At 39.1% G+C, this 115343-nt stretch carries 107 protein-coding genes, 2 pseudogenes and 1 riboswitch (2 of these 110 cut by a window edge); of the genes and pseudogenes, 14 read left to right on the top strand and 95 right to left on the bottom strand.

Annotation, left to right across the window (positions count from 1 at the left end):
- The 28 genes and pseudogenes from WAA20_RS09330 to WAA20_RS09200 all read right to left on the bottom strand — a co-directional run.
- On the bottom strand, positions 1 to 693 hold the beginning of the coding sequence (locus WAA20_RS09330; protein ID WP_330393634.1) for a sirohydrochlorin cobaltochelatase. Its footprint begins 963 nt before the window's first position; 693 of the gene's 1656 nt are visible here — the first part of the coding sequence; its start codon is at positions 691 to 693; its stop codon lies off the left edge, out of view.
- 183 nt (positions 694 to 876) lie between these two features.
- Positions 877 to 1070, bottom strand: a riboswitch (cobalamin riboswitch).
- A gap of 385 nt (positions 1071 to 1455) precedes the next feature.
- The gene (locus tag WAA20_RS09325) at positions 1456 to 2004 is read right to left on the bottom strand and encodes a hypothetical protein (protein ID WP_073387651.1); all 549 of its coding nucleotides are present in this window, start codon (positions 2002 to 2004) and stop codon (positions 1456 to 1458) included.
- A 160-nt stretch (positions 2005 to 2164) separates the two neighbouring features.
- Positions 2165 to 2908 (bottom strand): DUF3307 domain-containing protein, encoded by a 744-nt coding sequence (locus WAA20_RS09320; RefSeq protein ID WP_073387652.1) that lies wholly within the window; start codon positions 2906 to 2908, stop codon positions 2165 to 2167.
- Positions 2905 to 3564, bottom strand: a complete 660-nt coding sequence (locus WAA20_RS09315; RefSeq protein ID WP_073387654.1) for a SatD family protein — start codon at positions 3562 to 3564, stop codon at positions 2905 to 2907. The genes WAA20_RS09320 and WAA20_RS09315 overlap by 4 nt, the downstream gene beginning before the upstream one ends.
- A 207-nt stretch (positions 3565 to 3771) precedes the next feature.
- Positions 3772 to 4416: an MBL fold metallo-hydrolase gene (locus WAA20_RS09310; protein WP_073387656.1), complete on the bottom strand. Its 645-nt coding sequence runs from the start codon at positions 4414 to 4416 to the stop codon at positions 3772 to 3774.
- Positions 4417 to 4651: 235 nt separating this feature from the next.
- Positions 4652 to 6652 carry a hypothetical protein gene (locus tag WAA20_RS09305; protein WP_073387659.1) on the bottom strand — a complete coding sequence of 667 codons (2001 nt, stop codon included), beginning with the start codon at positions 6650 to 6652 and terminating at the stop codon, positions 4652 to 4654.
- Positions 6653 to 6670: 18 nt separating this feature from the next.
- Entirely contained in the window at positions 6671 to 8311 is a 1641-nt protein-coding gene (locus WAA20_RS09300; RefSeq protein ID WP_073387661.1) for a hypothetical protein, read from the bottom strand.
- Between the two features lie 300 nt (positions 8312 to 8611).
- Entirely contained in the window at positions 8612 to 10339 is a 1728-nt protein-coding gene (locus tag WAA20_RS09295; protein WP_073387663.1) for a methyl-accepting chemotaxis protein, read from the bottom strand.
- An 18-nt stretch (positions 10340 to 10357) separates the two neighbouring features.
- Positions 10358 to 11863, bottom strand: coding sequence for an extracellular solute-binding protein (locus tag WAA20_RS09290; protein WP_073387666.1), 1506 nt, complete (start codon positions 11861 to 11863; stop codon positions 10358 to 10360).
- A 128-nt stretch (positions 11864 to 11991) separates the two neighbouring features.
- The gene (locus WAA20_RS09285) at positions 11992 to 13590 is read right to left on the bottom strand and encodes an alpha/beta hydrolase (protein ID WP_073387668.1); all 1599 of its coding nucleotides are present in this window, start codon (positions 13588 to 13590) and stop codon (positions 11992 to 11994) included.
- Between the two features lie 99 nt (positions 13591 to 13689).
- Positions 13690 to 13917, bottom strand: a complete 228-nt coding sequence (locus tag WAA20_RS09280; RefSeq protein WP_073387670.1) for a hypothetical protein — start codon at positions 13915 to 13917, stop codon at positions 13690 to 13692.
- Positions 13918 to 14105: 188 nt separating this feature from the next.
- The gene (locus tag WAA20_RS09275) at positions 14106 to 15029 is read right to left on the bottom strand and encodes a M14 family metallopeptidase (RefSeq protein ID WP_073387673.1); all 924 of its coding nucleotides are present in this window, start codon (positions 15027 to 15029) and stop codon (positions 14106 to 14108) included.
- 51 nt (positions 15030 to 15080) lie between these two features.
- The gene (locus tag WAA20_RS09270; protein ID WP_073387675.1) at positions 15081 to 16046 is read right to left on the bottom strand and encodes a M14 family metallopeptidase; all 966 of its coding nucleotides are present in this window, start codon (positions 16044 to 16046) and stop codon (positions 15081 to 15083) included.
- A gap of 72 nt (positions 16047 to 16118) precedes the next feature.
- Positions 16119 to 16877: a transglutaminase family protein gene (locus WAA20_RS09265; protein ID WP_081373821.1), complete on the bottom strand. Its 759-nt coding sequence runs from the start codon at positions 16875 to 16877 to the stop codon at positions 16119 to 16121.
- Positions 16878 to 16900: 23 nt separating this feature from the next.
- Positions 16901 to 17575, bottom strand: coding sequence for an alpha-E domain-containing protein (locus WAA20_RS09260; RefSeq protein WP_073387681.1), 675 nt, complete (start codon positions 17573 to 17575; stop codon positions 16901 to 16903).
- The gene (locus WAA20_RS09255; RefSeq protein ID WP_330393635.1) at positions 17557 to 18915 is read right to left on the bottom strand and encodes a circularly permuted type 2 ATP-grasp protein; all 1359 of its coding nucleotides are present in this window, start codon (positions 18913 to 18915) and stop codon (positions 17557 to 17559) included. Before WAA20_RS09255 ends, WAA20_RS09260 begins: the two co-directional genes overlap by 19 nt.
- Before the next feature lie 651 nt (positions 18916 to 19566).
- On the bottom strand, positions 19567 to 20556 hold the full coding sequence (locus tag WAA20_RS09250; RefSeq protein ID WP_073387686.1) for a guanosine polyphosphate pyrophosphohydrolase: 990 nt from the start codon (positions 20554 to 20556) through the stop codon (positions 19567 to 19569).
- Positions 20557 to 20773: 217 nt separating this feature from the next.
- On the bottom strand, positions 20774 to 22831 hold the full coding sequence (locus tag WAA20_RS09245; RefSeq protein WP_073387689.1) for a beta-galactosidase: 2058 nt from the start codon (positions 22829 to 22831) through the stop codon (positions 20774 to 20776).
- Between the two features lie 133 nt (positions 22832 to 22964).
- Positions 22965 to 23732, bottom strand: coding sequence for a PrsW family glutamic-type intramembrane protease (locus WAA20_RS09240; protein ID WP_073387691.1), 768 nt, complete (start codon positions 23730 to 23732; stop codon positions 22965 to 22967).
- 133 nt (positions 23733 to 23865) lie between these two features.
- Positions 23866 to 24009: a hypothetical protein gene (locus WAA20_RS09235; RefSeq protein WP_167562713.1), complete on the bottom strand. Its 144-nt coding sequence runs from the start codon at positions 24007 to 24009 to the stop codon at positions 23866 to 23868.
- On the bottom strand, positions 24006 to 24263 hold the full coding sequence (locus tag WAA20_RS09230; protein ID WP_073387693.1) for a hypothetical protein: 258 nt from the start codon (positions 24261 to 24263) through the stop codon (positions 24006 to 24008). Before WAA20_RS09230 ends, WAA20_RS09235 begins: the two co-directional genes overlap by 4 nt.
- A complete protein-coding gene (locus tag WAA20_RS09225) occupies positions 24260 to 25135 on the bottom strand; it encodes a CPBP family intramembrane glutamic endopeptidase (RefSeq protein ID WP_073387696.1) in 876 nt (291 codons plus the stop codon). The genes WAA20_RS09230 and WAA20_RS09225 overlap by 4 nt, the downstream gene beginning before the upstream one ends.
- 51 nt (positions 25136 to 25186) lie before the next feature.
- On the bottom strand, positions 25187 to 26026 hold the full coding sequence (locus WAA20_RS09220) for a CPBP family intramembrane glutamic endopeptidase (RefSeq protein WP_073387698.1): 840 nt from the start codon (positions 26024 to 26026) through the stop codon (positions 25187 to 25189).
- 30 nt (positions 26027 to 26056) lie between these two features.
- A complete protein-coding gene (locus WAA20_RS09215) occupies positions 26057 to 27139 on the bottom strand; it encodes a DUF6765 family protein (protein ID WP_073387701.1) in 1083 nt (360 codons plus the stop codon).
- Between the two features lie 17 nt (positions 27140 to 27156).
- Positions 27157 to 27687 (bottom strand): DUF308 domain-containing protein, encoded by a 531-nt coding sequence (locus WAA20_RS09210; RefSeq protein ID WP_073387702.1) that lies wholly within the window; start codon positions 27685 to 27687, stop codon positions 27157 to 27159.
- Positions 27684 to 28256 carry a hypothetical protein gene (locus WAA20_RS09205; protein ID WP_139263744.1) on the bottom strand — a complete coding sequence of 191 codons (573 nt, stop codon included), beginning with the start codon at positions 28254 to 28256 and terminating at the stop codon, positions 27684 to 27686. Before WAA20_RS09205 ends, WAA20_RS09210 begins: the two co-directional genes overlap by 4 nt.
- Before the next feature lie 46 nt (positions 28257 to 28302).
- Positions 28303 to 28677: pseudogene (locus WAA20_RS21060) on the bottom strand (hypothetical protein); the annotation flags it as partial.
- Positions 28678 to 28880: 203 nt separating this feature from the next.
- The gene (locus WAA20_RS09200; protein WP_073387707.1) at positions 28881 to 30050 is read right to left on the bottom strand and encodes a sugar MFS transporter; all 1170 of its coding nucleotides are present in this window, start codon (positions 30048 to 30050) and stop codon (positions 28881 to 28883) included.
- 241 nt (positions 30051 to 30291) lie between these two features.
- Between WAA20_RS09200 and WAA20_RS09195 the strand changes: the two genes are divergently transcribed.
- The 4 genes from WAA20_RS09195 (at position 30292) to WAA20_RS09180 (ending at position 36692) form a co-directional block, all read left to right on the top strand.
- Positions 30292 to 32790 (top strand): EAL domain-containing protein, encoded by a 2499-nt coding sequence (locus WAA20_RS09195; protein ID WP_073387708.1) that lies wholly within the window; start codon positions 30292 to 30294, stop codon positions 32788 to 32790.
- Between the two features lie 411 nt (positions 32791 to 33201).
- Entirely contained in the window at positions 33202 to 34587 is a 1386-nt protein-coding gene (locus tag WAA20_RS09190) for a condensation domain-containing protein (protein WP_073387710.1), read from the top strand.
- Positions 34588 to 34734: 147 nt separating this feature from the next.
- Positions 34735 to 34974: an acyl carrier protein gene (locus WAA20_RS09185; protein WP_073387711.1), complete on the top strand. Its 240-nt coding sequence runs from the start codon at positions 34735 to 34737 to the stop codon at positions 34972 to 34974.
- 5 nt (positions 34975 to 34979) lie between these two features.
- Positions 34980 to 36692: an AMP-binding protein gene (locus tag WAA20_RS09180; RefSeq protein WP_073387712.1), complete on the top strand. Its 1713-nt coding sequence runs from the start codon at positions 34980 to 34982 to the stop codon at positions 36690 to 36692.
- Positions 36693 to 36742: 50 nt separating this feature from the next.
- Here the strand turns inward: WAA20_RS09180 and WAA20_RS09175 are convergent, their stop codons facing one another.
- From WAA20_RS09175 to WAA20_RS08925, 52 genes and pseudogenes are all read right to left on the bottom strand, one after another.
- A complete protein-coding gene (locus WAA20_RS09175) occupies positions 36743 to 37210 on the bottom strand; it encodes a TetR/AcrR family transcriptional regulator (RefSeq protein ID WP_242951172.1) in 468 nt (155 codons plus the stop codon).
- A gap of 195 nt (positions 37211 to 37405) precedes the next feature.
- Positions 37406 to 38773, bottom strand: coding sequence for an NAD(P)H-dependent oxidoreductase (locus tag WAA20_RS09170; RefSeq protein ID WP_073387715.1), 1368 nt, complete (start codon positions 38771 to 38773; stop codon positions 37406 to 37408).
- Between the two features lie 85 nt (positions 38774 to 38858).
- A complete protein-coding gene (locus WAA20_RS09165; protein WP_073387717.1) occupies positions 38859 to 39470 on the bottom strand; it encodes a hypothetical protein in 612 nt (203 codons plus the stop codon).
- Between the two features lie 94 nt (positions 39471 to 39564).
- Positions 39565 to 41535, bottom strand: a complete 1971-nt coding sequence (locus WAA20_RS09160; RefSeq protein ID WP_073387718.1) for a WG repeat-containing protein — start codon at positions 41533 to 41535, stop codon at positions 39565 to 39567.
- 181 nt (positions 41536 to 41716) lie between these two features.
- A pseudogene (locus WAA20_RS09155) lies at positions 41717 to 41941 on the bottom strand (glyoxalase); the annotation flags it as partial.
- A 7-nt stretch (positions 41942 to 41948) separates the two neighbouring features.
- Positions 41949 to 42500, bottom strand: a complete 552-nt coding sequence (locus WAA20_RS09150) for a hypothetical protein (protein ID WP_073387720.1) — start codon at positions 42498 to 42500, stop codon at positions 41949 to 41951.
- 294 nt (positions 42501 to 42794) lie between these two features.
- Complete coding sequence (locus WAA20_RS09145) at positions 42795 to 43136, bottom strand: arsenate reductase family protein (protein ID WP_073387721.1); 342 nt, start codon at positions 43134 to 43136, stop codon at positions 42795 to 42797.
- A 48-nt stretch (positions 43137 to 43184) separates the two neighbouring features.
- Positions 43185 to 44174: an aldo/keto reductase gene (locus tag WAA20_RS09140; protein WP_073387723.1), complete on the bottom strand. Its 990-nt coding sequence runs from the start codon at positions 44172 to 44174 to the stop codon at positions 43185 to 43187.
- Between the two features lie 55 nt (positions 44175 to 44229).
- The gene (locus tag WAA20_RS09135) at positions 44230 to 44856 is read right to left on the bottom strand and encodes a methylated-DNA--[protein]-cysteine S-methyltransferase (protein WP_073387725.1); all 627 of its coding nucleotides are present in this window, start codon (positions 44854 to 44856) and stop codon (positions 44230 to 44232) included.
- A gap of 39 nt (positions 44857 to 44895) precedes the next feature.
- Positions 44896 to 45876 carry a hypothetical protein gene (locus WAA20_RS09130; protein WP_073387726.1) on the bottom strand — a complete coding sequence of 327 codons (981 nt, stop codon included), beginning with the start codon at positions 45874 to 45876 and terminating at the stop codon, positions 44896 to 44898.
- 47 nt (positions 45877 to 45923) lie between these two features.
- Positions 45924 to 46316, bottom strand: a complete 393-nt coding sequence (locus tag WAA20_RS09125) for a hypothetical protein (protein ID WP_073387728.1) — start codon at positions 46314 to 46316, stop codon at positions 45924 to 45926.
- A 45-nt stretch (positions 46317 to 46361) separates the two neighbouring features.
- Positions 46362 to 47108, bottom strand: coding sequence for a hypothetical protein (locus WAA20_RS09120; protein WP_073387729.1), 747 nt, complete (start codon positions 47106 to 47108; stop codon positions 46362 to 46364).
- Positions 47109 to 47237: 129 nt separating this feature from the next.
- Complete coding sequence (locus tag WAA20_RS09115; RefSeq protein WP_027217744.1) at positions 47238 to 48902, bottom strand: ATP-binding protein; 1665 nt, start codon at positions 48900 to 48902, stop codon at positions 47238 to 47240.
- Between the two features lie 90 nt (positions 48903 to 48992).
- On the bottom strand, positions 48993 to 49478 hold the full coding sequence (locus tag WAA20_RS09110) for a cupin domain-containing protein (RefSeq protein ID WP_073387751.1): 486 nt from the start codon (positions 49476 to 49478) through the stop codon (positions 48993 to 48995).
- Positions 49479 to 49838: 360 nt separating this feature from the next.
- A complete protein-coding gene (locus WAA20_RS09105) occupies positions 49839 to 50375 on the bottom strand; it encodes a hypothetical protein (RefSeq protein ID WP_081373826.1) in 537 nt (178 codons plus the stop codon).
- A gap of 256 nt (positions 50376 to 50631) precedes the next feature.
- Positions 50632 to 50808, bottom strand: coding sequence for a GNAT family N-acetyltransferase (locus tag WAA20_RS21055; RefSeq protein WP_081373827.1), 177 nt, complete (start codon positions 50806 to 50808; stop codon positions 50632 to 50634).
- On the bottom strand, positions 50801 to 51079 hold the full coding sequence (locus WAA20_RS09100) for a hypothetical protein (RefSeq protein ID WP_073387731.1): 279 nt from the start codon (positions 51077 to 51079) through the stop codon (positions 50801 to 50803). Before WAA20_RS09100 ends, WAA20_RS21055 begins: the two co-directional genes overlap by 8 nt.
- A 41-nt stretch (positions 51080 to 51120) precedes the next feature.
- On the bottom strand, positions 51121 to 51936 hold the full coding sequence (locus WAA20_RS09095; RefSeq protein ID WP_073387732.1) for an alpha/beta hydrolase: 816 nt from the start codon (positions 51934 to 51936) through the stop codon (positions 51121 to 51123).
- 133 nt (positions 51937 to 52069) lie between these two features.
- A complete protein-coding gene (locus tag WAA20_RS09090; protein ID WP_073387733.1) occupies positions 52070 to 52936 on the bottom strand; it encodes an NAD-dependent epimerase/dehydratase family protein in 867 nt (288 codons plus the stop codon).
- 118 nt (positions 52937 to 53054) lie between these two features.
- Positions 53055 to 53867: a hypothetical protein gene (locus WAA20_RS09085; protein ID WP_073387735.1), complete on the bottom strand. Its 813-nt coding sequence runs from the start codon at positions 53865 to 53867 to the stop codon at positions 53055 to 53057.
- Between the two features lie 322 nt (positions 53868 to 54189).
- Entirely contained in the window at positions 54190 to 55530 is a 1341-nt protein-coding gene (locus WAA20_RS09080; protein WP_338802697.1) for a transposase, read from the bottom strand.
- Positions 55531 to 55550: 20 nt separating this feature from the next.
- Positions 55551 to 55979: an IS200/IS605 family transposase gene (tnpA, locus tag WAA20_RS09075; protein ID WP_034490426.1), complete on the bottom strand. Its 429-nt coding sequence runs from the start codon at positions 55977 to 55979 to the stop codon at positions 55551 to 55553.
- Positions 55980 to 56070: 91 nt separating this feature from the next.
- A complete protein-coding gene (locus WAA20_RS09070; protein WP_073386220.1) occupies positions 56071 to 56478 on the bottom strand; it encodes a hypothetical protein in 408 nt (135 codons plus the stop codon).
- An 85-nt stretch (positions 56479 to 56563) separates the two neighbouring features.
- Positions 56564 to 57004 (bottom strand): GNAT family N-acetyltransferase, encoded by a 441-nt coding sequence (locus WAA20_RS09065; RefSeq protein ID WP_073386218.1) that lies wholly within the window; start codon positions 57002 to 57004, stop codon positions 56564 to 56566.
- 71 nt (positions 57005 to 57075) lie between these two features.
- On the bottom strand, positions 57076 to 57417 hold the full coding sequence (locus WAA20_RS09060) for a DUF6572 domain-containing protein (protein WP_022759460.1): 342 nt from the start codon (positions 57415 to 57417) through the stop codon (positions 57076 to 57078).
- A gap of 145 nt (positions 57418 to 57562) precedes the next feature.
- Positions 57563 to 58534 (bottom strand): phosphotransferase, encoded by a 972-nt coding sequence (locus tag WAA20_RS09055; RefSeq protein ID WP_073386216.1) that lies wholly within the window; start codon positions 58532 to 58534, stop codon positions 57563 to 57565.
- 10 nt (positions 58535 to 58544) lie between these two features.
- Positions 58545 to 58889 (bottom strand): hypothetical protein, encoded by a 345-nt coding sequence (locus WAA20_RS09050; RefSeq protein ID WP_073386215.1) that lies wholly within the window; start codon positions 58887 to 58889, stop codon positions 58545 to 58547.
- A gap of 29 nt (positions 58890 to 58918) precedes the next feature.
- The gene (locus WAA20_RS09045; RefSeq protein WP_139263652.1) at positions 58919 to 59455 is read right to left on the bottom strand and encodes a nucleoside deaminase; all 537 of its coding nucleotides are present in this window, start codon (positions 59453 to 59455) and stop codon (positions 58919 to 58921) included.
- Positions 59434 to 60387 carry a phosphotransferase gene (locus WAA20_RS09040; RefSeq protein WP_081373709.1) on the bottom strand — a complete coding sequence of 318 codons (954 nt, stop codon included), beginning with the start codon at positions 60385 to 60387 and terminating at the stop codon, positions 59434 to 59436. Before WAA20_RS09040 ends, WAA20_RS09045 begins: the two co-directional genes overlap by 22 nt.
- A gap of 234 nt (positions 60388 to 60621) precedes the next feature.
- The gene (locus WAA20_RS09035) at positions 60622 to 61425 is read right to left on the bottom strand and encodes an APH(3') family aminoglycoside O-phosphotransferase (RefSeq protein ID WP_081373708.1); all 804 of its coding nucleotides are present in this window, start codon (positions 61423 to 61425) and stop codon (positions 60622 to 60624) included.
- Positions 61426 to 61464: 39 nt separating this feature from the next.
- Positions 61465 to 62061 carry a hypothetical protein gene (locus tag WAA20_RS09030; RefSeq protein ID WP_022759463.1) on the bottom strand — a complete coding sequence of 199 codons (597 nt, stop codon included), beginning with the start codon at positions 62059 to 62061 and terminating at the stop codon, positions 61465 to 61467.
- Positions 62058 to 62642, bottom strand: coding sequence for an HD domain-containing protein (locus tag WAA20_RS09025; protein WP_073386237.1), 585 nt, complete (start codon positions 62640 to 62642; stop codon positions 62058 to 62060). The genes WAA20_RS09030 and WAA20_RS09025 overlap by 4 nt, the downstream gene beginning before the upstream one ends.
- An 87-nt stretch (positions 62643 to 62729) precedes the next feature.
- Positions 62730 to 63449 (bottom strand): cyclopropane-fatty-acyl-phospholipid synthase family protein, encoded by a 720-nt coding sequence (locus WAA20_RS09020; protein ID WP_073386212.1) that lies wholly within the window; start codon positions 63447 to 63449, stop codon positions 62730 to 62732.
- A gap of 18 nt (positions 63450 to 63467) precedes the next feature.
- A complete protein-coding gene (locus tag WAA20_RS09015; protein ID WP_073386236.1) occupies positions 63468 to 63959 on the bottom strand; it encodes an ATP-binding protein in 492 nt (163 codons plus the stop codon).
- A 42-nt stretch (positions 63960 to 64001) separates the two neighbouring features.
- Positions 64002 to 64163: a hypothetical protein gene (locus tag WAA20_RS09010; protein WP_167562676.1), complete on the bottom strand. Its 162-nt coding sequence runs from the start codon at positions 64161 to 64163 to the stop codon at positions 64002 to 64004.
- Positions 64164 to 64217: 54 nt separating this feature from the next.
- Positions 64218 to 64484, bottom strand: coding sequence for a hypothetical protein (locus WAA20_RS09005; protein WP_073386211.1), 267 nt, complete (start codon positions 64482 to 64484; stop codon positions 64218 to 64220).
- 33 nt (positions 64485 to 64517) lie between these two features.
- Complete coding sequence (locus WAA20_RS09000) at positions 64518 to 64751, bottom strand: hypothetical protein (protein WP_073386209.1); 234 nt, start codon at positions 64749 to 64751, stop codon at positions 64518 to 64520.
- Positions 64752 to 64779: 28 nt separating this feature from the next.
- On the bottom strand, positions 64780 to 65010 hold the full coding sequence (gene pptA, locus WAA20_RS08995) for a tautomerase PptA (protein ID WP_026504209.1): 231 nt from the start codon (positions 65008 to 65010) through the stop codon (positions 64780 to 64782).
- A gap of 28 nt (positions 65011 to 65038) precedes the next feature.
- Positions 65039 to 66241, bottom strand: a complete 1203-nt coding sequence (locus tag WAA20_RS08990) for an MFS transporter (protein ID WP_035768617.1) — start codon at positions 66239 to 66241, stop codon at positions 65039 to 65041.
- Positions 66242 to 66315: 74 nt separating this feature from the next.
- Positions 66316 to 67317: a GNAT family N-acetyltransferase gene (locus WAA20_RS08985; protein ID WP_073386208.1), complete on the bottom strand. Its 1002-nt coding sequence runs from the start codon at positions 67315 to 67317 to the stop codon at positions 66316 to 66318.
- A 55-nt stretch (positions 67318 to 67372) separates the two neighbouring features.
- Entirely contained in the window at positions 67373 to 67789 is a 417-nt protein-coding gene (locus WAA20_RS08980) for a DUF523 domain-containing protein (RefSeq protein WP_073386206.1), read from the bottom strand.
- Positions 67790 to 68448: 659 nt separating this feature from the next.
- The gene (locus tag WAA20_RS08975) at positions 68449 to 69030 is read right to left on the bottom strand and encodes a DJ-1/PfpI family protein (RefSeq protein WP_073386205.1); all 582 of its coding nucleotides are present in this window, start codon (positions 69028 to 69030) and stop codon (positions 68449 to 68451) included.
- A gap of 76 nt (positions 69031 to 69106) precedes the next feature.
- Entirely contained in the window at positions 69107 to 69568 is a 462-nt protein-coding gene (locus tag WAA20_RS08970) for a GNAT family N-acetyltransferase (RefSeq protein ID WP_051164172.1), read from the bottom strand.
- Between the two features lie 26 nt (positions 69569 to 69594).
- Entirely contained in the window at positions 69595 to 70197 is a 603-nt protein-coding gene (locus WAA20_RS08965) for a hypothetical protein (RefSeq protein ID WP_073386204.1), read from the bottom strand.
- Positions 70198 to 70226: 29 nt separating this feature from the next.
- Positions 70227 to 71063, bottom strand: a complete 837-nt coding sequence (locus tag WAA20_RS08960; RefSeq protein WP_073386202.1) for a polysaccharide deacetylase family protein — start codon at positions 71061 to 71063, stop codon at positions 70227 to 70229.
- 44 nt (positions 71064 to 71107) lie between these two features.
- Positions 71108 to 71896 (bottom strand): MBL fold metallo-hydrolase, encoded by a 789-nt coding sequence (locus tag WAA20_RS08955; RefSeq protein WP_073386201.1) that lies wholly within the window; start codon positions 71894 to 71896, stop codon positions 71108 to 71110.
- A gap of 70 nt (positions 71897 to 71966) precedes the next feature.
- Positions 71967 to 72950: a hypothetical protein gene (locus WAA20_RS08950; protein ID WP_073386199.1), complete on the bottom strand. Its 984-nt coding sequence runs from the start codon at positions 72948 to 72950 to the stop codon at positions 71967 to 71969.
- A 210-nt stretch (positions 72951 to 73160) separates the two neighbouring features.
- Entirely contained in the window at positions 73161 to 74534 is a 1374-nt protein-coding gene (locus WAA20_RS08945) for a HAMP domain-containing sensor histidine kinase (RefSeq protein WP_073386197.1), read from the bottom strand.
- A complete protein-coding gene (locus WAA20_RS08940) occupies positions 74522 to 75184 on the bottom strand; it encodes a response regulator transcription factor (protein WP_073386195.1) in 663 nt (220 codons plus the stop codon). Before WAA20_RS08940 ends, WAA20_RS08945 begins: the two co-directional genes overlap by 13 nt.
- Before the next feature lie 20 nt (positions 75185 to 75204).
- On the bottom strand, positions 75205 to 75945 hold the full coding sequence (locus WAA20_RS08935) for a lantibiotic immunity ABC transporter MutG family permease subunit (protein WP_073386193.1): 741 nt from the start codon (positions 75943 to 75945) through the stop codon (positions 75205 to 75207).
- 417 nt (positions 75946 to 76362) lie between these two features.
- Positions 76363 to 77091, bottom strand: coding sequence for a lantibiotic immunity ABC transporter MutE/EpiE family permease subunit (locus WAA20_RS08930; RefSeq protein ID WP_073386191.1), 729 nt, complete (start codon positions 77089 to 77091; stop codon positions 76363 to 76365).
- A gap of 28 nt (positions 77092 to 77119) precedes the next feature.
- The gene (locus WAA20_RS08925) at positions 77120 to 77827 is read right to left on the bottom strand and encodes a lantibiotic protection ABC transporter ATP-binding protein (RefSeq protein WP_073386189.1); all 708 of its coding nucleotides are present in this window, start codon (positions 77825 to 77827) and stop codon (positions 77120 to 77122) included.
- Between the two features lie 236 nt (positions 77828 to 78063).
- Here WAA20_RS08925 and WAA20_RS08920 point away from each other — a divergent pair, with 236 nt between their 5' ends.
- The gene (locus tag WAA20_RS08920) at positions 78064 to 79734 is read left to right on the top strand and encodes a hypothetical protein (protein ID WP_073386187.1); all 1671 of its coding nucleotides are present in this window, start codon (positions 78064 to 78066) and stop codon (positions 79732 to 79734) included.
- A gap of 250 nt (positions 79735 to 79984) precedes the next feature.
- Here WAA20_RS08920 and WAA20_RS08915 read toward each other — a convergent pair whose 3' ends face one another.
- Together WAA20_RS08915 and WAA20_RS08910 are read right to left on the bottom strand one after the other, a co-directional pair.
- Complete coding sequence (locus WAA20_RS08915) at positions 79985 to 80413, bottom strand: hypothetical protein (protein WP_073386185.1); 429 nt, start codon at positions 80411 to 80413, stop codon at positions 79985 to 79987.
- Positions 80414 to 80557: 144 nt separating this feature from the next.
- A complete protein-coding gene (locus WAA20_RS08910) occupies positions 80558 to 80707 on the bottom strand; it encodes a hypothetical protein (protein ID WP_167562675.1) in 150 nt (49 codons plus the stop codon).
- A gap of 154 nt (positions 80708 to 80861) precedes the next feature.
- On the opposite strand from WAA20_RS08910, the gene WAA20_RS08905 reads away from it, so the two are divergent.
- Positions 80862 to 84239 (top strand): DUF5107 domain-containing protein, encoded by a 3378-nt coding sequence (locus WAA20_RS08905; protein ID WP_073386183.1) that lies wholly within the window; start codon positions 80862 to 80864, stop codon positions 84237 to 84239.
- Positions 84240 to 84281: 42 nt separating this feature from the next.
- Here WAA20_RS08905 and WAA20_RS08900 read toward each other — a convergent pair whose 3' ends face one another.
- The 3 genes from WAA20_RS08900 to WAA20_RS08890 form a co-directional block, all read right to left on the bottom strand.
- Positions 84282 to 86648, bottom strand: a complete 2367-nt coding sequence (locus WAA20_RS08900) for an EAL domain-containing protein (RefSeq protein ID WP_073386181.1) — start codon at positions 86646 to 86648, stop codon at positions 84282 to 84284.
- Positions 86649 to 86734: 86 nt separating this feature from the next.
- Complete coding sequence (locus WAA20_RS08895) at positions 86735 to 87463, bottom strand: ion transporter (protein ID WP_073386179.1); 729 nt, start codon at positions 87461 to 87463, stop codon at positions 86735 to 86737.
- Positions 87464 to 87474: 11 nt separating this feature from the next.
- Positions 87475 to 87633, bottom strand: coding sequence for a hypothetical protein (locus WAA20_RS08890; protein ID WP_167562674.1), 159 nt, complete (start codon positions 87631 to 87633; stop codon positions 87475 to 87477).
- A gap of 329 nt (positions 87634 to 87962) precedes the next feature.
- On the opposite strand from WAA20_RS08890, the gene WAA20_RS08885 reads away from it, so the two are divergent.
- Both WAA20_RS08885 and WAA20_RS08880 read left to right on the top strand, forming a co-directional pair.
- Complete coding sequence (locus WAA20_RS08885; RefSeq protein ID WP_073386178.1) at positions 87963 to 88826, top strand: PrsW family intramembrane metalloprotease; 864 nt, start codon at positions 87963 to 87965, stop codon at positions 88824 to 88826.
- A gap of 354 nt (positions 88827 to 89180) precedes the next feature.
- On the top strand, positions 89181 to 90311 hold the full coding sequence (locus tag WAA20_RS08880) for an AraC family transcriptional regulator (protein WP_073386176.1): 1131 nt from the start codon (positions 89181 to 89183) through the stop codon (positions 90309 to 90311).
- A gap of 51 nt (positions 90312 to 90362) precedes the next feature.
- Here the strand turns inward: WAA20_RS08880 and WAA20_RS08875 are convergent, their stop codons facing one another.
- From WAA20_RS08875 to WAA20_RS08865, 3 genes are all read right to left on the bottom strand, one after another.
- The gene (locus WAA20_RS08875) at positions 90363 to 91652 is read right to left on the bottom strand and encodes a family 1 glycosylhydrolase (protein ID WP_073386175.1); all 1290 of its coding nucleotides are present in this window, start codon (positions 91650 to 91652) and stop codon (positions 90363 to 90365) included.
- A 91-nt stretch (positions 91653 to 91743) separates the two neighbouring features.
- Entirely contained in the window at positions 91744 to 93153 is a 1410-nt protein-coding gene (locus WAA20_RS08870) for an MFS transporter (protein WP_073386173.1), read from the bottom strand.
- A gap of 266 nt (positions 93154 to 93419) precedes the next feature.
- A complete protein-coding gene (locus tag WAA20_RS08865) occupies positions 93420 to 96218 on the bottom strand; it encodes an alpha-L-rhamnosidase (protein WP_073386172.1) in 2799 nt (932 codons plus the stop codon).
- Positions 96219 to 96685: 467 nt separating this feature from the next.
- Between WAA20_RS08865 and WAA20_RS08860 the strand changes: the two genes are divergently transcribed.
- A complete protein-coding gene (locus WAA20_RS08860) occupies positions 96686 to 98026 on the top strand; it encodes a GGDEF domain-containing protein (protein WP_073386170.1) in 1341 nt (446 codons plus the stop codon).
- A gap of 129 nt (positions 98027 to 98155) precedes the next feature.
- On the opposite strand, the gene WAA20_RS08855 is transcribed toward WAA20_RS08860, so the two are convergent.
- From WAA20_RS08855 to WAA20_RS08825, 7 genes are all read right to left on the bottom strand, one after another.
- Positions 98156 to 100576 (bottom strand): glycoside hydrolase family 9 protein, encoded by a 2421-nt coding sequence (locus WAA20_RS08855; RefSeq protein ID WP_073386169.1) that lies wholly within the window; start codon positions 100574 to 100576, stop codon positions 98156 to 98158.
- 546 nt (positions 100577 to 101122) lie between these two features.
- Positions 101123 to 102940 carry a dynamin family protein gene (locus WAA20_RS08850; protein ID WP_073386167.1) on the bottom strand — a complete coding sequence of 606 codons (1818 nt, stop codon included), beginning with the start codon at positions 102938 to 102940 and terminating at the stop codon, positions 101123 to 101125.
- Entirely contained in the window at positions 102927 to 103916 is a 990-nt protein-coding gene (locus WAA20_RS08845) for a M48 family metallopeptidase (protein ID WP_073386166.1), read from the bottom strand. The genes WAA20_RS08850 and WAA20_RS08845 overlap by 14 nt, the downstream gene beginning before the upstream one ends.
- 1 nt (position 103917) lies before the next feature.
- Positions 103918 to 106038, bottom strand: coding sequence for a dynamin family protein (locus WAA20_RS08840; RefSeq protein WP_073386164.1), 2121 nt, complete (start codon positions 106036 to 106038; stop codon positions 103918 to 103920).
- A gap of 53 nt (positions 106039 to 106091) precedes the next feature.
- Entirely contained in the window at positions 106092 to 106307 is a 216-nt protein-coding gene (locus WAA20_RS08835; RefSeq protein WP_073386163.1) for a zinc ribbon domain-containing protein, read from the bottom strand.
- Complete coding sequence (locus WAA20_RS08830; protein WP_073386161.1) at positions 106304 to 108064, bottom strand: GTPase; 1761 nt, start codon at positions 108062 to 108064, stop codon at positions 106304 to 106306. The genes WAA20_RS08835 and WAA20_RS08830 overlap by 4 nt, the downstream gene beginning before the upstream one ends.
- Positions 108065 to 108683: 619 nt before the next feature.
- Positions 108684 to 110288 (bottom strand): cellulase family glycosylhydrolase, encoded by a 1605-nt coding sequence (locus tag WAA20_RS08825; RefSeq protein ID WP_073386159.1) that lies wholly within the window; start codon positions 110286 to 110288, stop codon positions 108684 to 108686.
- A 466-nt stretch (positions 110289 to 110754) separates the two neighbouring features.
- On the opposite strand from WAA20_RS08825, the gene WAA20_RS08820 reads away from it, so the two are divergent.
- The 5 genes from WAA20_RS08820 to WAA20_RS08800 form a co-directional block, all read left to right on the top strand.
- Positions 110755 to 110985, top strand: coding sequence for a hypothetical protein (locus WAA20_RS08820; protein ID WP_073386158.1), 231 nt, complete (start codon positions 110755 to 110757; stop codon positions 110983 to 110985).
- A gap of 10 nt (positions 110986 to 110995) precedes the next feature.
- Positions 110996 to 111133 carry a hypothetical protein gene (locus WAA20_RS08815; RefSeq protein WP_167562673.1) on the top strand — a complete coding sequence of 46 codons (138 nt, stop codon included), beginning with the start codon at positions 110996 to 110998 and terminating at the stop codon, positions 111131 to 111133.
- Positions 111134 to 111317: 184 nt separating this feature from the next.
- On the top strand, positions 111318 to 112280 hold the full coding sequence (locus WAA20_RS08810; RefSeq protein WP_073386156.1) for a substrate-binding domain-containing protein: 963 nt from the start codon (positions 111318 to 111320) through the stop codon (positions 112278 to 112280).
- A 395-nt stretch (positions 112281 to 112675) separates the two neighbouring features.
- Positions 112676 to 114373 carry a GGDEF domain-containing protein gene (locus WAA20_RS08805; RefSeq protein ID WP_073386155.1) on the top strand — a complete coding sequence of 566 codons (1698 nt, stop codon included), beginning with the start codon at positions 112676 to 112678 and terminating at the stop codon, positions 114371 to 114373.
- Positions 114366 to 115343, top strand: the 5' portion of a protein-coding gene (locus WAA20_RS08800) for a GGDEF domain-containing protein (RefSeq protein ID WP_073386153.1). It continues 693 nt past the right edge of the window; the window shows 978 of its 1671 coding nt (coding positions 1-978); its start codon is at positions 114366 to 114368; the stop codon falls past the right edge of the window. Before WAA20_RS08805 ends, WAA20_RS08800 begins: the two co-directional genes overlap by 8 nt.

Below are 115343 nucleotides of genomic sequence, written 5' to 3'. Positions count from 1 at the left end.
CCAGGCCTCTTTAGCCTTCTCACAGTTTTCATAAGTGTCTTCTGTATAAGTCTGAACATAGATATCATCTATGAGACCTGCAACATTATCAGCAGCCATCTGGTCTTCATCCTCTCCCTGAGCTGTAACATCAGAAACAACTACCATGTGGTCGTACCATACGCCCTTTGTTCCGATAAGAGCAAGAGGGAATTCCTCATCTATAACCGGCACCGGAACATCGAAGCCGTAAACTTCTTCTGTAGTACCGTCTTCATATGTAACTTCATCAATTGTGGGCTCTAAGAGGACAGCACCGTCCTTCTGAGCATCTTCAGCTGTTCCTGGGAAAAGATTTACTATGTTCTGTGAAGGAAGTGTGATATGGATAGTCATCTCTCCGCCTTCTACAGTAAGTGTTCCCTTATCGCCGTAAGCTTCGTTGATGTGGAACATGCTTGAATCTGTAGTGAATGTGGCTGTGTAAACGCCATCTTCAAGTCCAAATTCATTAACAGAAGGGACTTCAGTCACTTCTTCAGATACTTCTTCAGTAGCGCTATCGCTTTCTTTTGTTGTGTCTTCTACTGTCGCATCATTTGAAGCACTTTCGTTTGCAGCTGTGGAAGCTGTGTCTGCGTTCTTGTCGCCGCAGCCTACTGCTGATACAACGAGCATTGATGTCATAAGCAGCGTCAATAGTTTCTTTTTCATAATACTTTTCTCCTTCTTTGAATCTACTTACATGCGTCGCCAATCACATTAGGAAAAAGATTTTTCCACAGAATAAAAAAAGCCTTCGCAAGGATCGCGAAGACATTTTTGCACAGCTTAAAAAGTAAATGCGAAATAGCATTTACTTATATGCTTCGTACAGTCAATTCCTCGTGACTTGGTTACCCATGTACGACGACAGGCAGGTCTCCCGGCTTATCAATTCTTTAGCGCTTCCTTCGCCTTCCCGGATCATCCAGTGGCATATGAAGGAAACTCTTGAAATACGGTGACGAGATCGTGCAGGATTCACACCTGCTTCCCTTTTCACTTGTGCAGCATCGAGGCCCACAAGCACCTTCCGTCTTATTCAATTTACGCATATATAATATCATAAAAAATGGTATTGGTATACAAAATTCCGGAGGGTGGGCAGTTAATAAAGGATTTGGGGACCATGAAAGTTTTTTACATTCAAGGCATGATATCTGAATTTATATATTCCGGGATTCAAACTCGCTTCGCGGGGACATGTGAATCCCAAACGGGAATATATAAATCCATCTATCAAGCTCTTGAATGTAACAAAAACTTTCAAAGGCTCCCAAATCCTTTATTAACTGCCCGCCCTCCGGAATTTTCCGCAAGCTATACATTTTTTATGGATAAAGCAGGCTAGAAGTTGACGTAAATTGAAAAGACTATGAGCCCAAATGCTTCATAGCCTTCTGTAATAATTTTATATTTTGTCACGCATACGTCTTATGTAATAAGGTTGTATATTGCCATACATACTGCTTCTGTTATAAGGGGGATTGCACCGTAGACATAGCCTCTTATAGGAGAAACCTTGAAATATTGAAGATAGAAATAGAGACTAGAGATTGCGGCGGCAAAGACTAGAACCATGTAAATGATTACTATTTGGATAGATACTATTTCTAAAGCGTAAGCAATGTTTATAACGGCTGTTTCAAACATTATCCAGCCGACTATTAGAAAGAGCTCAGTTGTAGTGTCTCTTTTCAAGATGAATTGGAATATTACGAATAAAACAGGGTATGTGATAATTCCGGCGGCGATTATCACGTAGCCGGATATGAATCCGTTTACTGGAGAAAGGTCAAGGACTCCGGACATGCCGAAGCCTGCACCGAATAGACCGAACAGGGAGGTTATTATAAGCATGATTCCGCTGGTTCCGGTATAGTGGTTATCGCCTTTGGTGGGGTGATAGGATTTAAGCCACCATATTAGATACATCATACAGCATAAGATCAAAAACATCTGTCCAAGTCTGATCTTCTCCATACGCCAACGCTCCCTTATCATGCGGATCACAATGCCTGAAGATTATAGGATGTATCTAGTACATCCTTAGAATTACATAAATACAATTCTAAGTAAGATTACAGAACGTAATTACTACATATTCAAAAATCGTAGCTCTACAAAGAACTCTTATGTTTCTCTATATAAGAACCAAATGTCCGATCACCAGTACTACCAGAACGCTTAAAAGTGTTCCAAGAAGGTAGTATTCTGCGAAGGCCTTATCTTCTGTTATCTTATTATATCTTGTTATAGATTTAGCAGTAAGAACAAGGCCGAGGGCTGAGTATTGCTGGTTGAATAGGAGGATCAGCATTATGATCCTTTCTAAAGAGCCGACCATTCTTCCGGCGTTTTTCTCTCTGTTTATGATGTCCTGGCCGCGGCTTTCGATGGGTTTGAATTCTGAAAGGAACATCTGGATCATGATATTTGAAGGATTAAGGATCAGGAGCACTGAAAGAATCCATTTCAGCGTAACGATGCTGTCCAGGCCGCATGATGCAATTGCAGCATCTACAAATGTAGTGTTCATCTGCAAACTGAATCTATCAAAGAAATAACACATAGTAATAATGCTCACTACATGCAGTATCTGATCCAGGCAGAAAACATTCCACTGCCTTTTGGTCTTTGTCTTTTTGACAAATATAAACTTGGCTGTGTCGATAAGGAAATGAACTATTCCTGCACATGTAGCCATGATAATGGCTTCGACGTGAAATACTATCACTGCCATAGCCAGCATAGTTGCCAGATATTCCAATGAATGGATGATGACCCATTTATAGTATTTTGCCTTTTTTGAAGATATCTTTTGTGTCTGAAAATAAAAATCGCCTAGTACATGTCCAATTAATAGAAAAAGTATATATTTAGTCATAGTTTTATATTCCCAAGTGTAAGATTGATTACTCTTTCAACTTCTTCGTATGTTAGATAACTTCCCGCAACAAGTCTTCTTGCCACGGTTGCCTGTGTGGTATCAAGTCTTCTGGCAATTTCTTCCTGGCTTCCTTTATGGTACTTCATTTCCATTATTGTATTTCTTTGCTCGGTAGACCACTTGTTTTCCAAAAGTTTATTTACTCTGAAAAAGGTATTGAGCTGTTCTACCTGAAGAGTATCGTCTTTTTCATATACCGAGAGCTTTACATCTGATGCCTGCTGCTTTAGCTTTTTTTCTTCATGTTTTAGCTGTTCTATCATGTTTCTTGCTGCATAGAAAGCAGGACCGTCAGCGCCTATAGCAGCTTCTTTATTGATCTTGGTGGTTATCTTGCCGCATCCTAGGCCGAACCTTATCTCTACAGGATACATGCTCATCTGGATATATCTGATGATCTCCAGAAGGTGCTCTGTACTTGTAAGAAGGCCCTGAAATTCATCTCCAAGCGTTATCAGAAAGTTGGCAGCTATATCTTCTTTGTAATTATCGTTTATGGATTTAAGCACTTTATTAAGTTTTGATTGAATTGCACCTCTGTTAGATATCTGCTTAGAATAGCGGATGTCACCTATGATTGCTATGTATTTCATAAACAAACCTCATGTTGCGAGCAGCGCGAGCGGCTAATGGTTGAAGTGGCAGAGCTTGCGATGCCACTTTTGGAGTTAATCTTTGATTAACTCCCCTCCTCATTCTACGTAATATCGTTTACAATATAAAATATACGCTATATATGTATATTTGTCAATAATACATCTATAGCGTATATTTTTAGATAATACATTCTGGAGGAATGTTTATTTATAATACTGGATCTTCTCTACCACCTGAACAGGTGCCTGGACATTGGCTGCGAATGTTTTGGCATCAGCAGGCTTTCCAACGATAGCTCCATAGTGAGTAGGAATAGCTGCCTCAGGCTTTATGATGTTTATAAGCTCCGCAGCTCTTTTTGCATCCATTGTATATGTTCCGCCGATTGGGACAAGGGCTATATCGCATTTAACGGTTTTGGATTCCTTGGTAAGTCCGGTATCGCCTGCGATGTAGATTCGCTTACCATCGAGTTTCAGAATATATCCCACCCATTCAGCACGTTTTGGATGAAAGGGTTTGATGGTGTTATAGGCAGGTACAGTTTCAACTTCAAGGCTATCAAGCTCGTAAGACTCGGACGGCTTAACTGCCACGATTTCTTTTACTTCACGCTCGAATTCTCTAGCGTCTTCAAACATCTTATAAGGGCAAACAATAATTGTAGTATCCTTTATAATTTTCCTGATATCTTTTGGGGAAAAATGATCATAGTGATCGTGAGTTACAAACACATAATCAGCATCATGTGCTTCCTCTTTGATATTAAAAGGATCAACATAAACAGTTGCAAAGTCACTCCTGATCTTGATACTGCTATGGGTTAAGACGTCGATTTTATCTAGCATTACACTCTCCTGTTTTAGTTTTTATAATTATGAAACAGGGGTTAAAAACTACTTTTAACACCTGCATCATTTTTCGAATTATTGCCATCCCATAATTAACCCTTATATTTATAATAACATTTTATATTTAAAAAAATAGAACCACAAGAGTGATTCTATAAAAAATTTTAATATTTTTTTAGTATGATTCAAAACCTCTTATTTACGAATCTGTTCAACCTCATATGCTGTAATATCAGTCTTCCTGGAATTTATAATAAACCCTTCCAAAGAAGTTCATCATACAAACATTATCATCATCAGGGCCTATTTCAAATGAGTCATAACGTGTGCCGTCAAATTTATACAAATAGTATATCCCGCCGTCCTCTAAAAGAGATGACTCCTGCTCATACTCGATATATCCTGATATTTCACCTCCGGCTTCGTTATAGTGAGTGGTGAATGTCCCATTAGTATCAAACTCTATCCAGGTAGGAGCATCAACATCTTCAGTCACGAGATACCAGATCCCCGGAATCTTATCAGCTTGTTTTCCCTCTATGAGAAGTTCACTTTCTTTAAGATAGGAATCGTCAATTATCAGTGCGCCAAGCGGAGTAATGCCAAGCGGTGCAGTCTTTTTCATCCGTATCAGCTCATCTTCCATGTCTTTTACATCAGCAAGAGACATGCCGTTGTACTCATCCGTGGAAATAAAATTATTAGCATCTCTGTCAAGATCAAAAGGTATAGTCTCATCGCTTCCATAAACCATTATTTCTGCATCGGCAACCGGTATGTAATACATAGGAAGAATCTGCCCTTTTTTAGGAGTATAATACGCCCTTCCATACATCGAGTATTCACCGGCTTCTACGACTTCGCCATCCTTATAAGTGAACACATGAACAGCATTCCATGGAGCAGTTCCATTAGCCACAGTAAGTTCCGGAATGTCATCATCGTCTATATATATCAGTGAAAAAATGACGTCTTCTTCGCTTTCAGGCTTATCCTCTTCTCCAAAATCTTCTGATAACTCTTCGGACATTGCAGGATGCTCCATGTAGTCAGAAAGAAAATAAGCATATGCAGCTATTTCTGCATTTTCATAAGATGCCGTATTTTTGCCAACATCAGAAATCTTTTTTCCCTCAGGAAGAACTACCGGATCATCCGTGGGAGTTAACTGTCCATCTACAAGAATGAACTTACCCGAACTTACATCATATCTTAGCCAGTTTGTGGCAGAGCCGCTAACTCCCATAGATATTGTCTCACAGATCGTCCCGTCAGGATAAAGCTCTGCAATGCCTCTGTACGGCGCGCCATAAGAGTACACTGCATCCCCATCGTGTGAATATATATCAACGATCGCACCATAATAAGTTATTATCAAATCGATCCAGTTATCATCGCCTATATCATAGTAATGATATCTGACCTCGTCATTATTAGTTCCATTCGGCCAGCCATGATCGATGAGCGCGGTTTTAAATCCTATCGCATCAAGCTCATCTTGCGATAATCCTTTATCCTGTGCCTCTTTGTAACGAAGAAGTACCCCATAGTATGGATCTACATCCGCATCTAATACTTCAATGCCTTCCAGAACGCGGATCGCATTATTGCAGTCTGTAACGAATTCTCTCAGATCGTAACACATATCCTTGATATTGTTATCATCGCCGCCGCAAAAATACTCAACTTCTTCCAAAACCTTATTGTAAAAATCTTCACTTCTATATCTGCCGGATTCGTAATAATCCTTTAGCGCATAGTAAGTTCCATATATTATTGGGAAATTGCTCTCAAAGTTATTGCCAACATCTGTTCCAAACCAGAACTCATGAGCGCGCCCTATCTCTTCGCCTTCTTCTTGAATATCTTCATCGATGTCGTTTTCCAGGCGGTCTTGAACCCAGCTTCCAAAATTTACGCCTTCGTCATAGACCACACTTGATCCTACAGGGTTAGAAGCACGGAATATATCAAGGATGTCATCTTCTACTAATCCCTTAAGCGGATCTTCTGTGGTTTCAGATTCTGCAATTTCAGATTCAGTATTTTCAGAAGAAGCTTCTGACGCGTCCTCAGATATACCGCTATCCTTAGGAACTTCTGGTTCATCCACGGATACACTGTTCTCATCGGGGGCTTCCTTAGCTCCAACATTGATCATACTTCCACATCCAGAAAGCATAGAGCATGTGATTGTAGACATCAGAATCAAAGCTATTAATTTTCTACTCATAGAATATCCTTTCAACACTTATGGTGTATATGGTTCCTTGATCAGTATTACTTTTCCGTCCTTATCAAGAACTATATTCATAAGCCTGCCACCCTCTATATCATACTCAGGTACATAAGAATTAAATTCCTCGATAGTAAGGAATCTGTGCATGCCATCCGGTGCATACTGGACGTAAATAACGCACTGCGATGAAATTTCATATTCGTCATAAACGCTATCGTATCCACCGATCTGATAATCATTATAAAAATCATCAGGATCAAGGCCGTACTCTTCTATCTTGTCAGTATCATCCTCAAATACAAACTCAACTTCATCGCCAAGAAGGCTTTGTCCCTGCCCACGTAAGCAGTATATCAAAAGCTCTGTGTATGGTTCTTTGTCTGTTCCACCGGCACATGAAATCTCATCTTCCCTTCCGGAAAAAGTAAGTGATCCCAATGCCATGTATGCAGTCTCTGCATCTATAACTTCACTGGCACTATGAACTTCCACTACGTATGCAAATACATACCTGTCGTCATCAATGTACGGGCTTATAAATCTGGCCTGATAAGATACATAGCTATCACCGTCATAGGAACTCCATATTGCCATCTTGGTCTTCAGACCATTGAGCCACTTCCAGTCAGGCTTGTATATCCACTCATCATTGTCATATTCGCCGCCATTGCCATATATGTTGATATATTCGTAGTCAATATCGCCATATATCTTTTGGATACATTCCTCTACATCAACATCAAAGCCATCATATTCAAAACAGGTATTAATGAATTTAATGTTACCATCTTCATCGGCGTCAATGCAGGTATAAGTGCCATCAGAATTTATTGTAAGCTCCTGATTAATAATTCCAGGGAGCTTTGCTTTGTTTTTGATGTATAGTTCATTTTTCCCAGAAACATTTCTTCCCGAAAAGCAGCCATCATCTGTAGAAATTACGTAGAACGGAAGATCCTGCGGAGCATCTGATACCCAGTCCATATCATAGCCAACAAGTGCTCCAAAGTCATTACCAAAGAGCCATGTATTAACATCATCCGGAAGTTCCTCTATATCTTTGCCCGGAAGATAAAAAGTCATTTCGGTTGAGCCATTTTCAAAGCCTTCAAGACCGCTGGCATTGGAATATTCCGAGGGTGCATTTGCAGGTACTTCATATGTAATCTCTTCTATGTCAGCCGTCCAGGTATACTGATCCACCTGCGTACACTTACCAAGCTGACCTGTAAAAGAACCATCTGTTTCACCATCTTCCTCGCCATCTTCCGATTCTACATAGTAGTCTTTTAAGAAGGATCCGCTAAAAGAGCCATCTTCTTTAAACTCTATCCATGTCCTGTAGTTGCTATCATATGGGTTCACAGAAGAAAGCTCAAACTCCTGTCCTGACAGTGCACTATAGAGGTCATATCCTTCCGTGCTCTGAGCTTCATCCGTTTCTTTTTCTTCCTCTTCTTTTTCTTCCTCTTCTTTTTCAGATGTTTCTTCAGACTTTTCTTCAGATTTCTCAGCGTCTTCCTCATCTGCATCTTTTTCGGACTTTGTTTCATCATTTTTATCAGAAACAGTCAAAGAAGCACTTTTGCAACCCGAAAGCAGACAACATGTGATTGTAGACATCAGTATCAAAGCTATTACTTTTCTACTCATCGGATCATCCTTTCTACACAAATCATCAACGCTCAGCGAATACTAAACCTTTACCCTTTAATGTTGTTGGTATTACGTTTATATAGTGTCGCCATATCAATAATACACCAAAAAAGGAGGTATCTCTACCTCCATTTTTTTACAAAACCGAAATTATTGAATTCTATGATTTCTATTATTTTGAAACTTTAATAAGCTCATCACCAAAAAGAAAGCTGCATGATAGTTCCATCACATGGAGCAACAATCTTTCCGTTTTTAGGTTCAATTCCAATGCATGGATGCATTTCTATGTCCTAGTTACATCTTACTGAAGATCTTGGTCTCGTTATCCAGCTCACCTGCAATCTTCTGGTTTTCATCCATTCTCTTTGCGATATTGTCCATATCGTTAACCAGAGTCTGGGTACTTTCAGCAGCTGAGGAGACGCCTTTAACACCTTCGTCGATAGCTGTCGTGATACTGTTGATAGATCCTGCAATGTCTTCAAATGTAGACTTGAATCCTTCTGTCTTATTCGAGAAATCATTCATTACGGACTCAACATAATCTGCATTATCTTTATATTTTGCGCCGTCCTCACAGAATTTTTCAAACTCAGGCAAAATATATTCCTTGAGATATGCAACCAGCTCATTGGCATTGTCAGAAAGATTATGAACCGCATTAACAACTATAGAGTTGATCTCCTGAATATTACTTGCCGTCTGGCTACTATCAAGAGCAAGAGAACCGATCTCACTTGCAACAACAGCAAAGCCTTTTCCTGCTTCTCCGGCTCTTGCTGCTTCGATGGAAGCATTAAGAGAAAGAAGGTTGGTCTGATCTGCGATATTAAGGATCTCATCTGTAAGAGAGTTAACCTGATCAACGCTCTTACTGTCCTCGATAGCTTCGTTAAGAGCTACAAGGATCTTTTCAACCTTGGCATTGGTCTCGTTCATGTTGGCTCTTGCTGACTGTTCCATGGTGTCTGCATGTGCTTTCATTGTTCTTGAATACTCGTTGATCTCGTGGCTCTTCTTAGCCATTTCCTCAACTTCTTCTCTTACTGTCTCTGTGTTATTATTGATGGTTCCGGCGCTATTAGCAACTTCCTGCATGGTAGCGGAAAGCTCCTCTGTAAGTGCTGAAAGATCTGATGCACTACTGTTAGAGGTCTGTACGCTTCCCATAACATCTCCAACTACCTTGAACATAGAAGTAGAGTTATTGGTGATCATTGTGAAAATATCCTGCAGAAGTTCAATAAATGAGTTAATACCTGAACTAAGTGCTCCAATCTCATCATCAGATTCTACAGTGATCCTTCTTGTAAGATCGCCTTCTCTTCTGTTGATACCATCAATGATATCCTGAAGTTCATCCTTAGCTCTGATAACAGGATGTATAACATATCTCAGTACTATAAATGTTGCAATAGCTACTGCAATCAGGCTGACAATAATAACTGCAAGGCTTACATAGCTTGCAAACATATTTGCAGCTGCAAGATCTGATCTTGCCACATTTACATCTTCATTAAAAGAAGCTATTATCGCATCAATATCTTCACTAAGAAGATTTGCACTATCTGCGACTTCGCCATTAGCTGTTGTATAGGCATCCTTGGTCTTCTGATTTGCGCTTTGTGCAAGAAGGACCTTAATGGAATCCTGGAAAGTCTTGTAATCCTGCTGCATCTTCTCGTAATATTCCTGATTACTTGCAGTTGTAAACTTGCTATAAGCAGCTATTGTTTCATCAAGTACCGCTTCTTCTGATTCAATATCTGCAATAACTGATGTCATGGTCTCAAAGTCAGTAGCAACAATATGTGAAAGAGCAAGCGTATGGATATCTTTCGAGGTCTGGCCGATAGTATCGAGCTCTGTAATAGCTACCATGTACTCATCTGCGATCTTGGATGCAGTGTTATTTACTTTAGAAAGATTAAAAAGAGCCAGTATATTAGAAACAATGGAAACAGCTCCTAATAGTAGGACTGGAATCAATATAAGTAATCGAATACTTCTTCTTTTCTTCATGATTCAACCCTCCTATCCTTAAGAATTATCTGAGGCTTCTTCATCGGTATCTTCCTCCGGTGATTCCTCAGCTTCTTCGCTTTGCTCTTCGGTATCTTCTTCAGAAGTCTCTGTATCTTCTGACTCTTCTGAATTTTCAGCATCTTCAGCTTCCTCTTCGGACGCTTCATCAACATCTTCTGCATCTTCAGAAGTTTCATCTAAGTCTTCTGCTACTTCTTCGGCAGCTTCTTCAGAAGCATCTTCCTCTTCGACGATTTCTTCTCCAGTGATAGCTGAAACCATCTCATTTAGGAGTACTTGAAGTGTTTTACCCGAAGGATTGCCTTCACACATAAGAGTTCCAAAATCAGCTGCAGGAGTCCAATAGGTTCCGCCAACTCTCTGAAGGCTGGAGAACTCAGCCTGCTGCTGCAGTGCCTGAAGTGCTTTAGACTCAGCTACTTCTCCGGCTGCTGATGCATTGAGATTGGAAGGTCCCTGACCTCTCATTTCAAATCTTAAGGTCTGACTTTCTTCATTGGTAATAAAATCTGCAAAAAGAGTTGCCCATGCAAGATTTTCAGAATACGAATTAACACCAACAAGCTTATATCCAGCATAGCTAGCCATCTGAAGCTGCTGCCCTGCTACTGTATATGTAGGAAGTTTGCATGCTGCATAGTCATCGCCCCAGGCTTCTTTAATGGAATTTTCATCCCATACGCCGCTTACGCCCGCTACAAAAGTTCCATCAGCCGCACCACTGGCAAAGCCGGAATCGCTCACACAGGTAAAAGCTTTATTAGTACCTATCTTAAGCATAGCCTCAGCAACATCTTCGCCTGTAATATTAGTTGTCTTTGAATTCCAGTTACAGTATGTAGAAATACCATCATCATTAAGGCCTATCTCCATATCTGTAAGGCCAAAGAATGAATACATATACCATCCGGAATTAATCTCCATGAAGACCTTCTTGCCCTGCCTTCCTGCAGCCAAAAGAAGTCCGTCCATAGTCTGAACATCCTCTTCGCTCAGATACGCCTTATTGTAATAAAGGAAATATCCGTTATCAGCAGTAAGAGGATAAGCATAAAGCTTTCCGCCAACAGATGCAGCTTCACTTGCAGCAGCAAGGTTTCTTCCGGATATCTCCGAAGAATTCTCAACTTCTTTTAACACACCGGAAGCTACAAAGGCCATAAGCTGGTCATCTGCAAATGTAAATACATCAGGAGCATTTAAAACATCTCCCAATATCTCATCCTTACAGCTTGACTCACTATGCGCTTCAAAAGTGATATTCAGCGTAGCTTGTGAACCATACTTACTCTTAAAATTGCTGATTATCTGATTGATAAGATCTCCATCTTCTTCAGCTCCCCATACTCTGAGGTTAACTGTTCCTGATGGAAGGGCACCGTCTGCTTCTTCCTGCGGAGCTTCCTGCTGCGCAGTTTCCTGCGTTTTGGATCCGCATCCTGAAATAAGTACAGCCACCAAAAATAGAGACAACAAGATAGAAAGGAATTTCCTGACCATTTTTGACCTCCTTGCCTTTAATAAAAAAACGTGCCCTTTCATTGGATGGCTAATCCATAAGAAAAGACACGCATTTCCATCGCTGTCCTATTTATCGGACAGGCTGGTAAGAAAGATAATAAAAATAATTATTTAAACATATTAAGAAAATCTTTGATCTCATTAGAAAATTCTTCAGGTAATTGTCCCTGGGGAGAATGTCCGCAGCCGTCTATAAGGCGCACCTCAACTACAGGAGCTGTTATGCTGTCAGCATACTCTTCAACAAGGCCAACAGGACATATCCAGTCGCAGGATCCTGATAAAAACAGTACCGGCACCTGATATACTTCCTGGGTATCAAGAACATTGAAATTCATCATATAGCTTCCAAGAGGCTTTTCAACAAGTTTTCCATATCTGTCACCGCCCATAGATGCTTCTATCTGGATCATATACCATCTGACATCGTCAACACCTGCAATAGGGCTTGATAAAGCGGCCAGTGTTGAAACATCCTTGGTTACAGTCTGAGGATGATATGGGCTTACAAGTATTCTAAGATTCATAAGATTTACAACACTCATATCTGAAGAAAACTTAGCGTAAGCTTCTTCCATCTTAGAAGTATCATCGCCTCTTTCCTTAGCTATCTTCAAGGCATCTTCATAGGAATAGGTCTCGCCGTAGTAGTCCTTTTCATTTACGCACTGACCAACGCCGATATAGGCAGATACCTTTTCAGGATGAGCAAGTACATACCTGCTGCCCAGCATAGTGCCATAAGAATGTCCAAGAATTATAACCTGGTCCTTGTTAAAACGATCGCACGCATAATCAACAAGAGCGTCAAGATCAGAAAGCTGAGCGTCAAAAGTCAGAGTTTCATTATCAGGATCAATATCATCATTACGGAAGTAGGATCTGCCGCACCCTCTTTCATCCCAACTGATAATCGTATACTCATCAGTAAGATAGTCCTGCCAGCAGTAATCTATAAAACCTGTAGGTGATCCAGGACCGCCGTGAAGAGATATGATAACGGGATTGTCTGTAGACTCACCAATAATAGATACATACTCTTCCTGATCATTAAGTTTTACATAGATCTGCTCATTTATACCGTTTTTATAACGGATAAAATGTGAAAGCTGATTGATATTACGCCATGCGATAAAGAATGTAAAGGAACCAAATATAGCTACAAGAACAAGAATACAGATCGTCTTTAAAATACCAAGCAGTATTCTGAATATAAGATTTCTCTTTTTCTTAGGACCATATACTTCTTTTCTATGAGCACGATGAATACCAATATGGCCAATACCAAGGATGATGGAACCAATCAGCATCAGAATATTGCCGCCATAGATACCCAGAAGGAAGAAGGCAATAACAGGAAGAGTTGCTCCTGCTACAGGAATTCCCAGAATACCTTTATAAAAATCCTTCATTGTCTTTTGACTTCTAAAATATCTGATCCAGAAAATCTCATAAAGGACCATGCACAAAAATGATATAAGAAGAACTACGCTCCAGAAATGAAATCCCTTAAAGTTAAAATCTGAAAAGATCAAAGCAACGGGAGTTACAATAAACTCTCCCACACGCTCTAACGTAAGCAGAACCTTATTTTCATTCACAACATATTTTTCATATTCATCCGGCTTATTTCTGGTCCAGATGAAATTAGGAACAAGAAGCATAACAAGCCAGATAAGGCCAATATAAGAAAAACCAAAACTCATAAAACACTCTCCCTTGAATTAAATATAATAAAAATACGGATAATGCCCAAGTAGCATCACCCGTATTATTATAGTTATACCTTTATCAAATGTATAGAATTATTTCTTAAACAATCCACCAGCAAGATCCTTGATATCTCCAAGATCAAACTTGCCATCAGCAACTGTAGCCTGAATCTTCTTGATATCCTCTTCAGATACGTCGATGTTAACCTTCTTGAGAAGCTCAACGCCCTGCTTGGCATCAGCTTTTGCAATCTGAGCCATAAGCTCTTTGTTACCATTGATCTTCTTCATGATCTCAGCAATGTCCAGAACATTTCCCATAGTATCTACCTCCGCTAGTATAATAATATTTTTGATAAACCAAAGAGTAAGCCTCAAAACTACTCTTCACCCCAAATTTAATACATAATAATTATAGGATTATTCGCATAATAATTCTATATATTTTTATGTACGGATGTAATAAGTATCTAAATATAGAAATACATGGAAGTATTTCTTTGCACATATCAGGGAATAATCTTAAACAATGCCGTATTCTTATAAGCCAGGGGGCTATCATATGCAAAAGCTATCACGCCGTCATGATCTGCCTTAACTGTCTGTAACACCTGCGCAGTATAAGGGTCTGTAATATAGGCAATGATCTGCCCCTTGTGAACCTCTGCTCCCACCTTTGCAATTGAATCAAGGAAACCAGCATTACTTGATCTGATGGTTATAAACTTATCACTTTCTACCACCTTCGAGGGAAAAAAAGGAACGCTCTTGTACTCAATTACGCCTTCTCTTTCAAGGAAGTTAAGTACAGCATTCACACCAAGGTTAGCGCTCTTTTTATCTATCTTTTCAGTACTTGAAGTATATATAGAAAAAGCTTCTGTATCCCATATCTGCCAGTTGTAATTAAGGGTAGTTGTATCAAAGGGTCTTGGTTTATGAAGAACTATATACGGAAGGCCAAATTTCCTTGCAAGGTCAACATTTTCATTGCCTGTCTTCATCATTCTTACCTGGGGGATGAAATGTCCCGGCATATAAAATGATGCAAACTGGATTCCGTACTTATATTCCTTGACCACCTTAAATATTCCATCAGCTATTCTCTGGGTAGTCTCGCCAAGATCGTAGCCTGGGAACATTCTGTTTATGTCCGTATTATCAATGCTCCAGAATCTCTTTTTGATATTTACAGAATAGGGATTTGCACAAGGAATCACCATTATGGACTTTCCCTTTTGGATCATCCCTGCTTCTTCTATCTCTTTTAATTTCTCTATAAGACGGCTGCAGACATATATCTGCTGATATTCATTACCACGAAGGCTCCCTACAATGCAGACTGTCTTATTGCCCTCACCAAACTCGTATCCTGTAACTTTAAAATCGTCCCTATATAGACCCTTAAAAGAGTATATCTCGCTCTTTTTCATAAAGTATCTCCCAAATGATCCGAATTATATTGTTTTCCTAATATCAGAAAACTATTTCTTATTTTCAAGAAGTACCTTTTTCCTAAGTATCCTTCCCATAAGAGACCCTTCATCAACTATCGGGTATTCTCTTACTGTAAATAAAAGCCCGTCTTCCGGGGCTCTTACATCTTCGAGAACATCTCCCGACAAAGGACTTATTATCCTGCCTACAAGATCGCCTTTACTAACCAGTGCACCATGCTCTTTTTCCTTAATATAGACTCCGGTGCAGGACGCATTCAAAAAGCATACATCTGTTCCATCGCTGTCCTGAGCTATGATAGGCTTTTTGATATTATCTACATCACCTTTCCATATCCCCAGCTCTGACATTAGGGAAAAGATGCCGCTTGTAAGCTGCTCACCGTACTGCCTGGTGATCCTCATACCAACGCCCATCTCAACAACAAGAGTTTTAGTGCCCACGCTGTTAAGAGAATATGCCATAGTTGACTCAAGCACTGTGCTGTTTCCATGTATCCAGATAAGATCCATGTTGGACTTGACTGCAAGAGGAAGAAGGCTTGAAGCGCTTACTTCGTTGATCCTTATCTGTGGAACTTCTGTAAGGAAGATGTTACTTGCATGGATATCCAGAACAAGGTCTGCTCCTGTCAGTTCTTTAATGATCTCTGATGCCAGATACTCATTCATGTCACCGTCTATGCTTCCAGGGAATATCCTGTTCATATCAAGGTCAAAGGCAGGTATACCACGACTAATAGAATCTATACCAAAAGGATTCATGGCAGGATAGATATCAACGATGCCTGATAGCTTGTCTGCAGCCTTTTTGATCTGTCTTGCAACTTCATAGCATACGAACTGCCCCTCAAGCTCATCACCGTGAATACCTGTGACGATGCATATTCTCTTTTTGTCCTTGCCTCCCGCTTCAAACCTGTGCCTTTTGATAAAAAAATCTTCGCCAACAGGAAGAGGGAATCTGACTATATCACTTATAGTTTCGATCATATTGATATAAACCTCTATTACTCATATTTATAAAACTATTCTTTTAGAATACTTACAGGTTTTTTATGATATCTACACCTCATTAACAATCACAGATACTTCCTGCACCTGATTAACATTACCTGTAAACATCCCCTGATTTACAAGACAGTCTCTAAAGTCTCTGCCATTAGAGATCTTGATATATTCATCCCCCACCATCTTGTTATTAGTCGGATCAAACCCGATCCATTTTGAATCATCCCATACTTCAACCCATGCATGAGAATGCCCTTCACCAATCATCATACCCGTAACGTATCTGCAGGGAATTGACTGCATCCTGCATAAAGAAAGCATTATATGTGCATAGTCCTGGCACACACCGCATCTGCCTTCAAGAGCTCCTTCTGCGGTAGTATCCATATCGGTGCAGCCCTGCTGATAGGTAAACTTATCATATAGAGCTGTCATTATCACATATGCTTTTTCTTTATTACCCAGGCAGTTATCAAGGTCAATTTCTTTGGCAAAATCCAGTATCTCTTTTCCCGGAGTTGTAATCCTTGTCTGATACCTGTACATGCCCAGCATATGAAGTTCTTTGGCCTTTTCATACTCCTTAAGGCCTGTTGTTACTTCGCCTTTTACATCAAAGCCAAAAGATGTATGAGATCCTTTGGTATACCCGAAAATTGTTATATTTCCATGAGAATCAATGTCTGTACCCGTGATATTATCAGGAAATACGGATACGGATATGCCCTTTGTCTCCTGCATATCCGTATCATGAGGTGTGCACTTTAGAGAAAATCTATGCTCTTTCACTTCAGAGCTGAACGAAAGCTTCATATGATATTCAAAATACAACCTTTTCAATTTGTATCAACCACCAATCGCTCTACAGCTTCAGTCAGCGTATCATAAGGAACTTCATCAAGCTGAACAAGATAGTTCACATGTGCAAGCGTCTTCAAGCTGTATCTTATTTGACTTTTATCTATTCTGTTTGAAAGTCTTCTTGCTTCCCTTCTTAACATCTCAGGGTCTTTTCCCAGTCTTGAATAAATATCAATTCTTTCGATCAGCTTACCGACTTTGATGATGTTCCTGATCTGCGACTCATCTATATCATCGTCGGCCATGCCCCAGAAAGCCGCTATATTATCAGTAACCTTCTGAAGTCCAAGAAGCGGTGCGCCTGATATAGCAGCCTGATTCATGGCATAAACCGCAAGCTGAATATACGAAAGCGACTCACTTCCGATCTCTTCTCTAAGGACTATCGCATTATCATAAGCCCTCATAAGGTTGGAAAAAATAGAATTCTCATCTTCAAGGCTAAAGCAATACTTCTGTATAAAGTCCTGCTTTGATTTATATATATTTGGTATATCCTGACTTTTACAAAAATCCTCATACTCGATCTCATCAAGATCGATCATTGAGTCGAACTTATCTGCAAAAATCTTGATCGTGGTATACACCCTTTCTGTATACCTCCCAAGCCAGAACAGTCTGTCAGTATTTTCTATTGAGATAATACCCATGTGTCTTTAAAGCCTCCTCCCTGTGAAGAATTTACGATAAAAGAATCTGGATTTCTGGAAAATCTGGTCAGGCCGCTCTTCCATACAACCGGTTCTTCTGCCATAAGTACAAAAGCTCTAAGATCTGCCTTTCTTGGCACAAATGCTCCTTTTTCCATTATCTCTATATCTACAAAATCTATTACTTCCTGAGCTATGAACCTTCTAGGCTCTTTTTTCAGCATTGCTATGAATCTGTTTTTCTCTTCCCTGGTCAGCTTATTGCCAAATACAACGCCGTAGCCGCCTGCTTCTGCAACGTCTTTTAAAACAAGGTCATCGAAATGCTCAAGGACATAGTTCATATCATCTCTATAGAAAGGTAGATATGTAGGAGCATTATTAAGGATAGGATCTTCATCAAGATAATACTTGATCATCTTAGGGACAAAATAGTAAATGCCCTTATCATCAGCAACGCCATTACCCGGTGCATTTAAAAGTGCCACATTGCCTTTCCTGTATATATCAAAAATATGGGGAATGCCTATAACTGATCCTTCATTGAAACTCATAGGATCAAGATACTCATCAGATATCCTTCTGTATACTGCGCCGACTCTTTCTTTTCTTCCTGAATAGTCAATGAAGTAAAGATGATCGTTCTCTACAATGAGTTCGTGTCCTGAAACAAGATGCGCTCCTGTTTTTTCCGCAAGATAGGAATGCTCAAAGTACGCCGCATTATACCTGCCTGGAGTAAGAATGACAGTATGCCCGCCGCAACTTACGTAGTCCATGGTATGCCTAAGAAGCCCTGCATAATTGCGGTTATCTTCAATATGCTTACCTGTAAAAAGTGATGGATCGCTACGCCTTGTAATACTCCTTGCTATCATTGGATATGAAGCTCCCGACGGGATCCTCAGATTATCTTCAAGAATATACCAGGTTCCGTCCTTACTCTGAACAAGATCGATTCCGGATATATGTGAATAGACTCCCTTGGGCGGAACGATTCCTTCACACTGAGGAAGGTACCCGCTTCCTGCATATATGAATTCCTCAGGAACAACCTCATCTCTGATTATCCTCTTTGGCCCGTATATATCTGCTATAAAAAGATTAAGAGCCATTACGCGCTGCTTTAATCCTTTTTCCAGATATGAGAATTCAACACTGTCGATAACTCGTGGGATCATGTCAAAAGGAAATAGCTGTTCTTTGAATTCGTTATTCTTGTAAATACCAAACTTAACGCCATACCTTGCCAGCTGCTCATTGACAACATCTGTCCCTGCGTATACCTCCATGTCTTCTACCCGTTCTCTCTGGCCACACATCTCCATGTAACTTATCATATTCACACCCCCTTCTCAGATTTGCCAATAAACTGACAACGATATGAAGGCTATACAAACAATGGCGCTTCGGAAGAATTCCGAAACGCCATTGTTTCAATGTATAAGCCCTGCCATAGGGTCCCATGCAGCACATTTCTATGAAGTCCAGACTCTATGGCATGTATATTAAATTATAAAAAAGAGCGCCTTGAAATGCGATGCATCTCAAAACGCCCTTGTTTGTATACAAGTATACCTAAAATGTAAATTTATGCAATATATATTATTCACAATATTCTTAAGCGATAGAAAATGATTTATATGTAAAACTTCTATACTTTGCCGATTCCCGGGGCGGGTAGTTGATAAAGGATTTGGGTGTCATGAAAGTATTACTAATTCAAGGCATGATATCTGGGATTACATATCCTGGGATTCAAACTCGCTTCGCTCAGACAGGTGAATCCCAAGAAGGATATGTAATCCCATCTATCAAGCTCTTGAATTTAGCAATACTTTCAAAGACACCCAAATCCTTTATCAACTACCCGTCCCGGGAATCCCTCAAATTTATAGATATTTTTATTAGTAAAACATTTTTATATCAAATAATTACATCTGTTTGAACATGAAATCTACAAAAGATATATAGAGGTATAAATTAGAATGCTAATCAATTACATCGGTTTGGAATCTTGATAAGTGCTCAAAAGGAAGGATTAGGCGGCCTCTGTATAGGCCGCAGCCATCGTTTATAAGACTGTTATTAATTGCTCCGAACATATTTACATCTACTTTAGATAGGTCAAGGCATTTTAGGAGAACTCCTCTTTTGTGGGCTTCGTCGAAGAATATACATTTGCCCTCTGGAATGTCGGATCTTGTAGTACGCTCTTCCTGCTGGCTTTGTTCGTATACAGCATGATTAGCGGTTCCTATTTCGGCGTAATCATCCATTTCTTTTGTTCTTATCTGGACTTCGATGTAGCTTCTGCTTTCGTTATCAAAAAATGTTATGTGTAAGGACTTATAGCCGTATTTATTAGGACACTCTATATAATCTCTGTAATATGGTACTACCTTTGGGTCCAAAAGTTTTGAAGATGGGTTCTTCATGTCGTTTGAAACTTCTGCGGTGAAGCCTCTTTGCTCTAAGAATGCGGGTAATGCATTGGCTATTTCATAGATATACTTTAGTTCTTCTTTGCTTCTGTCAGTTTCCTTTTTAACATGACACTTGGGAAGGGACACGACTATTCTGTATGCGATGAGGTCTCTGAAGTGCCTGCTTCGCTGCTTCATTTCGATCTCATCAGGGAACTTGCCTGTTTCTTTATAGTAGTCAGTGACTTCTTCGACTATGTATCCGTTGAATTTCTGCTCGGCTCTTATAAGAGACTTGATACGGCCTTTAAAGGTAAAGGCAAGGAATGGATATTGAACGGTCATATATTTATAGAATTCTTTGATCCTTTGTGACTGGGAAGTAAGGAATTCGTTGTGCTCAAGGATTTCCTCTAGTTGCAAGAGGAAATTGCAGTGGGCTATATCTATGCTGTTGCCTGATTCTATTGCAGATTTTTTCAGGTCGTGGGAATACTTTTGTATTATCTTTAGAACTGTATCTCCGTTATATAAATAATCATTAAGTGATATCATATTTAACCTCATGTCGCGAGCAAAGCGAGTGACTAATGGTTGAAGTGGTGGAGCTCGCGACACCACTTTGTGAAGTTTGAAAATTTTATTTTCAAACTTATCCTCCCGGCAAAAGAAAAAAGGCGCACGACATTAAGTCGAAACGCCTTTGTTTACTATTCTTATTGTATCAAATTTTATTGGATCAATAAATCTCGATTTTCAATATTTTTGAAGATCAAAATTCTCTGTAGAAGTCGTCCTTCATCTCAGCCAGTACAAGATAAGCTTCTTTACCATATATAAGCGCTGCAGGGATTCTCCATGGTTCGCCGCAGTAGTAATTATCTGCAACAAGTTCTCCATCTGCATAGATCTGAGATACGTCGCACTTGTTAGTGATCTCTACAAATCCTTCCTTGGATGATACTTCAAGCTTATACCATTCTCTTTCTCTAGGTCCTTCTATCATGAGCTCTTCTTCGTATTTTGGAGTAAATGGCTCAGATACGCTTGTCATAGAAAGTATCGGATCAGTATAGGCTCTGTCTACGTTTACTTCTTCAAAAGCTTCACCATTCCACTTTTTGTAGGAATAACTTCCCTTCTGGATCGCATCAATGCTTTCGCCGTTTTCATATATATCTACGCCGTTTCCAACGTAAACATCTCCGAAGAGTTTTCTGAGATAGCTTGCTTCGTTTATATCTAAAGCTACCAAGTTAAGTCCGTCAATCTTTGTGACACTACCTGGTGCAAGTACGATCTCATCTTTTCCCTCGAACTTAACTTTAAGGTCGATTCCATCTATGGCCATGAAGAATACTGTATCATCATGCTTACACAAGAGCTGCCCTGTAGCATACTCAAGTTTTTGACCTAAAAGATCTATACCAAAAGGAAGGATGAAGCTTACGCCGCTTTTAACTGTAAACTTAGGGAATACAACGCTTCCTGTATCGATCTCTACGTCTGAAAACTCATCCATGTCGGCAAGTCTCTGGTAGTTATTGATAAATACAAAGCCGCTCTTGCCATCAGTTCTCATGCTGTAGCGAAGGCTCTTAAGGTCGTCAGGATTATGACCATTATCCGTATCTGCGCCAACATAGTCCATAGGAGCAAGGATGTCGCCAAAATCTTTTACAAAAAGGTGTAAGAGATTAAGGAGTCTGTACTGCTGCCTTGCTTCTCCGTACTGAGTAAGGCATGTATGGAAATCGTAGTTAAGGATCGCGTAGTCGTTAGGATAGCCGGTTGCTCTTGTTTCCTGAAGAGTTGTGAGCTGGCCGATCTTGTTGGTGCCGCCATGATACATATAATAGCCAACAAGGTTATTGCCACAGCCAAGTTTAACAAGTGACAGCGCATAAGCATCCATGCCGCTTACAACAGGTCTTCTGTGATGTGAAAAAGGAAGCCCTGATCCAAGCTCGCAGGTAGCAAAAGGATATCTGTCATATGGCAGCTTCCAGCCTGTATCATCAGACTCGCCGATGATATCCATACCAACTGCCGCATCATTTCTTTCAGGTTTGAAAATATAGTGCCATGATAGAGGGAGCTTTTTGGTATGCTGCTCCCAAGGTGCTTCAACATATGCTGCAAACACTGGTACAACGTCGTCTACAGGGATCTTGGCTCCGTACAGACTGTTCCAACCGGTAACTGTATATAAAGGTGCATCATAGCCGATCTCAACTGCAAGATTTTTGAGCGCAAGAAGGTGATCAGGGCTGTCAACAAGCTCGTTCTCGATCTGAACGCCGATTATAGGTCCGCCATCCTTGTAGAAAAGGCCTTCAACTTCTTGATAAATACGCTCGTACCACTTACGAACGCATGCCATGTACTCATCGTTATTGTCCCTAAGCTTAAAAGGCTTATTTAAGAGCCAGTCAGGGAATCCGCCGTTTCGGCACTCGCCATGAGCCCACGGACCAATTCTTATAAATACCTGGAGGCCTGCTCTTTGAGCATCTTCTATAAATTTCCTAAGGTCAAGATCACCGGTAAAGTCGTATTGACCTTCGATCTCTTCGTGATATATCCAGAAAACATATGAAGAAACAATTGTCACTCCACCTGCTTTCATCTTGCAAAGCTCTTTGTACCAGTTATCACTGTTATCTCTAGAGAAATGATATTCTCCCATAACGCCGATAAAAGGCTTTGAATCTATCTCAAAGTACTTACTTGTAACATCTATTTTGACACCATCAGGGTTTACGCCGCCCATCTTCAGATGATTTCTTAGAACACTTTTTTCTTCATACTTTTTGAATTTGTATACCACTTTATCATCCCTCCAAATTTTATTTAAGATGATAATAAAGCGAAAAAAATGTTTCGGCAACGTTTCGCATATGTTGCAACATTATTGCGTTAATGGAAGGTTATATTTATAGAAATATTCTCCTGTTTACAGCTTACGCTTTAGTCTCGAAGGTAAGTGCAGAGAACTTTTCTGCGTTCTTCTTGGCTCTTAACAGCACACAGATCAAAAGAGCAGCATTTATCAAAATTGCTACGCCGCCAAGTATGCCGCCAACAACAAGATCACCGTCCATCAAAGCAGGAAAATTAAAAGTTGTTCCGGAATCATACAGAGTATGTAAAGCCACCGGAATAATGAGCCCCAAAGCCCAATATAAGGCAGTCTGGCCTTCACCCTTTAATTTGTTGTACCTTGCCCTTCCAATAAACTCTCCCATGATCATGTTCAGTGTCATATGAGTGAACATTAAAGGAGTTCTGATCAGCAATACAACAATCGACTCTCCGAAAGTAAAGTCCTCCACAACCGTAAAGCCGAAGCCAACCGCCGCTCCAAGGAGAATATACTCATAAACATTGCTTACTTTATTTTTAAGGACAACCAGCGTGATGATCATGGCCAAAAACTTAAACACTTCCTCCACACCACCTGCCATAAAAAATGCTGTAAAAAAAGATGCGGGAAGAGTTTGCATTGTTTCAGCCGCTACGCCAATGCTTTTTAATGCCAATAATAATCCAATGCCGGCAGCCCCTGAAATTGGCATACAAATGCCGCCCAGAATAACCGGAAGAATTGCCTGGAGTTTCCCTATAGGCTCCGGCACTTCCCTTTTAATCATTCGACGATAGAGCCATCCACAGATAACTAAAGCAAGTAACGCTGCAATAATTGAAATAATAAGTGTTTTTGCGTCCATGATAATTCCCCTTTCTTAAAAGTCTCTTTCAGTACAGATTATTTATATACTCAGTAAGAGCCTCTCTGTCATAGAAATGTTGTCCTAATATAGTAGCCTGCCCCGATGACTTTAATACGCTTGGAACCAGACTTCATGGTTGTTCTTTGTTCCACTTCTTATTCCAGACCGGAATTATATCCTTCCTACTTGGTCCGAATATAACGAACAGAGTAAACACAAGAGTGATCACTACCCAGATTATCTCAAAAAGATTCTCTGTCAGATTGAAGCTCATATCCAAAACTCCGGACTGAACATACGCCAGTTGATAAACAGGATCGCTAATGTAACCGCTACAAGGATAAAACTGCCAATGGAATCCTGCACCGCCACGTTTGCCATTGCGCCATTACCCTGCTTTCCTGCGATATTCGTGACAATTTCGGCTATAAGCATAGCTATTTGAGTGGCAAAAAAGGAAAGAACCATCCAGATTGCTATGACAAGCCAAGGTGCTTTTTCACACAGATTGTGACTCTTAACTCTCATTTTCTTTTTTCTCCTATCTTGCCGGTCAAGAAAACTATCAATACAATAAATGCTCCCTGAACAAGGACGTCAAATACGAGGTCCGATATGTTCAGATTGGTTGAAACGGTCTGTATCCCGAAACCATTTATGATATATAAGGTTACATTGTTCAATATATGATAGGCACATGATGCCTCAAGTCCACCGCTGATATATACCATAACTCCCATGAGAATTCCGGATAACAGCACAGATATCTTTCCGGTGATATTATATGGATGAATTATGGCAAACGGAACCGCCTGAAGAATGATCGCAACAGTCGTAATCCTCGTCCATCCGCCAAACGTCTGCATAAGAAGTCCCCGAAAAATATGTTCCTCCGCCATACACTGACAGAATCCGAGTACCATGCAGATGATGAAACCGGCTATGGTAAAATGAATCTCCCCTGTAGCTTCACCTTTGATGAAAGAGCAAATTGCCAGAGGCAGAGCAACAACGATCAATCCGGTTACAAAGTATATCAGGAAATGCCGCATTCTCCATTTACCCGTGACAGACTGATATGTGCCAAATGATCTGTAGCGTACGACTAATGTGGCAAAAAAGAGTGCGGGTAATAAAACAGCAATACTTCCGATGTTCATGATTGCACCGACAGGTGTATACATGTCTACATTATCGTACCCTCTGCTATTCCCCGAAAGTATTTCTCCCGGGCTTACTCCTGACATCAGTCCCGCCAAAATAGTCATCACTAACACAGCTCCCAGCAGCACTGCATAAAATGCTGCGGTAAACAGAATGACCTGAAGCGGTTTGAACCATCTGTATCCTCCATGTTCTCTGCCGGACAGCACGAAATTACCGTCTTCGTTTTTCTTCATACACATAGCCTTTCCTTTATCTACTTATGCGTATCCCGTGAATGCTGCAATCTACCTGCTCCACTTTTCTTTCCAAAGTCCCATGATCTGTGGGTAATGCTTGGGTGATAACAGGATCAATGCAGTCACTATTCCTATCGCAGATACCGCAAGATTAACCCAATCACTGGCAACCAACTGTGTTGAAAGACCGCCTGTTGAAGAATAGTAACCGTTAATAAGTCCGGCAAAATCCAGTGTAAAATGCGCGATCATTACAACCCAGAGATTAGCAGTACGTAAATATACCGCGCCAAAAATCGCGCCAACACCGACACAGTATACTACCTGAAAGATCCCCGCCACAGGATTTCCAGCTGAAAAGATATTGGTTATATGTACACCGGCGAACAATAACGTGGACAGCCAAAATATAGCTTTTATCTGCTTTTCAGACTTGATCGTTCTCATGTAGTTGGCTATGCCCAGGCCTCTGAATGCTGCTTCCTCTGTAAAACCGGGCGAAAGAGCGGATAAAAACGCAACAAGCGCATTGCCAAGTCCAAATGTGTGAATATCAATAGCAGCGCCTGCATAATCAGCTAAAAGGAAAGGAAGCATAACCACAATACCCCACAAAAAGCCTTTCCCGCCAAGAACGCCTTTGAAGTCAGGCCTGAACCAAAGTGTAAATATAATAGCCGCTAAAATAACACCAATAGCGGCTCCGATACCGGACGCATATGTCGCAGTGATACCAAATCCGGACATTTCTCTTGCGTAACCCGGTATAACCTTTGAAAGCGGTTCATCTATCAGGGATGCACCAATAGATGAAAAAGCCATAACAAATATTAAAAGAACAAAATATCCGATAATTGGATGATCTAAAACAGAATGTTTCTTAGTCATTATTCTATTCCTCCTATTGATTAACACTATCTATAACGATCCCGCAATGCGGTTGTCGGATTCCATGATCCTGGCAGCTACCATCTTCTTTTGAGCAAGAGCTGCCTCGAAAAAACATCCTAGGTAAGTGTCGGATTTATTTTCGCTATCCATGTATTCCTCAATATGCTCATCCTTATTAAAATCAGAAATCTCTTCACCCGAAAGGCTCTCGCCAAAAGCCTTCCAGTCTGCAGAAGCATCAACCTGACGCTTAGCAATTATTCCCCGTATCCTATCTATATGTGGAGAAATCTTATCTGCATCGTAGGTTTCTTTTTGAAAATCATCTGTTTCCCCACGGAGGTATGACAATGCATATACCATCTGGGCAAATGCACATTCATAATCGTGCGGATTATCCTTTATGATTTCCCTGTATCCGCCCCATGCTGGTAGGTAAGCGTAGCGGATATAGCTGTAGTCTGGCAGGTGCCCCGCGCGTCCATGACCAAGATTCATGATTGAATTTTCATCGGACTGGTATACACTGCCAACATATACCGGCTTATCCACATCCTCTGAAGCTGATGGGTTATGCGAGAACTTTATCTGCCTGCGCTCCGGTTCTGATCCATCCCCTGGGAAAAGCTCATAAAAGTACCAGTTTGTGTTATTTATGACCAGAGACGGTGTCCCTGCAAAATATGTATGAGCCCAGGTATCAGCAAGGACATGCATGGCTATACCTGCTGCTTCGCACCCCTTTCCACGAGCCAGCTTTACTGTATCTACAATAAGATCCCCGTTTGGTCCGCAGATCAGACGATACTTATCCTTATAATTCTGTGATCCTTTATCGACATCTGCATACAGGTCCCTGGGCAGGAAATGGAATGACGACCATATCCTTGTTATGTCGCACAGGCCTATTGGATCTGTCCTTGCCTGCAACAGCTCTGCCTGGAGCTGTGTTGTGGCTGCCTGAGAAGGCCCGCCTGCTTTTTTCAACCAGGTGCGTGAGCAGTGATCCACTAGTTGTGCCGCATGGCATATATCGACGCTGCTTTTATGATCGTACCCCGCAAGTAATGCAGCGCTATAGGTTGCATAATAATGAAAATCTCCCTGCATTTTTGCTCTCCTGCCATCTAATCTATCGTAATCACCTGCTGGCGGCGGAATGTACTCGCAATCCTCATGACTGCCGAAAAGATAAAACCAATAGCACAGACATCCACTACCCTTGTTCCGCTTCGCACGAGGATCAGGCTGCTAATTGCAATCAGCACCTTTACCACCCCCTCAAAAGTCTTAAGTTTCCAGGAGCTCTGAATTCCTCTTGCCTCATTCGCTCCAAGAAGATCTACAACACCCGAAAAGGCTAACGTGCCTGCCAGGTACATAAGAACATACGCTCTTGGTACCCACACAAGAGAACCTGTAAATATCCCAAAATCAAAGAACAGTATTCCGCGAAAAAAGATATTCTGACCGCCTACCATGTAGCGTGCCATTCTAAAGTAGAACCAAAGCATACGTATTCCCTTTATCTCCAAAGCAAGAGCAAAAATGCCTATAATGGCCATATATGCTTCTTCGCCAAAAACAAGCATTGTCACGCCTACGATTATCATTGAAACAGCCAATAATACATTTCTTAATTTCTGCCAAATCGTCATCGTTTTTTACTCCCAGCGTCTTCAAGTTTTCTTATTTTGTATGCAGCATATAAAATAGAAACATAGTTAATTGCTGCTGTTGTCTCCATTACGAAATAGGCAAAATCCACATTTCCACTCACATCCACCCCTTTTATCAGACTGTAGGCATTCGAAATCATGAAAAACACTGCAAATAAAGCGCTAAGCAAAGTAAGTACAAGATAAAAGCTTCTTTTCTTCTTTGCAGTCTGTCTTCCGGCTCGAAATGCGTTTAGTCCTATGTAAAGGTGATATAAAAACAAGGCCATACTAAACAGCAGGATTACCATCAAAAAAACAGCCCACATGATGATATTTACTACATTCTCATATTTTGGATTTATAACAGACTCATCCATTTGAGACATAATATTGCCAATAATCTTTGCGATTGTTTCTTCACCTAAGAAAAAACCTATAAATACCTTAATTACATCCCATAAGGACAAGGCAATTACCATGCCTCCGTTTAAAGCCAAAACATCCCGGTAGCGACGCAACTGAATCTGTATTTCTTCGTTTCTTGGTTTGTATAAAACAGAATCCATTACAACGCTCCTTACTATTCACTCGTGTTTCAACATAGAGGAAAGTATGCTGAAATCTGATCTGACCGCCATCCGTTCCCTCAATGAACATTCTTATCACAAACGGAAACTTTTCTTCCCCTTCATGTTCTAAGTCGCAGCAGACATGCACGCCTTCAAATTTAAATGTTGTCTGCACCGGTCCCGTTTCTTCAAGAAAAATCTTATTTATTTTGCCTACATAATTTCTGACCGTTTTGGTCAAAGATTCATTTGTTTCATTTGTCTCTTCAAGTTTTAAAACCTGTTTTGCTTTTTTAAAAAACGTCTTATTTCCTTTAGTTACAGCATCAAATAGATATTCACTCTTCTTATTTACTACTATTTTGAGAGTGCCCGTCTCCACAATATAGTGTTTATCAGTGTTTGACAATTCGAACACTTTGGAATCGCGCTCGAATCCGGCGTGACTGCCGCAGTCAACAATACTATTCCAGTCAGCACTCTCGTTCTGTCTGAACGAGTCATCCAGTTCACTGACAGAATCTACCTTTTCGGAAACTCCATTCTTTTCTTCTTCCTCTTTCCCAGGTATACCTCGAGAACCATCAGCACAGCCAAAGCTAACTTCTATATTCTCCCCGCCTACTTTGCTTCTTTGACCTTGCCGATTTTCTTAAGTGCAAGGACTGCTTCTATGGACAGAAGGAAGAAAGCTGCCAATGTTACCATTGTAGCTCTGATTGCGAAGTTTCCTGAAAGATGATTTTCGTAGATGCCTGCAAGTACGCCTGACAAAGCTGTAAATGCAGCTCCGCCAATTCCGGTTGCAGTTGTGATCATCGCTGTAGCTGTAGCTTTTTTATCTCCCGAGAATCTCATAAGTGTTGTCAGTACGCTTGGATATATTGCACCGGATGCAAATCCAAGAGGTATGCAAAGGGCCATAACTATAGATCCCTCGCTCATCATAGCAATGATCGTAGTTACAACAGGTATCGTGATAACTGCTGCGATAAGGATCTTTCTTGCATGCTTTGAAAAGATTCCGACCAGAACTCTTGAAGGGATCATAACAGCCCAGAATATGGAAAGGGCATAATTTCCATATGGAGAATTCAGTTCTTTAATAAAGAGTGCGTCAACAAAATACGCAAAGCCGTTCTCGAATCCTACGTAAATGCACATGACTACGCAAAGGAGTAGAACGCCCGCAATAACAAAGCCTTCATTTCCTTCATTGATCTCATCTACCTGACCAATTGCGTTTTCAAAATTACGATTTCTGCATGCAAAGACTCCAGCAAATGCAATAACCGAGCCAACTGTAAGCATCAGGAATATCATTCTCCAGCTTACGCCTCTGCTCAGATAGAAATCAACAAATAAAGGTGCAAGCAAAGCGCCAAGGGCATACATAGATGTCATAAAGCCTATTTTCTTTTTACCTGATGCAGGATATGACTCCGCAAGAGTCGCTATAGCTATAAACTGAAGGGCGCTTGTTGTAAGACCCAGGAAAAAGATACAGGCGATAAATATTGCTGATATGTTACTTAAGAATATTGTCAGAGAAAAAACGATCTGGATGCCTAAAAGGATAAGAAGGCACTTTGTCTTTTTGGTCCTGTCTGCCCAGCTTCCTAAAAGAATGGGCGCCAGCATCGTTGCAAAAAGCTCAACCGAAGCAAATAGACCCATTTCGGTAATGGAAAGGTCATATGTCTGTTTTATGCTATATATGCTCGCCTGATAACCGCCTGCTTCAAAACCGTTGATGAATATTATTAGGAACAGATATAACCACAGGATCATTCGTATTCCCTCCAACTCTTATATGCTTTGCCTTCTACCTATAGATCATCAAAACACGTATAAAATTGCTTTTTTGTGATTAAAAATAAATGCATATTAAATATCGGTTTTTTTGGGTGGAAGGATTATAAATCCGTTAAAAAATGTCGATATATTTGTATGAATAGTGTCCAAATACCCATTTTTGTATCAAAACATATTTTTACTCCATTACGATCATACATGAGGTAAAAGTTTGAACATGGACAACATAACGGATAATTCCATAATACATGATTATGTTATAACCCATATTGATGACGCCATATCCAACGAATGGATCAAGGTCTATTATCAGCCCGTAATAAGAGCACTTACAGGTCAGTTTTGTAGTGCAGAAGCTTTGGCAAGGTGGATCGATCCCGAACATGGTTTCCTGGCTCCGGATAAGTTTATCGGGGCTTTAGAAGAATGCGAGCTTATATACAAGCTGGATTGTTTTATCGTAGAAAAAGTCTGCCGAGAGCTTCACGAGCATATTCTCGCCGGAAAGCCTGCTTTTCAGGTGTCTATAAACTTCTCACGTCTTGACTTTATCAAGTGCGATATGCTTGATATGGTTGAAAAAAATATCGAGAAGTACAATATCCCACGAGATTATCTTCATTTTGAGATAACTGAAAGTATGATCGCTCAGGATGAAGAGCTTATGAGGGATAATATCCAAAGATTCAGAGAAAGAGGCTACGAAATCTGGATGGATGATTTCGGAAGCGGCTACTCATCTCTTACTCTCCTTCAGGATTATGACTTTGATGTTATCAAGCTGGACATGCGATTCCTTTTTTCCATGACAGAAAAATCAACGGAGATCGTACGTTCAACTATTAATATGGCTAAACGTATCGGAATCAAAACTCTGTGTGAAGGTGTTGAGACCAAAGAACAGGTAGAATTCCTTACTCTAATAGGCTGTGGCAAATTCCAGGGTTACTACTTTGGAAAACCTCAACCTTACGATGAGCTGTTAGAATCCATGGTTTCCAAAAATATCACCCTTGAAAGCAGAGCATGGCATAATTTCTATGAAATTGCCAGTATTTCTGCCCGTCATACTGATCGTCCGCTTGATGTCACCGAGTATGATGGCAATACTTTCTATACTCTTTTCATGAACGATCCTTTCAAGGAGCAGATCGGCCTTATGAACATGGATCTTAGAGAAATAGACAAGATTCTCTATCACTCTGCTTCTCAGAATGTTAATCAGTTCAAAAAATTTGCAGATAATGCTATAAAAAGTAAGAGTCTGGAGAGTTTCTACTTTACGAACGGTGGAAATTATTTCCAGTTAAAAATAATGTATCTTGCAGAGCACGAAAACAAATATCTGTTAAGGGCTTCTGTTAACAATATATCTTTTGACCAGAATACCAAAGAAAGAGACTCTCTCGACCGAAGGCTCAGAGAACTCAATCGTCTCCATGAAGCTGTTCTTCTCATAAACTATAAAGAAGATATTATATTCCCTCTTATTGGCGGATATCTATACCTGACCGATACTTCCGAAAAGATACTTACTTTCAAAAAAGGTCATAAACACTTTGCCCAAAACAGCATATTCCCGGATGATCGCGATGAATTTCTAAACTTTATAAATTATGAGAACCTTCAAAAAAGGTCACATTCGGATGGACAGACTTTTGTCAAAAAAACTTTCAGAATAAAGCAACGCAATGGTTCCTACGAGTGGCGAGAGTTTGCTCTTCTTCCGATTCAGGGAACAAGAGGCCACGAGTATTTGTTTATCATTACAAAGCTTACGCACGAGCTTACTATGTCACTTGATAATACGCTGTATCCTGATTTTAACAAATATACAGACCATGAAAATGTGACTGCAGACGAATATGCAAGGCTTTGGTACAGTCTTATAACAAGTTCTTCCTATAAGCTGTTCTGGAAGGACAAGGATAGGCGGTTCAGGGGTGTCAGCAAATCATTCCTTGAATTCTATGGTATCAAATCAGTGAATGATATTCTTGGCAAAAATGATGAAGAGATGCACTGGCACGTTGACGAGGGGCCGTATCAGGGTGATGAGCTTGATGTCATTCACAAAGGAAAAACAATATACAATGCACCAGGACAGTGCATTGTTAATGGTGTTGTCCACAATATCATCTGTAATAAAATACCGATTTATGATAAAGGTGAGATCGTGGGACTTGTGGGAAGCTTTGCAGATGTAGATCAGGAAATCTACAGGGTTCTAAAGATTGCCAATCCGTCAAAGCTTGATACTACCACAAGACTTATGAATAACAAGTTCTTCATGATGACAATGATGGACTATGCTGCGCAGTACAATGAAGCAGGTAAGAACTATGCCTATATTGTAATGCACAATAAAAATCATCATAGGATCGAAGAAACCTATGGCAGCAAGGTTGCAGCTGCTCTTCTTAAAGAGATTGGTGAGAAGATAATCGATGTTATATCTCAGGAAGCTGTTGCAACAAGGCTTAAAGAGGCATATTTTGGCATTATCATTTATATAGATTCTAAAGAAAAGCTTGAGGAACTGGCTGCTACTCTTAAGAATCATATTGAGGAGATCAATTCGATCAATGGAAATAGCGTGACTGTGAGGATGACGACGGCATGCCACTTAAGGTCGGAAGAAGGACTGAGTGACGAAACAATCTATCCTATAACGCTCAAGGAAGTAGACGACAAAGAAGGTAATGTAGACAACTGATGCATAGCGGGGACGCTGGACAGGCAATTTATAAATGGTTATCTCGTCTCTCGAGTTTTATAATTCAAGGCATAAAAAATGGAGATTTATATTCCAGGGTTCGAAACTCGCTTCGCGGGGGCATGCGAACCCTGGAATATAAATCTCCATTTTTCATGCTCTTGAATTTAATGAGGTAGGTGTCAAAAGTTCCTTTTGACACCTTATGACTAACGGATTGTTCCGTTTCTTCGAAACTCTCAAAGACTCGAAAACCATTTATAAACTGCCTGTCCCGCTCAATTGCAAAATATTAATCAAGTCTCGGACAATTTTCTTTAAAGTGTTTGTTAAGTCTGTAACGGTATTCCAAATATTATTTTACTGTGATAAGTTACATTTTATAAAAAATACAAATGAGGGGACGAGATTATGAAAAAGTTATATCCGCTTACGGCTGCACAAAATATGCACTATAGATGGATCAGAACTTACAAGACTCAGCAGGTTTCGGGAGTTAGTATTGTTGCAGCGCTAAAACTGGAAATGGACTTTGCACTGCTTAAAAGATGCATCAATATGGAGATCAAGAGATATAAGTGTCTGGGGCTTCGATTTACTGAGCCGGATGATAAAGGAGGAATCAAACAATATCTTGTTAATACTCTTCCACGTTCGATCAAGCTTTTAAAACTTGATACTATATCTTTTGAAAAGGCAGATGCTACGTTACAGAATATGGCGTACACGACGTTTGATGGGGATGATATTCCTATGTACGAATTCTATTTTGTAATGCTGCCGGAAGGATATAATGGGTTCTTCGTTCATATGGATCACAGACTTATTGATTCATGCGGGCTGGCTGTTATGGTCGAGGATATCATTAAGCTCTACGCTCACTTTAAGTATGACAGGGAATATCCGGAGGATCTTGCTGATTTTGAAGCTGTGCTTGAATCAGATCTATCTAAAGCGGGTAATGAAAAGAGGTTTGAAAGAGCTAAAAAGTTCTGGGATGATCAGCTCGACAAGCTTGGAGAGCCGCTGTATTCAGACATAACAGGGCCGGGGGCTCTTGAAGAAGCGAGGAAAAGGCACAAGAATCCTAATCTTCGCTCCTGTGATATAGAAAAAGACAATCTGTTTGTAACTGTTAAGGATTATGTGCTGGAAAAGGTTCCTTCTGAGCATATATATAGCTTTTGTAAAGACCATCAGATATCACTTAACAATCTTCTGCTTCTGACTATGAGGACCTATCTGTCTAAGGTCAATAACGGTCAGGAAGACATTTCCATCCAAAACTTCATAGCAAGGCGTTCTACCCACGATGAATGGACATCAGGCGGCAGCAGGACGATCATGTATCCTTGCAGAACTGTCATAAGCGGGGATACGAGTTTTATAGAAGCTGCAAGACATATTCAGCAGGTTCAGAACAATGTATATCTTCATAGCTATTATGATCCGGCGCTTATATATGACGAGATCAAAAAGCGTTACAACACACCTGAAGATACGACCTATGAAAGCTGCTATCTGACTTATCAGCCAATGAGTCTTTCATCAGATAATCCGGATCTAAAAAACATTCCTTTTTATTTCAAATGGTATGCAAACGGCGCAGCGACCAAGAAGATGTATCTGACCGTGACTCACACTCCTGAAGGCGGGCTTAACTTCTCATATCATTATCAGACAGCTCACCTTGTGGAAAAAGATGTTGAGCTCTTCTATTACTATATGATGCGCATTTTATTTATGGGAATCGAGCATCCTGATATATCTCTTAGAGACATTATGAATGATGTGTAACTACAATGTTTGAAAATTTTCGCTTTGATCATGAACTACTTATTCAGCTCCTTATGTTACTGATTATATCTTAATCAATCTGTTTTACCTAGATTTACTCATTATTAGCAAATATATAAATATGTTTATGAAGAGGAGGAAACTATTATGAAAACAGAAAGTATCTTTAAAAATCTCTTAGCTCAGTATTGTGATATTGCTCCACAGGATATGAAGAACGATATGCGCCTTTCTGAGGATCTTGGCCTTAGTTCTTTTGACCTGATGTCCTTCCTTGGAGATATGGAGGACAACTTCGATGTAGAAATAAATCCCGACAATCTTGCAAGTGTAACTACTATAAGCGAAGCGCTGCAGCTCTTAAATATGGCATATCAGGAGGCATAAGACAGATGAATTCAATCAGACAGCTAGTGGACAGTTGCGCAATTAAATATACTGATATACCTGCACTCAAATGGACAGCCGGCCCTAATATAATGCAGGTCACCTATGGAAGTCTTTTTGAAAACGTAGCCAAGATTCGTAAGGGCTTAAGCGCTGATGGCTTTAACGGTAGCCACCTTGCCCTTATTGGAACATCTTCTATAAGCTGGATGGAAAGCTATCTTGCAATCACAAGTGGTAATAATGTTGCAATTCCGCTTGATCCGCTGCTTCCTTCTGAGGATCTTATAGATCTGGTACAAAGGTCTGATTCTGAAGGCGTCTTTCTTGAAGAGTCAAATATGGGACTTACAGAGAAGATCCTGGCACAGTGTCCTAAAGTTAACAAGATATATTTTTTAAATGATTTTGATTCTAAGAAAAAGGTCTATTCCGATCCAAAACTTCATAGCATTTCTGAGCGTGAATTATCAAAATATTCTTCTGGTTCGGATGTGAACAGTCATTCTGCAAGCTCAGTGATAAACAGTGATATCAAAGGCTCAACCAAAGTTACTTATTCCAACTTCTCTAATGAAACCAGCGAAAATCACAACAATAGAATCAGTAGTATTAAGACACTAAAGGAACTTTCAGATTACGCAGATGATGTCCCCGGAAACGAAGGTGATGACACAGCCATGATCATCTTCACATCAGGAACTACCGGCAAAAGTAAGGGTGTCATGCTCTCTCAAAAAGCTCTCATCTCAAATGTAGAGTCCGTTGAGTATGATGTCGAGCCTGGCAAGACACTTCTTAGCGTACTTCCTGTACATCATGCCTTCTGCCTTGTAATGGACTATCTTAAGGGCTTCAGCCTTGGAACGACCATCTGCATCAACGATTCTTTCCTTCATATGGCCAAAAACATGACTCTCTTCAAACCGGAAGTCATGCTTATGGTTCCTATGATGGTTGAAACTATCTACAAAAAGCTTGAGAGCGTATCAAAGCTTCTTCCAAAGAAAATGGTAGCTCAGAAGGTTTTCGGTGGAAATCTTAAGACTGTATTTGTAGGCGGAGCTCATCTTGATGAATACTATATTGATAAATTTGCTGCTTATGGAATAGACCTTTATGAAGGCTATGGCATGTCAGAATGCTCTCCTGTAATCAGTTCTAACAATCCGACTACCCACAAACCCGGCTCTGTCGGCAAAGTCCTTAAGAACGCACAGGTGTCATTTGAAAATGGTGAAGTTCTTGTCCGATCTACAAGTGTTATGAAGGGCTATTATAAGATGCCGGAGGAAACCGCTGAAACTCTTAAGGGCGACTGGCTCCATACAGGTGATAAGGGTTATCTTGATGAAGACGGATTCTTATATATCAATGGAAGGGTCAAGAATCTGATAATCCTGTCAAATGGCGAGAACATCTCTCCTGAAGAGATCGAAAACAAATTAGCTCTCAACAAGCTTATCGATGAAGTCGTAATAACAGGTGAAGACAATATCCTCACAGCAAGGATCTATCCGAATCAGGATATCATTAATAAGAAAAAATGGGATGAGGATACTGTAAAGTCAGAACTACAGAAGGTTCTTGATGACTTCAACAGATCTCAGCCCACATATAGAAAGATCTCCCGCCTTGTAGTAAGACAGAATCCATTTGTACGAAATACAACAAGGAAGATTCTTAGACAGAAGGCTCTTTTGGATGAGCCAGCTTAAAATATTATCACAAAAGCATATTGGAACAATTCAAGTTAAGACAAAACTATTTAAGATCTCAAATATGGAAGAATGCCCGTAACAAATACTTTGGTTAACAGCTCTGCTACTTCATCTTCCGGCAGTTCAAAGCCGGAGGATGACCATTTGTGAAGAACACCTACTGTATTACCGATGCTTCCTGCGATAATATATTTTGCATGTTCCGGATTCTGAAGCTTTGATCCGTCAAGTGGCACAGTGCTTATATACTTATTGAACATGCCCATCATCTTTTCAAAAAAGATATCGCCTCTGGGACTATGAAGGAGCGTCGAAAGAAAAAGATTATCTTTTGTATAGTTACAAATTGACAAAAAGAACGACTTGCACATAGCTCTGTCATCCTTGGGATGGAAGCTCTCCATCATAGTAAATATATTCTCAATAGTCTTATCTTCTGCTGCCGTAATAAGGGCAGGGATATTCTCATAATGATTATAGAAGGTACTTCTAACAAGTCCTGCCTTCTTGATCACATCTGAAACAGTGATCTTATCAATCTCTTTTTCCTTAAGGATTATAAAAAATGCATCGAAAATTGCCTCTTCGGCAACGCTGTATCTTTCATCTGTCTCGTTCGTGGTAACTTCCTCCGCCTCATATTATTAGTATTTTTGTGTTATTAAAACATCGCACATGTATAATTATCTCAGTTATTTAGTTTGAGTTATTTATTTTCCAGCCTTTTCGATTACCTTCTTAAATGGAACCAGCATGCCTTCAGTCATCTTAGCTGATCTTTTCTTAAAGAAGCTGCTCTTCATCATGGCTCCAACAAGGTACATTCCGGCTATCATGCCTTTATCCTTCTGAGGGAAATCATAGAAGCCATGTTCTTTGTAGAATCTGTGGTCTTCACGCATGAGGCCCTGCATCTTGTAGATAAGGTCTCTGAATATCTTCATTCCGCCTACGCCGTAGAAGTTAGCCGGCTGTTTGTATTTATGTGTAAGGATATAATCCAGTTCTTTGCAGAGTATATCTATCTGTTTATCCACATCAAACTCATTTGTAGCGATGCCTGCAAGAGGATTGCCTCCAACCTGAGAACGCCCTTCGATTAGGGTCTTTAAGTTGTTTTCAACTTGCAGATGTCCGTCAATAAGATATCCAACAGGTTTTCCCATTGTCACTGTACGATGGCCGTTGCAGAACTGGCGATCATCGTACATCTTAAAGCGGGATCCCATGCAGTGATCCTTGATCTTAAAAGCATAAACTGTGGCTGCAGTTTTTTGTATCCTGTCTCTAAGAAGGGTGTCAAAGCCGTCTTTATAGATACAGATACCGGATGCTGCGCAGTTAAAACATCCAATACAGCCGCCGAAGAAATTGAAATCTCTTATATTTATAACTTCAACTTTATATAGCGTAGTCTTAACAAATCGGTCGATCATGGATTTGAGGGCATGATCCTCCGGCCCATAGTCAGCAACAAGGGCTATTTCTTTATCTTTATTTTTATCTTTATTTTTTTCTTTTTGGTTTATATCAGGAATATTATTTAGCGAAGCGCTAAGTAAAGGAGCTTCAGATTTTAAGTTTACAGCCATTTCCTTTTGTCCGTTTATAACTGACCAAAGAACATGCCTAAAGAAAGCTTTGGCTTCACGCTGTCCCTTTTGGCTCAGAAGATCGCCCATGTCTGCTGAAAGACCTCTAATATAAGAAAGGCCAAGATCAAGACAATTTTCACGTATGTACTCGTGGGCTGTTGTATCGTAGAAATGCTTGGATGTTGAAATCTGCGTTGCATATTTTCCAGAAAGGTCGATCTTATTTTCTTTGACCAGTTCTATAAATCTGTGAAGCTGAGAAGGCGCAAGGAATGTGTAGACAGGATAAGTAAATACAAGAAGATCCGCCCATTCAAGCATAGACTTGGCTTCAGAAAAGTCTTTTTCAAGCTGTTTAATCTTAGCACCTGCATGAATTACCTTGTACTCGTGCTTGTTATAAAGCGCCTCCGCATACAACATAGTCTGATAAGTAATACTGTTCTCGCCTTTTGGAGACCCATTTATAACAAGTATTTTCATGAAATCACCTCAAACCCATCGTTATATTTTTTATCATAGTGCTTTATATCTATTATATACTCTCGAACTGGTCTTGGCTGCATAATTAAGCTTTATTTACACGATTTATGTAACTGCGCAAAAATCTATATCTTCCGATTTCTCTAAATAGCAGTGAACAAACCGCCATAATAGCAAAAACTATATCAATAGACCTCAATTGATTTTGGCTTGCGACACAATACAGCATTAATACTATAAAATTACCAGCAGTAACGACATTAGTGGTCAACCATATGTTTTTTATATCTTCATTATAATCATCATGAATTTTATATACGCCTATAGACTCAATTATTATTTCTAACACCAAAAAGCCAACATACTCAGCTATAAAAGAACTGATGCCATAATAAAACTTACCATGCCTGCAAATAGTATAAACAAATTCAAGCAAGCAAAATCCTGCAAACATAATAAAATATTTACTTGGATTACTTTTCGGATTAACGTGAGTACACGTTTTAAGTATATAGTGAGAAAAAAGCATTATAACTAATATTTTTACAAGATCAATTATGTATAAAGGCAGCACATTTGCTGATCCTATAGCACTTAAATACACAAAAAGGTAAAAAGAAAGCGGAATATATACAATATATACTATTGGTATAATCAAGGATTTCTTACGTTTTTTTACTTCTTTACTATCTTTCATTACTAAAACCATTTCTCCTGTTATATTTTCACCTTTAAAGAATTATGTGAAAACAGTTCTTTCGCAATTATATCAAAAAGTATTTAATTCAGTTTTAAGGAAGTTCCCCAGTTCCAATAAACTCACCTTTATAATCATAAATATTGTAGCAGCCATCACCAATGTAATAATACACATATCCTTCACTCGTTGCATGGCAGGAATTGCCACAATACGTGGAATCTAATACTATATTGCCATCATATATAATGATAGCTGAATCAGGATCATTTATTGCAATTAGTGTCTTTCCTTCATAAACAGCTGCATCAGCATTATATTTACGGCCATCAAATTCGAATATGATCTGACCACTACTATCTATCAGGAAATCTTTATATTTATATTCATAATTTCCATCTGAACTATACACCATTTCATATTCTTTGTAGCCTGTGAACTCCCCTAGAAAAATATCTGCACCAAGATGATTTAATTTTCCACAGGTGACTTCCAAAGGATCTTGACCTTCTTTCAAGATTACCCATTTACCATAATCATATGGAAAGTATAAGATATTATAATCAGAAATGTATAAATACTTACAATATTCATATGATCCACTTGTGTATAATTTATAGTTCTGAGGCTCAATAACGATTTCCCTGCCTTCTGCAACTCCTATATAATTATTTTCTGTAATAACAATATAATGACCATCTTTTTGGCCTTTGGTATCTTCAATTTCATAGATGTCTTTATAATTAAAATCAATTAATATGTTCCCAGACATATCTATCATGCCTTTTTTTCCATCAATACCAGCCACAAAAATATCTTCATAATCGTTCACTCTTTCAAGATAATCATATTTGAAATCGATATAGACATTTCCATAGATATCGATCAAGCCTTTTTTCCTATCAATACTAGCCACAAGGATGTCTTCATGACCGTTCACGCTTTCAAGATCGTCATATTTGAAATCAATATAGATATTTCCATTGATATCGATCAAGCCTTTTCGTCCATCTATACCTGCTACAAAGTACTCATTACTACCGTACAAATTATACAAATAATCATAATTGCCATCCAATAATATATTTCCATCTTTATCACAGATATTATAATTACTATTTTGATCTTCTATTATAAATGCATAATCATCATCCTTATGTGTAGGATAATCAATATATTTGCAAGGGCCACCTAAAACATCATTACACTCAAAATCCAGTAAGTAGTAATTATTATCACTGTCCTTAACGATCATTCTTTCGATATCTTCAAATACATCAACATCTTCATATATTGGCTCAAGAATCGTATTTCCAGAATGATCATAAACCCCAAAATAACAGGTTTCATCTTCTACAAAACGAACTTTTATGGTTTGGTCATATACAAAAATCAAATCGCTATTATACCTTGCCAGTTCATTTCCTTTACGATCAAATAATATATATGTACCTCTGTATTCATCATCTAATCTGGCGCAAATACAATCATCATATATTTCAATTTCGTTGTATATAGGCTCAACAACTGTGTTTCCATTTAAATCAAAAACACCGCAATTATCTTTATGACCTTCATTTACTGAAATCAGGTCATCATAAACAGTAATATTATAGTAAACTGGCTCGAGTAGTAAATTGTAGTTAAGATCCATTACGCCATAATCATAGAAATCATCTGCCTCAACAATTATGATTCCCTTGTCTCTATACTGAAAATCAAACTCCATATATGCCGGTTCTACTATCCATTCACCGTTTTCATTCGCAACGCCATACTTCCCACGACTGTTATCAAATAAAAACAAGTTACCGTCATCCATTAGATATGAGCCATTTTCGAGATCATTATGTGTTTTGCCAGTAAATCCTGAAATGATTCCTTGCATGGCATATTCTTTGGGAGAAACATATAAAAAGTCTCTCCAAAACGAGCATATATAATTCGTCTCGTTATTATCTAATGCGCTAAAATGGATTAGCAGTGCAGCCATTATACCTGCAGCAATAACAAAAAAGCAGGTAATTACAATATTTTCTCGTTGTCTTTTCTTATAATCTTTCATTATCGGTCCCCAATAAAACATAAAACTTTTTAAGCTTGTTAATTTTACCTTAAAATGATTATGTTGACAAATTCAGACATTTCATCAGCAATGATCCGGCATGAACTTCCATTTCCGGTTTTGCACAATTAAAAAGCCGCCTCAAAGCGGCTTTTTAATACATATAATTAGCGGTTATCTATCACATTGGTGTTCCCACTTCGATCAAATTGCCATCAAGGTCATAGAACCTTACAACTTTCTGTCCCCAGCTGTGAGTCATTAGCTTGTTGACATACTTTATGTCCGGATATAGCCGTTCTAGCTTTTCGATGAATCCTTCGATATCGGATTCTTCAAAATACAGTTCGGAGCTGTTATTTTCAGGAATCACATCTCTTCCAGTGAAGTTCTTCCATATATTTTCCCTTTAGTTATATTAACACAAGCACAGAGATTGTGCTTATAACGACCATTAAGACTGCCATCCAGATAATAGTTGCTTTAATGCCCTGATTTCTTATCTTGAAGAATGGATAGGGGCCTTCAAGCTTTTCTTTATAGTTCATGATCAGCATGATTATGCCATATATAAGCGTTAATACTGGTGTTATCCATACAAAGGCATAGGATACGTCCTCTTCTGCAAACAAAAAGGTTATAGTTGTCAGAATCGGTATGATCAGATGATAGTATAATCCGCTTCCTGAAAAGAGGAGTTCTTTGACCTTGCCGGACATCGGCACTAAGACAAAGACCGTAACAAGGAAAGTCATTATCATCATGCACACACTTACATAGCGCACGATCTCTACCAAGTCTTTGGGGCCAAAGATTACAAATAATATGGATGAAAAAAGTGTAAGCAGATTCGATAGCTGGGTATAATATATCAAAAGCTTTTTAAACGATCCGCTTTTACTAATACTTAAATATAATCCTACAAATTCAAGAATTACAATTACTGCATTTAATATTCTCGCCATATCATCCGCCTTTTTCTGATGTGTTTTGTGTACGGATACAGGATGTATCTAGTACATGTTTATAAATACATGGATGTATTTATATGTACGTATATCGGTAAAAACGGACGATAATTGCAATTTTTTCAACATTCTTATTAGTTACCATTGCAAATCTCTCGCCCAAAATACTTTCTGTCATAGATTACAAGCATGATCATGCTTGCTCTAGCTTGCTTTAAATGAAACTCATCTTAACTAAAATCAACCTAAAAAGAGCAGCTCAATTAAGAGCTGCTCTGGCATTTTCCTATATTACTCCCACTTCTTCCATACATCAGGCTGATAACCGAGGGTTGCCTGTCTGCCATTTCTGACCACAGGTGTCTTTATGATCTGCTGATTCTCTAAAAGCTTATCAAACTTATCTTCATCAGCAATGTACTGGATCAGTGCTACTGTGTCCTTATCCTTTGCATCAGGATTGACTATATTCATGACACCGCCAACAGCATTTGCAACGGAAGTCAGTTCACCTTTGCTCATGCTCTTTTCTTTCAGGTCGATAAATTGGTATTTGATATTGCGCTCCTTAAAGAAACGCTCGGCTTTCTTGGTATCATTGCACTTTTTGGTGCCAAAAATCTGGATGTTCATGTTTTACTCCCTAAAATCTATTTTCTATCGTGATCCTTCACACATTTATTAAAATGACAGCGCATCAATAGCCTCAAGCTCTTCTTTTGTAAATGAAGTTTTCTCGGCTGCTTTGATATTATCAAGTATCTGTGATGTCTTGGAAGCGCCTATGATCACAGACGTAATGCTATCATCTTTTAAGCACCATGCAAGCGCCATTTCAGCAAGTGTCTGGCCTCTATCTGATGCGATGTCGTTCATTTTCTTAAGCTTATCTATCTTTTCCTCTGAAATCTGGTCTTCTTTTAAGAATCTTCCGTCAGTCTTTATGCGACTGTCTGCAGGGATACCATTAAAATATCTGTCTGTGAGCATGCCCTGTGCAAGCGGCGAAAAACAGATGATGCCCTTTCCAAGGCGTTTTGAAGTTTCTTTAAGGCCATTCTTCTCAATAGTTCTATCCAGGATGTTATAACGGTTCTGGTTGATTATGAAAGGAACGTGAAGATCATCAAGTATCTGTGTTGCCTCTTCAAGACGCGGGCCGTCGTAGTTTGAAAGGCCAACATAAAGAGCCTTGCCTGATCTTACGATATCAGCAAGAGCCAACATAGTCTCTTCCAGAGGAGTATCGGGATCAGGACGATGATGGTAGAATATATCAACATAATCAAGTCCCATTCTTTTAAGTGACTGGTCGATACTTGCGATGAGATATTTCCTGCTTCCATGGTCTCCATAAGGTCCCGGCCACATATAGTAGCCGGCTTTGGTAGAAATGATCATCTCATCCCTGTATGGCAACAGGTATTCTTTTAGTATTCTTCCGAAGTTCTTCTCGGCAGCACCGTCACTTGGGCCATAATTATTGGCAAGATCAAAGTGTGTGATGCCATTATCGAATGCTGTGAGGCAGAGGTCGACCATATTGGCGTAACTGCTTGTGTCGCCGAAATTATGCCATAATCCTAATGATACAGCTGGTAATAACAGGCCTGACTTTCCACATCTGTTGTATTTCATTGTTTCATATCTGTTTTCTTTTGCTACGTACATGTAATGCTCCCCTCTACTTTCTATTTCTGCTTTTCATCAGAATATCTTTTCGTGATCATATCTCAATCGCATATTTTGACAGATCAACCTTACCATCAATAACTTCTATTCCATCTGCTTCTAATAATTCTTTCTGAGCCCAGGCACCTCCAAAAGCGTATTCTCCGGCAAGTTCTCCCTTGGAGTTTACAACTCTGTAGCATGGAATGTTTTCAAAATCCGGGTTCTTGTGCAAAGCATTCCCAACTGCCCTGCACATCTTAGGATTTCCGGCCATCTTCGCTATCTGAGCATAGGTTGCGACTTTTCCTTTTGGGATCTTTTTTACCGCTTCGTATATGCGCCTTGTTGGAGAGTCTGTAACAAGGTCATAGCTTTCTGCTATCATCCTTTTGATATCTTCATCGGGAATAGAACCATCCAGAATAACTGTATTCCAGTGCTCTTTGTTCTGATGATAAGCAGGTTGTACAGATTTATATGTATTCCTCCAAAAATCCCTCCATTCCGGGTCACATTTAAGATTCAGGCATATCTGTCCATCCTTTTCATACGTCCATAAGAAGGCCTTCTTGCTGGGCTTAACTCTTATAAGTTGCCAGTTCTGATCATGAAATGGAGCCTCTTGATAGGTATATTCAAATGATAAACCATAAGCCAAAGCCTCTTCTCGTGTTCGCATGTTCTTCTCCCAGTCAAAAAACATTTCGGATCGAATCTATCAAATCATTTTCTTAATCTCTGAAAGTGCCTTATCATGTACAACATCATCTTTAGAAAGCTTTACGTAAAACTTCTCATTACTATATGAAGAATACTGCATAAGTAGATCGTTTGCATACAATGTCTCAAAACGCCTTATTTCTTCATATTTCTGGCAAAAGATTTTGTCTTTATATGTTTCATATAAAAAGGGTGCTGTCGTAAAAAGCCTAAAGTCAACTCTTTCATCCAGAGCTTTCAGCATCATTGGAATCGTTCCCATATAACCGGATTCAACAACTATAATCTTTTTCTGTTTGATTGATCCGAGCAGATCAAGTAGGAGTTTTTTCAGCTCCGGATATTCTTCCAAGGAAGAAAGGATTTCCTCTTTGCTGTAATCAAAAAATTCATCAAAGCTTATATTTCCCTCTTCCAAAGCCTCATAAAGAGGAATACGTACGTCATCATCCGCGCCTTCCTCTTTTGTTATATCTTCCATAAATTTACGGCTGATCAACCATGGATAGAGATTGTCTTTGTTTCTGCTTTTAAAGAATACATATGGCAGAATCGCATCTCTCATCAAAAAGACATATGCAGTATCGTCTTCATATCCTATCCATTCGCAATAGCTACGAATTGTTTCAAGAAATGGATTGCCAGAAGTATTATTGTGATCGCCAGCATTTAGAATCAGCTTCTCCAGTACTTCCTCCATTTCGCATTCTTTATCTTCAAATACTGTACCAGGCAATCTTTCATGATCAATAGGAAATGGAAATGTACCATTTTGTTTCAAAACTTCTCTCAGTCTTGTTATACATGAAAAGTCTTCTTCCATCCTGTTATTAAGGTTTGTGTATCCTTCATCTGTCAGATCATCCAATATCTTCAGGAGCTGCTTTGCTTCATAAATCTCAGATTCAGAAAGCTGTTTATTTTCATATTCTTCTAATTTCTTTTTGTAGTATTTTTCGTTAAATGATATAAATCCCATTGATGTCATCCTCCTAAGTTGCAATACGGAATACCAATATTTTATATTTATTCGATGATCAGTTTAATATAGGTCTTTCCGTCACTCTCTTCTTCTTTGTTATAAACATGTTTGCCCACTATCTCAAGTAGATTTTCAATATCTTCCAGGCTTTCGCCGGAAAGCTCTAAATAGCAAGTATTACTGCTACCATCATTTAGATCTTCATAAAAATCCGAGACTGCAACATAATACTTGTCCAAAACGTCTTCAAGTGGATATTGAGAAATATCGCTGGAGTCACTTCCTTCTTCATATTCCGGCTCCTGTTCAAAAGATAGCGTAGTAACAAAAGCATCCTGATCCATAAAAGAATCATGCGTTTTATATATGTTTGATTTAACTTCAACATATTCAGATGTATTATATTTTTCAGCTGTGTAGATTTGAATATTCTTCATATTTAAGCTCCTTTCTGCTTCAAAGCAATATCTCATAGTACATTTTTATTGAATGTCTTCTATTATCGTAACATTGTAATAGGCGTTGTTGTAATCATCATTTTCAAAATCATTTACAAATTCGGGATGTACAACAAATGATTTACCATCAGAAGTATGTAAACGCGTATCGTTCTCAAAGAAGACGCCTTGTCCTCCGTAATAGATCATCTGATTGATCAGTTGCGTATAATCATGGATCTTATCTTCCGTAACACAGCTTATTCCTATATCAGGTCTTCCAAATTCTGCCATTCCTCTTGTGTGGAGCCAATATCCATCACTATCTTCAGAAGACAAAATAATAACATGGTTCTGAGCATTCACTTCTTTATCAAAAAATCTGTCAGTCCATTGATCAGGCGAGTACATAGCAATTGTTTGCGGATCCAGGATTCCCAGTGCGCCTTTATCGATAAAAGCCTGGATGATACCAATTACATTTCTCATGTAATCAAGTGTTGCATCATTTTGGATTTCTCCCTGCAAAACTGTACATACATCCGCATTTCGACATATTTCAAAAAGCTGTGGATTGGCACTTTGTAATACAGATCCATATGTACCGGTGAACCATCCATCAATCCACTCTCCATGAGCTTCTCTAGTGAATATTCGGATATCGAGTCCCTCCGGGAGTTCATCAACTTTGTGCTTCTTACGAGATACTTCCAGGTCTTCTCCGGATACACCAAAGACTATATAAAATAGGAATGGCTTATACCCTATATCTTTAAAATACTTTCTTTCCATTTTCAAAACATTTCCTCAAAACCAATATTTATCGTTAACTTGCCCTAAAAAATCAAGCGGTAAGTCATAAAACTTACCGCCTGATACAAAATACATGCCAGACAATAATTTATTCAGAACAGAAACCTACTAAACTTCTACCCATTCAATGATATTCCTCTGATCCTTGTTGTATGAAAATTCAACACCTATTTTATGAATAGTCTGCCCTTTTTCTTCCGCTTTTATTAAATATTTTTCAGCATATTTTTTTCTTTCAATTTGATTCAATGCTTCATCTGCAGTTTTTTCAAACTTAAATTCAAAAATATATATATGCTCACCGGCATCCAAAACAGCATCTATTCTTCCTACATTAGTTGCCACCTCAGGATCAATATCCATTCCACAGAGCAGAAATACCGTATACATTATGGATTGATAATACTTTTCTTCTGCAATTTGGATTGTGTATGGGATATTCGCAAATATATTTTCCATGTATTTGCGAATATCTTTACTCTTTCCTTCTCTTGCAGCACGTTTTATCAAATCTACTGTTGCAGAAAAATCCGCAGGATCCTCATCAACAAACAATGAAACTATGTTTTTCTGAAACGAATCCCTAACTTCTTTATTAGGAAAGCGCATAGGATAATATGAATCGCTCAATCCATCCTCAGGAACATCTCCAAGAGTCATGTATCCTGTTTGATACAATAACTGTAGGAATTTCTGCTTGCCAATTATTCTTCTGGCATTGCCATTCTTTATTCCATCTGACGAGAAAGCAAATTCTGTAATATCAAAAACACTAAAAGTATCTCTGGAAATAATAGGGTCTCTGACATCATCCAACGTAATCTGTATCTGCTGCATGGTCTTTATCAGCACTTTTGGTGTTCCTGTCTCAAACCAATAATTTGAAAAAATCCCCTCGTTTCTAAAGAAAGATCCTATTGAAACAGGGTTATATACACTCTCTTCTCTTGGTGAAAATCTAAAACCGTCATACCATCTCTTAAGTGTGGTGAGAATGCTGGCATAATCTAGCTTATTACGGTTTTCATCATATATTCCCTGCTTATTCAAAGCTTCAATATACTCACCAAAATACGTTTCCAATTCATCTTCAGTATATCCAAACATGCATGCATATTTTCTGTCCATGCTGATGTCTGTTAAGCTATTAAGTTTACTAAATATTGAGAGCTTAGCAAACTTAATAACCCCTGTCATGAACACAAAGCGCTCGTACTGCTCGTATCCTTTTATCATCTGATAGAATGTTTCCATGAAATTGCGGAACATTTCTGCTTCATTTTCATTTTCCAAATGCTCCATTATAGGCTTATCATATTCATCAACAAGAACCACAACTCCTGTCTGATTCTCTTTTTTATATAAAGCCTCGATAAGTTCCCCAAATAAAAGCGCTGGATCTGTATTCTTGACTTCTATCCCGTTGGCCTTGGCAATACCATTCAAAGTCTGTAAGAGCCATGAAGATAATAACTCAATACTACTTAAATTAGCCTTAGCAAAATCCAATCGAATAATAGGATATTTTTTCCAATCGTAATCAGTTTCATTATAGATGTAGCAATCTTTAAATAATTCCTTTTGTCCACAAAAAATAGCCTCGAGAGTAGAAATTGTAAGGCTCTTGCCAAATCTTCTGGGACGTGAGCAAAAGAACTGTCCCTTAGGAGCTGAAATAATATCATATAAATATTTGGTCTTATCAACATATATGCAATTATTCTCAATTAAATCTTTAAAAGAATATATCGAAGTTGATATCGCTTTGGTCATTGATTAGTTTCTCCTAGGGTTACATCTTTGCTACAATACATATCAAGTTGCATGCGTCATCTATAGATAATATTATCATTCTTGCAGTTTTCATACAATCGGCTCTTCCTTAGAGAACGCTAAATGCGCTACTTTTTCAAACATATCCGGGCACAGACTCTTTATTTCTTCTTCATCCACCAGTCTGAAGCCGTCATACATAAATTTCGGTGTTGTTGCGCAGGACATGAAACAATATCCATCTTTATCAAGGTTTTCTGCCGCAAATATGGCACCTTTGGGTATAACTGCCATGGCAGTCTGGTCTTCACCAGTACCTATGAAGCTCTCACTGACTTTTCCATCTATTATCATGGTGATCTTTAATGCACATCCCTCATGGTGATACCAGATCTCGTCACAGTCGATCTGGTGAAAATGAGATATATCAGCTCCTTCTAGAAGGAAATAAATGCTTCCCATTAAAGCTCTGTTTTCATGATCAAACGGAGAAGTATAAACTTCTGCAAACCATCCTCCTTCAGGATGTCTTTCTAATGAATATTTATTTTTGAGAAATTCTGTTCTTTTGCTCATCTTAATTACATCCACAGATGTTCTACCTCTATATTAATAAAATTTATCTTCTTCATATCAATATGCTCAAAGTACTCTTTTATAAATAACTTAATGCGCCAAATTACCGATTGGGAATGAACCATTCCCAAGGGTTTTATAACTCGTTACATCTTGTTATTTCATCATCCGCAAACCCTTGTAAATACTAAATTTGCTGATGTTTTACTTTCCCTTATGTTTTCCCTTGTGTTATATCATCCCATGGTACTTTACGAGTGCTGATAAGGGAAAAAACAAGGGAAAGATTTCACGATAACACAATATAACACCTTATAGACAATCGGACTGTTGAAATATATTTTTTGACTACAACTTGGCTTAGCGGATTCCATCCACAAGTTCATTGTAGAAAGCCTCTGTATACTCATTCATTTCATTACACATCTTTATTGTTTCTGGCAAATAGCATTTATTTGCACCAAGTACATTTTTCTGCATAAATGAAAGGGTTTCTTCAAGCGACTGCCCCCTGACTGATCCTGTGATAAGTGTCTTTACCACGGTGTACGTCTTTCCGCCCTCTAAAACATGAGCATCATGCAGAATCTTCCCCTCTAAAGTCTCGGGTACCTCTGGTCTTTGCGATTCCCAAGCGACTTTGATAATTACTTCTATATCTTCTTCATTCACACCATTATTAATCAAAAAAACACGGATTTTTTCTTCTTCCCGATAAATGAATCCATGAAAGGCTAAAGCAAGCTCTAAAACATCTCTATTAACTTCATACTTTCCAATCGCAATGATTTTTTCTACTTGCCGCCTTACCAATTCAATATGCCACATATTATGCATAATATCCTTATCCCTGTAATAAGGCGCAATAAATTCATCGATAATTCTTTTTTCTATCATCTATCTTTTTCTCCATCCGAGCTATAATTCTGAGCTTCAAAATCATTTATTTCATTTTTTCCAAATGAGTATTCAAAAGATGCATCTTAAAATCATCTTCCTCAAAAAGGCGATTTATTACAGATTTCTTTTTACAATAACAACTTTTTCTTTAGGAAAAGGAATTGTTCCTCCCCACTTAGAGTTATAAGACATGGTATCTTCATCAGCCCGTCTAGTCACAAGATTTCTTCCGCGTGCCAGTTAAAAGGATTTGTTATAGCAATTTCAAGTATAGAAAAACCTCTTTGTTTTTCTGGTTCCGATAACTATAACCGTCACTCTCAAAGCCAAGTTTTTCATGCAGTCGCATGCTTGCCAGATTGTCTTTACGCACCTGATTGAGCATTATGTGGTAACCTTTTTCAGAGGCATACTTCAGCAAGTCAGCCATAGCATAGTAAGCAAAACCCTTTTTTTCTTTCCTCAGAGAATATCTCTATCCCTGCTGAAACAATGCTTCGGCTTTTTCCATATATTGAAACATACCCAACAATCTTATTATCTGATTCGATAGCAAACATTTCAAAAAAACGTCCTTGATAAGCACCGGAATTCCATTCTGTGATTAAATCTCCTATAGCAATTTCTGAAAGGTCCGGATATAGCTTGTCTTGAATTATTTTAATATCTTTATGTTCAAAATGCCGCATTATAATTTTCATTTATAAACTCTCGATTTCAAACACTACTGATTCATTGCAATCTACAAAGTCTCTCCTTGTATAGCGTCACAACAATCTAATACTTTATTATAGAAATTCTTATCTTCTTCAAAAAGGCCATGTCCAAGACCATCAAAAATTATTAATTCACTATCAGCAATACCAGCCTTCAGCTCATAAGGAGCATCATTTCCAACAGTGTTATCTTTATTGCCTGCCATGATATAAGTCTTGCACTTTATTTTGGTAAGTTCCTCTCTGGCATCGAAGTTTAATATCGCATTGGCATTTGTAAGAAATCTGTCATAACTTGCTGGCTTGGTTATTCTTGCTACTAAAGGAAGGATTTTCTTATTCTTTTCGTTATACGCCCTGGTATAAACCTTCTCCGCCGTATCAAGCATAAGATTGGTATGAGTGTCATTGCTGGTCATATCAATCCACTTTGTTACCACGCTCTTTATAATATCGTTGGCATATGGAGCTGTAACAACAAGTATTAGTTTTTCTACAAGATCAGGATAGTTTGCTGTAAGGAACTGTGATACCATTCCTCCTTGAGATACTCCCATCACTATTGCCTTTTCTATTCCAAGATTCTTCATGGCCATTGCCTGATCATCAGCCATCTCTTTTATGGAATAATCCTTCGGAAGATTGTTCTTTCTGCTGAACATATAGACTGTGTAATCTTTAAAAAATTTTTTATATGAGCCTGCCAGTAGCCATGCCTTACCATTTACAGTCCACAATCCATCTGATAAGCCAGGCAAAACAACCAGTGTCTTTTGGCCTTCGCCGAAGGCCACATAATACATATCTGTATCACCTACTGCCACACAACCATTCTTACGCATTTTTGCTCCTCATAAAATCATCTGTATAACTGATTTGTTCTAAAGAGATCACAATATTTTATCTGCGAATCATAGAAACTATGATTTTCATCAATCGGCCACTGTAATTTAATTTAGGATGTTTTTTCATTTTCTAAATGTCCTTTATTCGAGCGTCAATTAGCGGATACAGCCATTCATTAAGCTCACGGAATCTATAGCCTATTGATTCAGCCTTTTCAGTACTAAAACTGAGTGTATCTTCAATACCGTTATATGGAGCATCATCTCCCTGCTGGCTTATCACTGCCTTCTTACCAAGACCTTTTTCTATATATCCGACAATATCCGAGATTTTAACTGCATCTTTTGAACAGCCGTTTATCGCTCCTTGCACGAAATGATCTGCAAGATATGCTATAAAATTACCAGCATCTTTCTCGTATATGAAAGCCATCTTCTTATCAAGATCATCTATGTTCATAGGATTTTGATCTCTAATATGTTCTATATAGAAATCAAGCCTTTTGGTATAATCATTCTCACCCATAACAATCGGGTATCTGACAAAAGAAATATTGGCAGGATCCATGAACTCAAACACTGCTCTTTCCGCTTGCCTCTTGGTCTCTTGATAGTCTTTGATTCTGTCTATCCAATGAAGTTCATATTCTTCAGGTTTGAATTCGTCTTCCTTGATATCAGCATGTTCCTTAGGATAAACAGAACATGTGGACATCTGTATATATTGATCACAGCTTACGTTGCTCAACAGAGCCTTTACATCATTTGAGCTATATGCAATCTTGTCGATTATCAGATCAAAATGCTGTCCGCCAAGCGCCTCTTTAACACTTTCAAAGTCCATCCTGTCCATAACAACATAGTTTACACTGTCATCAAATACCGGCTTTGAATTACCTCTCGTTGCTATCGTGATGTCATGCCCGTTTTTAAGCAAGCTATTAACCATAGGTATACCAAAATATCTAGTTCCACCACCAACAAGTATATTCTTCATGTCATTTCTCCATTATAATTCCGTCAGATTTCAGCCTTCATATTTTGAGCAATTCTGTTCTCTTGCACATCTAAATAAGTCCTTCTCTCTAAAAAGCAGAATTTATTCAGCGTTATCACTATTCTACTCGCCAAAAAATTATAAAATGTGAATCGTCATGGAAAAACGCCACTTCGTCAGTGTCTCCCATGCTAATGCTACCATTTTCAGCTAAGTAAATGATTTCGTCTAACATTTCCTGCTTTTGAGCATCTGTATAAATATCTGATGAATTCTCTTTTATTCGAATAGAATCCATATCCAGTATTATCGAATATTTTCTAACCTTAAAATCAGCTTCAACTACATCGTTGTAACAAAAATAATGCTGATCAAGAACCACAGTATATTTATTATCAATAGCCTCCATATCATTACTTTGAGAAGCAACAAAAGTTCCCGAACACGAACCATCAAAAAAACGCCAATATCTTTTTAATAAAATGGAAATTGTAATGATCATAAAACAAGTCAGCAAGACCATTACGATTCTTTTGCCGCGAATCCCCAAGGAAACACTAAATTGTTTTCTTTTCATCCACCATCCGATTAGATAAAAAATTAGTACAGATAAAACTGCATCCAGGAACGTAACCCACCAAACAAAGGCATAGAATAATATTGCGTCGCCTCCGTGATATCTCGTATCCAAAAATCTCAACAACGCAAACAATAATATTAGCCGGAATAAAGTGAAAGCCAATTTCTCTTTTGACGATGGAGTCTGAATGATCATATAAAACAAAAAGCTGCATAAAAACGGAAGCAGAATAAGAAGTAGAAGGAAAACAAAATCCAATCCCCATGCAGCCGCTAGATCCGATAGCAGAAAAATAAAATCTGTTATTATAGCTACCAGGATTATTTCTATTGCTCTAATAAATTTATTCACTGTATTTTCATGCTCCTCATGTTATATCATATTCCATAATTGCACTTCTACATAAACATACTTGCCGAGTGATTTCTTGAGGAAAGCGTCCACAGAGCCATTACATGCTTCAATTCGTTCAAATAGCATTTTCTTTGTTAACACAACCGGTTCATTTCCGTGTATCAACAGTTTTAATTCTACCTACGACTGTTCGGATATAACCTATTGATCGATCGTAAAACTTTCCGTCGTGAAGCCTCACACTAAAGTTGCGTACTTCCATACCCGTTTTTCTGAGGTATGAACTCATTGACTACATATACGGTCTGGCACCGAAACATCACGCCTCAGCGTGAAGTTCTGCATCCAGACTAATCAACGTAGACAACGTGCATGTGCTCCTATACACGGCCTCTGGAACTTTAGCCAAAAGCCGCTGCCTTTTCGTCGCCGAAAAGGTCTTTATTATCTCACGTATAAAATATCTTGCTCCTATATTGTAGGTTGCATTCAGATCACAGTTATATATCTTTCCTGTGCTGAACTCACACAGGCTGTAATTACCTTTTGTTTTAGATGACTCTTTTCCTCGTAATACTTTTCCTGAGCCATCGAATGCAAGTCTTGATGTTCCCCATGCGTTCACCCTTGATATTCGCATGCCAAGTCTGTGTGCCTTGTCAGTTACCATCGACTGTACATAGCGGGCTTTCCACATATGAAGTCTCATCTTCTTTGATCCTAGTTTACGTCCATTAAGATCCAGATGCTCAAAAACTATTGTATCTGCCTTATATTCTACTGCTGTATCAACAATGAACTTTGCTGTCTTGACTGCTATGTCATCATTGACACCACAAGCAAGCCTCCAGAGTTTGGAGACTTTTTGTGAACCATGACGCTGTGCCATTTTGATGCGATCAGTCTTGCGCTTTAGAGAGTCGTATTCTCTTGGAAGACGAAGGAACCGTCTTCCAAGGACCGTGCCATCCGCACGCATTACTGAGCATGTACAGGCATTATTTATTCCAAGGTCTACAGATAGTATTGTCTGATCAAAGATGTCTGTATCACTAAGTTTTACTTTTTCCTCAAATGCAAAATCAAGAAACCACTGCTTTCCACGCTTTTGCAATGTCGGCACACATTCTTTTCTCAAAAAGCAGTGTTTCCTGATATAATCTACATCTGTCTTACGGAGTGCTACCGTGATCCAGTCCCAGGTATTGTTATAAAAGACCTTAAGCTTTGCATGAAGATCATCAAGTCTGTTAAATGTATTCTCTTTATACATGGCTGGATATATGTATCCTGACTTTGGTAATGATGGTGCCTCTCCTCTTTGACGAGGATCAAGGATCTCCCAGTTTTTTAGATTTGACTTATATGAACAGACTTTCCCATAGCCTTCCGCAATGGCTGCCCTTCTTAAGTATGATGGAAATTTATAAAAATCCATACCAAAATCATACTTTACTACAGGTCTTTTCTTTGATGTTACGCTATAGCTTTCAGCAAGACTCACAACCTTATTCTGATTGGGGCATAACAAAAAGCTGTCCCATTCATTAAGAATGACATCAATATAAAAGTCTACAGCTCTGCGATAGAGTCTGATCGTGTCTTTAAATATATGATTGTATTCTTTTATCTTTACTGAATAAGTTGACATGATCTTCATATCGCAGAACCTCCTTTCTTTTAACGCGTTTTCTGTGAATCTATGTACTGCTTCACCTGATCATAGCTTCTGTCACTGGCCGTAACAATACAATAGGACGGATTCCAAAGATGTCCGCCCCATAACTGTTTCTTTAACTCAGGATGTTTCATAAACAACCATCGTGCGGTATTCCCTTTTAATATCTTGATCATATCTGATGGGAAAAACTGCGGTTTGCAGTCGACAAGAATATGAATATGATCTGGCATAACTTCCATGGCCATGATTGAAAAAGAATATTCTTTTGCAAGATCGTTAAGATAATCTTTGATCTCGTTATCTATCCCGTCCAAAAGAACCTTTTTTCTAAACTTGGTACACCATACTATGTGATACTGCAAAGAATAAACATATCCTCTACCATATGTAAGATTAGATATATTAGTAGTATATATTATTTTGTCCATGAATACATTATACCATATGCTCTGATTAAATAAAAGGTGCAGCGGCTAACTCACGACTAAAGTCACGAGAATGCGCCGCCGCAATTTTCAATTATTTCCTAAAAAGTCTTTCGAATAATCCTGGTTTCTTTTCTGATATAGAACGTGGAATACCATTTTCATCCAATTCTTTTGGATCCATAAGGTTGACTGCATCCTTTGTATATAAATCAAGGGCAAGAACCGTTACCTTGTTTTCATCATCACGCATAGGATAGCCACTACAGTATACGTCATAATCAAATGTATCTTTATGCTCCTCGAGATACGTTTTTAAATAATCAACTTTAAGAATATATGGTTCCGGATCTTCATTTTCTGGTGCATTCTCAAAATTGGTCGAAAGAAAAATTTTTCTGTCACCTGTGGTTATCCAGTTACATACACATACTTCATCAATTGAAATTTCAAGATTTTCATCTACTGTTAAAATATAGTCATATAATTCTCTAACTTTCATTTATCAATTTCCTCTACAAACTTGAAGGTGCTAATTATTCAATGCTCCTCAACCCATCATATGTAATTTGTAAACTCCCCATTGCCTATTTCACTGTCCATCCCGTCCACTCAATATGATTATACTGCATCACATCATCTGCCTTTTTCATACCAAGCTTCTCGTAAAAAGGCACGGCGTTTTCATTGGCAATGAGATAAACAGCTATATCCTTTTCGCCACCGGCTAGCTCATGCGCTGTCTTCATAAGCCTCGATGCTATGCCTTGTCTCTCGTAGTCTCTGTCAACTCCAAGATCTGTGATATACAGCCAATAGCAGAAATCCGTAAGGCCAAATAACGTTCCAACAATCAGGCCTTCTTCGTTTCTTGCAATCAGGCTGATGGAGACGTTCTTTACAAGTTTAGCAATCCGCTTCTCAAATCGTTCCTTAGGATACTGAGAACCAAGATCCGTTCTTTTGAGAAAGTCTATATATTCCGAGGCGGTGAGCCGCTCTTCTCGGATTATGATATTGTTATTCATTCGTTTAACCTCAAAATCCATTTAATGTTCAAATAATAATTATCCAGCTTAAAGAAAACTTGAAGTTGTATTTAACTATCAGTGATAACCGCCTCTATCTTAATTCCAAATTGTCCAATCTGATTTTGGACTTCATTTAGGAATTTCTCGCAATTCTCTGTTATAGTGTACTTGAAGTGAATCTCTATTATTGCAAAGGCGATTTGTTCAGTAGAATAAGTCTCCTCATATTGCCCAGACTCAAGATAGGAAATGTATGCATTAATCTTATCTTGCAAAAGATTAAGATGATCAAACTCACTTAACGCATTTTCACCATCCCAAGACAAGTGATCTGTCAACAAAAGAACAAGAGCATTGTTTTCCTTATTCAGTGCCATTCCGTCTATTACATTCGGATCATCTATTGCCATATTAATTCCCCCTACAAATTCTTTAGGTTAGAATCGCTGTAAGGTCAAACGAAAAAGCAGCTTGAATTATAACAATAACTGCCCTTTCGTTTGATCTTATTGCGATTTAACCTAAAGAATTTTTCAAACAGCGTCTTTTTTATAATTAACCCTGCACATGTAACAGATAAAAATCATCCGCATAAATGCGCTCTCCCTGTACATACGGGATCAGGTTTTCCTTATGCCACCGTTGCATTCTTGATGCAAACCACTCCTGCTTACTCCACTGTTCATAATGAATTCCGAGACAATCTAACAAGGTAAGTATAAAACAGGCATCTAAAACATCGTAACGGATCGTACCGCCTGCATTCCGATATCCTTCTGCCATTTGTTGCCTACGCGCCAATGATCCGCCGATATTTCCAAACAGAACAGCAAGATCATACATCGGATGTCCCATACCGAAAAAAGAAAAATCAATAGGCACAAGTCCATTCGGTGTTTGCAAGATATTCGATGCAGACAGATCCCCATGGATCATCTGAAATTCATCCTGCACGTTTTCCAATACAACTCCGGCATGATCACAGCACTTTTGCATGATTAAAGAATACTCGTTGCTTAATCCCAGATTTTCCAGTGCCTGAAATCTCCTTTTCGTGCATTCGCAATGTTGCTTTCCATAGGTTTTTACAGGTGATACCCGGAATCCCTTTGCCTTCTGATGCAAATGCGCAAGCATATCACCTATCTGATAGCAGATTGCATCATTCAACTCAAGCTTGTCTAACGATTCGCCATCCAACCATTTCGAAACCGTAACATATGTACCATTCTGTAACTTTGTAATGAGTTCACCATAACGGTTTTCAACAGCTTCGCGTATCTGCATACTCTGTTTCTTTAAGTAGGCTTGAAAATCAAGTTCTGACTTATATATATCGACACGATCAACACCGTCGTAAAAAAACTCTGCTGAAAACCCCTCTGTCGGCTCATGTATTTGCAGCAAATACTCGTTTCCCACGCGATAGGTCAGATTCTCATTGTGTCTCAGCAATTCTATTTCTGTCGTTGTTATATTGTAATGAGCTAACGCTTCTAAAGCTTTTTGTCTGTATTCTATCGTCATAAGTATTACCTTAAACCGAATACCCCAAGTTAATATCAAACGGAGAAATCAGAAATTTTTGCAAATCTTTGTTGTAATTATCGAAAAAGATTTTTATGGCCTTGCCATAGTTTTCTTTCGTATCAAATTCCCAGTATGAATAATACTTAACGCACTTTACAACCTTGGTTAACTCCCTCGGAGACTCGCCAAGTTCGACTCCATCTATGGTATAGAATCTCTTGAAATACTTGAGTGATATGCAGCCTTCACATTTAAACTGATTTGCGGTCATTTCCTCAATCTTAGCTTCGAATTGCTCGAGTTTATCGGGCTTTACCTGAAAGAGTTTCATCTCTATAAATGTCTTTTTCATTATGCATTCCTCTGAATACTGAAATTTGCCTATTTACTTTTCTGTTTTACCTCATCCATTTCTGCAATAAGCTCGTCTAAAGGACGATATTCTCCGCCCCACCATTCAAAGACGTGCATACCTTCATCTTCAAGCACAGATTCAGTAAGTGTCATATCTATTCCAAGTTGCTTAAGCAAATCTTCTCTGTCTACGGCCTGATAATCAAACGGAAGTAATTTGCAGAATTCTTTGTATGAAACCCCACATACAACCTGATGAACTCCAAGTGAGGCTATTGCTGCCAGGCACCTCTCACATGGGGCACAGCTTGTGTAGACTACAGACTTTTCTAAAATGTCGTCTGTATACTTATTTGCACATTTATGAACAAGATTAAATTCTGCATGACCAAAAATCTTCTTTTTATAATCAGCAGTATTCTCAGCCTCTTCCAGAATTTTGCCGTCACAAACCAATACCGCACCAAAAGTGTCAAACCCTTTTTTACCTGCGCTTATCGCTAATTCGTAGCACCTTTTCATATATTTCTCATTTATATCAATCATATTCCGTTTCTCTGCCAATTTTTTTCCTCCAACTCCTCTGTAAATCCTGGGATTGCTTCCTGCCACTTGTTAAGCCAGTAAAGCTGACCATCTATAAACCCTTCATCTATGCAGTCAACTCCATATATCTCAAGGATCGTTGCCTGCAGTTGAAAATGCCTGATTGCAACCCAATATGGAAAAGAACGAATTTCCTCACGGCTCAATTTATGATAACCTACATATCCCGAAAGAAATTCCCGATACACTACCTTAGTAAGCTCAATATCTTCCTGCTTCAGATTAAAATAATCCGTCATGTCACACATAACCATGACATCGAACATAACTGGAGCCTTGCAAGCAGTATCAAAATCCACAAGATAAATCTTCCCATCCACATTCTGCAACAGGTTCCCCCTGTGAAGATCTCCGTGGCAATTCCCCTGCGGAAGATTATTAACCTTATCCCACAAACGCTCTCCCAGTTCCTCATACTCTTTGATACGTGGGTATTTCTTTTTACGAAGGAACTCAATATATCGACCTATAAAGAATTTTTTGTCGCGGTAGACAAGCTCCGAGGGATACTCCTCCATCAATTGATGAAATCTGCCGACAAGCCTGCCTACTTCGGATGCACATTTTTCAAGTTCCGGCTCGTCCCCGGCGATGAATTCCATGAGAACAATCAGTTTCTTCTCCCCGTCAATTTCAGTTTCAAAGAAGGCTTCCACGCTATTTGTAAGTATCGGTTTAGGCACCGGGAATCCATTTTCTTCCAGGTATCTCATAATGGATGCAGACTGTCTTGCTGTACCCGAAAAAGCAGATCCAATAACCTTAAGCAGATACTTAGGCCTTCCCTTGACAATATATGTAGTGGTGCCGCCTTCTCTTAAGAATTCCAAAGAAGGTGATCCCATTCCGAAATTTAATGTCAATATATCTTGCAAAGTCTTTTCATCCATGATTGTTATTCCTCTTGCAACTGCCTAAAATAGATCACATTATTGTCGGGATCGTAAAAACTCATATTTACAGCACCCCAAAAGGTCGTGGAAATCTTCAACAACGTTTATTTTTGATATATCATCAATATCTATCCACTCCATCTCCCTAGGAGATTGAGCGAAAAACTGGATTTAAAACTGTCATCAATTCTATTGATTTTTTAGTTCATTTTATTAAGGCTCTATATCACATCAAAAGAGCTCATCAAGAAGTATATAGTAGTCAATCTTTTCCATATCAGGCTCTATACCGAGTTCTTTGAACAGAAGGTCGGGATTGATACCCGAATACACCTTGCCATATGTCCCGTCGAAATTATGTTTGAGGCTCCTGTAGCACATAGCGATATCCTCCCACTTATCAGCAATACCGCAGTTACTCATATCGATAAAGCCATTTATGTCACCGTTATCTATAAGGATATTGGGAAGACATAGATCGCCGTGGGACAATACGGGCTCATAGGAAGGCCTATTGTCCTGCAGCCATAATAGGAGCTCCTTCGGATCCTTGAACCTGCCACTCTCACCGAAAGTATCAGGCTCGGCATCACTAATATCCACAATACCATTCTCAACCCTGTATTCCGCTTTCGAAAGTTCGCTGTCGAGATCCTTTATCACAGGACAATCCTTTATATCAATGCTCCAAAGCATCTTTATCGCCTTGGCAAGAAGAGGAATCAGTTCATTCGGATGCTCCATATAGTATTTATCGCAGGACATCTTTCCCTTGATCCTTGTCATGAGCAGATATCTGTGATGATCATCCTCTACGAACGATATGACCTTGGGAACAGGGAGTTTTCCTTCGAGCCAGCGCATCATCTTGACAGCATCTCTATCGTCAGAAGACTTATCCGTTATCTTCAGCACCAAATCATCGAATATAAGTATCTTCGCCCCAGACTTCCCTATATCGTCTATCGTATATTCTCTGCCTTCAATATGCTTTCTTATTTCTTCAGGCAGACTCTGTATCAGGCTGTCCATCATTTAAATACACCTTATCCTAATTATTTAACTGAAAGCTAATTATCCTATAGAATTGATACAGGAATCGCACCAATCCTTCACTTTTTGGCCCATTTCTTCGGCTGATAAATCATCTATCATAAGCCAATCGACATTTTCTTTGTTCAGAAACCACTTTCGTTTCAAAGGCATCAAGTGCTGAAGATGGTGCTCAAAAAAGTTTCTGGTACGGGTATCATCATGCTGTTTATGGCTACGAAGAACATCATCAGATGCATCTAAAAATAGAATGCGATTTGGCATACAGCTTCGAACTTCCGTGAGTTCTTTATTCAAAGCATTTTCCACTTCCCAATCCTCACCGATACTCTTAGGATAGTTAAGTGTATAAAACTCTATTTCCTCAGCCCCAAAATCCATAATGCTGCATGGATATTTTGCAGCTTTTTCATACCGTAGCACTTCCTTTCGAAGCCAGAGTTTTTGAATTTCCAGATAATCTTCATAGCGATTCTTGTCAAGATTACGGCATCTTATCTCCTCGATAATATCCGTATTATCTTCATAACTGATATTAATATAAGGTGCTTTTTCCTGAATATATCTAACGGCAGTCGTTTTCCCGACAGCCATGCACCCTTGTAATGACAATATCATGGTAGTTCTTCTCCTGTTTCAGCGTAGTATTCTTTTAGAAATTCAACCATGTAATCGTGCCTCTTTTGAGCTAATTCCTTCGCTGAATCTGTATTCAATTCTTCTTTTAACAAAAGAAGCTTATCATAAAAATGCTTTATAGAATCTCCCAAAGGTCTGCCCGCCTTTCCTCCATACGCAAAAGTTCTGGCAATACCTATTGCGCCAATAGCATCTATTCTATCCGCATCCTGAACAATCTTTCCTTCTATTGTATCTGGAATTTTGCCCCTATTATGACTGAAAGAAACGGAATTTATTATTTGGCAAATATAATCTATTTTCTCTATCGGTAACCCATTTTTCTCGAGAAAACCTCTGGCATTTGCGTTATTATCTGTATTAAAAAGCTTATGATCATCAGCATCATGCAACAATGCAGCCAAGGCTACAACAACAGAATCTGCCTCTGGATATTTCTCCATTATAACCTGAGTATTGCGATATACTCTCATTGCATGATCTACGCCATGACCATCTGAATTGCCTTCAAATAATTCTTTTACGTACTCAATTGCCTCATCTATTATTTTTCTACTCATGTGTCTCTTCCTAATATGCTCAGTATTAACTTCTATTTGGATTTTAAGCATATCCCTTTAGCAGTTGGTGAGTTATACTGGTATTTATCATTTCCCTTTTCTTACATAGATTAGCAAGAAATTAAGGATGTCAAACAACCCTTTATCCAAAAACTCTTTATCTCTTACACCATATTCATGTCCCGATTCACACCATTCCTGCCATGCTATGTCATAACACTCTGCTTCTTTGACCTCGATCCTGCAGCAGTCGCCACATTCTCTGTTTAACAAGTTCTCCCACCATTTGGCGGTTTTAAAGAGTTCGGAATCATCGCCTTCGGCCCAGGTTTCAAATAACTGTTTTATCTCGCCTTGCGGTTGTTCTTTTAACCCTGGAATAGCTATCATCACATAACCAGTCTCCTTGACAAACGGCAGGATTCTCTCTGCAAATATTCCTTCCTTGCATCCAAAATAGTGATAAGAATCCACGCTGACAATGCTATCGAAATAATCCTCGGCAAAAGGCATATCCATTGCATCACCATGAATCGGTATAATCTTATCCACCAGCCCATTGGCCGTTATTCTTTTATAGTTTTCAGTTGCAGGAACCCAAAGATCAAACGCATAAACGTGCTTAGCATCTGTTTCATTGGCAATAAATAGCGATGTTAATGCAAATCCGCATCCCAAATCCAAAGTGCGATCAAATTTCACATCTTCAGGGCATCTTCTGATCAATTCATCAAGTAGCCTAAAAGAATTCGGCCCCATCAAGTATTCCTTTGTAAAGTATTTCTTATACTTTTCTATACTCCCCATACACTTCAACCTCCATATTTAGTTTCTATCTACCTTATATAAGACATCATATTCTTCTTCGCCTGGTTCTTCCCAAAGAGATTCTAGCTTTCCCATAAGACCTTCATCTAAGTAAAAATCCGATCCTCCATTTCCTTCTTGAACTCTTTTATTTCTTTCAGAAATATTTAGCTTCCAGGTTGCATCATCAACACATACATAATGAATCTCACAATAAATCCCTAATTTTTTATAATAATCTCTGACTTCTTGTCTTTCTGTTTTTGACCATAAGCCTCTTTCAAAAACTACGTTAGCTCCTGCTTGTGCAATTTCTCCAACTTTTTTGGTTAAATACTTAATTAACCTTTTTGAAAAAATATCATAGAATTCCCCTTGCTCATTATTTAGCAAATCATAGGTTGCTTCATCAGGAGATATAATTACAGCCTTTAATTCATCTCTTAATTTTCTTGAATAATAGCTCTTACCACTGCATATTTTTCCACAAAGCAATATTACTTTTCCCATAGCATCCTTCCTATTGATATATCTATTCTTTATCTGCATAATTCATGCTGGGATCTGCTCTTCTTTTATGCATAACAAAGAAAAATCGTCTCCCCATCTTAAAGAAGATGTCTGAGCCTTGATCAAGCCGGAATCGTATCTTTTTATGCTGGTTATTTTGTAGTCACTCTTAAATAATTCTTTTAGTATAGATTTAAATCTCATATTTTCACCTGTTCCAAAACCTGATTTTTTAAACAAACCGGAATTAAAACGTTTTTACTCCTGCGCATATAATGCTTTTTTTATTTTACCCGCAGTAGTAATAAACTTCTTTGGGTTTATTTCTTCTCCAAACGATTTGTCCATGATAGTTGCTATCATTTTGGCAATATCTTCAACCGAATCCTTCTCTGTAATCATTTCAGACAGTTTTTTCGAGTAACTATCAAATTCGTCATTTGGTGCATGACAGGCAAGCAGCTCCCAATAATCGTATTCATCGATATATTTCTTTATAATCTCAAATTTATTTATATTTTGCACTTTCAACCCCAAATTTGTTTATTTGCAGAAGAGTTATTTCAAAAATCTTTGATACGCATCTATATACTCTTGTCTGATTTCTATTGCATTCGAATCATTTTCAAGCATATTAAAAGCTTCTTTTATTCTTGTTATGAAATATTCATGACAATCTTGATGATTCTTCCAAAAATCATTATCAATCTGTGTCACATCATATAGAAGTTCCCCTTGTGCATATAGGTCATGAGCCAAGGGATCATCATCATGAAGTTCTTCTCTTATCATGAACCCGACTTTCCAGCCTTCACTTGAATTATTTGTAAGAGTATCCGGGTTCTTTATACAGTTTTTCTTTCTCAGGTGCAATCTTTTTATCCCAGACTAATTCTTTCCAGTCCTCTTCAGCTATTTCTTTAATGGCTACCGAAACGCTTGATGTCTTGCAGCCAAGAGTTTCAGCTATTACATCAGCTATTTTCTCGGCACAGGCTTTCTTCTGTTCATCACTCCTACCAGGAAAGCAGTTTATCTCTACGTGTGGCATGGGAGCCTCCTTTACAAATTTTGAATTGTTAGCACTCTGTCTTATTGCACCGGAGGCATAAAGCATAAAATGCAATCGCCAGAAACTGTGATACCACAGACACAGTGACAAGATACACAGGATTCAAATCATACAGGGCACCGAGAAGCCAACTGCCCAGAAACCACGCAATACCAAATCCTGTCTCAAATATTCCGAAACCGGTGCTTCGCATGGAACGCGGGACGATTCCGCTGACAGCTGCTTTCATAATACTTTCCTGCGCACCCATTCCAATCCCCCACAGAATTATCCCAGCTCCGATCAACCAGGCATTTCCAGTCATAAAAACAAAACATGAGAAGAATGTGCTGCATAGTGTGGAAATGATCAGAGCCTTCAGCCCGACCTTATCATAAAGCCAGCCAAAGAATAGTGCAGCAAAGGCATCCACAGCCATTGCCCCAGCATATAGCAGGCTGAGCATGGATTCATTAAATGCTCCGGTATTAGCCGAATGAAGTGTGATCAGGGTGAAGTCTGCAAAGCCAAAAGCAAAAAAGCAGATGGCCGCCATGAACAGAACAAATGACTTCCTGAATTCAAAGCTTGCCGGTTTATCTTCCTGCTTTTCAAAGATCTCCGGATCAGGGTATCTTATCTTTGCTGTCAAAACAAGAGCTATGGTGATCATTGCAGGAACAAGCAGTATCGCAAAAGAGATCCTATACGTTGTAAAAAGGTCGTCTGTACCTTTTACAAGAGCTGTTACAAAAAGCAGTACCGGTCCGAGAAACGCGCCAAGCTGATCCAGAAACTCCTGATAGGCAAAGCCTTTTCCGGTTCCGATCTCGCTTGCCGCAAAGCTTACCAATGTGTTTTTGGCAGGCTTTTTTATCGCTTTTCCGATACGCTCCAGGATCACAAGACCGCAGGCCCAAATCCAGCCATGTTCAGGTACGAGTGCCAGTGCAGGAATCGCCAGAGCCTGTATTACATAGCCTGTGATAACAAATGTCCAGTATTTCTTCGTTTTATCTGCTATAAATCCGGATATGAGCCTTAGTGAATACCCGCACAATTCTCCTATACCGGACACAAATCCAATGGTTGCAGCGGATGCCCCTGCGAGGTTCAGATATTCGCCCAATATGCTTCTGGCGCCTTCATGAGTCATGTCCGAAAACAGACTTACGATTCCCATCAGGGTTATAAATGTTATGGCGCCAGACAAAGCCCTTTTTTTATCCATGTTCTACTCCACTAATCCCGATTTGTTTTTCTAAGTTATCCCTTGATATTTCCCACTCTATCTTCTTACGCTAATCACAAATACATCTTCTCAAAAAGGAACATCAGCTCTCTATACGTTGTATATATTTCCCCAGTATTATTATAAAACCACTTATTAACAGCTTTCATCTGGTCATAATCACAGTATCCCATTTCTATTATATCCGCTAGTTGTTCATGGTTATTATCTCTAAAAAATTTACATGCTCTAAGTACATCTTCTTTTTCATTATTCTTGTAAAAATTCTCGTAAAATGTGCTTATGCCTTCATGGCATCTCATAAAATCAATAGAATATAATTGGTAATATGCATTAACCACTTCTTGATGTAAATCTCTAAAGACTTCTTCCTCAAAAATTACATCAGCGAATTCTCCCAAAACATCTACCGCTTCTTCTTCGAAATCGTATGGATCAGGACCAGCGCCATAGGCTGTAATCTTATTTGATTTCTCAGGCATTTTTCTAAGATCTGCCATTATAGCAACAAATCTGTTTTTATCTTTAATTATTCTCTCCACATAACGCATAGTATAAGCTTTTTCATCTACTTTACCATTTAAAATACAACATGCAGGATCTTTATATTTCTCAAATCCACAGTTTAAATGGAACTGCAAAGAGGCTTCGTTGCTTTTATTTACCGTATCTGTTATCTCAAAAGAGCCTTCTTTTCTGAGTTTTTCAAATAATAGCTCCATTAGTTTTCTTGCATAGCCTTTTCTTCTATGAGCCGGTGCAGTTTCAAGAGCCTCTGCGAAAAAAGTATTGTCTTTACCTTCTACCGGGAAAATTCGAATAGCAGAAAGCCATTCTCCGTTATCTTCAAGAGCATAATATCGATTACCTTGCTTATTGTAAAAATCAGTCTTCAAATAATCATAAAACCTCTGCTCCACAAGACGACGTCCCTTATCCAGATCAGTCTCTTCAGGATAAAAAAATGATACATTATCCTCATTGCTTTCACGATAAACATCCATCAATTTTGGAAAATCTATTGATTCTAATGTATAAAACTCCAGTAATTTCATTTAAACTCTCCAAATAATATTTTTGTCCGTCCCTTTTTATAAGTTAACCTGCAAGTTAGATATCTTCCAAATCTAAAACTTCTATCCCATTATCCACCAACAGCTGTGCAAACACTCCCCTACCATCAATCAATTTTCCAGAGAAACTACCATCGTAAATCTGCTTCACACCGCAGGATGGGCTCCTTGATTGAAGAATAACCAAGTCCACTTTTTCTTCAAGAGCTTTCTTAAGGCACAGCTCTGCTCCGAATCTAAATTCCTTATCCTTGCTTTCGCCAATTTTATTAGTAACAACTCCATTTACAATCTCGCAGGGAATCCTTGGTGTAGGAAGTCCACCTGCAACCTCTGGGCACACTGGAATAACTTCATTCCCTTTGGTGTACTCAGCGACTTTCTCGCTGTAGTTGTTACCACCACTGTATTTACAATTATGCCCCAAGAGGCAGGCGCTAACCATAATTTTCATAAATAAAATCCTTTCGGTTTCGTAGGCGGAAACCCACTGCCCTTGGGCGGTGGGAGGAGCGCTTGTAAATTGTTATTCAAGAACATGTGTGCTATGATATACTCAGCAGCAAGTCCCAAGAGAAAACCGTTAGGTGCGCTGTTCACCAAAGGCACTCTTTGTACATTGGCAAGTATATATGAGGTTGTAACACATAAGTCTTGGTGTTACGTAAAATATACTCAAGCATCCGCATTTACTGTACGGCATGGGAATATGCAATCCGTGAGGTTTGCATACAGAGTACCTGATACAGTTACAGATGAGCATATCTTGTCTGTAAAGGGTGTTGTCAGCCACCCTAGATGCATCACCACGGAAGTCACACCGCTAAAATGTAGGAGTACTAGACGCACTACAGGGTAGATGCAAGCCCATTACACTTGTGTGATGGGTAGTTGACCGCCGACCTTGCTTCCGCTAAAGGTAGCTCTTTTTGTACATGCACATAAAAGCATTGATGTAATAAGCACTGTAATAACAATTAAAGCACTTCGTTTCTTATCAAATCTCGATTTTCTCACTTTTATATCCTCTTCCCTAATTGAAATTCTGGTTCTTCATCATATTGTTTATAAAGCCATCCTCATTGGCGCAACACTATCTGCACAATTCACATCTTAGAATCCCATTGCCTTCGCAACTACCTGAGCCTTATCTTCTCCCATAAGCATACGTAATAAGGCTATTGCAACATGAGGTGCTGTTTCAGGGCAAAAGCTTGTTATTATGTTCTTATCAATCACAACGCTCTGATCAGGGATTACGTCTACCCCAAACTCTGCAAGCTGCTTCTGTCTTCTGCCATCTCCAAGGTGATATGTTGTAGCCTTTCTTCCTTTAAGTATTCCGCTTGCACCAATCGGAAGTGCACCAACACAGATAGATGCTATGAATTTGTTAGAACGTTCGAATTCTCTTATAAGATTCAAAAAGCGTTTATCATATGCTTCTTCATAAAATCCAAACTCCTCAAATCCGCCCGGAATCGCAAGTGCATCATATTCAGATACATCTATCTCATCAAAGCTTTTATCTACCAGGATCGGAATTCCAAATGTTGATATTACAGTCTTAGAAAATCCGGCAGTGACAACTTCCACAGGCATATCATAATCATTCCTTGCCCATCCCATAACATCTACAAATGGAGCAAATTCCATGGTTTCAAATCCCTTGCAGCAAAATAGCAATACTTTCATGTGCGTTCTCCTTTTTCCTAATATCAGTTTCCAACAACTCAAACAGCCTGATCCGGCGAAAAAGCCTTATGTCAAGTTATCCTAACCATTTTGCAAAGCAGATTGCTCCGTCAAGCTCATCATAAGGTGGATAATTCTCAATCTGTTCATATCCATGCTTTGTATATAGGTGAACGGCCTCTGACATCTGAGGTCTTGTCTGAAGAATTGCGCGTTTGAATCCACGTTCTAAAGCCTTTGTTTCTAACGCATCCATCATATAAGTAGATATATGATTACCTCTGAATTCAGGATCAACCCATACTCTTTTGATTTCAACATCCGAATCAGAATATGCCTTTAATCCTGCACACCCCACTGCTACGTCTGAAGCATAAGCTATCAGAACATCTGAAATACTCTCCGAAATGTTATAGGGGACAAACGCTTCACGATTCTTCAGGCCACCAACTATATTGCTATAGTATTCTTCAGTCTTAAGATAAAATTTATAGAAATCTTCATTTCTTCCGTCGGTCCATCTGTAATCTATCATCATAGTCTTCGCCCTCAAGAATCGATAATTTACTCTTCATACCATACGCATCTGACTGAGTATATCCTGTTTCCATAATCCTTAAGTTTTGTTAGACCATCTTTCAACGGATCCATGCAGATGTATTCCCCATCTACAGCCCCTATTATCAAGACAAAATGATGATAGCTAAAGATAGTATTTCTATGCACCTTTACAATCGGATAATAGCCTTGTGCCAGGCATTCATCAATTGCATCAGCGTCTGGCTTATCGTACACTCTGGTATTAAAACCTGGAATCTCATCCAGTTTGCCCCATTGCAGATTCCCGTCTTTATCAAAAACACCGTTATCAGATAACAGAGCCGCAACTTGGCCAGGATCAAGAGGATTTTCACTTTTGGATATAGCTGTTGCTATACATGTGGTTATACAACCTGATGATTCCATGGTGAATTCTGATTCTCCAAGATGCAGATCTTTCCATTTTGGATCATCCTGTCTGTAGCTGACTAGTTCTCCATCAACATCATACGCTGTCTGGCATTGTACATTTACACCGCCACGATTCTTGATAAGCTGAGAAACACTCACCAGTCCAATAGCAATTACTGTTGCTATAATTAGTATTTTTTTAGTATTACTCTTCATTACTATTTCCTTTTGGATCTATTATTACATCAGATTTCCACAATCTCGCCCGCTTTTACATGAACATCCTTATCGCCATATGTGAACCAAACGTCTATAGCCGAAGGATTCTTACACATTGTCATATCTGTATTGAAGATAAGATCTGAAAACGCCTTGCAATAGTCATAGACTTCAATATTAGTTGCATACCAGATGTCGTCTCTGCCTGATACGTATTCGCAGAACTTCTCGATTACGTCCCAGTTGTCTTTCTCTTCAAACTCATAGCTGTGTCCCCAGAGATAGAATAACATTGGAGACCAGCTGTTCTTAGCTTCAACGAAGCGCTTTGCAAGGTCCATAAGCTGAGGATCAGCGTGGTGGCATGTTGCATGGAGTCTGAGCCAGTCTGTTGGAATGCGGAAGTCATGTGTTGAATTTACAGTTCTTGCGTAGCATATTCCGCAGTTTTTAAGGATCTGCACGCTTGCATCATCGTAGGCTCCGTATGGATAAGCGAATCCTCTTACGAATGTTCCGAATACTTCCTCGAGTTCTTTACGATCTCTTGAAATCTCATCTGTAGCAATATTAGAAGGAAGGCCTACGAGCGCTGCATGTGTATAGGCATGAGCTGCGATCTCCCAGCTGCTCTTACTATATACTTCCTTGAGTTTACTAAGGGACATTCTTCTATGAATAGTTCCGGGTTCATATGTTGTGCCCTCTTTGGCAAAAGCGCCGCTGTTTAAGTTAAAGGTACCCTTAATGCCATATTTATTAGTGATCTCTACAAGTCTTTCGTCCTGTTCTACGCCGTCGTCGTAGCTTAAAGTAAGCGCCTTTGGAAGGCCGCCCGGGAATCTCATTATCATGTTAGCCATTGTCATTTTCTCCATTTAATTAGTATATTTTTCAAAAATAAATCTTATAGATATGCTTCATCATAAACTATGACGTGATCATCCTGCTGATAGTGTTTGCCTTCTACAACGCTAAAAGGATGCTGCTTGCAAGTTCCAAGGAAATACGTATACTCCAGATCATTATCTCTCTTACCGTCAATGATCTCCTGTATCGCATCTCTTACGCAACGCATGAGAGATATATCATCGAAATCCCTGGCATGACCATGAAGGATATAATCAGCTTTTTCTTCTAAGAACAGAACATTATCAATAGCTTCAACGCACTCCTTGTATGGCACTACGCCAGGGAGCTGAAGCCACAGATGGTGATTGATTGCATCACCTGTAAATAAGATCCTGTCTTCTTTCAGCAAAAGAAGGATTCCGCCCTTGGTGTGTCCGGGAATGTCATAGATTTCAAGAGTCTTACCGCCAAGATCAACTACATCTCCGCCTTTGATTTCCTTAAAAGGTGGCATGGAAAATCCCTCTTCCTCGCACACTTCTACAAATTCAGGATCCTTACTTGTATTAAGCGCAAGCTCAAGATCTTTGGGGCTGATATAAGCTTCGTCAAAGAAAACGTTGCCATAGATATGGTCCGGATGACCGTGGGTATTGATTACCATAACAGGCTTGTCTGTGATCTTCTCTATCTCTTCCTTGTAGTTATGGTATCCCATCATAGTATCAATGAGTGCAGCCTTCTTGTCCCCTATAACAAGATATCCGGTGCACTCATGATTCTCATCAAGTAGATACAGAAACGGTTTTAACTGCTTAACATAAAGTGTTTTGTCTTCGAACATTGTAATCCCCTCCCGTTTAGTTTGTTTTATATATTATATTTGGAGCAAAGTAAAAAGTAAGGTCAAATACTTATCTAAACCTTTCGCTCCATCGCTTTTCGATCTGTTCCGCTAAATAGTGTGTCTCATCTGGAGTATAATAACTTCCATTCATCGGTCCTGGAAGGTCGGCACAGTCATAGTTATCAGAGCTAAAATATGACTTATAGTAGGAATCATAATAAGCGTTATTATAATTATCTCTATCTGTATTTGTAAAGCCGTTTGTAACACTATATAATCCAAAAAATATGATCGCCATAATTGCTATTATGAATAACAGCGCAACCTTGATCTTTTCAAGTTTATCTTTATTAGGTTTTTTCTTATTTATAGTATATTCTTTAGGAAAAAGATCGTAATGATATTGTGTATACCTGTCATCATCACTTTCTGTTTCCTGATCAATTGAATGCTCATCATGAATCGAATAATCTTCATCGTTACCATCTTCATAAATTTGTTCAGACCTAGTCTTAATCGGAAAACTCTTAAGGTGAACGTTTTTTGTGGTATCAACACAAATATCTTCTATATAATCCTGGTCTGATTCTGAATCAGCAACATTTTCATCTGTATAAACTTCATTTTCAGAGTTTAACTCTGTATCTTCATCAGCCCCATACTCTGATCTTAAAGAAGATACAAAACTTGTACCAGAAGAAAATTCATTTTGAAGTGTTTCTTCTTGAGTTTCTTTCTCTGCTTCCGCTAAATCTAATTCATCCAGCATCTCGGGATTTTTAAGAAAAATAGAAAGACGTCTACCAAGCTCATTAACAGCTATAGCTTCATCTTTACCCTGATAGATGATCTCTCTTGATCCATCATCTGTATTCTTATATACAATGAAATCATCTGACCAGTAGTCCTTATAGATTCCATATGCATCAGGTCCGATGTGGTCAACATCAATGTAGAACCTTGTTACATCAGAATTAAGATTTCTTTCTTTACAGTATTTTTTTAGATCATCGATTGTTTTAGGAACCTTTTTAGTTAAGTATCCCCTCATTAAACTTTTTTCCTCTTTCCGTGGTGTTATTAATTGTTTTAGTTACCACATTGCTTAATTATAAAGGATTTCCCATACCCAATAAACAGCAAAAAAGAGGTATTAAAATATCTCAATATAAGTAAACTCGCAAATTGATATACATTTTGCGAGTCATAAAACACATGACTTTTTGGCACATCGTTCCAAAAGTCATGTAAATAGGCCATATCATATTTTTATTGAAAGTTCAACTACACCGCCGCGTTCTTTGGAGTTACTAAGCTTTATATCTCCTCCATGCATCTTGGCTACATTCATGGCAAAAAACAGTCCGATGCCGTAGTGCATACCGCCGCTTCTACTGTTATCGTCCATAAAGAACTGCTCAGTTGCATGCTTTAAAGCTTCCTGACTAAAGCCTTTGCCCGAATCAGTCACTGTGAATCTAAGCTCATCAAACTTCTCGGTGACATCTACGCTTATATCGCTTCCTTCTGGTGAGTGCTCAGCAGCGTTCCTTATGATGTTCATAACAGCTCTTACAAGCTGATCATAGGCTATATCAATTGTATCAGTTTTACAATTTTCACTAAACTGCAGTTTCTGATCATAAACTCTTGTAAGACCAAGGCTCTGCTTCTTTATATCTTCCAAAAGGGACTGTACTCTTACTTTATTAGTAGTTTCGTGAAGTCCTTCCTGAGACTTTGTTACATCTATAAGAGTCTGAACATAGTTTTCTATCTGTTGGGCTGATCCTGTTATATAGTCAGCGTAGCACTTCTGTTCATCATCAAGTTCACTCTCCAGTAAAAGCTCTGCGTTACCTCTGACTACTGTAAGAGGCGTCTTAATGTCATGTGCAAGTGCAGACATCTGCCTGTTTTTTTCCTGCTCGGAAGTCCACTGCTTTTGAAGAGATTCTTTCAGCGCATAGCGCATATCATCTATTGATTTAAGGCAGTCATCTATCTCCTGTACGCCGGATTTTTCTATTTCAAATTCAAGATCTCTTTCTCCGATTTTCTTAGTAGCTTCAAGTACAGGTATCATGCGCTTTTTGAGCTTACGGCCAAAAAGTAGCGAGCTGATGTGCATAACTTCAACACCGCCAACAATGATAGCAATATAAATAAGATTCTGAACATTGGGAAAATACTTTCGAAGAAACGTTGATTTAAATTGCGGAACAAGCTTGTACTGAAACACCAGATACTCACCGGATCTTGTGATCGCTTTATAATAATACTCACCACCTACAGCACTGCTTGAAACTGCATTCCAGGCTGTAGCCACATATTCCTCGTCAATATTGCCGTCTATCACCGTTCCATCTTCTGTAAATAGCATGTATTTGCAGGAATCCGGGATCATGTCAGAAGTAATAGTTTCAGCACTGCTAAGCGTTTTGTAAAAATTCGCGATCTGCATCTCCGCATAGTTCGAAGGATACACAGCGCCTGTCATTATCAGGATAGTAAATATTACATAAGCTACAACTGCCCAGGCAATAAACCCAAGCATCATCCCGATCACATAAAAAGAAAAGATGCTTCCCAGCGACCTGCTCTTTTTCCTGTCTTTACTTTTTACTCTTCCCATTTATATCCTATCCCCCATACTGTCTTTATGGGCATATAATCGTATTCTGAAAGTTTAGTTCTTATATTTTTGATATGTGTTGTTATAGTTGCATCGCTTGAGTCACTATCATATCCCAGCACCTTTTCAAGTATCTGTTCCTTTGAAAAAACCTGTCCTTTATTCCTTCCAAGATACTCACATATCTCATATTCCGCCTTGGTAAGAGTGATCTCATGATCATCAAGCATCATTACTTTATTGGTCAAAAGAAAACTGATCCTGCCAAGAGACAGTCTTGCAACATGCTCTCTTTTTTCCCTTCTGATATGAGCATTAACTCTTGCTCTGAGCTCCATAACACCAAAGGGTTTACATATATAATCATCTGCTCCAAGAGACAGCCCCTCTACAAGGCTTCCCTCGTCAGTTTTAGCCGTAATAAAGATAATGGGACAATCAACCTGGCTTCTTATATTACTGCAAAGGTCAAAGCCGTCTATTCCGGGCATCATTACATCAAGAAGGATCAGATCATAAGCCTGAATCTTATCTGAGTTCAGTGTAAGCGGATCGCTTATCAGAGTTACCTGATGTCCGTCCCTTTTTAAAATGTTACCAATCATATTCAATATGGCAGTATCGTCATCAACTGCAAGTATGTTCGCCATACATAACCTCTTTCAATTACTTATTCGCTAGCGCTGTTTCCTTCGTAGCGCAGAGCAAATATAGCATAGCATAACACTGATACAATAGTAACTACAAAATAGATAAATATTACACTCATAAGATCATGTTCAAAATAAGCGTTAACCATACGTCCTGTCCATGAAATCGGAACTACTCTCCAAACGAGGCTTCCAATTTCTGTAAGGAACACTCCACTTAAAATAGCTGAGAATATACCGAATCCAATCGCAAGGCCTCTTCCGAAGGATAATGCAAGGATCTGAGTCCAGAAGTAAAATGGAATACCTGCAAGCCAGATAACAAAAGCTGCTATTACATATGTGACGATAGCGTTATGTCCATACTCAGCAACAGCCTCGCCACCCATTCCAAGTACATTACTGAATAAGATTCCAAAGATCAGGGTAGTCAGCATAAGTGCACTAAGTCCGAGAATAAGCAGTACAACGACTTTGGAAAGTAGTGCTACGACTTTGCTCTTATATGTCAGAAGATTCTGGAAATGTCCTGCTCCAAGCTCTTTCTCTACTTCACTGGCTGTAAAGATGCCTATAAGTACAGGAAATGCAATTCCAAGGGCCTGATAAAAAGCTACGATCTTATCTTTATCACTCCAGGGTGATACTGAATAATAAGCGATAAATATCAGACTTACTACAACAGGAATAACAAAATGTGCGATAAGTACAGGGCTTCTCTTGTATTTATATAATTCAACTTTTAAGCAGTTAATAAGCATCGTTCTACCTTCTTTCTTATTTCTTAATTTCTTAATCTTCTTATGTATTATTTGATTTTTCTTTGTCTTTTATCTTTTTTTGCTTCTTTTTTTCTACTCTTCCACGCAATTTACAAATGTCGCACATTTTAAATTTCTCTATTACCTGAATTTTCTTGGGGATGGGAATTTATAAAGGATTTTCGAGTCTTTGAAAGAATTATTAAATTCAAGAGCTTGATAGATGGAGATTTATATTCCCGCTTAGGGTTCGACTGTTTGAGCGAAGCGAGTTTTCGAACCCTGGGAATATATATCTCCAGATATCATGCCTTGAATTTTATAATTCTTTCACGACTCGAAAACCCTTTATAAATTCCCATCCCCAAGAAAATTCCCCAATACGACAACCTTAAATGTGCGACATCTGCAATTCCCTCATACTTCTCTCTTGTCGAACCATCTGAGGAAAAGCCATGCTGCTACTGCAAGTACTACTACAGATTCGATCATGCCTACAGGAATAGCACTAAGATCTGCAAGTGGATGGCTTTCTGCAACCTTAAGTCCGCTTGGAAGAAGGTGAAGCATTGGAATTGCAAGTCTCATTGGAACTGAGGATACTACAAACAGCCACTTTCCTGTTGGTGCTATGAGGATGCCGGCTACGGTGATAACAAGAGCTGTCATAAGGTTAACAACCATTCCAAATTTCATGCTAAGAAATAAGAAAAGCGGGATCTCCCAAAGCTGGGTTAATGTAAGTACGAATACAAAAGCAAGTCCTCCAAGGAAGGGAATGTGTGTTGATAATGCTTTTCCAACAACTGCTGCTACTGCAAAGATCATTGTATTTGCTAACAGGATTACAAGTCCAAGATATAACATCTTGCCTATCATGAGGTCTTTTCTGCCTGTTTCAAGAGTTGTCATATGAAAGAATTTGCTCTTTTTCTCACTTGCAGATGTCAGGTAACAAAGAATTGAGATCAGCATTGGAAGGATCAGGATGTACCACCAGTTCCAGACGCATTCTGCATATGCATTTTGAAGTCCACCGGTTACCAGAAGAGCCATTATAAATGTGATAAGAGGAAAAATAAATATAAGCTTTCTTCCCATTGTTCTTTTTGATTTTAAAATTTCTGCCTTAACTATGCCTAACATATTAACCTCCAAATGAGTGACTGATTATTTAAGCTACAACCTTACTGCGATTTTTTCTTACGATATCCATGAAAAGAGTTTCCAGATCCATTCCCTCTTCAAGCTTTCCTTCATACTCAAGATTGCCGCCTTCGATGATTCCGATGTAATCTGCTGTCTTCTGAACTTCAAGAAGGATGTGACTTGAAAGGATTACTGTTATGCCTTTTTTCGGAAGAGATTTAATAAGTTCTCTAAGCTCTTCGATTCCGATAGGATCAAGTCCGTTAGTCGGCTCATCCAGGATAAGGAGCTTGGGGCTTCCTATAAGTGCCATTGCGATTCCAAGTCTTTGCTTCATTCCAAGTGAGAAGTTTCCGGCTTTCTTCTTGCCTGTTCCTGTGAGTCCTACGATTTCTAAGACTTCGTCGATTCTCTTTTCATCCACATTAAGAAGAAGTGCTCTGACTTTAAGATTCTCTCTTGCTGTTAAGTTTTCATAGATGGGAGGATTCTCTATAAGTGCTCCGATCTCTGAAAGTACGCTTCTGGTCCAGGGCTTTCCATCGTATTCTATCTGGCCGCTTGTAGGAGCAAGGATTCCTGTGATCATCTTAAGTGTTGTTGACTTGCCGGCTCCGTTTGGTCCAAGAAGACCGTACACACAATTTTTTGGAATATTTAAAGATACATTATTTACTGCATTCTGTTTTTTAAATGTTTTTGTAAGTTCGTTTGTTCTAAGGATCATTTCCATGATTTTGTTCCCCTTTCGTTTGTATGAACTTAGTATATTTTCCAATTCTAAAGATTTTATGAAGATGAAAAATATTTTTCCAATTTTGTTTATCAGGGGCTATTATGCTAATATACAGATTGATATGTTTACCAATAAAATATATATTCTTTAAGTATTTGATAATACTTTAGATACGTGTTTCAATTAGATTCAGGTAATATCATTAAACATTTATATTAAGAAAGAAGTTACTTATGAAAGCAAAGAAAATACTCACTTTATTATCAATCACCTTACTTATGACCGGATGTGGCAAACAGCTTGGTGATCCCGGAAGTTCTTTATACGGACCGGAAGGATCATCTACAGATCAGACCGCAAATGGAAATGAGGAAGATACTTCTCAGGCTCAGGAAGAGCCTATTACAGATGAGGAAAAAGATGAATTTACAACTCTTTTTCAGGATTTTGAATATGCAGGTTTTCTTTCAGAGCCTTTTAATGATGTCTCTGAGATCGACTGGGATGCCGTTCTTGAGCAGGGAGCAGGCCTTGAAACCTGTGAACTTAGTGAAAATGATGTAAGTCTTTTCCTTGAAGCTTCCAAGCAGGATCAGTTATATGGCACTCTTTATAAGATCACAAGAAGCGATCTTGTAGAGTACGCCAAGACTCATGCAGGAGTAGACTTCAGTACCCCTGACTCTTTTCAATGGACATATATAGAGTCGACAGACTCCTACTACAGACAGCGCTATGAAGGCGAACTTCTATATATGTTTGAATGTATAGAAGGAACCAAAGCGGGAAACAGCTATACTCTGAAATTCCGTAACAGCTTTGCAGTCAATAATTTCGGAACCGATGCCGACAGAGTTCTGGTTCTTAATAAGGATGGCGATAATGTTACAGTTGTATCCAATGCCATTATGTGGGAGGACAACTGCGATCCGGCTCAGACTTTTGATATTGACCTGTACAAAGACGAAGATCCTGTACGTTTTATAACCTATAATCCAAGTTCTGATTATGGTGTTGAATTTGCCATCATAAAAGATGGAAAACTCCGCAACTCTCTTAGCAGCTATATAAGTGATGGAGATAACTGGGGATATCTTACAAGCGTTAGTGCAATAGGATTTTTTGACTTCAATGCTGACGGCAACAAAGATATCGTGGTCATCGGTTCTTCTGATTTTGGAACAAAGGTTATTTTGTATCAGTCTCTAAATTCAGAGCGCTATGAAAAGCTCTATAATCTTCCTGATAAGATCGAAGGAACTTATGGTGACAGCGTTACAATAGATCAGATAAAAACATATCTTGTGGGTGACAACAAAGACTGCGTATATAACTCCTATCAGGAAGCTTATGCCCAGGTAGCCAGACTTAATAATATGGATAATGAGGAAAAGACCTACGATCTTATCTATTTTGATGACGATGATATTCCTGAACTTGTTACAGGACAGTTAGGTTATGAAGTTTCACTCTATTCATATCAGAACGGACATGTTGTCTGTTACATGTATGAATGGGCTTACGGTGCAATGGGCAATACCGGATACTACTATTCTCCTAGAACTGGAATTGTAGCCAATACCAACTATGACTATGCGGGTGCAGTTCAATACGAAAGCTATATGAAAAAGCCTGATGGCGATGAAGAACTTAGCTCTGTATGCAGTGTTAGGTATGTATGGTTTAACGATGTAGATGGGGATGGATATCCGTCAGATGAAGAACTGGAAGAATCACTTAGTTACGATTCTGAACCATACAGTAAAACTTACTATGATGAAACAGGCCTTGGAAGAAGTGATGAAGAGATTAAAGAGCAGATTGAAGGCTTCAGCCAAAATCCATTTGAAGAAATATGCGGTGATGTAAGCATATCCGAGATATTAAGCCAGTTGGGGGCGTAAGGTTAGGTTAGGTTAGGTTATCGAATAGGCCGAGGCTGGCAATAAAAAATGATTTTCTTGTCATGAAAAATATATAAAATTCAAGGCATGGTAGATGGAGATTTCTATTCCCAGGGTCCGAAACTCGCTTCGCTCAAACATGCGGACCCTAAGCGGGAATATAAATCTCCATCTATCATGCTCTTGAATTTAATATATTTTTCAAAGACAAGAAAATCATTTTTTACTGCCAGCCTCTGAAGTTTTCGTATTATTTGAACATAGCTAGAACATTTTCCTTGCTCATTTCTACTTTAGGCTCAAATTTATCAGAATCCATATATGTATAGATGCTTGAGAGGAGTGCTCTTGCCTCGGGGTACTGCATAAGGTCTTGAAGTCCCATTGAGGAGATGAGGAGTTTTCCGCCTTCGCAGCTTACTTCCATGAGCTGGGTCATGGGGCGAAGGTAGGCGAAGCAGTCCATTTCGGTGATTATAGTGTCCATGTATTCTGGAAGTATAAGGGCTCGCTGAGATGCCATGGGCCACCACTGGTAATTGGTGTGATCTTCTGTTGGGAAGTTTTCAAATATGGGATGTTTACTATCAATGAGTTGTCCCATTGCGCCTTCCTGTTCGGGGAAGGTTCCTACGGACCAAAAGTCTGTTGAAAACTGGGCTTTGATTGAGTTTGGCATGGCTTCCTTTGTTGAGGGCGGTGACAGGTAGACTTTTCCCAGCTTTCATCATCCATTGGAGGATGGCCTGTTTCGGGGAAATAGGCACAGTTGGCTTCGCCGCGGAGGAAGATCCTTCTACCGTTTAGAGTTAGTCTTCCATCTTCATCGTAGGAAAAAGATCTTATGCCAAAGCTTGGCAACAACATCCTGGTCTCCCACTTTGTTTTCATCCAAAGTTCCGGGGAGACTTACTGTCATCTTTCCAAACTTATCATTTTCTAATTCCCAGCTTCCATTAAGGTCGATTTTCACAGGTTTTCGCTCCTTTTTGCGTTGAATGTATAATAATCGCTTTATAAGATTAATTATAGAGTTCATTTCTATGTTCTAAGCTTACCACAATCAAACGCCCAAAAAAGGCTTTACGAATAAATGGTCAATATCGACCAATTAAGGAGAAAATTTGATGAAAGAAGTTATGATCTGGGAAGAGGCTGTTACAATTCCGACCTATGAAGTCGGTAAACCTGACAAGAACCCGATGTTTCTTGAAAAGCGTGTGTATCAGGGAAGTACTGGCAAGATCTACCCTTATCCTTCTACCAATGAGATAAGCCGCACCAAGACTGATAAAACCTGGAATGCTGTTTTCCTTGAAAACGAGTATATCAGGATCATGGTTCTGCCAGAGCTTGGAGGCAGGATCCAGAGAGCCTATGACAAGACTAATGACTATGATTTTGTCTACTATAACCATGTCATAAAGCCTGCACTTGTAGGTCTTACTGGTCCATGGATTTCCGGCGGCATCGAATTCAACTGGCCCCAGCATCACAGGCCCACAACCTATAGTCCTGTAGATCACAAGATTGTAAAGAACGAAGACGGAAGTGTGTCTCTTCTCATCGGCGATGTGGATCAGATGTACGGAACCAAGGTCGTTACTACGTTTACTCTTTATCCCGGGAAGGCATATATAGAGATCAAGGGCCAGCTCTACAACAGAACGCCCCTTCCTCAGACTTTCCTCTGGTGGGCTAATCCGGCCGTATCAGTTAATGAGCACACCAAGTCTATTTTCCCGCCTGATGTTCATAACGTATATGACCATGGCAAAAGAGCTGTATCCCGCTTTCCAATTGCTACGGGCGAATATTATAAACACGATTACAGCGAAGGCGTTGATATCTCCCGCTACAAGAATATCCCTGTCCCAACTTCTTACATGGCTGAAAAGTCTGACTACGACTTTGTCGGCGGCTACGATTATCAGAAGAAGGCAGGTCTTTTGCACGTAGCAGACCATCATATCTCTCCCGGCAAAAAGCAGTGGACCTGGGGGTGCGGTGACTTTGACAAGGCCTGGGACAGAAATCTCACAGACGAAGACGGTCCATACATCGAGCTTATGACTGGCATGTTCTGCGACAACCAGCCTGATTTCACATGGCTTAAACCATATGAAGAGAAAGTATTCAAACAGTATTTCATGCCATACAAGGCTGTTGGAGAAGTTAAGAATGCTTCTATACGCGCAGCTCTTAACATTGAAAAAAGAAATGATGACACCTTATATATCTGCGCCTATGCAACGCAGCTCTATAAGCAGGCCGAGATCATCGTTAATTATGATGGAAAAGATATATATAAGGAAAAATGTCCCCTTTCTCCTGTAGATATCTATGAAAATGAGATTCCTGTCTGCATTCCTGACAAGTACAAGGTTAAGGTCACAGTCTCATCAAACGGCAAAGAGCTTGTGTCCTATATGCCAAAAGATCCGGGAATCCCTGAATTTGCAAAGCCTGCCACAACTCCTGGTCTTCCAAAAGATATTAAGACAAATGAAGAACTCTATCTCACCGCCCAGCATATCGAACAGTACAGGCATGCAACCTGGCTTCCTGATCCTTATTATCTTGAAGGTCTTGAAAGAGATCCTGAAGATACCAGGATCAATAACGCCTACGGACTTCTTCTTTTTAGAAGAGGCAGATTTGAAGAATCAGAAAAGTATTTTAAAACTGCGATAGACCGTCTTACCAGACTTCATCCTGCGCCTTTTTATGCAGAGCCCTTCTATAACCTTGGTCTGTCACTCTTTTATCAGGAAAAATATGATGAAGCCTACGATGCCTTCTACAAAGCAACCTGGAGTAGCGAGCTTCAGGAGATGTCTTTTTACTATCTTGCTTGTATAGAGGCAAGGAAAGAGAATTATGAGCAGGCACTGGACTTTGTAGAATCCGGTCTTATCAAGAATACTCATAATATAAAGGCAAGAGGCCTTAAGGCAATGCTCCTTCACAAATTGCATAAAGACTATCAGGCTCTTGCCTATATTGTAGAAAGCCTTAAGATAGATACATTTGATTTTTATTCCCGCTTCGTTCAGATCATTATTACAGCAGCTTCAAAGCCTGATGCTAAAGATACAAAGCAGGGCAACACAAGTATACTTTTAAAAGATTTCCATACACTGACCCGCGATTATCATGAAAACTTTCTCATGATCGCTAGAGACCTTGCAGAAAGCGGATTCTATGAAGAAGCTATAGATCTTCTAAATATGTGCCCCTACAATAAGCAGATGCTCAATTACTACATTGGAGCTTATATCCTGAAATCCGGCGGGGCTCATAGTACAGGCCGCAGATTATCCCCAAATAGTGTTACCGTCAAAAGCGCTCTGATGTATTTGGACAAAGCAGATAAGAAAAATCCTTATTGCTGCTTCCCTAATAAACTTGAAGATATCGATGTCCTTGAAATGGCGATAGCTTACAATCCAAAGGGACCCAAAGCCTACTACTATCTTGGATGCCTTTACTATGACAAGCTTAATTACGAAAAAGCTATAAGCCTGTGGGAGAAGTCCAGAGAATTAGACGACACCTTCCCTACACTTCTTCGTAATCTTTCGATCGCTTATTATAACAAGAAAGGCGATAAGGATAAGGCAAAAGAATGCATAGAAAAAGCCTTCGCACTTGACCAGTCCGATGCAAGAGTATTCCTTGAAATGGACCAGCTGTATCAAAGGCTCAATGTATCATTGGAAGAACGCCTAAAGAACTATACCAACAATATAGATCTTATAGAAAAACGCGACGACCTCTACACCGAGTACGTCACTCTCCTTAACACCCTCGGTATGTACGAAGAAGCCCTCGATAGGATCACCAGTCACTTCTTCCAGACCTGGGAAGGCGCAGAAGGAAAGATAACTGCACAGTATAAGTTATCACTTTATATGCTGACAAAGGCAGCTATTGAAGCTTCAGATTATGGCAAAGCAAAAGAGCTACTTGAAAAAGCACTTGTATATCCAGAAAACCTCGGTGAAGGAAAACTTGAAGGTACTAAAGATAACAACATCTATTATCTTCTTGCCTTAACAGAAGAAAAAATAGCAGATCATGAACCTGCAAGCGAAAGTGATTCTGAGATACACTTAAAAGCCGCCACTCTTGGCACCTCAGAGCCTGCCGGAATGATGTATTATTACGACCAGCCCGCCGACATGATTCTGTTCCAAGGCAAAGCTTTTGAAAAACTTGGAGACATAAAGGCCGCCAACAGTCGCTATTACAAGCTCCTCGATTACGGTCAAAAACATCTTAACGACGATTTCATCATGGACTACTTCGCCGTATCCATGCCTGATATGTCTGTTTTCGATACCGACATGAATCGCAAGAACAAGGAGCACTGCTATTACTTAATGGGCCTGGCATACCTCGGCCTTAACAACAGTGAAGAAGCCGACAAATGGTTTAGTAAAGTACTAGAACTTAACAACTCACATCAACAGGCAGCGCTATACAAAAACTATAAGCTTTAATTTATTAACTGTCACCATGGGAATGCTCCACAGCTTCCCTATTTACTTATCCAGTAATTCTTCAAAATCTTTTTCAGGCATTGGCTTATAGAAATAGTATCCTTGGATGTAGTCGCAGTCGTAGTCGCGAAGGAACTTGAGCTGAGCTTCTGTTTCAACGCCTTCGGCTGTAACCTTGGCTCCGATCATGTGGGCGAGACCTATAGTTGTGATAATTATAGATTCTGCCTTGTCATTGATACCAATCTTCCTTATGAAGCCCAGATCCAGTTTTATGATATCGAAATTGAAGTTCTCAAGCATTGACAAGGAGCTCATTCCGCTACCATAGTCATCAAGCAGTATCTTGATTCCCTGTTCCTGCATCTCATTAAGATATGCCATGGCTTTCGATTCAAGATCTGCATATGCAGACTCTGTAACTTCAAACCTTATCATGGAAGGATCTATGCTAAGATCGCCAACCCTTTTAAATATACTTTCAATAAAGAAAGTATCATAGAAGTCAACTCGGGAAAGGTTTATAGCACAGGGAACATTCTTCTTTTTCTGGAAAGATCGTCTTGCTATAAGCTCCATTCCGCGATTAACTATGAAGTTATCAAGATAAGAGATCTTGCCTTCCGACTCAATAACAGGGACAAAGTCTCCCGGCGATACCATACCAAAATCCTTATGGCGCCATCTTATCAGCATTTCCGCGCTGACTATCTCTCCTGTCTTTGCATCTACTATGGGCTGATAATAAGGCTCGAACTCTTTTTCATCAAGAGCTCTTTCAAAATCAGCCAGAAGGAAACGCTGCTTTACGTAGTTCTCCTTCATTACATCATCATAGTAAGCATAAAGAAGGTTGCCTTTTCCTGTCTTTATATTCTTCTCAGCAAGTTTTGCGCCTGCTATAAGCTGCGTTACATCGATATTGGAATTGCGGATAGCATAGATACCGCACCTTATCTCATAGTTAAATTCCTTGGATTCGATCTTAAACACCTGGCTACACAAAGTCTTGAGGTTTTCTTCTTTGAGATTTTCATCCGCGGTTATAAGTACAAAATGATCACTTTCGAGTCTTCCCATAAGAACAGGCTTTAAATACTCTCTAAGCGCATCTCTTGTCTGGAAGATAACAAGGTCGCCGTTCTTATCTCCAAAGAGCTCGTTAACAGCCTTAAAGCCGTTAACATTGGTATAAACAAGTGAAAAGTTTCCAGCAGAAGAAAACTCTGAAATAAAGAGCCTTGCCCTGTCCAGGAATCCGCTTCTTGTATACTCATCAGTCATCCAGTCATGATCAAGAGATGTTGTGATGTCAAAAAAGCTGAATAAGATCCAGTCAGGATAACCCGGTATCTCTCTTACCCTCATGTTTTTGGCACGTCTTCCGCGTGGTGTATCTATATGAATAGTCCTTACAAAGCTTCCTCTTTCACGCATTTCCTGCATGATAAAAGGAATCTTCATATACTCAAGTAATACCTCGCTCTCTTCTTCAACCACCTTCTGAGCGAGTTTAAAACAAACATCAGTATATTTAAGCTTAACGCCTTCAAAAGTTTCCCAGAGTTTTTCATCAAGATAATACATTTCGCAGACATTGGTTTTCTTGTTTACTGACATAACAAGATCATAGCCATCAGCAAGAAGGGTCTTGATAACAGGCTGCTCATATACACCCATATAAGGGATTATAGCTCCCTGTTTTAATGGGCTGATCTTGCCATCTTCAATTACCTCGCCTACGCCTTTGAAAGATGTCTTACCATTTTTGGCCTTAAAGTAGCTTCCATCTTCTATAAGATAAAACCTGCTTCCAAAGCTGTCAGGTATAGCTATATCTTCAATACATCTAAGACCATCAACTGTAGTATTTTTTAAGCATTTTGCATGGGGAATGATCTCGATATTAGTAAGGTCGAGTCCTTCAGAGAATCGTACATAATTAGGGTCCTTAGCTTCTCCTTCAAGCTCAGGCATAAGATAAGCATTATAGGCGCAGTTAATAGATCCTGCACTCAGGCCTATTACAATTCCCTTATAATCTTTTAGCGCATCTTTAAGGCCTATCCTTTTCATGAAGGCCAGCTGTGTAGGCGCATGACCGCCGCCAAGATAAATGACATCTGACCACGCTATAAGGCCCGGTAAAGCCTGACCCGAAGATTCACTTAACGTTTTTACTTCGGTAACCGGGAGATCAGTGCTTTCAAAAGCATCCAGTACACACTTTATCTGACACTCATTCTCTTTTTCCTTAGAAGGATCAGCAGGAACAAAAAGTATATTTGCTGAATCCGGCCATTCTTTTTTCAGATCTTTAAAAAAGCCATAGCATTCCTCCGGTTCCATCTTCTGATAAGACCCGGGTTCCTGATATGGTATGAAACTACTGGTCAGATAAAGAACCATACGCTCTTTCTCCTGTCTGTAAAACACACTTTATTTCATAGATATTTATATTGTATCACGTATTATTGAGTACATGTCAAAAAAGTCTATAACTCATATTTAGATTTTTTCTTATTGATCTCGTTCATGTAAGCGGCTGTGATCATACCTGTAGGAAGTGCGATCACGGCAACTCCGATAAGGGCTGATATCATAGTTATGAACTGACCTATTGCAGTTGTCGGCGTTATGTCGCCATATCCTATAGTAGTAATGGAGATGGTCGCCCAGTACAGGGCTGCAAAGAAGTTATCAAAAAGCTCTGGCTCCATCTGGAATATAAGCATGGCAGAAACGAAAATATAGATTATTATAAGGATCAGCACCGCGAGGAGCTGTTTTCTCACTTTACGAAGAACATTGGCAATTACGATCATGGTCTTTGAATACCTTATAAGCTTCATGATCCTGAAGATCCTGAACAGCTTCAAAAGGCCAATGACTGAAGATATCGGGAAGAAAATATATAGAATCGGCAATATAGACAGAAAATCAAAGATAGCAAGCGGGCTAAAGATATAAGCTATATAGGCCCTGAAATTTTTGTAGCCCATTTTATAATCGGCTGTATATACTCTTGCAATATAATCCATAGAAAATAATACTGCTGTAAGAACCTCGATCGCTACAGTATAGGCATTATCCGTTTTAAGGGTAAGCGGCACCATACCAACGATTACAGCACTAGTCATAAGGATGTCGTAAGCTTTACTTGACTCATCACCTTCATGGGAAACTTCTATAACTTCATAAAGACGCTTCTTAAAATTCTCCATGGATTCACTCCTTAAAAGTTGCCTTCTATGAATGCAGCAATCCCCAAAATAACAAGAATAACACTTAATACTCTGCAGGAAAGCACAAATATAGTAGCCTTTTTGCGAGTCTTATTAACCATTACGCCTGAATCGGATATGAATAAATCGTCGCCTTTTTTATTTGCCATCTATTGCCCCTTTATATAATTGCAAAAAATGATTCTGATAACCATGTACATATATTCATTATACCATTCATTCGCATTCGCTTACACGATAATGCATTTCGTCTATGACTTTTTGTCACTTCGTTCCAAAAGTCATGTAAATAGGCCAATTGAGAACACCTTCGGTGCCTAGCCTATTTACCTACCGATTCACTTTCTTACGAAATCCGCAGTAAATGCGGATTTCTGATTCAAAGTTGCGGAAACATATACTTATATATTCGGTTTACAAAACTATTTTCATGACTTATATTTAGAAGCAATAAGTTTTTGGAGGGAATTTTAGAGATATGAGTTTTGGATTATTTATTCTGGGAATACTGCCTGCAGCGCTTTTGATGCGCTATATCTATAAAAAAGACCGTATTGACAAAGAACCTAAAGGACTGCTTGCCTTACTGTTTTTCTTAGGAGCAGTATCTACTATCTTTGCAGCTCTTATTGAAAATATTGGAGAAGACATCATTGATGATTATTTCTATACAGATTCTATCGTCTTTCTGGCCATTGATGCTTTCCTTGTAGTCGCTCTTGCTGAAGAGCTTGGAAAATACTTTGTAGTAAAAAAATTCGCATGGAACAACGCTGCTTTTAATACAACCTTCGACGCCGTTGTTTATGCGGTATTTGCTTCTCTTGGTTTTGCAACACTTGAAAACATCTTATATCTGTTCGATGGCTCAGTATATACAGCAATCGTACGTGGAATCTTATCAGTACCCGGACATGCGATCGACGCAGTGTTCATGGGTAACTATCTCGGCATAGCCAAAAGATGCGAAGCACTTGGCGATAACAAGGGCAAAAAAGCAAATCTGCGAAAAGCTCTTTTGATGCCTGTCCTGACACATGGCTTCTACGATTTCTGCCTATTTGTACAATCGCCTATATCACTTCTTTCATTCTTCATATATGAAATCATTATCACAGTTTATACTATCAAGAAAGTCAACAAGCTTTCTGAAGAAGATACTTCCCTGTTCCCCGGCGGCTTCTATCCCGGACACTATGTCGCTTCCCAGCTCTATATGCAGGGCGCTATCCCCGGATATCAGCCCCCTACTCTAAGATTCGACCCTGAGACAGGAAAACCTGTCTATCAGCAAGGTGCCGCACAAAGATTCGACCCCAACACAGGACAACGTCTCTTCTAAGACTTATAATTTCACACTTCGCACATTTATACGATACCTTTCATCAGATGATTCAAGAGGGCTGGCAGTTTATAAATGATTTTTGCGTCTTTAAAAGAAATTCAGGCTTCAAGAGCTTGATAGATGGAATTTTATATTCTTCTTGGGATTCACCTGTCTGAGCGCAGCGAGTTTGAATCCCAGAATATAAAATCCCAGATATCATGCCTTGAAGCCTGGATTTCTTTTATGACGCTAAAATCATTTATAAACTGCCAGCCCACTTGAATCAACAAGTTTATTAAGATTCGCATAAAACCTAGAATGGTGTATACTATGTAGGGAGTTAAATTGCCGCATTTACAAGGAGTTTTAATGAGAATCTACACAACATATGGTAAATTCCAAAGTGAAATGGATTCATATTATAAAAGAACAGGCCATAAGCTTCAGTTTGTCGAAATGCTTATGCGTATGAATGATAAAGGCCTTTTAGATACTGTTCCGCCGCGCTTTCCTGTTCATGAGGACGCCTTATCTTTGAGCGATGAAGAGTTTGACAAGATAGTTGATCATATTCCCATCAGCTTTGAGCTTCAGGACAGTATGAGCTCAGATATTGGCGAAGAAAAGATCATCCCTCAGTTCTATGATGTTTTCACTATTCGTCATCCACGCTTTACGAGGGCTTACTCTCACATTCACAATTATTTTGAGATTGATTTTGTTGTCAAAGGCACAGCAACTTTCCGTTTTGAAAAAGAAGAACATATCATGCATGAAGGCGAAGCTTGTATAATAGCGCCGGGGTCTTCACATGATTTTCTTATAGATGATGATAAAACTATTGTATATACCATTTGTATAAGAAAAAGCACTTTTGAAAGTACTTTTGTATCACTTATGAGCCATCAGAATCTCTTATCCGGCTTTTTCAGACAGATATTAAAAGACGAAAACCATTCCAACTACCTGATGCTGTTCACGGGTAATAACATGGAATGTCGTATTTTGCTTCGTAAGCTCCTTATAGAATCAGAACATCCTGATGAGTACAGTAATGGATGTTGTATTTCTGTTATCAATCTTCTTTTTGCCAACCTTTTAAGGAACTACAGTAAGACAATTGCCTTTTATAATTACGAGATCGGAACGGATTTCTCACTTGTACTTCAGTATATACAGCACAATTATCAAACGCTAACATTGTCATCTCTTGCGCAGTTCTTCCATTACAGCGAGCCGCATCTTAGTACTTTGATAAAACAAAATACCGGAAGTAACTTTACTGATCTTATAAAAAATCTACGAATGAGAGATGCAAAGAATCTTCTTATAAATACAGATCGTAAGATAAATGAGATTGCAGATCAGACAGGATACAATAGCGCGGATCACTTCTCACGTGTATTCAGGCAGACGTATGGAATGTCTCCTGCAGCATACCGCAAGGAAAATCAGAAGGAAACGCCTTTCATTCCTTTCCTGTCGGAAGAAGGAGAATAAATTTAGACAATAACAAAAGCTGGCAGTTTATAGACCGCCAGCTTTTAGTATTTATAAGGTATTAGTTTCTATTCTATTCACATTCCCAAGGAATGCCAGGCTTTCTTTAACGGTACGTTCCTGGGTCTTCCTATCAAAGCCTATAAGTCCAAAGCGCATAGTATAGCCGCTTTGCCACTCGAAGTTATCAAGAAGTGACCAATACATGTAGGCTTTTACAGGGATACCGTCTTCAAGACAGGCTTTTACTCCGTCAAAGGCTCTTCTGATAAATTCTACCCTTCTTGTGTCGTCATCTGTTGCGATACCGTTTTCTGTAACGAGGATCTCACCTTTAAAAGATGCATGCACACGGCGGATGACATTTGGAAGTCCTTCGGGATAAAATTCATATCCCATCTGGGTAAGTTCGGCGCCGTCTTCGGGTGGGAGTTCTCCGTTTTCACCAAATACTGCTCTAGTATAGTTCTGTACTCCTACAAAATCGTCATCGATAATAGCAGGAAGGAATTCTTCGAACTCATCATGCCAGTCCAGGGCAGCCTTTTCTTCTCCGCCGGGAATCGCCTGAACGTCTCGGAGGCTAAGTGTTAAACCGACTTTCGTATCAGGAAGCATCTCGTGAAGTATCTCTACTGCTGCCTTATGAGTCTCCATGATTATCTTGTTTCCTTTAGGAGATCTTGGAGATACGAATACTGCAGGGAAAGGAGTTCCAAATACTTCGATATTTTCCTTTTCCTTAGCTTCCTCTTCTTTTTTCATCTCTTCAAGATTAAGGCCGATCTGCAGAGTAGCTTTTTCGCCTTCCTGCTTCTCATACTGCTCCTTAGCCTGACGGATATAGATCGAAATGAGATTTCCCATATTTGCTTCGTTCAGGGTACAGATGTACTTAATGCCTTCGCCTGAAAGGTTTTGGGCTATATATTTAGTATACCTTTTGAAAGCTTCGATCACGTATTCTGATTCCCAGCCGCCTTTTTCTATGAGCCATTTGGGGGAGGCAAAGTGATGAAGGGTAATGATAGGCTCTATATCATTCTCCTTGCAGAAATGCACCATATCAAGGTAGTGCTGCATTTCTTTTTCATCGAACTCTCCTTCTTTGGGCTCAATTCTCGCCCATTCAAAAGAAAAGCGGTATGCATTAAGTCCTGCACTTTTCAAAAGAGTTATGTCCTCTTTATATCTGTTATAGTGATCTGCTGCATCAAGCGATTTCTCAGGATATCCTCCGTACTTCATCTGCTCCATTGCCCATATGTCACTATTAGTATTGTTGCCTTCTACCTGGTGTCCTGCTGTTGCAGCACCAATATAAAATGTTTCTCTATCCATACTTGCCTCTTTTTTTATTACTTTTATAATTCTTTTTTCCAGATACTATAAATATCTTTAATCCATCTGATACCGGGACGTTTTTCCGCTTTTAGCAGGCTTTATTCTCAGCATCTTCCTGTTCGCCCTGCTGTGCCTTCATCTCTTCTATCTGCGCTTTATACTTCTTGATAGGTCCGAATACTACGCAGAGAACAACGATAAGACCTGTGATGCTTGGAGCGCCGAACTTAATGAAGTTAAGGGCGAACATTGCTGAATCAGGCTGCTGGCCGATAGCTCCTGCAACATATCCTGATACTGCAAGGATTGCGAGGATACCTGATGTTGTAACTGTATTACCGCACTTCTGGGCAAATCCCTTGATCGATGAAACAAGGCCGTTTGCTGATTTTCCTTCCTTGTACATGATGAAATCGATAGTGTCGTTAACAAGGATATTTACGAGCGCATTCTGCATTGCACCTGTAACTGATGCGATGAATGTAAGAACGCACAGGAATACGAAATTTGTTTTTCCAAAGAAGAAAAGAATTATATAGATTGCGATAGTTGATATCTGTGAGAAGCAAAGTGCTCTCTGGCCGCTCTTAAATACTTTGAGTACGATTGGCATTGCAACTACCATTGATACAAGTGCTCCGATTGAAATAACGCCCATGTATGTTGAGATAAGGTCAGGTCTCTCATAGTAATACATCATGTAATAAACTGATGAAGAGAACATAAGGCCGTAGCCCATTGAAGCCATTATCCATGCAATGATGTTGGGATATACTTCTTTGTGTTTAAGGACCATTCCAAGACCTTTAAGCGGGTGCTTTTCAGGTTCTGAAAGGTATCTTTCGTGGCCTTCTGATGCTTTATATAATCCCCAGAAAGAAATGAATGCCAGTGCGCCGCAGATAAGCATGAATGGAATGTATCCGTTTGCAAATCCGAGTTTGTTAAAAAAGTCTGTGATGTTCTGTGTGAATGTATTACCAATTGTAAATGCAAATGCACAGGATCCTGCTCCTATTGTGATGATCTTGTTTCTCTCACTGTCTTTTTTGACTGCTGCAGGAAGGATCGCCATCTGAGGCATTGTGTACATGGTAACTGTCATGCCATAGCCGATATACATAATTAGTATATATATTGCCTTAGCTGTATTACTTGTAAATCCCCAGTCGATCCAGACCATAGTTGCAAAGAATGTCAAAAGAACAGGTGCAACAAGAAAGTAAGGACGATAACGTCCGACTTTAGTATGAGTATTGTCTGCAATGACACCCATCATAGGGTCATTTATTGCATCCCATAATGTTGCTATGAACATGATAAGCGAACAGATTGCTGCTGGAAGCTTAAGTGTATCTGTCATATAAACTGACAGGTAGCTGGCAAGAACTGCCGCCATAACCATTGCTCCGCCGTTGACTGAAGTTGCATGGAACCATTTAAAGCCTGTACCAACTTCCGAGGTATTTTTTGATTTTGTAACCCTGTTATTACCCATTGTCCTTCTCCTTTTTATAGTTTCCCTTCTTTAATCGTTGTCATGCAAAAGTGCATCATCTGCTTGCATTTCCAAGAACATAATTAAAGAAGTTTTTTCTTGATAAGGACATACTACCATCGGAGCTCTTCTATAACTATGTAATATCTTTTATGAAATCCGACATTTTTTAAGATTGATATTTACTGAATTTCCAACATAAAATGTCAAAATCCGGCTTGGCTACTGCACACGCATAGTAGCTAAGCCGGATATGACTTACGATATTACCATTTGATAATATCGAATATCTTTTTATTTACAGGATCGACTTTTTCTGGTGAGAAGCCCATGAAGAACATGTGTGGAAGTTCTCCCAGTGTCAGGTTGATGCTTTCTTTATCATCTTTCTTGATCATTCCAAATGCAGCCGGAAGCTCTTTTTCCAAAATCTTCATAACATCTTCATCGCCTGAAAGCTCTGAAAGGCGGGTATTCGGGCCATAGATGCGTCTGTAATCGCTTGAAGGAATGTAACTGAATTCATATGTACCTGATGCAAGATCGATGCATCCGTCCTCTCCTATAAGGGCGCTGTCCGTGCCTGTAACCTGAAGGTCATTTGTAGAAAATCTTGGAAGTACAACTTTAGCTTTTGTATTAAAAGGAATAGAAACAGTCAACTTAAAGATTCCATTCTCTTCTATCTTCCAGTTAGATACAAACTTGCCTGAAGCGGTTGTCATCTGAGTATTAAAGAATCTGAAACGCATACTTGGCTCTGGAGCGATAATTGCGCTCTTAAATCCAGCCTCCTGCATACGTATACCACCAATATACTCATACATGAACTGCACAACTGTTCCATAGGAATAATGGTTAAGAGAGTTCATGCCTTCGCCGGATATTTTTCCATCAGGCAAAACAGAGTTCCATCTCTCCCATATCGTAGTAGCTCCAAGATTTACGCAGTAGAGCCAGCTTGGGAATTTCTCATTAAAGAGGAAATGGTATGCAAGATCCATTCTTCCTATCTTTGCAAGAGTAGTGCAAAGGAGCGGTGCTCCAACGAATCCGCATTTTATCTGATAGCAGTCTTTTTTCAGTCTGTCTTCAAACTGTTTTATAAGCTTGTCCCTGTCAACATAGATCTCAAAAGCAAGTGCTACTATATATGCAGCCTGGGTATCGCAGGATAATCTTCCTGATGGTGTGAAGTATTCATTTAGTATAGCCTTCTTAACCTTCTTGGCCAGTGCATTGTATCTGTCTACATCCGCAATTTTGCCAAGTCTTTCAGCCATCTTCGCTGTAAGCTTTGTAGAATAGAAATAGTATACACTGCCCAGATAATCATCATCTGTTCCACCCTTAATGCTCTGCTCTGTGATTCCATCAAGTCCGAGCCAGTCACCAAACTGAAATGGCAGGGTGAAAAAGCCCTTATCGCCATGCTCTACATCGTTTCGGTGCATGTACTCAACCCAGTTCTTCATCATCTCATAATGCTGCTCGACATCAGAAACTGAGCCAAAGGTATTGTATAAAACGCTTGGAATTATGGTTCCTGCATCTGCCCATGCACTGCCAACTCCTGCAAGCTTATCAGCCCTATTAGGAATAAAGCTTGGCACTGCTCCATCGTGGCGTTTTGCATCCAGTCCAAGATCTATTAAGAACTTTCTATAGAAAGCTCTTGTATCCATATTGTAACTTGCTGTCTGTGAAAATACCTGTGCGTCTCCTGTCCAGCCAAGTCTTTCATTACGCTGTGGGCAGTCTGTAGGCATGTCGATAAAGTTAGACTTCTGTCCCCAGATACAGTTCTCATACAGGCGATTTATCTTTTCATGGCTTGTCTCAATAAAGCCTGTGCGCTCCATATCAGAATAAATTACATTTGAACGGATCTTATCCAGAGCAAGAGGAGTCTCTTCAGGCCATCCCTTGATCCTTAAATATCTGTATCCAAAGAAGGTGAATCTTGGATGAACAGTCTCTTTTCTTCCATCAGAGGTATATACAAAGCTTGAGCGTGCTTCTCTATAGTTCTTGTTAAAAAAGTTTCCTTCCTGCAGTATTTCTCCGCAGTCTATAGTGATAACTGTTCCTTTGGGGAAGTCAGCATCTAGTTCCATAAAGCCTGCATGATTCTGGCCAAAGTCGACTATCGTTTCGCCTGCAGGGGATTTTATAATTTCTTTGGGCTGTAAGACTTCCTTAACTACAACAGGAATGCTGTATCTGTCGATAAGTTTTTTATCAACGGATATCTCTTTTGCATTACCCATCTCTTTGATCCCGGCAGTTCTGTCAAGGTCTTCGCCATAGTAGATGCCGGACTCAGTCACATCGTTTTTATAAACCTTCCAGGTATCATCTGTGCCGATAACCTGCGTATTTCCATCTTCATAGATAAGCTTAAGTTCGGCAATTGCAGCCAGTCTGTCTCCAAAGTCGTGGCCACCTTCAAGGCCGAACTTACTCATATACCAGCCTCTTGCCACCTGGATCTCAAGTCTGCTTTCTTCTTTTAGCTTATCTGTTACGTCAAAAGTTATGACCTGCATTCCGGTCTCATAATCATTGATATAAGGAGTCAGGATCTCATCTCCGACTTTGCATCCATCAATATATGCTTCAAAAACGCCAAGGCAGCTGACATAGAGTCTTGCTCTGGAAAGGCCTGAATCTGTCTTTATATCTTTTGAAAATATCGGATGATAGAACTCTCCATCTCCCTGTGCGATCCATTTTCCAGTCCAGGGTTCATCCATTTTGCCTGTTTCAAAAAACTGAACATCAGAGACAGCTCTATCTCCATTGTCGCCTGTAATGGTTACCCTCCAGTAATATCTCGTACATGGATCAAGCTTAATATCAAGACTTTCTCCTGTCTGATCAAGCTCGTCAGACTTACGGCTGTATAATATCTCAGAAAAGACTTCGTCTTTAGAAACTTCTATAAGGCCTTCTTTTAAGATCTTAGAATCTGTATCCTCCACATTCCATGAAGCGATAAGTTTTTTAAAGTCATATCCGATAGGATTGACTACCCCGTTAAGTTTTGCTCTTGTAATTTTCATGATACCCTTCCCTCTTTTTCTATAATGTGATACTAAAAACGTTCAAAGATATTTGTCTTTTTTATATAAACTCCATCACATTAATCCTACCTGAAAAAATAAAAGAATCATACGGACAATTTTTGTTATTAGCCGACATTTTTTTAGATTCGATCGTAAGTGCCGGTATATCGCTTCATTCATAAGCCGCGCCTTTCCTCATAAGTATTTTGTAGAACTTCCCTTATAACTTTGAACTTTTAGAAATCCACAAAACATGCGGAGGTTATGACCAGAGTCACAACTTGTCCATTATGACCATTTATTACGAACTTTGCAACAATATGCTGATAAGGTTTTTTAACATTGTGTTACATTGTTATCGCTATATAGTGTATAATTATTTTAAGTATTATTTAATGTAAGATCAGAGCATTCCTAACCAAGTCCAATTGCAATATAAGCAATAACCCCCAAAAGGAGACTTTATGGGCAAAGTAAAACGCTACTATCTTGAAATCAATGATTATTATGATGCTCTTAAATATAATAATGACCTGCTTGAATACACTGGTCAGAATACGCTCGATAACATCCAGAATATTATTCCGCCCCAGGACTTTGTAACTTTCAAGGAAGACATCTCTTTACTTGATCCGGGCGAGAATACTATTACGTGTTTTCGCATGATCGATAAAGAAAATGTTTTAAACTGGATGTCTGCCAATGTACACAGATCCAAACACAATACTTCGATCATAAAGCTTGATATCTATGATATTAAGTCTTTTGAAATGGACAAGGCAGAAGGTTATTACGACGAAATGACCGGCGTACTTTCTAAAAGTGCGATCACTGACTATGCCAAAAAGCTGATAGAAAAATCTCCTTCTAAAAAGTTCTACTTTTTTATCATGGATGTAGATAACTTTAAATCCATCAATGATACTTACGGCCATATGAAAGGCGATGAAGTAATTATTGATGTTGCTAATATTGCAAAAAAATGCGTAGGTGAAAAGGGACTTGTCGGGCGAATCGGAGGTGACGAATTCGCTCTTGTTCTTGAAAAGATATGTGAAGAAGAAGCGCTTCGTGATGTCCTTAGAGAAATCAGATATATCGTCAGAGAAAAATATGCCGATGAAGATAACAATTTTACTGTAACCACCTCTCTTGGAGGCGGTCTTTTCCCTGATAATGCCTCTAACTATGATGATCTGTTCAGGCTTGCAGACAAAATGCTCTATATTGCCAAGGCAAAAGGGCGTGACAGATATATAATCTACACTCCTTCTGTTCACGGAGATCTGAAAAATGATACAGAAGTTCTGACTATATCTCAAAGAACCATGCAAAACAAAGTCAAGAATACTCTTATCATGGATCTTATGTCAGGTTTTCTGCTAAAAGATGACATCACAATCAAAGATGCCTTCCAGAAAGTCATAGATACCTATATGCTTGATGAAGTCTATCTTATTGATAAAAAAACTGCCAAGACCACCTTTGGTCTTTCCAAGGATGGGGAAAGATGCGAACTGGATCTTTCTGATCTTGCAGCAGAGGAATACCAGCCTATCTTTGAGACATATCCTATCAAGGTCATCAATATGTACGACCTCCAGAAAGCCAATTATCTAAGATTTTCAGAATTTATGCTTCGTAATGAGTTCAGGATAATTATTGTCTATTATATGAGAAATACTCCTGAAGGTGGCTATCTCATGTATGTAAGTAACGCAAACAGCAACTGCAGATTTGCAGAAACAGATTTTTCTGATCTGGTTTACTTTTCAAGGATGCTGGAACTAAGCGGGAAGCTTTGATATAAATCAAAACAGGAAACTCTGATAATAATAGTAAAAAATAACCGGCGATCATGATCTTTTCAACATGACCGCCGGTATTCTTTTTCTTACAAATCTATAGCAGAAATTTTAGTCTGGTCCTTTCAATCATTCTACTGTTACGCTAATTGATTCGCTTACGCTGCCTGCACCCTGAATACCGAATTCTGTAGAAGAACCTGGCTGCAATGTAGAATTCCAGGACATAGGTGTGATCACATAGTAATCACCTGACTCATCAACATTTACGCACCAGCTTGAGTCAATAGCAACTTCACTCTTCTTAACTTTTACTGTCCATCCGTCGACTGTAGTATCGGAATCATTCTTAACTTTGATAATAACCTGATATCCGCTGCCCCAGTTGTTTACTGTGTAATCAGCTGTAAGCTCGCCTGAAGGTGTAGGTGTTGGTACTGGATCTGGGTCCGGTACTGGATCTGGGTCTGGTACTGGGTCTGGATCTGGAGTTGGAACCGGGTCTGGATCAGGTGTAGGTGTTGGGTCTGGATCTGGATCCTGAACTGGTTCAGGAGCATAGCCTTCACCAATAACAAGCTTTGCGCCTTCAAAGAGCTGCATTCCGTCAGGAGTTGTCATCTGGTTGTTGCTTGTACCGCCAAGACCAGCTACGCAAGGGCTCTTTGAATAATCCCACTTACCAGGAGCAGATACTCTTACCTGTAGTTCGCACTTGCACTCACTCTGTCCACCAGGATAGATCTGTGCACCGTCAAGGTTAAGATCGATATAATAAATACCTTTTGTATCAGATTCCTTGAATTCAGAAATCTTAACTGCATGCTGCATGTAAGTTGTAGAAACCTTCATGTCTGAAGAGCTGTAGCCCTGTGCGATAACATCACTAAGATCGAAGAACATACGAAGTGTTAAGTTATCAGTTAATCTTGCAGGCCAAGCTGTGTGGTTCTCGATAACAGTCTTGATCTCAACAAAGTTAATTGCATTGTTCTTATCTTCGCAGTTGATACCAGCAGAAAGAACGAACTCTTTTCCATCTGTCTCTTCAATTGCATTAGGTGTCTGAACAGCGCCGTATCCGTTCTTTTCATAGAGGTATGCACAAGCACCTGTGAAACCAGCATTGTAGTCACAAGCAACTTCGTTAGCCTGATAATCGCTACGAACATCCTTGTATGAGCTGTCTGAAGGAGCACCAGGGCCACCTACGATAGCGCCAACAAGTGTATGTCTTGAATTCTCAGGAGCTGCGTTTAAGTTGTTGGACCAGCAGCCATGAGCTGCTCTGTGGTGAGGATTCTTAGGAGAATTCTCATTGTAGCCAACCATGTAGTTCTGACCTGAGCTACCAAGTGTATAGTTTATAGTTCTTTCGATATATGCATTAGCATCTGCGATATGTGTTGCATCAGCCTTGTCAAGTCCTACATAGATTGTATCTATGAAAGCCTGGTTACATGCATAACGTACTGAGCCCCATTCACTAAGGAATGAAAGTCCGCCAGGAGTTATGGTAATAGAATTGGAACCTTCTTTTTTACCATTCCAGCAGTCTATGCTGTTCTCGATAACGGTATAGTACTCATCCTTGCCAGTGAGCTCTGCAAGTAAGAGGCTTGCTCCAAGGTGAGTATCATCCCATGACATAGTCCATGAGTATGCAACCTCATCACCGCCCTGGAACTCTTTACCAAAGTATGCAGAATACTGCTCGGCTTTTTCAAGATAAGAATCATCTCCTGTAGCCTTGTAGAGCCAGCATCCGGCAAGTGAAAGCTCATCATAGAATCCGCTGTAGGATGTATAGAATCCGCTTGCAGCTGTGTAGCCCTTATCACTCTTAGCTCTCTCTGCCATGCCATAGAGGGTCTTAGCATGTGCAAGATATGTAGCACTAAGTGAAGGATCTGAATCTTTGAATACCAGTGATGCTACAGCAAGAGAAGCAGCTGCTTCACCTGTAACACAGGAACCACCGTTTGCAGATGTATCATCAACCTTGAATGAAGGTCTGTCCATCTTGAGCTCTACAAGCTCAGGTGCTCCCCAGAAGCCGTGGTCTTTGCCGCCATCGCCAACCTGGTAATAATATGTACTTGAATCAGGATTACATTTTACGAAATAGTCATTGGCCCACTTAATATCGTGAAGCATCCACTTCTCCTGGCCAGACTGAGTATATGCATCCGGGTTGTTAAGATATGACCAACCAAGGATCATTGAAGAATAAGACATTGGCAGATTGAACTTTACGTTATCACCTGCATCGTACCAACCGCCTGTAAGATCGAGATTGTTGTCTGCTCCGTCATTAAGTCCTGAGTCAGCTCTCCAGTTAGTCCTTGAAAGTGTCTCTTCAGACAACTTACCTGACTCCTGAAGCTGGTAGAATAACAATGACTTAGCAAGTGCATCCCCATAATTATAATTACCTGCAGCATCTGCCGTAACTGTTACGGACGGGAATCTGCAGCATGTCGCTAACAGAACTGCTGACAGCGACCCCACAAGAGCTTTCTTGCAAAAAGACTTACCTTCTTTATGCATTTTCAAGCCTTCCTCCTTTAAATGGTTTTGTAGTTTATTTTATATCAGCGCGCATGATATCAAATTCAGGTATTCATTCCCCTATATACCTTCATGAATAGTTTACTTAAAGAAGTAATAATCTAATAAAAACTCTATTTTATATCGGCTAAAAAATATCAGTTTCCAGCAAAATACTATACAATCAGTATATTTTGAAAGATGCAAAAAAGCAGTTTACAAATTACGTAATTTTTACATCAATATCTTCACACTTATATCGTCACCTAAAACAACAACCATTCAGGAATACCATAAACATCATAACTTAAACGTTTACTTTCGTAAATATACCAACTTAATATTTGTTAATAGTAATTAATATTTTTACTCTTTTTATATATAATTATTACAAAATTCTGTGTACTATTTTCTTTGTTTCTTACAGTTTTGATGTATACTTTTTGTATACTTTTCCATATACTTTTTCGCACACAAATAGAGCCGCTGCTTTTCGCAACGACTCTATCAATATTAAAACCATTAATCTACACTAATACGTTTTGCTTATGCTTCCGGTTCAGGTTCTACATCGGATTCCACCAGATCACCTGAATAAAACTTAGATCTGATCCTATCTAATGCTTCCTGCAATTCACGGATTACTTTACGGCTCTTCTCTTTTTCTTCTTCATTCTGTTTTGCAACATTTGCAAAGAGCTGCGCCTGCTTTTCATTTGTTTCAAGAAGGCCATCATAGTATTCAGCGATCATACGCTTTGCATCCTGTTCAAGTACCTTACAGGATTCATTTGTTGATGTCATAACTGAGTTTTTTAGAGTAGCGAACTGATCTTTAATTCTTTTTATAAGATCCTCTGAACCATCTTTAACCTTCTTACTATTTGCCACACCTGCAGCAAAGCAAGCAAGATAATAAGCCAGATCCATGAATGGGAATCTAATACCTGCCGTGCTCAGATTATTCACTGTAAAAGCTGCATTATCAGCAGCAGTCCAGCTATTATTCTGGAGTGCGATCGTAATTCTCGGCGTTTTTGTAGCTCCATTTATATTCAGATTCTTACTTATATCCTGAGATATTTTGTCAAGTTCTTCATATAATCCCTTGATCACCTCTGCATTACAGAGCGAGATTGCTTCATGAATGATCTCTACACAATACGAAGAATAATACTTCTTAATATCATCGCCCGTAACAGATCTAAGACTATCTATATCCATATATAAGCGGCCAAGAAATTCTTCCATCCAGCCAATTGAATTTCCGCGCATCACGCTACAATATTCACTTATTCTGGATTCAATCTTACTTTTTTCATCAAGGCATCCTGATTTGTTTTTCTCTACTTCTGCAAGCTTATTATCAGCGTCGCTTCGCTCTGCATTAAGAGCTTCGTTCACAATATCAAGATCGCTTCCAAGATCCTGTGTCATAGCTCTTGCAAATCTTTCAACACGATCAGGTATTATAGTATCCCTCTTTTGATCAAGAAGTTCAAAAAGTTCATTTCTAAATCCTTCAAAGGATCTTTCAAGTTCCTGCGCAATTACAGAATTAGGCCTTGCCACTCCCATCTGCCTGCAACGTTCATCCAATGCACTCAAAAGAACAGGCTCTATTCCCGGAAGAAAATCTTCAATTCTTCGTCTAGTAACGTCCTTAAGTCTGTCAAGATCTTCTTTGTTTTCAAAAGTATCTGAGTAGTTTCCGATCAAAAACAATTTAGAAAATCCCTGATCTCTTATTGCTGTTTTCATAAAACACTGTTCATGAATAGATAAAGGATAGGAAACAGAATAAACATAGATAACAGCATCTGACTGCTTTAATGCCATTTCAACATCTTCTGCAAAATCCTGAAGTGAATCTCCAAGGCCGGGAGTATCTATAATCGTCACATCTTTAAGCATGTCAATAGGACGCTTTAGATCAAGATATAAAGGCTTTTCTTTAAGCTGTGAAAGGATATTCTTTAAATTATCACATTTAAGTTCATCATCTGTCAGGTGCATTTTCTTGCCACCTCTAAGGATCAGAACATTATCATGTTCTCCGTAGCTTAAGTGATTAATAGTAATAGTTTCGGTGTTAACATTGGTTGTAACAATGTCCTCGCCAAAAATAGCGTTGATAAGACTTGATTTACCGCGTTTAAACTCTCCACATACTGCAACAGTAAGTGGTGTTTCCTTCTGCTTGCGAATACTATGATCCCAATTTTCCATCTTGGTAACAAAATCTGCACCAAGAACATCTCTGCATAAGCCATCATTACGGAAGGTTGAAAGGCAGTCCAGTTCCTGCATAAAACTTTCGATAACGGCAGAGCCATCTACTTCGATCCTGTTATTTATTTCCATCAGCTTTACCCTTTCCGTTTAATTTAATGATATTCTTGACCTCATTATCTACCATGGATCTTGTCTTAGGAACTACTCCGGGTTTTAAAAGATCAGGTCTCCAGCTATAGAACACTTCACTTTCTGCAAATTCCATCTGTGCAAACACTCTCTTTGTTGTGATCGGATGATTATACAGGCTTTCCATATACTTTGAGCCTGAAGCTTCTGTCATTCTCAGCTGTTCACGAAGACTTTCAGTATCAAGTTTTGAAGTTATTCTATCCTCAACCCTTACTGCGCCATAAGAAAGTCGTCCTGTTGCCTGAAATGCATCCTCAACATCATCACAGCATATAAGAGCGGCTCTGTCTGCTGTAACTTCTGCTGCTCTACTCCACATATTCAATGTCAGATTCGCTCCCATAGAAAGAAGAGAAAGCGGCAGTCGTGCCAACCCTGAATAAGCTCCTCCAATTAGTGCACCATTAGTCAGTATTCTGGACATCATAGTAAAAACAGAATGATAGTTATGTATATGGCCGCATTCATGTGCAATGATACATTTAAGCTCCGGAAGAGAATATCTTTCAAGAAGCAGATTATGAATTACAATGATAGGATCTATATCGTCACTGGCTATTGTATAAGCATTAAAATCGTCACTATTAGTAATAAAAATGCTTGGTATACCTATACCCAAATGTTTTGCACAGTCTCTTCCAAGATCATAAACTTCAGGGAACTGGTTTGGTCCAACAGCAAGCCATGAACGATAACCTTTGTCGATTTCCTGTCTTGCAATAGTTGAAGTAACATGCTTGGCAAAGTCTACAAAGCCATGCATGTTTTCCAGAGTCTTTCTAAGCTCAAGATCCATCGGATAACTGTAATCCCACTCATATTTTCCTGCTTTGTGTTTGCCAACTTCACTCTTTTTGTTCTGAAGCCAGGATGGGAAGTTGCAGTCAAGATTCTGTAAAGGTGATTCTGCCATATTACTCATTCTCCTTTCTACCGTTTTCAAGAGCTGACTTCAAACGGTTCTGGATTGGTTCTATGGTCTTAACGATCTTTGTGATCTCATCAATTTCTTCCTGAAGCTCTTCGACTTTATTCTTTCTCTTCTCTTCGTTAAGCTGAAGATTCACCTTGATCTCAGCAAGTGATTTCTCAACAGAAGTTAATGAGTTCTCCCATTCTGTATCGATAGAGTCAGCCATAGAAGAATACATCTTATCGCAGGTATCTTTAAGCCAGTTTTCAAGAGAATTCTGTCTGCGAATTTCATCAATAGATGCATTAACTGACTCATAGAGCTGTGAACGTACCTGATCAACCGGGTTATCTGATGTATTAAATCCGCTGTCGCTTGTACCTTTCTTCTTAAAGAGCAACGCTCTGACTCCCTTACCGGCAACCGCGGATGATAAAGATGTGATTAACAATCCCGGAAGTGCCAGTCCACCAGTAGCCGCAATGATGCCTGCTGCCACGCCAAAGCCAGCTACCACACCAGCTGCACCACCAGCGGCAGCGCCTTTGATTCCATCTTCTCTATAACCCGAAACCAAAGCTCCTACACCAGGAAGTGCACCACCGAGAAGCGCACCCATACCTATTATTCCTGCTATATCGACTAGTGTATCTCCCAAAACTCCGCCAATATTTGCTTTGGCATTGTTCATAGCCACATTCTTCGACTTTACAGCAAGCTGTATATTTTGGAGACTATTATTTACTCTAACTCCAAACTGTTCCATCTTAGCCACATCGCGTCCAAGCTGTTCACTAACCTTATGTTGAATTCTCTCAGTATGAACAGCAAGGATTCCTTCGATCTGACTGTTAACCTGCTGAGACATCTTGGCAGAAAAAGCTTTTACGCTGTCTTCATTAGCAACATCTGATTCTGAGATTGAATACTGGCTTACAAATGCAGACATCTGATTTGTAATGTCATCATAAGCAGCCGCAACTTCAGGAAGCATATCCTGATAAAGAGTTCTTCCCTTAGCTTTAAGGGAATCGATTTCCTCTTTCTTAGCTTCACGAGTCTTTTCAAGCTCTTCTAATGATTCGTTCTGAACTTTCTCGAATTCATCAGCATCCATGTTCATGGCTTCCATACGCATGTTGGCCATTTCAAGAGCTTCTTTACTTGTAGACATGATGGTATTAACAGGATGGATCAGGTCAAGGATTCCACGCTCGCTTGTAAGAAGGTGTGACAATGCGCCTTCAAATTTGCCAAAGCCACTTTCTTCAAACATTTCAGGCTTGTTGTTTATCTTACTCTTTAAGGCCTTCTTAGCTGATACTGAGATAAGGTGTATATCACCTACTTTGCTGAGTGCATCCTGATATTCTTTGGAATCTGCGCCATATACAAGTTCCATCTTCTGCATAACACTCTTGGTGATCTTGTCCTTGATGTGCTCAAGGAGTCTGTCTCTTTCATCTTCATCAATAAGATCAATCTTGTTAACGACAAAGATAACTCGACCAAGGTCGCTGAGCATCAGCTTGTTACGTACAAATTCAGCTTCGCTCTGTGAAAAAGGAGACTGAGCTACGATTACCATGATAATGGCATCCATAGTAGGAATGACATTTTCAGAAATTGCTGTCATTCTTTCATCATCATTAAGACCGGGAGTGTCAACAATCTGAACGCCATTCTGACAGAATGGGCTTGGATAGTAAACTACAGCCTTATCAACATTTTCAGAGTTCTGTTCTGACTCTTCTGTGATCTTTGTAATATAATTGGGGAGTTCATCAACCGGAACTTCCTCTGTTCTTCCATCCTTAAAATAAACCTGTGCATGCTTATTAGCATCCCAGCGTACATAGTTAAGTGTTGCAGAACAGGGAACTACATCGGCAGGAACGATTTCCTGTCCGAGAAGGGCATTTATAACAGTACTTTTACCACGTTTAAATTCACCCATGATACCAACAGAAAAGATGTGATTCTTAAGATGATCACTCATTTTCTGAAGCTCCTGAGCTTTTCCTTCCATCTCAAGAGACTGACAGTTCTTAGTAAGATCTGTCAAGGCAGTGACAACATCAGTTACCATACTCTGGTAGCCCTGATAATTATCATTATTCATTTACTTGTCCTCCAATAAAAAATTATTCATACGGAGCTGTTTAAGAACTCCTTTTATCTATCTAATAAAGTCCCACACACGTCACAAAAAACGTCATCTTCACCTTTTTGTTCAAGGCACATGGGACAGATAGCACTATCTTTAACTTCAGTGCCGCACACAGTGCAAAATTTTGCATCTTTAGGAAGTACTCTTCCGCATCCGGCACATTTTCTCTGGATCAGATTATTCTTTTCCAGATACTTGTTGATTCTCGGATCGATCTTCATGATACTTCCCCTTCCAGTAATCTCTTATCATTTTCATAAAATGCGATTACTTCTCTCCTTGAATTAAGGAGATTTTTTCTTTGTATCGAAAGCTCGTTGCGGATCGCAGCTTCATCCCATTTCCCCTCAAGGGCAAGCTGCTGCAGTTTCCACTGATTCCACCAGTTTTTTATACTAATGGTATATTTTTGAAGCTCTTCGATTATCATAGTCCTGATAAGAGCAATAACATTAACTCCAACCAGGTTACTATTTCCTATATATCCATCAACCCTTATAAAGGGAACAGGAATCTGTTCAAGCTGCACTGTTTTCTGGACTGGTGCATTATCTGCATCAAGTATAAGGCGCATTTTCTGAAGCTCTTTTTCAACAAAATCTGTTTTATCTTTAAGACTTTCTTTAAACTGTCTATCCATATTCTTCAGATACAGATTAGCTTCTTTTTCTGCAACATGGAGTAAAACTCTTATATTTTCATCCGTATTGCTTGTCACTTTGATCCTGCAAAGATGCTTTACAAACAGCCGCAGGATATCTGCCGCCTGTAGTAGCAACATGGAAGGCTCTTTGTCCATCTGGCGGTTACCGCTCTTTTCCATAACGATCTCAGAGAGCCTTTTATCAAGGTTTTTAGGATTTACAAAAAAATCAATCCCTCGAAATGCCAGTTCGTTTTCTATATCAGAAATATACTTTTGTGTAATACGTTTTGAAAAATCGATCGTAAAGCTTGTGTTAAATTCTTTCCAGTCCAGTTCCTGCTCTTTGTCTTCAAACTTCTGTCTGATATCAGCAAACCAGTTATCTATCTTTTGCGGAAGCTCTTTTTCCAGATTGTCGATCTGTTTGTTCCTGCTGTCTTCGATTCCCTCTACCAAAGCCTTGTTAAGATGCGTCGCTACATCCTCCGGCTTATCAATATGGCAGTCCAAAAGCTTTGCATCTTCAAGATAGTCATTTACCGTCTGCGGGATAACTTCCTCATCTCCATAGGCTTCGATAGCTTTTTCTTTAAGATCCTTGGCTATTCGGTCATGAAGGAACTGCTTCATTCGCTGCTTCTCTTCATCAGATGAAAGTGTATCAAGGAAGCTTACAACGAAGAACAACGGCTTTTTGCCATCCCAAAGCTTAAGTATCATTTCCTGCTCTGTAAGGCTGAGCGGCTTCATAGCTGAAATTACAACTACAAAGGCATCGCAGAAGGATACAATATCTTTTCCTATATCTTCTGCACTATCCTGAGTGTTATATCCCGGAACTTCCATAAGCGAAATACCGCTGTCTGAAAAAACAGACTGGTGATTTTTGATTTCTATTATGGACGGAAGGCTCTTTATATCAGCGTCAGTTCCTACAATGCGAACCTTGCCTTCAAGCTCAGGTATACTGGAAACCGGCAGGACCTTTTCTCCTATAAGCTGATTGATAAACTTTGATTTACCACATTTGCTCTCTCCGACAAAGCCTACGATATTACTCTTATTGTCTGTCTGCGAAAGTTCCGTGATCAGCTCTTCTACGCCATCAGCAAGCTTATAATGCTCTAAAAGATCAGCAATTTTCTTTGCTTTTTCTTCTGCTGTTTTTTCATTAGATACCTTTTCTTCAGAAACTATTTCTTCAGATACATTTTCCTCAGATACATTTTCTTCAGATACTATTTCTCCAGATACATTTTCTTCAGATATCGTTTCCTTGATTATTTTTTCTTCAGTTGTCTTTTCTAATTCTGTAGTTTTTGTTTTATCCATCGCTTAACATAAAAAATCCCGATACATACAGAGCTGATCAGCTCTAGTAGAAATCGGGATACTCTCAGTATTAAACTTTATTACCCTAACCTTCTACGCTGCCTGTTACCAAGTTGTTAAAAATCTTAACAATATGTTCAAAACGATATTATATCAGTACCGCTTTTTTACGTCAATCATGCGAAATACCGACAGTTTCCATCGGATACGCCACAAATATATTCATCGTAACATTTATCATATTTATAGTATCGGGCCTTCTGTCATGATTTCCTTAGCTGAGGAATGAGCCTATTTTAGCATGCGCAGTATTCGATGTTAAAATGCATTATCGGCAAATTAACAATTGTATTTTTTCTATTTTAATAGAATATAGATAAAATTTTTTATATAAATAATAAAAAGTTTCCGTATACCAATAAAGGAGGAGCCGAGGCTCCTCCCATTGTAGCTATGATCTTTTTGATATATTACTCAAAAATCATACCGTATCTAGTGTACTGACTCGTTCATATTTAATCAAATATGAATGAGCCAGCACACTAGCTTGCTGCGAAATATCATTGCGTTTTTGATTTAAGATATTTGTATTGAGATTGAAAATATTATATTTTCAATCTCATTCTACTGTGATATCTACTGTAGATCCGATTGAACCAGATCCCTGAATTCCAAATTCAACAGATGAACCTGGCTGGATATTTGAATTCCAGGACATAGGTGTGATCACATAATAGTCACCGGACTCTTCAATGTTTACGCACCAGCTTGAATCGATCTTAACCTGGCTCTTCTTAACTTTTACAGTCCAGCTTGAAACAGCGGATGCAGAGTCATTATTAACCTTGATGATAACCTGATATCCTGATCCCCAATTGTTGATTGTGTATGTAACATTAAGACCATCACCAGCTACAGGTGTTGGATCTGGATCAACAGGTTCTGGATCCGGCTGTGGCTCTGGATCTGGCTGCGGCTGAGGATCTGTAGAAGGAATCTGCTTACCATTGATTGTAGCGGGTGTTCCATCAACGTGCTTCATGATAGCACTTATGATCTCAGGATCTTTCCACTGAAGAGTGTTTCTATCGATATACATGTGGCATTCGCCGTCAGAACCTGCAGAATTGTTCTGGTATACATTGTTATCCCAAAGAACCATTGCTACATTGCTGTATCCTGCAGCTTTGCCCCAGTAATAATCAGCCCACTTAACACGCTCAGCTGTATTATTTCTGTTTGTAGCACTTGTCTCACCAACAACTACAGGGATGTTCTTTGAAAGGAACTTAGAGTTAAGATCATTAAAGAAAGAATCAATATCGCCCTTAAGGTTGTCAGTAAACTGTGTTGTATATGAATCACTTGCAAGTGCGAATGTATAAGGAATGTATGCATGAACTGAAAGGATAAGTCTGTCCTTAGCAGAGTCTGTAGGCATCTTGAATCCGTCTGTCATGCAGCCTTCGATTGAAGCATCATAGCCGGGAACCATTACGCATCTTGTCACGTTGTTGCCACCTGTTGCTCTGATAGCATCAAGAGCTACCTGGTTGTAATCATTGATACATGCAACTGCTTCTTTGATGTCTGAGCTTGGGTTATTTCTTGGGAACCACCACTCTTCGCTGTGGCCTACAAGTCTGGGCTCATTCATTGTCTCAAAAACAAGATGATAATCATAGTTCTTGAACTCATTAGCTACCTGTGTCCAGATAGACTTAAAGTATTTTTCTGAACGATCCTTATTAGCATTGTTAGGAACGTAGAAGCAATAGTCAGAGTTGATATCATGATGTGTATTAAGGATTACATACATATCATTAGCGATCGCATAATCTACAACTTCCTTAACTCTGCTCATGAAAAATTCAGGGATCTGATAATTAGAACCTGTTGTATACTGTCCCCACGAAACAGGTATACGAATTGTATTAAAGCCTGCCTTTGCAACTTCGTCGATCAACGCTTTAGTTGTTGCAGGATTGCCCCAATAAGTTTCATTGGAACTTGTGTAAGGAAAATTAGAACTCTGTCCATAAGAATCAAGACTGTTTCCAATATTCCAACCTACTGTCATATCTGAAACCACTTCTGTTGCGGTCTTATCTGTACCAGCAGCATAAGCTGTCCCTGCAGGGATCAAAGGTTTCAGAGAAGTCAGCGCCAGCGATACACCAAGTAATGCCATCGCCTTTTTAAAACATTTAAAATTTTTGCGCAAAGCTATGCACCTCCCATCTGTCAAAACGCAACATCTACATAATAGAAGAAGTATATTTATTAAGTCAACCGTAAAATATTGTAATAGTATATTTGAATTCACCAGTTTCCTTTTAAAACAGCAGTTCAAGCGCCCTGTTATATGCATAATATCCAATTTTCTTTTTTAATAATATGTTAATTTTTGTACACATCTTGCAATTTTGACAATTCCAGGTCAAAAACCGATTATACAAAACCAACAATTATGAACCTTCAATTTCTACACGCAAAAGCCACGTTTCCATTATATACTCTTATCACACCTAGTTTCATTTACTGATTTTTGATAAAGTAGTATTGTTACATTATTGATAATAATTACCAGCGTAATTACAGCTATACTTATATAAATATATAAATAACTTAAATCTCTCATTTTTACATGATCAAAAATGAGTAAATAAACATCATCGGGAGGATATGGTATGGATTTTGATCTGTTTATGCTTTATTTAATTCTCTTTGGAATTCCTGCAGGCGTTTTTATCTGGTTTATCGTTTCTATTATTTATTTCATAAAAAGAGACAAAGAGGATAAGCGTTCCTGTAGGATGCGCATTATTTCTTTGTGCCTTTCAGGGTCATTCCTTCTGGCATTAATAATGTTTTATCTGTTTGTATCCTGGCTTTTAACCCAGATGATTGCAAACATGTGAGGTGTCTGCCATGAGTGAAAAAACATTTACCAAAATCATATGGATCATCGCAATCCTCGGAATCATCAGTATCGCAGCTCTTGGAATCTGGTCTTACCTTTTATATAAAGACTGCTCCATTATTTCTTACATAGCGAACCGGGGTTGAATGAGTTAATCTCCGATTAACTCCACGAATTGGTGTCGTAAACTCCACCAATTCAAAACATATACAACTCGAGATAAGAGGTTAAGTTTGAAAATATACTATTTTCAAACTTAACAAAGTGGTGTCGCGAGCTCCACCACTTCAACCATTAGTCACTCGTTTCACTCGCGACATGAGGTTAAAAATGAAAACGCGAAACCAAATATGTATCATCATCTGTATGGTACTTGCCATAATTCTTTTTGATATTTCTGTTTTTAATTTAATCACCAAAAGGTATATCGATAATAGAGGCTCAGAAATGAAGAGCCGTTCCATAGAAGTTTCTGAATATCTTCCTTTTACAGAAGATTCAGGTATCTGCCATGTTGAAACAGACGTTAAGTTAACCGGTGATCTTCCTGTCATAGACGGTGCTGCTGCCCTGTATCCCATGTTCTCTGCCTTTGTAGATGCAGTTTATCCTGAAGACAGCGTATCTTTTGACGGAACCGATTTTACAGAAGGCAGCGCACTTCAGTTTCATAACACCAGAGGCGCATATCAGGCAGTTGTGGACGGCAGCGCCGACATCATCTTCTGCGCCCAACCTTCCGAAGAACAGCTGCAATACGCCAAAGACCACGGCGTCGAACTCGCCATGATCCCTATTGGCTACGAAGCCTTCGTATTTATAGTAGGCAAAGATAACCCTGTAGACAACCTTACCATCGAACAGGTACAGGGCCTTTATACCGGCAAATACACAAACTGGTCCGAAGTCGGCGGAGACAACCGCCTGGTAGACGCCGTCCAAAGAAACACCGGAAGCGGAAGCCAAACTGCCATGCTCTCTTTCATGAATGGCCAGGAAATGAAACGTTCCCTCTTCGGCACATTAACAGGAAGAGCTATAGGCTTTTCTTTTAGATACTATGTAGAAGGATTAAATGGTAATTCTGATGTAAAGATGCTCGCGCTTAACGGAGTGTACCCCAGCGAAGAAAACATCGCTAACGGAACATACCCCATTGCAAGCAATTTCTTTGCTGTATACGATCTTGCCAACGAGAATGCAAATATACCTCTATTATTAGATTTTATACTATCAGAAGCTGGTCAAGAAATTGTCAAAGAAAGCGGTTATACACCATTGAACAACCAATAAATTGCTAATAGCCAAATTTCCAAAACGCCCCCCACAAAGCTACGGGGACGTTCTAATTATTCATACCTATAAAGATGCTATATCTCGAAGAGTCCTGGGAGTGGTCGTTTATAAATGATTTTTGAGTCTTTGAGAATTTTACCAAATTCAATAGTATGATAGATGGAATAATATATTCTGTTCAGGATCCGCCTGTTTGAGCGGAGCGAGTTTCGGATCCTAGAATATATTATTCCAGATATCATGCATTGAATTTTAAAATTCGAGAGACTCTAAAATCATTTATAAACGACCACTCCCAGGACTCTTGTTCGAACCCTGTTTTTCAAACTCATCAACGGTATCTTGTATGTATCTATACGTTTTTGTATACTGTATTATAGAGGGTACCGTGTATGTATAAAAAAAGCATTCACCAAAATGTGATTACTCTTATTATTCTTTTCATAGCGGTTACATCTATCATGCTGTTCTTTGGAAGTGATGCATTCTCTTCTAAAAGTGCAGTTTCTTTAGGCAGTCTTGACGATGGTTATTCCATAAGTGCCCGTAACGAAACCAATACTTCTGTCAAACTTTCTACTTTTCACATCAAAAACATCAGACGTGGCGAGATAATACGTCTTTATAATGATCTGCCTGAAGACGAGATCATTTCCCCAACTATAATGTTCATCACCTACCTGTCCACGGTAGATGTTTATGTTGACGGCAAACTCGTTTATTCCTATGGACATGATTATTACAACAAGGGAAAGATCATTCCCAAAAAACAGCATCTTATAACCCTTGATGATAAAGACAAAAACGAATCTCTTGAGATTGTTGTAGTCGCTGGAGAAAACGGGGCTTTTGAGAATTTTGGTCCTATCTACTTTGGTACAAGAAAAGATCTTGTTAAATCATTTTTACAAAAGCACAGGCTGGTCATCTTTATCGGTGGCTTTTTTATCATGTACGCATGCCTTTTGTTATCGCTTGCTTTATATCTGACTTTACAGAAAAAAAGAGCCTTATCACTTCTTGCAAGTGCCGGAGTTGGCATTATATTCGGAACATATATTTACGCTTATGAAGATGTGTTCTGCTTTATAAGTAACAATGACTATTTTTTTACAATTCTTGAATATATTTCCCTGTACTTTATTCCGCTTGCAATCGTACTGACGATCTATTCGGTCCAGAATTACAAGGCAGGGATCATTCAGAAAATCATTGAGGCTGTTAATTTAATACTTCCTATAATTTTTATTATCCTTCATGTATCAAACAAGGTTCACCTTAGCAGGTTCCCTATTGCAATACACATCCTTTGCGTCGTTGATATTCTGTTTCTTTTCCCACCTCTTGTAAAAAGACTGTATACGGAGTTTAGAAAAGAGATCGAATCAACCACTTATACCGGCATCAATGCATTTTCTTATCTTACTTTTGGCTTTATCTCATTCATGGTCATGGGATTTATCGAGATCGTAAAATACAATGTTAAGATCTATGGTAACAATCCTGATAATTTTCTGACCAGGGTTAATTATCTTACTCTTGGATCCTTGTATTTCACTATATGTCTTTTCATATATTATCTTCTGAACAGTATAGAGCACATTAACTCTCAGTATGTTAAAGAACAGCTTGAGGGTCTTGCGTATACTGACGAGCTGACTGGGCTTATTAACAGAGCTAAATGCATGCAGTTTACAAAAACGCTCGAAAGCCCCTATGCTGTCGTAAGCATCGACCTTGACAGGCTCAAGCTGGTTAATGATACATATGGGCATCTTGAAGGCGACAAGATGATCAGAACTTTTTCAGAGCTTCTTTCAAAAGCATTCGATGGCGCTTCTCTTATAGGCCGTACCGGTGGTGATGAGTTTATGGTAATATACGAAAGCCCTTCTGCGAATGTGTGTGATAAGGCAATTCGTACTCTGGAAGAATATATGGCTGAATTCAACCAAAAAAAAGAAAAGTTTACCCTTTCAGCTTCAATGGGATACGCCTATAGTTCAGAACTTAGCACTATGGGCTTTAATGATGTATTTTATCTGGCAGATTCAAGGATGTATGAGATGAAGGAGAAACATCATGCTTAAGAAAGCCACATATCTGACAATTTCCTTCATAGTCTTCTTGTGTCTTATGGCTGGCGGCCACAATCTTATTCGCCCATCGGGTCTTGACAAGGTTGTGACGCTTGATGACGGCTGGACTGTCACCTATAATGACACGGTTTATGAGAATGTAAAGCTCTCTGAACTTAGAGAGCTTATTGGCAATGGAACATATAAAGGTGACAAGCTGATATTCAAAAGGAAGCTCCCAAATATTTCTGACTACATTGCACCATCTATTTTGTTCCAGACCAAGTTCAGTGCCTGGCAGATAAGAGTTGATGGAGTATTGCTCACAGAGCATCTGATGGACAAGTATTCAAAAGGTGAATTTGTTGGCTGTGAAAACAATTTCTATACTTTGTCCACATATTACTCAAATTCAACCTTTGAACTTGAATATTATGTTGCAGAGGATGGAGCGTATAACTATTTTACTCCTCCCGTAGCCGGAAGCTATCATGACCTGCTTTTGTATTTTATTTATAACTATCTGTATGTCCTCATGTCTTCATGCTTTTTTATCATATTTGGAGTTTTGTTCCTGGCGATATCCATAGGCTTCAGGCGTATCCTTCCGGAAGTGGATATACAGATCTACTCTTCCCTTTTGTACATAACTCTTGGAATATGGTTCCTCGCCCAGTTCAATCTTCTTGATTTCCTTGTTGATACAAATGGACACGAAACAGAGATCGAGTATATTTCACTATATTTTGTCATCCCTCTAATGTATTTTGTAATGGGTTCTGCCCATGATTTCCTCAAGCAAAAGATATATCTTATATTTGCTGTTGTAATTACTATTTTTGCGACAACGCCTATTGTCATACATTTTCTTGGCGGCATGCATATAAATAAGTTCCTGTTCCTTTATCAGATCAATGCGATTATACTTTTTATATTTATGCTCATTATGGTAATAAGAGATGTAAAACAGCATTCTATCAGT

Origin of the sequence: Butyrivibrio fibrisolvens, assembly GCF_037113525.1 — a bacterium.
GTDB lineage: Bacteria > Bacillota > Clostridia > Lachnospirales > Lachnospiraceae > Butyrivibrio > Butyrivibrio fibrisolvens.
This window is presented reverse-complemented; position numbering and strand designations above follow the sequence as displayed.

Bases quoted from the DNA above. Each gene is read 5' to 3' on its own strand.
- WAA20_RS09325 (WP_073387651.1), bottom strand. From the start codon at position 2,004: ATGGAGAAGATCAGACTTGGACAGATGTTTTTGATCTTATGCTGTATG.
- WAA20_RS09320 (WP_073387652.1), bottom strand. From the start codon at position 2,908: ATGACTAAATATATACTTTTTCTATTAATTGGACATGTACTAGGCGAT.
- WAA20_RS09315 (WP_073387654.1), bottom strand. From the start codon at position 3,564: ATGAAATACATAGCAATCATAGGTGACATCCGCTATTCTAAGCAGATA.
- WAA20_RS09310 (WP_073387656.1), bottom strand. From the start codon at position 4,416: ATGCTAGATAAAATCGACGTCTTAACCCATAGCAGTATCAAGATCAGG.
- WAA20_RS09305 (WP_073387659.1), bottom strand. From the start codon at position 6,652: ATGAGTAGAAAATTAATAGCTTTGATTCTGATGTCTACAATCACATGC.
- WAA20_RS09300 (WP_073387661.1), bottom strand. From the start codon at position 8,311: ATGAGTAGAAAAGTAATAGCTTTGATACTGATGTCTACAATCACATGT.
- WAA20_RS09295 (WP_073387663.1), bottom strand. From the start codon at position 10,339: ATGAAGAAAAGAAGAAGTATTCGATTACTTATATTGATTCCAGTCCTA.
- WAA20_RS09290 (WP_073387666.1), bottom strand. From the start codon at position 11,863: ATGGTCAGGAAATTCCTTTCTATCTTGTTGTCTCTATTTTTGGTGGCT.
- WAA20_RS09285 (WP_073387668.1), bottom strand. From the start codon at position 13,590: ATGAGTTTTGGTTTTTCTTATATTGGCCTTATCTGGCTTGTTATGCTT.
- WAA20_RS09280 (WP_073387670.1), bottom strand. From the start codon at position 13,917: ATGGGAAATGTTCTGGACATTGCTGAGATCATGAAGAAGATCAATGGT.
- WAA20_RS09275 (WP_073387673.1), bottom strand. From the start codon at position 15,029: ATGAAAAAGAGCGAGATATACTCTTTTAAGGGTCTATATAGGGACGAT.
- WAA20_RS09270 (WP_073387675.1), bottom strand. From the start codon at position 16,046: ATGATCGAAACTATAAGTGATATAGTCAGATTCCCTCTTCCTGTTGGC.
- WAA20_RS09265 (WP_081373821.1), bottom strand. From the start codon at position 16,877: ATGAAGCTTTCGTTCAGCTCTGAAGTGAAAGAGCATAGATTTTCTCTA.
- WAA20_RS09260 (WP_073387681.1), bottom strand. From the start codon at position 17,575: ATGGGTATTATCTCAATAGAAAATACTGACAGACTGTTCTGGCTTGGG.
- WAA20_RS09255 (WP_330393635.1), bottom strand. From the start codon at position 18,915: ATGATAAGTTACATGGAGATGTGTGGCCAGAGAGAACGGGTAGAAGAC.
- WAA20_RS09250 (WP_073387686.1), bottom strand. From the start codon at position 20,556: ATGATATCACTTAATGATTATTTATATAACGGAGATACAGTTCTAAAG.
- WAA20_RS09240 (WP_073387691.1), bottom strand. From the start codon at position 23,732: ATGGACGCAAAAACACTTATTATTTCAATTATTGCAGCGTTACTTGCT.
- WAA20_RS09235 (WP_167562713.1), bottom strand. From the start codon at position 24,009: ATGAGCTTCAATCTGACAGAGAATCTTTTTGAGATAATCTGGGTAGTG.
- WAA20_RS09230 (WP_073387693.1), bottom strand. From the start codon at position 24,263: ATGAGAGTTAAGAGTCACAATCTGTGTGAAAAAGCACCTTGGCTTGTC.
- WAA20_RS09225 (WP_073387696.1), bottom strand. From the start codon at position 25,135: ATGAAGAAAAACGAAGACGGTAATTTCGTGCTGTCCGGCAGAGAACAT.
- WAA20_RS09220 (WP_073387698.1), bottom strand. From the start codon at position 26,026: ATGACTAAGAAACATTCTGTTTTAGATCATCCAATTATCGGATATTTT.
- WAA20_RS09215 (WP_073387701.1), bottom strand. From the start codon at position 27,139: ATGCAGGGAGATTTTCATTATTATGCAACCTATAGCGCTGCATTACTT.
- WAA20_RS09210 (WP_073387702.1), bottom strand. From the start codon at position 27,687: ATGACGATTTGGCAGAAATTAAGAAATGTATTATTGGCTGTTTCAATG.
- WAA20_RS09205 (WP_139263744.1), bottom strand. From the start codon at position 28,256: ATGGATTCTGTTTTATACAAACCAAGAAACGAAGAAATACAGATTCAG.
- WAA20_RS09200 (WP_073387707.1), bottom strand. From the start codon at position 30,050: ATGATCCTGTGGTTATATCTGTTCCTAATAATATTCATCAACGGTTTT.
- WAA20_RS09195 (WP_073387708.1), top strand. From the start codon at position 30,292: ATGGACAACATAACGGATAATTCCATAATACATGATTATGTTATAACC.
- WAA20_RS09190 (WP_073387710.1), top strand. From the start codon at position 33,202: ATGAAAAAGTTATATCCGCTTACGGCTGCACAAAATATGCACTATAGA.
- WAA20_RS09185 (WP_073387711.1), top strand. From the start codon at position 34,735: ATGAAAACAGAAAGTATCTTTAAAAATCTCTTAGCTCAGTATTGTGAT.
- WAA20_RS09180 (WP_073387712.1), top strand. From the start codon at position 34,980: ATGAATTCAATCAGACAGCTAGTGGACAGTTGCGCAATTAAATATACT.
- WAA20_RS09170 (WP_073387715.1), bottom strand. From the start codon at position 38,773: ATGAAAATACTTGTTATAAATGGGTCTCCAAAAGGCGAGAACAGTATT.
- WAA20_RS09165 (WP_073387717.1), bottom strand. From the start codon at position 39,470: ATGAAAGATAGTAAAGAAGTAAAAAAACGTAAGAAATCCTTGATTATA.
- WAA20_RS09160 (WP_073387718.1), bottom strand. From the start codon at position 41,535: ATGAAAGATTATAAGAAAAGACAACGAGAAAATATTGTAATTACCTGC.
- WAA20_RS09150 (WP_073387720.1), bottom strand. From the start codon at position 42,500: ATGGCGAGAATATTAAATGCAGTAATTGTAATTCTTGAATTTGTAGGA.
- WAA20_RS09145 (WP_073387721.1), bottom strand. From the start codon at position 43,136: ATGAACATCCAGATTTTTGGCACCAAAAAGTGCAATGATACCAAGAAA.
- WAA20_RS09140 (WP_073387723.1), bottom strand. From the start codon at position 44,174: ATGTACGTAGCAAAAGAAAACAGATATGAAACAATGAAATACAACAGA.
- WAA20_RS09135 (WP_073387725.1), bottom strand. From the start codon at position 44,856: ATGCGAACACGAGAAGAGGCTTTGGCTTATGGTTTATCATTTGAATAT.
- WAA20_RS09130 (WP_073387726.1), bottom strand. From the start codon at position 45,876: ATGGGATTTATATCATTTAACGAAAAATACTACAAAAAGAAATTAGAA.
- WAA20_RS09125 (WP_073387728.1), bottom strand. From the start codon at position 46,316: ATGAAGAATATTCAAATCTACACAGCTGAAAAATATAATACATCTGAA.
- WAA20_RS09120 (WP_073387729.1), bottom strand. From the start codon at position 47,108: ATGGAAAGAAAGTATTTTAAAGATATAGGGTATAAGCCATTCCTATTT.
- WAA20_RS09115 (WP_027217744.1), bottom strand. From the start codon at position 48,902: ATGACCAAAGCGATATCAACTTCGATATATTCTTTTAAAGATTTAATT.
- WAA20_RS09110 (WP_073387751.1), bottom strand. From the start codon at position 49,478: ATGAGCAAAAGAACAGAATTTCTCAAAAATAAATATTCATTAGAAAGA.
- WAA20_RS09105 (WP_081373826.1), bottom strand. From the start codon at position 50,375: ATGATAGAAAAAAGAATTATCGATGAATTTATTGCGCCTTATTACAGG.
- WAA20_RS21055 (WP_081373827.1), bottom strand. From the start codon at position 50,808: ATGGCTGACTTGCTGAAGTATGCCTCTGAAAAAGGTTACCACATAATG.
- WAA20_RS09100 (WP_073387731.1), bottom strand. From the start codon at position 51,079: ATGAAAATTATAATGCGGCATTTTGAACATAAAGATATTAAAATAATT.
- WAA20_RS09095 (WP_073387732.1), bottom strand. From the start codon at position 51,936: ATGCGTAAGAATGGTTGTGTGGCAGTAGGTGATACAGATATGTATTAT.
- WAA20_RS09090 (WP_073387733.1), bottom strand. From the start codon at position 52,936: ATGAAGAATATACTTGTTGGTGGTGGAACTAGATATTTTGGTATACCT.
- WAA20_RS09080 (WP_338802697.1), bottom strand. From the start codon at position 55,530: ATGAAGATCATGTCAACTTATTCAGTAAAGATAAAAGAATACAATCAT.
- tnpA (WP_034490426.1), bottom strand. From the start codon at position 55,979: ATGGACAAAATAATATATACTACTAATATATCTAATCTTACATATGGT.
- WAA20_RS09070 (WP_073386220.1), bottom strand. From the start codon at position 56,478: ATGAAAGTTAGAGAATTATATGACTATATTTTAACAGTAGATGAAAAT.
- WAA20_RS09065 (WP_073386218.1), bottom strand. From the start codon at position 57,004: ATGAATAACAATATCATAATCCGAGAAGAGCGGCTCACCGCCTCGGAA.
- WAA20_RS09060 (WP_022759460.1), bottom strand. From the start codon at position 57,417: ATGGCAATAGATGATCCGAATGTAATAGACGGAATGGCACTGAATAAG.
- WAA20_RS09055 (WP_073386216.1), bottom strand. From the start codon at position 58,534: ATGACGATAGAATACAGACAAAAAGCTTTAGAAGCGTTAGCTCATTAC.
- WAA20_RS09050 (WP_073386215.1), bottom strand. From the start codon at position 58,889: ATGAAAAAGACATTTATAGAGATGAAACTCTTTCAGGTAAAGCCCGAT.
- WAA20_RS09040 (WP_081373709.1), bottom strand. From the start codon at position 60,387: ATGGATGAAAAGACTTTGCAAGATATATTGACATTAAATTTCGGAATG.
- WAA20_RS09035 (WP_081373708.1), bottom strand. From the start codon at position 61,425: ATGATGGACAGCCTGATACAGAGTCTGCCTGAAGAAATAAGAAAGCAT.
- WAA20_RS09030 (WP_022759463.1), bottom strand. From the start codon at position 62,061: ATGATATTGTCATTACAAGGGTGCATGGCTGTCGGGAAAACGACTGCC.
- WAA20_RS09025 (WP_073386237.1), bottom strand. From the start codon at position 62,642: ATGAGTAGAAAAATAATAGATGAGGCAATTGAGTACGTAAAAGAATTA.
- WAA20_RS09020 (WP_073386212.1), bottom strand. From the start codon at position 63,449: ATGGGGAGTATAGAAAAGTATAAGAAATACTTTACAAAGGAATACTTG.
- WAA20_RS09015 (WP_073386236.1), bottom strand. From the start codon at position 63,959: ATGGGAAAAGTAATATTGCTTTGTGGAAAAATATGCAGTGGTAAGAGC.
- WAA20_RS09010 (WP_167562676.1), bottom strand. From the start codon at position 64,163: ATGAGATTTAAATCTATACTAAAAGAATTATTTAAGAGTGACTACAAA.
- WAA20_RS09000 (WP_073386209.1), bottom strand. From the start codon at position 64,751: ATGATAAGAGAAGAACTTCATGATGATGATCCCTTGGCTCATGACCTA.
- pptA (WP_026504209.1), bottom strand. From the start codon at position 65,010: ATGCCACACGTAGAGATAAACTGCTTTCCTGGTAGGAGTGATGAACAG.
- WAA20_RS08990 (WP_035768617.1), bottom strand. From the start codon at position 66,241: ATGGATAAAAAAAGGGCTTTGTCTGGCGCCATAACATTTATAACCCTG.
- WAA20_RS08985 (WP_073386208.1), bottom strand. From the start codon at position 67,317: ATGAAATTACTGGAGTTTTATACATTAGAATCAATAGATTTTCCAAAA.
- WAA20_RS08980 (WP_073386206.1), bottom strand. From the start codon at position 67,789: ATGAAAATTATGGTTAGCGCCTGCCTCTTGGGGCATAATTGTAAATAC.
- WAA20_RS08975 (WP_073386205.1), bottom strand. From the start codon at position 69,030: ATGAAAGTATTGCTATTTTGCTGCAAGGGATTTGAAACCATGGAATTT.
- WAA20_RS08970 (WP_051164172.1), bottom strand. From the start codon at position 69,568: ATGATGATAGATTACAGATGGACCGACGGAAGAAATGAAGATTTCTAT.
- WAA20_RS08965 (WP_073386204.1), bottom strand. From the start codon at position 70,197: ATGAAGAGTAATACTAAAAAAATACTAATTATAGCAACAGTAATTGCT.
- WAA20_RS08960 (WP_073386202.1), bottom strand. From the start codon at position 71,063: ATGGCTAACATGATAATGAGATTCCCGGGCGGCCTTCCAAAGGCGCTT.
- WAA20_RS08955 (WP_073386201.1), bottom strand. From the start codon at position 71,896: ATGTTCGAAGACAAAACACTTTATGTTAAGCAGTTAAAACCGTTTCTG.
- WAA20_RS08950 (WP_073386199.1), bottom strand. From the start codon at position 72,950: ATGAGGGGATACTTAACTAAAAAGGTTCCTAAAACAATCGATGATCTA.
- WAA20_RS08945 (WP_073386197.1), bottom strand. From the start codon at position 74,534: ATGGGAAGAGTAAAAAGTAAAGACAGGAAAAAGAGCAGGTCGCTGGGA.
- WAA20_RS08940 (WP_073386195.1), bottom strand. From the start codon at position 75,184: ATGGCGAACATACTTGCAGTTGATGACGATACTGCCATATTGAATATG.
- WAA20_RS08935 (WP_073386193.1), bottom strand. From the start codon at position 75,945: ATGCTTATTAACTGCTTAAAAGTTGAATTATATAAATACAAGAGAAGC.
- WAA20_RS08930 (WP_073386191.1), bottom strand. From the start codon at position 77,091: ATGTTAGGCATAGTTAAGGCAGAAATTTTAAAATCAAAAAGAACAATG.
- WAA20_RS08925 (WP_073386189.1), bottom strand. From the start codon at position 77,827: ATGGAAATGATCCTTAGAACAAACGAACTTACAAAAACATTTAAAAAA.
- WAA20_RS08920 (WP_073386187.1), top strand. From the start codon at position 78,064: ATGAAAGCAAAGAAAATACTCACTTTATTATCAATCACCTTACTTATG.
- WAA20_RS08915 (WP_073386185.1), bottom strand. From the start codon at position 80,413: ATGCCAAACTCAATCAAAGCCCAGTTTTCAACAGACTTTTGGTCCGTA.
- WAA20_RS08905 (WP_073386183.1), top strand. From the start codon at position 80,862: ATGAAAGAAGTTATGATCTGGGAAGAGGCTGTTACAATTCCGACCTAT.
- WAA20_RS08900 (WP_073386181.1), bottom strand. From the start codon at position 86,648: ATGGTTCTTTATCTGACCAGTAGTTTCATACCATATCAGGAACCCGGG.
- WAA20_RS08895 (WP_073386179.1), bottom strand. From the start codon at position 87,463: ATGGAGAATTTTAAGAAGCGTCTTTATGAAGTTATAGAAGTTTCCCAT.
- WAA20_RS08890 (WP_167562674.1), bottom strand. From the start codon at position 87,633: ATGGCAAATAAAAAAGGCGACGATTTATTCATATCCGATTCAGGCGTA.
- WAA20_RS08885 (WP_073386178.1), top strand. From the start codon at position 87,963: ATGAGTTTTGGATTATTTATTCTGGGAATACTGCCTGCAGCGCTTTTG.
- WAA20_RS08880 (WP_073386176.1), top strand. From the start codon at position 89,181: ATGAGAATCTACACAACATATGGTAAATTCCAAAGTGAAATGGATTCA.
- WAA20_RS08875 (WP_073386175.1), bottom strand. From the start codon at position 91,652: ATGGATAGAGAAACATTTTATATTGGTGCTGCAACAGCAGGACACCAG.
- WAA20_RS08870 (WP_073386173.1), bottom strand. From the start codon at position 93,153: ATGGGTAATAACAGGGTTACAAAATCAAAAAATACCTCGGAAGTTGGT.
- WAA20_RS08865 (WP_073386172.1), bottom strand. From the start codon at position 96,218: ATGAAAATTACAAGAGCAAAACTTAACGGGGTAGTCAATCCTATCGGA.
- WAA20_RS08860 (WP_073386170.1), top strand. From the start codon at position 96,686: ATGGGCAAAGTAAAACGCTACTATCTTGAAATCAATGATTATTATGAT.
- WAA20_RS08855 (WP_073386169.1), bottom strand. From the start codon at position 100,576: ATGCATAAAGAAGGTAAGTCTTTTTGCAAGAAAGCTCTTGTGGGGTCG.
- WAA20_RS08850 (WP_073386167.1), bottom strand. From the start codon at position 102,940: ATGGAAATAAATAACAGGATCGAAGTAGATGGCTCTGCCGTTATCGAA.
- WAA20_RS08845 (WP_073386166.1), bottom strand. From the start codon at position 103,916: ATGGCAGAATCACCTTTACAGAATCTTGACTGCAACTTCCCATCCTGG.
- WAA20_RS08840 (WP_073386164.1), bottom strand. From the start codon at position 106,038: ATGAATAATGATAATTATCAGGGCTACCAGAGTATGGTAACTGATGTT.
- WAA20_RS08835 (WP_073386163.1), bottom strand. From the start codon at position 106,307: ATGAAGATCGATCCGAGAATCAACAAGTATCTGGAAAAGAATAATCTG.
- WAA20_RS08830 (WP_073386161.1), bottom strand. From the start codon at position 108,064: ATGGATAAAACAAAAACTACAGAATTAGAAAAGACAACTGAAGAAAAA.
- WAA20_RS08820 (WP_073386158.1), top strand. From the start codon at position 110,755: ATGGATTTTGATCTGTTTATGCTTTATTTAATTCTCTTTGGAATTCCT.
- WAA20_RS08815 (WP_167562673.1), top strand. From the start codon at position 110,996: ATGAGTGAAAAAACATTTACCAAAATCATATGGATCATCGCAATCCTC.
- WAA20_RS08810 (WP_073386156.1), top strand. From the start codon at position 111,318: ATGAAAACGCGAAACCAAATATGTATCATCATCTGTATGGTACTTGCC.
- WAA20_RS08805 (WP_073386155.1), top strand. From the start codon at position 112,676: ATGTATAAAAAAAGCATTCACCAAAATGTGATTACTCTTATTATTCTT.